Origin of the sequence: Salinibacterium sp. SWN167 (assembly GCF_015864665.1) — a bacterium.
In the GTDB taxonomy this organism is placed as follows: Bacteria; Actinomycetota; Actinomycetes; order Actinomycetales; family Microbacteriaceae; genus Rhodoglobus.
In genome coordinates, this window is sequence record NZ_JADYWU010000001.1 from 1,083,149 (window position 1) to 1,197,218 (window position 114,070).

106 protein-coding genes, 2 tRNA genes and 1 pseudogene (2 of these 109 cut by a window edge) are annotated in these 114,070 nt (G+C 60.8%); 65 read left to right on the top strand and 44 right to left on the bottom strand.

Annotation, left to right across the window (positions count from 1 at the left end; genetic code table 11):
• Positions 1-1,453, bottom strand: partial view of an acyltransferase family protein gene (locus I6E60_RS05195; RefSeq protein WP_197179153.1) — the 5' portion only. Its footprint begins 764 nt before the window's first position; only the first 1,453 of its 2,217 coding nucleotides appear in the window; it begins with the start codon at positions 1,451-1,453; the stop codon falls past the left edge of the window.
• Positions 1,454-1,884: 431 nt separating this feature from the next.
• Between I6E60_RS05195 and I6E60_RS05200 the strand changes: the two are divergent.
• The 8 genes and pseudogenes from I6E60_RS05200 (at position 1,885) to I6E60_RS05235 (ending at position 11,553) form a co-directional block, all read left to right on the top strand.
• Positions 1,885-2,626 (top strand): annotated as a pseudogene (locus I6E60_RS05200) (integrase core domain-containing protein).
• A gap of 6 nt (positions 2,627-2,632) precedes the next feature.
• A complete protein-coding gene (locus I6E60_RS05205) occupies positions 2,633-4,498 on the top strand; it encodes a glycosyltransferase (RefSeq protein ID WP_197179154.1) in 1,866 nt (621 codons plus the stop codon).
• Between the two features lie 245 nt (positions 4,499-4,743).
• Positions 4,744-5,601: an ABC transporter permease gene (locus I6E60_RS05210; RefSeq protein ID WP_197179155.1), complete on the top strand. Its 858-nt coding sequence runs from the start codon at positions 4,744-4,746 to the stop codon at positions 5,599-5,601.
• On the top strand, positions 5,588-6,361 hold the full coding sequence (locus I6E60_RS05215; RefSeq protein WP_231601132.1) for an ABC transporter ATP-binding protein: 774 nt from the start codon (positions 5,588-5,590) through the stop codon (positions 6,359-6,361). The genes I6E60_RS05210 and I6E60_RS05215 overlap by 14 nt, the downstream gene beginning before the upstream one ends.
• Positions 6,362-7,457: 1,096 nt before the next feature.
• The gene (locus I6E60_RS05220; protein WP_197179156.1) at positions 7,458-8,438 is read left to right on the top strand and encodes a phosphorylcholine transferase LicD; all 981 of its coding nucleotides are present in this window, start codon (positions 7,458-7,460) and stop codon (positions 8,436-8,438) included.
• 78 nt (positions 8,439-8,516) lie between these two features.
• Positions 8,517-9,737 (top strand): polysaccharide pyruvyl transferase family protein, encoded by a 1,221-nt coding sequence (locus I6E60_RS05225; RefSeq protein WP_197179157.1) that lies wholly within the window; start codon positions 8,517-8,519, stop codon positions 9,735-9,737.
• A gap of 30 nt (positions 9,738-9,767) precedes the next feature.
• Positions 9,768-10,478 carry a 2-C-methyl-D-erythritol 4-phosphate cytidylyltransferase gene (locus tag I6E60_RS05230; RefSeq protein WP_197179158.1) on the top strand — a complete coding sequence of 237 codons (711 nt, stop codon included), beginning with the start codon at positions 9,768-9,770 and terminating at the stop codon, positions 10,476-10,478.
• A 4-nt stretch (positions 10,479-10,482) separates the two neighbouring features.
• Entirely contained in the window at positions 10,483-11,553 is a 1,071-nt protein-coding gene (locus tag I6E60_RS05235) for an NAD(P)-dependent oxidoreductase (protein WP_197179160.1), read from the top strand.
• 79 nt (positions 11,554-11,632) lie between these two features.
• On the opposite strand, the gene I6E60_RS05240 is transcribed toward I6E60_RS05235, so the two are convergent.
• Both I6E60_RS05240 and I6E60_RS05245 read right to left on the bottom strand, forming a co-directional pair.
• Positions 11,633-12,052: a hypothetical protein gene (locus I6E60_RS05240; RefSeq protein WP_197180100.1), complete on the bottom strand. Its 420-nt coding sequence runs from the start codon at positions 12,050-12,052 to the stop codon at positions 11,633-11,635.
• A complete protein-coding gene (locus I6E60_RS05245; RefSeq protein ID WP_197179162.1) occupies positions 12,013-13,302 on the bottom strand; it encodes a nucleotide sugar dehydrogenase in 1,290 nt (429 codons plus the stop codon). Before I6E60_RS05245 ends, I6E60_RS05240 begins: the two co-directional genes overlap by 40 nt.
• Before the next feature lie 184 nt (positions 13,303-13,486).
• On the opposite strand from I6E60_RS05245, the gene I6E60_RS05250 reads away from it, so the two are divergent.
• From I6E60_RS05250 to I6E60_RS05265, 4 genes are read left to right on the top strand one after another with little or no spacing between them, the layout of a single operon-like run.
• Positions 13,487-13,663, top strand: a complete 177-nt coding sequence (locus I6E60_RS05250; RefSeq protein ID WP_197179164.1) for a hypothetical protein — start codon at positions 13,487-13,489, stop codon at positions 13,661-13,663.
• A gap of 7 nt (positions 13,664-13,670) precedes the next feature.
• Positions 13,671-14,834, top strand: a complete 1,164-nt coding sequence (locus tag I6E60_RS05255; protein WP_231601133.1) for a hypothetical protein — start codon at positions 13,671-13,673, stop codon at positions 14,832-14,834.
• Complete coding sequence (locus I6E60_RS05260; protein WP_197179166.1) at positions 14,831-16,624, top strand: ABC transporter ATP-binding protein; 1,794 nt, start codon at positions 14,831-14,833, stop codon at positions 16,622-16,624. The genes I6E60_RS05255 and I6E60_RS05260 overlap by 4 nt, the downstream gene beginning before the upstream one ends.
• Positions 16,621-17,757, top strand: a complete 1,137-nt coding sequence (locus tag I6E60_RS05265) for a glycosyltransferase family 1 protein (RefSeq protein WP_197179167.1) — start codon at positions 16,621-16,623, stop codon at positions 17,755-17,757. Before I6E60_RS05260 ends, I6E60_RS05265 begins: the two co-directional genes overlap by 4 nt.
• A gap of 40 nt (positions 17,758-17,797) precedes the next feature.
• Here the strand turns inward: I6E60_RS05265 and I6E60_RS05270 are convergent, their stop codons facing one another.
• On the bottom strand, positions 17,798-18,661 hold the full coding sequence (locus tag I6E60_RS05270; protein ID WP_197123704.1) for a glycosyltransferase family 2 protein: 864 nt from the start codon (positions 18,659-18,661) through the stop codon (positions 17,798-17,800).
• On the bottom strand, positions 18,658-19,818 hold the full coding sequence (locus I6E60_RS05275) for a glycosyltransferase (protein ID WP_197179168.1): 1,161 nt from the start codon (positions 19,816-19,818) through the stop codon (positions 18,658-18,660). The genes I6E60_RS05270 and I6E60_RS05275 overlap by 4 nt, the downstream gene beginning before the upstream one ends.
• A 91-nt stretch (positions 19,819-19,909) precedes the next feature.
• On the opposite strand from I6E60_RS05275, the gene I6E60_RS05280 reads away from it, so the two are divergent.
• From I6E60_RS05280 to I6E60_RS05290, 3 genes are all read left to right on the top strand, one after another.
• Complete coding sequence (locus I6E60_RS05280; protein ID WP_307841782.1) at positions 19,910-21,073, top strand: hypothetical protein; 1,164 nt, start codon at positions 19,910-19,912, stop codon at positions 21,071-21,073.
• Between the two features lie 210 nt (positions 21,074-21,283).
• Positions 21,284-21,949 carry a glycosyltransferase family 2 protein gene (locus I6E60_RS05285; RefSeq protein WP_197155212.1) on the top strand — a complete coding sequence of 222 codons (666 nt, stop codon included), beginning with the start codon at positions 21,284-21,286 and terminating at the stop codon, positions 21,947-21,949.
• Positions 21,950-21,955: 6 nt separating this feature from the next.
• Complete coding sequence (locus I6E60_RS05290; RefSeq protein ID WP_197123710.1) at positions 21,956-22,336, top strand: DUF2304 domain-containing protein; 381 nt, start codon at positions 21,956-21,958, stop codon at positions 22,334-22,336.
• A gap of 67 nt (positions 22,337-22,403) precedes the next feature.
• Here I6E60_RS05290 and I6E60_RS05295 read toward each other — a convergent pair whose 3' ends face one another.
• From I6E60_RS05295 to I6E60_RS05310, 4 genes are read right to left on the bottom strand one after another with little or no spacing between them, the layout of a single operon-like run.
• Positions 22,404-23,390: a Gfo/Idh/MocA family protein gene (locus tag I6E60_RS05295; protein WP_197179169.1), complete on the bottom strand. Its 987-nt coding sequence runs from the start codon at positions 23,388-23,390 to the stop codon at positions 22,404-22,406.
• Positions 23,390-24,466 (bottom strand): DegT/DnrJ/EryC1/StrS aminotransferase family protein, encoded by a 1,077-nt coding sequence (locus I6E60_RS05300; RefSeq protein WP_197179170.1) that lies wholly within the window; start codon positions 24,464-24,466, stop codon positions 23,390-23,392. The genes I6E60_RS05295 and I6E60_RS05300 overlap by 1 nt, the downstream gene beginning before the upstream one ends.
• Positions 24,463-25,074, bottom strand: coding sequence for an acyltransferase (locus I6E60_RS05305; RefSeq protein ID WP_197123715.1), 612 nt, complete (start codon positions 25,072-25,074; stop codon positions 24,463-24,465). Before I6E60_RS05305 ends, I6E60_RS05300 begins: the two co-directional genes overlap by 4 nt.
• A gap of 55 nt (positions 25,075-25,129) precedes the next feature.
• Positions 25,130-25,309 (bottom strand): hypothetical protein, encoded by a 180-nt coding sequence (locus I6E60_RS05310; protein WP_197179171.1) that lies wholly within the window; start codon positions 25,307-25,309, stop codon positions 25,130-25,132.
• 291 nt (positions 25,310-25,600) lie between these two features.
• On the opposite strand from I6E60_RS05310, the gene I6E60_RS05315 reads away from it, so the two are divergent.
• Positions 25,601-27,328 carry a cell wall-binding repeat-containing protein gene (locus I6E60_RS05315; protein WP_197179172.1) on the top strand — a complete coding sequence of 576 codons (1,728 nt, stop codon included), beginning with the start codon at positions 25,601-25,603 and terminating at the stop codon, positions 27,326-27,328.
• A gap of 16 nt (positions 27,329-27,344) precedes the next feature.
• The gene (gene galE / locus I6E60_RS05320; RefSeq protein ID WP_197179174.1) at positions 27,345-28,313 is read left to right on the top strand and encodes a UDP-glucose 4-epimerase GalE; all 969 of its coding nucleotides are present in this window, start codon (positions 27,345-27,347) and stop codon (positions 28,311-28,313) included.
• Between the two features lie 3 nt (positions 28,314-28,316).
• Here galE and I6E60_RS05325 read toward each other — a convergent pair whose 3' ends face one another.
• Genes I6E60_RS05325 through I6E60_RS05335 form a run of 3 tightly spaced genes read right to left on the bottom strand, consistent with a single transcriptional unit; the run spans position 28,317 to position 32,134 of the window.
• Complete coding sequence (locus tag I6E60_RS05325) at positions 28,317-29,615, bottom strand: O-antigen ligase (protein ID WP_197179176.1); 1,299 nt, start codon at positions 29,613-29,615, stop codon at positions 28,317-28,319.
• Positions 29,612-30,940 (bottom strand): O-antigen ligase, encoded by a 1,329-nt coding sequence (locus I6E60_RS05330; protein ID WP_197179178.1) that lies wholly within the window; start codon positions 30,938-30,940, stop codon positions 29,612-29,614. Before I6E60_RS05330 ends, I6E60_RS05325 begins: the two co-directional genes overlap by 4 nt.
• A gap of 9 nt (positions 30,941-30,949) precedes the next feature.
• On the bottom strand, positions 30,950-32,134 hold the full coding sequence (locus I6E60_RS05335; protein WP_197123722.1) for an acyl-CoA dehydrogenase family protein: 1,185 nt from the start codon (positions 32,132-32,134) through the stop codon (positions 30,950-30,952).
• 108 nt (positions 32,135-32,242) lie between these two features.
• Here I6E60_RS05335 and manA point away from each other — a divergent pair, with 108 nt between their 5' ends.
• From manA to I6E60_RS05365, 6 genes are all read left to right on the top strand, one after another.
• A complete protein-coding gene (gene manA / locus I6E60_RS05340; RefSeq protein WP_197179180.1) occupies positions 32,243-33,427 on the top strand; it encodes a mannose-6-phosphate isomerase, class I in 1,185 nt (394 codons plus the stop codon).
• Between the two features lie 266 nt (positions 33,428-33,693).
• On the top strand, positions 33,694-34,683 hold the full coding sequence (locus I6E60_RS05345) for a GDP-mannose 4,6-dehydratase (protein ID WP_197179182.1): 990 nt from the start codon (positions 33,694-33,696) through the stop codon (positions 34,681-34,683).
• Positions 34,680-35,627 (top strand): GDP-mannose 4,6-dehydratase, encoded by a 948-nt coding sequence (locus tag I6E60_RS05350; protein WP_197123728.1) that lies wholly within the window; start codon positions 34,680-34,682, stop codon positions 35,625-35,627. Before I6E60_RS05345 ends, I6E60_RS05350 begins: the two co-directional genes overlap by 4 nt.
• A 140-nt stretch (positions 35,628-35,767) precedes the next feature.
• Complete coding sequence (locus I6E60_RS05355) at positions 35,768-36,094, top strand: WhiB family transcriptional regulator (protein ID WP_197107160.1); 327 nt, start codon at positions 35,768-35,770, stop codon at positions 36,092-36,094.
• 104 nt (positions 36,095-36,198) lie between these two features.
• A complete protein-coding gene (locus tag I6E60_RS05360) occupies positions 36,199-39,009 on the top strand; it encodes a glycosyltransferase family 2 protein (protein WP_197179184.1) in 2,811 nt (936 codons plus the stop codon).
• A complete protein-coding gene (locus I6E60_RS05365) occupies positions 39,006-40,589 on the top strand; it encodes a DUF5719 family protein (RefSeq protein WP_197179186.1) in 1,584 nt (527 codons plus the stop codon). The genes I6E60_RS05360 and I6E60_RS05365 overlap by 4 nt, the downstream gene beginning before the upstream one ends.
• A gap of 3 nt (positions 40,590-40,592) precedes the next feature.
• Here the strand turns inward: I6E60_RS05365 and I6E60_RS05370 are convergent, their stop codons facing one another.
• Positions 40,593-41,036, bottom strand: a complete 444-nt coding sequence (locus I6E60_RS05370; RefSeq protein ID WP_197179188.1) for a metallopeptidase family protein — start codon at positions 41,034-41,036, stop codon at positions 40,593-40,595.
• A 63-nt stretch (positions 41,037-41,099) separates the two neighbouring features.
• Here I6E60_RS05370 and I6E60_RS05375 point away from each other — a divergent pair, with 63 nt between their 5' ends.
• Complete coding sequence (locus tag I6E60_RS05375; protein ID WP_197123735.1) at positions 41,100-41,315, top strand: DUF3499 family protein; 216 nt, start codon at positions 41,100-41,102, stop codon at positions 41,313-41,315.
• The gene (locus I6E60_RS05380) at positions 41,302-42,726 is read left to right on the top strand and encodes a phosphomannomutase/phosphoglucomutase (protein ID WP_197123737.1); all 1,425 of its coding nucleotides are present in this window, start codon (positions 41,302-41,304) and stop codon (positions 42,724-42,726) included. The genes I6E60_RS05375 and I6E60_RS05380 overlap by 14 nt, the downstream gene beginning before the upstream one ends.
• Here the strand turns inward: I6E60_RS05380 and I6E60_RS05385 are convergent.
• Positions 42,723-43,583: an RDD family protein gene (locus I6E60_RS05385; RefSeq protein ID WP_197123740.1), complete on the bottom strand. Its 861-nt coding sequence runs from the start codon at positions 43,581-43,583 to the stop codon at positions 42,723-42,725. The two genes, I6E60_RS05380 and I6E60_RS05385, sit on opposite strands and share 4 nt — an antisense overlap.
• Before the next feature lie 16 nt (positions 43,584-43,599).
• Between I6E60_RS05385 and I6E60_RS05390 the strand changes: the two genes are divergently transcribed.
• Positions 43,600-44,595, top strand: a complete 996-nt coding sequence (locus tag I6E60_RS05390) for a stage II sporulation protein M (protein WP_197125178.1) — start codon at positions 43,600-43,602, stop codon at positions 44,593-44,595.
• Between the two features lie 77 nt (positions 44,596-44,672).
• Here the strand turns inward: I6E60_RS05390 and I6E60_RS05395 are convergent, their stop codons facing one another.
• From I6E60_RS05395 to I6E60_RS05415, 5 genes are read right to left on the bottom strand one after another with little or no spacing between them, the layout of a single operon-like run.
• Positions 44,673-45,965, bottom strand: coding sequence for a DUF58 domain-containing protein (locus I6E60_RS05395; RefSeq protein WP_197179190.1), 1,293 nt, complete (start codon positions 45,963-45,965; stop codon positions 44,673-44,675).
• A 2-nt stretch (positions 45,966-45,967) separates the two neighbouring features.
• Positions 45,968-46,924 (bottom strand): MoxR family ATPase, encoded by a 957-nt coding sequence (locus I6E60_RS05400; protein ID WP_197123743.1) that lies wholly within the window; start codon positions 46,922-46,924, stop codon positions 45,968-45,970.
• A gap of 43 nt (positions 46,925-46,967) precedes the next feature.
• On the bottom strand, positions 46,968-48,167 hold the full coding sequence (locus I6E60_RS05405) for a DUF4350 domain-containing protein (RefSeq protein ID WP_197179192.1): 1,200 nt from the start codon (positions 48,165-48,167) through the stop codon (positions 46,968-46,970).
• Positions 48,164-48,862: a DUF4129 domain-containing protein gene (locus I6E60_RS05410; RefSeq protein ID WP_197179194.1), complete on the bottom strand. Its 699-nt coding sequence runs from the start codon at positions 48,860-48,862 to the stop codon at positions 48,164-48,166. Before I6E60_RS05410 ends, I6E60_RS05405 begins: the two co-directional genes overlap by 4 nt.
• Positions 48,859-50,085, bottom strand: coding sequence for a hypothetical protein (locus I6E60_RS05415; protein ID WP_307784390.1), 1,227 nt, complete (start codon positions 50,083-50,085; stop codon positions 48,859-48,861). Before I6E60_RS05415 ends, I6E60_RS05410 begins: the two co-directional genes overlap by 4 nt.
• Positions 50,086-50,205: 120 nt before the next feature.
• Here I6E60_RS05415 and mtrA point away from each other — a divergent pair, with 120 nt between their 5' ends.
• The 6 genes from mtrA to secA all read left to right on the top strand — a co-directional run bounded on the left by mtrA (position 50,206) and on the right by secA (position 58,721).
• Positions 50,206-50,886 (top strand): MtrAB system response regulator MtrA, encoded by a 681-nt coding sequence (gene mtrA / locus I6E60_RS05420; RefSeq protein WP_197123749.1) that lies wholly within the window; start codon positions 50,206-50,208, stop codon positions 50,884-50,886.
• 5 nt (positions 50,887-50,891) lie between these two features.
• Complete coding sequence (gene mtrB / locus I6E60_RS05425) at positions 50,892-52,505, top strand: MtrAB system histidine kinase MtrB (RefSeq protein WP_197179197.1); 1,614 nt, start codon at positions 50,892-50,894, stop codon at positions 52,503-52,505.
• Positions 52,498-54,174, top strand: a complete 1,677-nt coding sequence (locus I6E60_RS05430) for an LpqB family beta-propeller domain-containing protein (protein ID WP_197179199.1) — start codon at positions 52,498-52,500, stop codon at positions 54,172-54,174. Before mtrB ends, I6E60_RS05430 begins: the two co-directional genes overlap by 8 nt.
• 63 nt (positions 54,175-54,237) lie before the next feature.
• On the top strand, positions 54,238-55,008 hold the full coding sequence (locus tag I6E60_RS05435; protein ID WP_197179200.1) for a ComF family protein: 771 nt from the start codon (positions 54,238-54,240) through the stop codon (positions 55,006-55,008).
• A gap of 45 nt (positions 55,009-55,053) precedes the next feature.
• Entirely contained in the window at positions 55,054-55,752 is a 699-nt protein-coding gene (gene hpf, locus I6E60_RS05440; protein WP_197123757.1) for a ribosome hibernation-promoting factor, HPF/YfiA family, read from the top strand.
• Between the two features lie 161 nt (positions 55,753-55,913).
• Entirely contained in the window at positions 55,914-58,721 is a 2,808-nt protein-coding gene (secA, locus tag I6E60_RS05445) for a preprotein translocase subunit SecA (protein WP_197123759.1), read from the top strand.
• Between the two features lie 100 nt (positions 58,722-58,821).
• On the opposite strand, the gene I6E60_RS05450 is transcribed toward secA, so the two are convergent.
• Positions 58,822-59,310: an Rv3235 family protein gene (locus tag I6E60_RS05450; protein ID WP_197123761.1), complete on the bottom strand. Its 489-nt coding sequence runs from the start codon at positions 59,308-59,310 to the stop codon at positions 58,822-58,824.
• A 150-nt stretch (positions 59,311-59,460) separates the two neighbouring features.
• Between I6E60_RS05450 and I6E60_RS05455 the strand changes: the two genes are divergently transcribed.
• A complete protein-coding gene (locus I6E60_RS05455) occupies positions 59,461-60,060 on the top strand; it encodes a hypothetical protein (RefSeq protein ID WP_197179201.1) in 600 nt (199 codons plus the stop codon).
• Positions 60,061-60,095: 35 nt separating this feature from the next.
• Here I6E60_RS05455 and I6E60_RS05460 read toward each other — a convergent pair whose 3' ends face one another.
• A complete protein-coding gene (locus I6E60_RS05460; RefSeq protein ID WP_197123765.1) occupies positions 60,096-60,377 on the bottom strand; it encodes a helix-turn-helix domain-containing protein in 282 nt (93 codons plus the stop codon).
• A gap of 119 nt (positions 60,378-60,496) precedes the next feature.
• Between I6E60_RS05460 and I6E60_RS05465 the strand changes: the two genes are divergently transcribed.
• From I6E60_RS05465 to I6E60_RS05475, 3 genes are read left to right on the top strand one after another with little or no spacing between them, the layout of a single operon-like run.
• Positions 60,497-61,144: an SAF domain-containing protein gene (locus I6E60_RS05465; RefSeq protein ID WP_197123767.1), complete on the top strand. Its 648-nt coding sequence runs from the start codon at positions 60,497-60,499 to the stop codon at positions 61,142-61,144.
• A gap of 1 nt (position 61,145) precedes the next feature.
• Complete coding sequence (locus tag I6E60_RS05470; RefSeq protein ID WP_197179202.1) at positions 61,146-62,378, top strand: regulator; 1,233 nt, start codon at positions 61,146-61,148, stop codon at positions 62,376-62,378.
• 9 nt (positions 62,379-62,387) lie between these two features.
• Positions 62,388-63,887 carry a sensor histidine kinase gene (locus I6E60_RS05475; protein WP_197123770.1) on the top strand — a complete coding sequence of 500 codons (1,500 nt, stop codon included), beginning with the start codon at positions 62,388-62,390 and terminating at the stop codon, positions 63,885-63,887.
• A gap of 134 nt (positions 63,888-64,021) precedes the next feature.
• On the opposite strand, the gene I6E60_RS05480 is transcribed toward I6E60_RS05475, so the two are convergent.
• Entirely contained in the window at positions 64,022-64,270 is a 249-nt protein-coding gene (locus I6E60_RS05480) for a WhiB family transcriptional regulator (protein WP_009772809.1), read from the bottom strand.
• Positions 64,271-64,454: 184 nt separating this feature from the next.
• On the opposite strand from I6E60_RS05480, the gene I6E60_RS05485 reads away from it, so the two are divergent.
• Complete coding sequence (locus tag I6E60_RS05485; RefSeq protein ID WP_197179203.1) at positions 64,455-64,874, top strand: hypothetical protein; 420 nt, start codon at positions 64,455-64,457, stop codon at positions 64,872-64,874.
• Here I6E60_RS05485 and bcp read toward each other — a convergent pair.
• On the bottom strand, positions 64,871-65,350 hold the full coding sequence (bcp, locus tag I6E60_RS05490; protein ID WP_197123774.1) for a thioredoxin-dependent thiol peroxidase: 480 nt from the start codon (positions 65,348-65,350) through the stop codon (positions 64,871-64,873). The genes I6E60_RS05485 and bcp overlap by 4 nt on opposite strands.
• Before the next feature lie 71 nt (positions 65,351-65,421).
• Here bcp and I6E60_RS05495 point away from each other — a divergent pair.
• Positions 65,422-65,494: transfer RNA gene (locus I6E60_RS05495), tRNA-Lys, on the top strand.
• 105 nt (positions 65,495-65,599) lie between these two features.
• On the opposite strand, the gene I6E60_RS05500 is transcribed toward I6E60_RS05495, so the two are convergent.
• Entirely contained in the window at positions 65,600-66,463 is an 864-nt protein-coding gene (locus tag I6E60_RS05500; protein ID WP_197179204.1) for an SDR family NAD(P)-dependent oxidoreductase, read from the bottom strand.
• A 338-nt stretch (positions 66,464-66,801) separates the two neighbouring features.
• Between I6E60_RS05500 and I6E60_RS05505 the strand changes: the two genes are divergently transcribed.
• The gene (locus I6E60_RS05505; RefSeq protein WP_197179205.1) at positions 66,802-68,583 is read left to right on the top strand and encodes a hypothetical protein; all 1,782 of its coding nucleotides are present in this window, start codon (positions 66,802-66,804) and stop codon (positions 68,581-68,583) included.
• 38 nt (positions 68,584-68,621) lie between these two features.
• Here I6E60_RS05505 and I6E60_RS05510 read toward each other — a convergent pair whose 3' ends face one another.
• Positions 68,622-69,272 carry a M23 family metallopeptidase gene (locus tag I6E60_RS05510; RefSeq protein WP_231601134.1) on the bottom strand — a complete coding sequence of 217 codons (651 nt, stop codon included), beginning with the start codon at positions 69,270-69,272 and terminating at the stop codon, positions 68,622-68,624.
• Positions 69,273-69,562: 290 nt separating this feature from the next.
• Between I6E60_RS05510 and I6E60_RS05515 the strand changes: the two genes are divergently transcribed.
• The gene (locus tag I6E60_RS05515) at positions 69,563-70,312 is read left to right on the top strand and encodes a gamma-glutamyl-gamma-aminobutyrate hydrolase family protein (protein WP_197179206.1); all 750 of its coding nucleotides are present in this window, start codon (positions 69,563-69,565) and stop codon (positions 70,310-70,312) included.
• Between the two features lie 29 nt (positions 70,313-70,341).
• Here I6E60_RS05515 and I6E60_RS05520 read toward each other — a convergent pair whose 3' ends face one another.
• On the bottom strand, positions 70,342-70,533 hold the full coding sequence (locus I6E60_RS05520; protein WP_197123787.1) for a hypothetical protein: 192 nt from the start codon (positions 70,531-70,533) through the stop codon (positions 70,342-70,344).
• Positions 70,534-70,693: 160 nt separating this feature from the next.
• On the opposite strand from I6E60_RS05520, the gene I6E60_RS05525 reads away from it, so the two are divergent.
• The 3 genes from I6E60_RS05525 (at position 70,694) to I6E60_RS05535 (ending at position 75,978) form a co-directional block, all read left to right on the top strand.
• Entirely contained in the window at positions 70,694-71,248 is a 555-nt protein-coding gene (locus tag I6E60_RS05525) for a TetR/AcrR family transcriptional regulator (protein ID WP_197179208.1), read from the top strand.
• A gap of 90 nt (positions 71,249-71,338) precedes the next feature.
• On the top strand, positions 71,339-74,242 hold the full coding sequence (locus tag I6E60_RS05530) for an MMPL family transporter (RefSeq protein WP_197179210.1): 2,904 nt from the start codon (positions 71,339-71,341) through the stop codon (positions 74,240-74,242).
• Positions 74,239-75,978: a YhgE/Pip family protein gene (locus tag I6E60_RS05535; RefSeq protein ID WP_197123792.1), complete on the top strand. Its 1,740-nt coding sequence runs from the start codon at positions 74,239-74,241 to the stop codon at positions 75,976-75,978. The genes I6E60_RS05530 and I6E60_RS05535 overlap by 4 nt, the downstream gene beginning before the upstream one ends.
• Before the next feature lie 31 nt (positions 75,979-76,009).
• Here I6E60_RS05535 and I6E60_RS05540 read toward each other — a convergent pair whose 3' ends face one another.
• Positions 76,010-76,846, bottom strand: a complete 837-nt coding sequence (locus I6E60_RS05540) for a hypothetical protein (protein WP_197179212.1) — start codon at positions 76,844-76,846, stop codon at positions 76,010-76,012.
• Positions 76,847-77,046: 200 nt separating this feature from the next.
• On the opposite strand from I6E60_RS05540, the gene otsA reads away from it, so the two are divergent.
• The 6 genes from otsA to ilvC are packed head-to-tail and all read left to right on the top strand — an operon-like array spanning position 77,047 to position 84,471.
• The gene (otsA, locus tag I6E60_RS05545; RefSeq protein ID WP_197179214.1) at positions 77,047-78,561 is read left to right on the top strand and encodes an alpha,alpha-trehalose-phosphate synthase (UDP-forming); all 1,515 of its coding nucleotides are present in this window, start codon (positions 77,047-77,049) and stop codon (positions 78,559-78,561) included.
• Positions 78,558-79,355, top strand: coding sequence for a trehalose-phosphatase (otsB, locus tag I6E60_RS05550; protein WP_307841783.1), 798 nt, complete (start codon positions 78,558-78,560; stop codon positions 79,353-79,355). Before otsA ends, otsB begins: the two co-directional genes overlap by 4 nt.
• A 27-nt stretch (positions 79,356-79,382) precedes the next feature.
• Positions 79,383-81,086, top strand: coding sequence for a dihydroxy-acid dehydratase (gene ilvD / locus I6E60_RS05555; protein ID WP_197123800.1), 1,704 nt, complete (start codon positions 79,383-79,385; stop codon positions 81,084-81,086).
• A 34-nt stretch (positions 81,087-81,120) separates the two neighbouring features.
• Positions 81,121-82,905 (top strand): acetolactate synthase large subunit, encoded by a 1,785-nt coding sequence (locus I6E60_RS05560; protein ID WP_197179218.1) that lies wholly within the window; start codon positions 81,121-81,123, stop codon positions 82,903-82,905.
• Between the two features lie 4 nt (positions 82,906-82,909).
• Complete coding sequence (gene ilvN / locus I6E60_RS05565; protein WP_197123804.1) at positions 82,910-83,416, top strand: acetolactate synthase small subunit; 507 nt, start codon at positions 82,910-82,912, stop codon at positions 83,414-83,416.
• Positions 83,417-83,445: 29 nt separating this feature from the next.
• Positions 83,446-84,471, top strand: coding sequence for a ketol-acid reductoisomerase (gene ilvC / locus I6E60_RS05570; RefSeq protein WP_197123806.1), 1,026 nt, complete (start codon positions 83,446-83,448; stop codon positions 84,469-84,471).
• 106 nt (positions 84,472-84,577) lie between these two features.
• Here ilvC and I6E60_RS05575 read toward each other — a convergent pair whose 3' ends face one another.
• Positions 84,578-85,342 (bottom strand): DUF1353 domain-containing protein, encoded by a 765-nt coding sequence (locus tag I6E60_RS05575; protein WP_197123808.1) that lies wholly within the window; start codon positions 85,340-85,342, stop codon positions 84,578-84,580.
• Positions 85,343-85,388: 46 nt separating this feature from the next.
• Between I6E60_RS05575 and I6E60_RS05580 the strand changes: the two genes are divergently transcribed.
• Positions 85,389-86,111: a Pr6Pr family membrane protein gene (locus tag I6E60_RS05580; protein ID WP_197179219.1), complete on the top strand. Its 723-nt coding sequence runs from the start codon at positions 85,389-85,391 to the stop codon at positions 86,109-86,111.
• Positions 86,112-86,122: 11 nt separating this feature from the next.
• Here the strand turns inward: I6E60_RS05580 and I6E60_RS05585 are convergent, their stop codons facing one another.
• A complete protein-coding gene (locus I6E60_RS05585; protein ID WP_197179220.1) occupies positions 86,123-86,911 on the bottom strand; it encodes a HesA/MoeB/ThiF family protein in 789 nt (262 codons plus the stop codon).
• Positions 86,912-87,020: 109 nt separating this feature from the next.
• Positions 87,021-88,592 carry an MFS transporter gene (locus tag I6E60_RS05590; RefSeq protein ID WP_197123814.1) on the bottom strand — a complete coding sequence of 524 codons (1,572 nt, stop codon included), beginning with the start codon at positions 88,590-88,592 and terminating at the stop codon, positions 87,021-87,023.
• A gap of 101 nt (positions 88,593-88,693) precedes the next feature.
• Here I6E60_RS05590 and I6E60_RS05595 point away from each other — a divergent pair, with 101 nt between their 5' ends.
• A complete protein-coding gene (locus tag I6E60_RS05595) occupies positions 88,694-89,341 on the top strand; it encodes a TetR family transcriptional regulator (RefSeq protein WP_197123816.1) in 648 nt (215 codons plus the stop codon).
• Here I6E60_RS05595 and I6E60_RS05600 read toward each other — a convergent pair.
• Positions 89,304-89,819, bottom strand: coding sequence for an META domain-containing protein (locus tag I6E60_RS05600; protein ID WP_197179221.1), 516 nt, complete (start codon positions 89,817-89,819; stop codon positions 89,304-89,306). The two genes, I6E60_RS05595 and I6E60_RS05600, sit on opposite strands and share 38 nt — an antisense overlap.
• Before the next feature lie 62 nt (positions 89,820-89,881).
• Positions 89,882-90,271 (bottom strand): DoxX family membrane protein, encoded by a 390-nt coding sequence (locus tag I6E60_RS05605; protein ID WP_231601135.1) that lies wholly within the window; start codon positions 90,269-90,271, stop codon positions 89,882-89,884.
• 135 nt (positions 90,272-90,406) lie between these two features.
• Between I6E60_RS05605 and serA the strand changes: the two genes are divergently transcribed.
• The gene (serA, locus tag I6E60_RS05610) at positions 90,407-91,999 is read left to right on the top strand and encodes a phosphoglycerate dehydrogenase (protein ID WP_197123820.1); all 1,593 of its coding nucleotides are present in this window, start codon (positions 90,407-90,409) and stop codon (positions 91,997-91,999) included.
• A 91-nt stretch (positions 92,000-92,090) separates the two neighbouring features.
• Here the strand turns inward: serA and I6E60_RS05615 are convergent, their stop codons facing one another.
• Positions 92,091-92,348 carry a DUF6458 family protein gene (locus I6E60_RS05615; protein ID WP_197123822.1) on the bottom strand — a complete coding sequence of 86 codons (258 nt, stop codon included), beginning with the start codon at positions 92,346-92,348 and terminating at the stop codon, positions 92,091-92,093.
• A gap of 133 nt (positions 92,349-92,481) precedes the next feature.
• Between I6E60_RS05615 and I6E60_RS05620 the strand changes: the two genes are divergently transcribed.
• From I6E60_RS05620 to I6E60_RS05640, 5 genes are read left to right on the top strand one after another with little or no spacing between them, the layout of a single operon-like run.
• Complete coding sequence (locus I6E60_RS05620) at positions 92,482-93,528, top strand: 3-isopropylmalate dehydrogenase (protein WP_197179222.1); 1,047 nt, start codon at positions 92,482-92,484, stop codon at positions 93,526-93,528.
• A gap of 39 nt (positions 93,529-93,567) precedes the next feature.
• Positions 93,568-94,674, top strand: a complete 1,107-nt coding sequence (locus I6E60_RS05625) for a branched-chain amino acid aminotransferase (RefSeq protein WP_197123826.1) — start codon at positions 93,568-93,570, stop codon at positions 94,672-94,674.
• Entirely contained in the window at positions 94,671-95,441 is a 771-nt protein-coding gene (locus I6E60_RS05630; RefSeq protein ID WP_197179223.1) for a fumarylacetoacetate hydrolase family protein, read from the top strand. The genes I6E60_RS05625 and I6E60_RS05630 overlap by 4 nt, the downstream gene beginning before the upstream one ends.
• Before the next feature lie 54 nt (positions 95,442-95,495).
• A complete protein-coding gene (gene gltX, locus I6E60_RS05635; protein ID WP_197179233.1) occupies positions 95,496-96,986 on the top strand; it encodes a glutamate--tRNA ligase in 1,491 nt (496 codons plus the stop codon).
• Positions 96,983-97,888 (top strand): NAD(P)/FAD-dependent oxidoreductase, encoded by a 906-nt coding sequence (locus tag I6E60_RS05640; protein WP_197179234.1) that lies wholly within the window; start codon positions 96,983-96,985, stop codon positions 97,886-97,888. The genes gltX and I6E60_RS05640 overlap by 4 nt, the downstream gene beginning before the upstream one ends.
• Positions 97,889-97,891: 3 nt before the next feature.
• Here the strand turns inward: I6E60_RS05640 and I6E60_RS05645 are convergent, their stop codons facing one another.
• Both I6E60_RS05645 and I6E60_RS05650 read right to left on the bottom strand, forming a co-directional pair.
• On the bottom strand, positions 97,892-98,329 hold the full coding sequence (locus tag I6E60_RS05645) for a hypothetical protein (RefSeq protein ID WP_197179235.1): 438 nt from the start codon (positions 98,327-98,329) through the stop codon (positions 97,892-97,894).
• Positions 98,326-98,877, bottom strand: coding sequence for a PadR family transcriptional regulator (locus tag I6E60_RS05650; RefSeq protein WP_197179237.1), 552 nt, complete (start codon positions 98,875-98,877; stop codon positions 98,326-98,328). Before I6E60_RS05650 ends, I6E60_RS05645 begins: the two co-directional genes overlap by 4 nt.
• A gap of 102 nt (positions 98,878-98,979) precedes the next feature.
• Between I6E60_RS05650 and I6E60_RS05655 the strand changes: the two genes are divergently transcribed.
• A tRNA-Gln gene (locus I6E60_RS05655) sits at positions 98,980-99,051 on the top strand.
• 127 nt (positions 99,052-99,178) lie between these two features.
• On the opposite strand, the gene I6E60_RS05660 is transcribed toward I6E60_RS05655, so the two are convergent.
• Together I6E60_RS05660 and I6E60_RS05665 are read right to left on the bottom strand one after the other, a co-directional pair.
• Entirely contained in the window at positions 99,179-99,748 is a 570-nt protein-coding gene (locus I6E60_RS05660; RefSeq protein WP_197179239.1) for a hypothetical protein, read from the bottom strand.
• Positions 99,749-99,758: 10 nt separating this feature from the next.
• On the bottom strand, positions 99,759-100,220 hold the full coding sequence (locus I6E60_RS05665) for an SRPBCC family protein (RefSeq protein ID WP_197123752.1): 462 nt from the start codon (positions 100,218-100,220) through the stop codon (positions 99,759-99,761).
• Positions 100,221-100,475: 255 nt separating this feature from the next.
• Here I6E60_RS05665 and I6E60_RS05670 point away from each other — a divergent pair, with 255 nt between their 5' ends.
• The 3 genes from I6E60_RS05670 (at position 100,476) to I6E60_RS05680 (ending at position 102,651) form a co-directional block, all read left to right on the top strand.
• Positions 100,476-100,823 (top strand): hypothetical protein, encoded by a 348-nt coding sequence (locus I6E60_RS05670; RefSeq protein ID WP_197179241.1) that lies wholly within the window; start codon positions 100,476-100,478, stop codon positions 100,821-100,823.
• Positions 100,824-100,900: 77 nt separating this feature from the next.
• Entirely contained in the window at positions 100,901-101,377 is a 477-nt protein-coding gene (locus tag I6E60_RS05675) for a MarR family winged helix-turn-helix transcriptional regulator (protein WP_197179250.1), read from the top strand.
• The gene (locus I6E60_RS05680; RefSeq protein ID WP_197179252.1) at positions 101,374-102,651 is read left to right on the top strand and encodes an MFS transporter; all 1,278 of its coding nucleotides are present in this window, start codon (positions 101,374-101,376) and stop codon (positions 102,649-102,651) included. Before I6E60_RS05675 ends, I6E60_RS05680 begins: the two co-directional genes overlap by 4 nt.
• Positions 102,652-102,794: 143 nt before the next feature.
• Here I6E60_RS05680 and I6E60_RS05685 read toward each other — a convergent pair whose 3' ends face one another.
• The 3 genes from I6E60_RS05685 to I6E60_RS05695 are packed head-to-tail and all read right to left on the bottom strand — an operon-like array spanning position 102,795 to position 105,886.
• Entirely contained in the window at positions 102,795-104,303 is a 1,509-nt protein-coding gene (locus I6E60_RS05685) for a tripartite tricarboxylate transporter permease (RefSeq protein WP_197123844.1), read from the bottom strand.
• A gap of 3 nt (positions 104,304-104,306) precedes the next feature.
• Entirely contained in the window at positions 104,307-104,816 is a 510-nt protein-coding gene (locus I6E60_RS05690) for a tripartite tricarboxylate transporter TctB family protein (RefSeq protein ID WP_197123846.1), read from the bottom strand.
• Positions 104,813-105,886, bottom strand: a complete 1,074-nt coding sequence (locus I6E60_RS05695) for a tripartite tricarboxylate transporter substrate binding protein (protein ID WP_197179254.1) — start codon at positions 105,884-105,886, stop codon at positions 104,813-104,815. The genes I6E60_RS05690 and I6E60_RS05695 overlap by 4 nt, the downstream gene beginning before the upstream one ends.
• A gap of 158 nt (positions 105,887-106,044) precedes the next feature.
• Between I6E60_RS05695 and I6E60_RS05700 the strand changes: the two genes are divergently transcribed.
• Positions 106,045-106,857, top strand: coding sequence for an IclR family transcriptional regulator (locus I6E60_RS05700; protein WP_197123850.1), 813 nt, complete (start codon positions 106,045-106,047; stop codon positions 106,855-106,857).
• 88 nt (positions 106,858-106,945) lie between these two features.
• On the top strand, positions 106,946-107,707 hold the full coding sequence (locus I6E60_RS05705; RefSeq protein ID WP_197106122.1) for a ribonuclease activity regulator RraA: 762 nt from the start codon (positions 106,946-106,948) through the stop codon (positions 107,705-107,707).
• A gap of 11 nt (positions 107,708-107,718) precedes the next feature.
• Here the strand turns inward: I6E60_RS05705 and I6E60_RS05710 are convergent, their stop codons facing one another.
• Positions 107,719-108,405 (bottom strand): GntR family transcriptional regulator, encoded by a 687-nt coding sequence (locus tag I6E60_RS05710; protein WP_197106121.1) that lies wholly within the window; start codon positions 108,403-108,405, stop codon positions 107,719-107,721.
• Positions 108,406-108,503: 98 nt separating this feature from the next.
• Here I6E60_RS05710 and I6E60_RS05715 point away from each other — a divergent pair, with 98 nt between their 5' ends.
• Positions 108,504-110,039: an aldehyde dehydrogenase (NADP(+)) gene (locus tag I6E60_RS05715; RefSeq protein WP_197179256.1), complete on the top strand. Its 1,536-nt coding sequence runs from the start codon at positions 108,504-108,506 to the stop codon at positions 110,037-110,039.
• Positions 110,040-110,120: 81 nt separating this feature from the next.
• On the top strand, positions 110,121-110,885 hold the full coding sequence (locus tag I6E60_RS05720; RefSeq protein ID WP_197123854.1) for an SDR family NAD(P)-dependent oxidoreductase: 765 nt from the start codon (positions 110,121-110,123) through the stop codon (positions 110,883-110,885).
• 30 nt (positions 110,886-110,915) lie between these two features.
• On the opposite strand, the gene I6E60_RS05725 is transcribed toward I6E60_RS05720, so the two are convergent.
• The 3 genes from I6E60_RS05725 to I6E60_RS05735 all read right to left on the bottom strand — a co-directional run.
• Positions 110,916-112,568, bottom strand: a complete 1,653-nt coding sequence (locus I6E60_RS05725; RefSeq protein WP_197179258.1) for a DUF5671 domain-containing protein — start codon at positions 112,566-112,568, stop codon at positions 110,916-110,918.
• Entirely contained in the window at positions 112,565-113,023 is a 459-nt protein-coding gene (locus I6E60_RS05730; protein ID WP_197123858.1) for a hypothetical protein, read from the bottom strand. Before I6E60_RS05730 ends, I6E60_RS05725 begins: the two co-directional genes overlap by 4 nt.
• Before the next feature lie 108 nt (positions 113,024-113,131).
• Positions 113,132-114,070, bottom strand: partial view of a sodium:proton antiporter gene (locus I6E60_RS05735; RefSeq protein ID WP_197123860.1) — the 3' portion only. 756 nt of this gene lie beyond the right edge of the window; the window shows 939 of its 1,695 coding nt (coding positions 757-1,695); its start codon lies off the right edge, out of view — the gene reads right to left on this strand; it ends in the stop codon at positions 113,132-113,134.

The following is a 114,070-nucleotide window of genomic DNA, read 5'->3' on the forward strand; positions in this document are numbered from 1 at the left end:
AGACCACAGTATTGTCCGCGCGTGCGTCGATGACGGAGGGTGTGAATCCGCCCTCGACAACATCGACCGGTTTTCCCGCATCGGTGAAGCTCGCGAGGTCATCATTGGCGAAATCATCCGTCAGCGCCTCCGCGCCAATCTTCGCCGCGGTGTCGGCCTTGTACTCCGGGTTCATGCGTCCAGGCACGACGTACACGAGGGATGCGCAGACGGCAGTCGCGGCCATCAGGCTTGCTCCCGCCAGCAGCGACCTACGCTTGGACTGCTTCAGCCATTGCCAGTTTTGGAAAGGCTTCTCGATAAATTTGTAGCTCAGCCACGCCGGAAGCACGGCGAACGCCACGATGAGTAGCCCGTATCGGACGCGCAGTTCGCCACCCAGCACATAAGTGCCGACGACGATGAGTGGCCAGTGCCACAGGTAGAGCGAGTAAGAGATGTCGCCGATCCAGCGCATCGGCTTCAGAGTGAGCAGCAGGCCGACTCCGATCTCGGCTCTTCCGTTCATGCCCCCGGCGATGATCGCAGCGGCTCCCAGAGTCGGAAGAAGCGCTGCGTAGCCGGGGAAAGGCGTGGAACCGGAGAACAGTAGTGTCGCGGCGGCAATCGCGACAAGCCCAGACCAGCCCAGCACGTAACCCAGCCAGCTCGGTATGCGCGCCACCTGCGGCGCGAAGACGGCGAGCGCCGACCCGATCGCGAGCTCCCACAACCTCGTCGTCGTGACGAAGTAGGCAGCCTCTGGATCCACGGCCGTGTGATAGATCGACCAGAGCAGCGACGGCACGAGAACCATCAGCACGCCGATGCGCGCTGCCCGCACGGCTGTCGCGCGATGATCCGCGCGCCCCTCTTGTGTCTTGCGCCGAATCAACGCGAAGAGCGCCAGCAATGCGACGAGTATCAGCGGCCAGACGATGTAGAACTGCTCTTCGACCGCCAGCGTCCAGAAGTGCTGCAATGGGCTCGCGGCGACCTCAGCGTTCAGGTAGTCGGTACCGGCCGCAAAGACCCAGTTCACCAGGTAAAGAGCGGAGGCGATCGTTTCGACACCGATCGACTCCCACCGGATCTGTGGGAGGAATGCGACCGTGAGCACGAGGGTCACGAGCAGGACGACTGTCGCTGCGGGCAGGATGCGCCGCGCACGTTTCGCGTAGAAGTTGCCGAGCCCGATGCGCCCGGTGCTTTGGGCTTCCCGCAGTAGAATTCCCGTGATTAGGAACCCGGAGATCACGAAGAAGATGTCGACGCCGATGAATCCGCCACTGAAGAGGGACCAATTCGTGTGGAAGAGCAGAACCGTGACGACTGCGACTGCCCGGAGGCCCTGGATATCGGGCCGGAAGCCCGAACCCTTCGGGAGCTTCTCCGTGCCGGATCCCGGTTCTCGGTCTCGCCGCAACTCTGATCGGGAGCGAGCCAGGGGCATCGGCGTAGGGGCAGAGTTCACTGGTCGATTATGCCACGCAAAAGTCTGCGAACGACCCTCACGAAGCGGCTGTCAGAACGTGCCGGTGGAACTGCAAGCGGGTCTGCCAGGATAGTCGGCGTGAAGGGGGTCACCCTCGAAGGCGGACGCTGCGCGTTTATGACAGCGGATCCCGGGTACGACAAGCCGCTGATCTACTACCCGCTGTCGACGCTCATGCTCGCCGGCCCACCTTAGTGGTCCTTGGTCGAGGCCGCCCATTTCGGGGTTGGGCTGCGGTTGAGGAGAGGCGCGATCACCTTCCGGAAGGATAGCGTTGAAAGATGCGACGTTGTGCACCGACTGGGCGCTGGTACGCAAACTAGATGCAGTTCCTGTGATCGTTCGATTTAGTGAAGTCCTCCGGCACGATTTGGGGGTTACCGAGCTCACATCGACAATCGGAGGCCTTCGTGACTCAAGCTAACGCTCCTTTCACCCGGCAGGGGCGAATTCATCTTGCCCATTGATCGTGGATCGTGGCTGGTCAGTCCGGCGAGCAGCGGAAGGGTTGCAGTGTTCATCCGCGACCGCTCTGAAATGGGCGGCTCGCTTAGGGGTGAATCAGTAGATGACTGATCGTTCCTCGCGGCCGCGCACGTCTCCCACTCGGTGTTCAGCTCGGCTTGAACATCGCATCGTCGCACTGCGGTTTCTTCGTCGCTGGAGTCCGCGCCGGATCGGCTATCACCTTGGCATCAACCGATCTACGGTCGAGAGGGCCCCGGTGCGCTATCGATGCCAAAGCTGATCTATCTCGACCAAGCCACAGGTCTTCCCATGCGTCGGCGAAAAGCCGTCCGCTGCGAGAAGGCCACTCCCGATGAGCTGGTGCACTTTGGAATCAAGCGACAAGGCCGGATCCCCGATGGTGGCGGACATCGGGTCCTAGGGCGGACGGCGGGAATTAGAAACAACACCGGACACGGTGGTTAGGGGCGCGTCATGCCGGCCACAAACCAACGGGAAGTCGAACGGTTCAGCCGAACCCTCGCAACCGAATGGGCCGACGCCGCCACCTATCGCAGTGAGGCAGCCCGAGCCGCCGAATATCCCACCGGGCTCCACCACTACAATTTTCACAGACCCCACAACGGTATCGGCGGCCAAACACGATCAGACCGCCTTCACAACCTCAGTGGGAACTACAACTAGGACACGATGAGATTGAGCACCCCAGTAACCGCAACCGTTCAGAGCGTTGTGTTTCCGGCCGGAGATATCGACGAGTTGGCTCCGCTCTACGTCGACGTTGAAGACAGTGGAAAGGTCGCCGTACTCGACCGCCGGACAATACGGCTCGATGCGGGGACCTCCGTGTCGTTTGCCACCTACTTCAACGCTTTTCCCGCGTCCTATTGGCAGCGGTGGACGTCCGTCCGCGAAATAATACTTCGGGTCAGCACCAAAGGGCGTGGAGTTGTGACAGTAATGCGTTCGGATGAGAACGGTACGCAACGCCCGATGCAGGTAACCGCGGTCGCCGGTGCGACGGAATCAACCTTCTCTCTTCCGCTCGTAGGTTTCGACGATGGTGGCTGGTATTGGTTTGACGTGAAAGCCGAAGGAGATATCGAAGTCACGGAAAGTCGTTGGGGCGTCGCCGAAGACCCGGTGACGACTGGCCTAGTTTCACTCGGCATCACCACGTTCAACAAGCCCGACTACTGTGTGGCAACTCTCAACGCTCTCGCCGACGCTCCCGAAGCCCTGCATGAGATCGACCGAATTTTCATGATCGATCAGGGCACCCGCAAGGTCACCGCAGAGGCGGGTTACGATGCTGTCGCCGCTGCGCTGGGTGAGCAGCTCGCGGTGATCGAGCAATCGAACCTGGGCGGTTCAGGAGGGTTTTCGCGCGGCATGGCCGAAACCCTGAAACGTGACAGTTCCGACTTCGTCATGCTGCTTGACGATGACGTGGAAATCGAGCCTGAAAGCGTCCTGAGGGCAGTGTGGTTCGCTCGCTACTGCGTGAGCCCCGCTATCGTCGGCGGGCACATGCTCGACCTGGGCAAGCGAACCGTTTTGCACGCCTACAGTGAAGTCGTGGACGAGCGGCCGTTCATGTGGGGCCCCCCAGACCGTGCGCACGAACGTCACGACTTTGCGGAATCCTCACTGCGAGAGACATCGTGGCTGCATCGACGAGAAGACAGCGACTTTAACGGCTGGTGGATGTGCCTAATCCCTGTCGCTGTCATCCGCGACATCGGCCTCGCGCTGCCGGTGTTTATCAAGTGGGACGACGCTGAGTACGGACTCCGAGCGGGAGAAGCCGGATACCCGACTGTGTCACTGCCGGGTGTCGCACTCTGGCACGTCTCTTGGGTTGACAAAGACGACACCATCGATTGGCAGGCATATTTCCATGCCCGCAACCGACTCATCGCGGCCCTCCTGCACTCAAGTTTTCGGCGGGGTGGCTCCCTTCTAAGCGAATACCGCAAACAAGACCTCAAGCATTTGCTTTCGCTGCAGTATTACCCGGTCGCGCTCCGCCTTCAGGCTATGCGCGACGTGCTTGCCGGACCAGAACACCTCCACGAGATGATGCCGAATCGGCTGGCCGAACTTCGTGCGTGGGCAGCCGACTATCCGGAGATGGCGGTCTACGATGCGGCGGCCGCACCGAAGAGCCTCGAGGGACGGCTGTCGTATCCACCGACGGATGGGAAGGGGCCGCGTGGTGCCGCCCTAGCGCTGTTCACCGTCCGAGCGGCACTTCGGCACTGGTTCGCCCGCACCCCACAAGCTTTGGTCGAACAGCCAAAGGAGAGACTGAGCAAGCGTGACGCGACCTGGTGGCGGCTCCCCGGATTCGACAGCGTGCTGGTGGACACCGCCGACTCCCAGGGATCGTCATGGTATCGCCGCGATCGCACTAGGTTCCGTTCACTCATGGCCGAAAGCATTCGCCTCAACCGCCAAATCGGACAGAACTGGGACGAGTTGCGAAACCGGTATCGTCAGCAGGCGAGCGACATCACATCGCCGGAGGTCTGGAAGCAAACCTTTCGGAAATGAGCTCGCTCCTTCGCTACTGAAGGAATTCTGAGAGTCGCGAATAGTTTTTCGGAGACGTAACGAAAGTCGACACTGCGGCTAGAACAGGAGGAGTGCTTCTCGATATCCCGCTTCCGGAATGCCTTACGCATATGGCGCCGGATCGCTCGCGTAAGTGCGCAAGCAGACTGGCGTGACTCAGACTGTATAGTAGGGGAGCAGCTTGGGCCCGTCTTCGCTGCGAGCGGGTATATCGGAGGAGTCAGGTGATCGAGGATAGTCCTTCTGCGCTCGCTGAACGGTATGGATTGATTCGAGTGGGCCTTCGCCCTCGTTTCGGAAAGTACCTCGCAGACACGTGGAGACGGCGCAACTTTGCTCGCACCTTGGCGAGATATCGCATCCAGTCCGAGAACGAACGCAACCGGCTCGGCATGGCATGGGTCGTCGTTAAGCCCCTTCTTAATGCGCTGATTTACGGACTCGTTTTCGGTCTCATTCTGGATAACGACAGCCGTCCGGAAAACTTCATTGCCTTCTTGCTTGTCGGAGTGTTCGTTTTCGAGTACTTCGGCAACTCAATCGGGCAAGGATCCAAGGCCATAATCAGCAACACCCGACTCGTGCGCAGCCTGAGTTTCCCCCGCATTCTCTTGCCGATCGCGGTGGTCTTGGAGCAGCTCTACCGAATGGTGCCAATCTTGGGCGTCCTCGGGGTACTGCTCGTGCTTTTCGGTGAGCCCGTCAGATGGTCCTGGCTGCTCATCGTTCCGATAATGCTGATGATGTCGTTCTTCAACGCCGGGGTTGCCATGATCGTGGCCCGTATGTCGGTGCACCTCCGGGACATTAAGCAGGTTATCCCTGTCGTGTCGCGGATTATGTTCTACACCAGCGGCATCTTTTACTCAGTCGATCTGATATTGGCTCAAAGGCCAGATCTGCTCCTGATTGTTCACCTGACGCCGGTGTATGAGTTCATCAGTCTTTCGCGCAATGCCCTTCTTGCTGACTTTCCCGTCGACCCTTCGCTGTGGCTCTGGGCGGGGCTGTGGGCAGTCGGAACCTTCGTTTTCGGAGTGATTTTCTTCTGGCGAGCCGAGGAAAGGTATGGACGTGACTGACGAGGAACAACTCATGCTGGATTCGGGTACTCGTCCGACCATCATTGTGGACGATGTGCATGTGCGTTATCGGACGTACGCCTCAGGAAAGCCTTCGGAGGGTGGCAAGTCACTGGCATCCCGAAGCACTCGAGGCGTACGCGAAGTGCACGCACTCAAGGGCGTATCCTTCACCGCGTTTCAAGGCGAAAGCATCGGCGTAATTGGGCACAACGGGTCTGGTAAGTCCACCTTGCTGCGGACGGTTGCGGGCCTAACGCCGGCGTCGTCAGGTGTTGTGTATGCGGAAGACCAGCCTGCTTTGTTGGGGGTGAACGCCGCATTGTTGAACGAACTTTCCGGCGATAAGAACGTCCGTTTGGGCGGACTCGCCCTCGGTTTTTCAGAAGCAGAAATGCGGGAAAAATACGGGTCTATCGTGGAATTCGCCGGTTTGGAAGAATTCATCCAGTACCCGATGCGTACTTACTCGTCCGGTATGTCTGCGCGGTTGCGGTTCGCGATTGCGGCGTCGAAGAACCACTCCATTCTCCTCATTGACGAGGCGCTTTCTGTCGGAGATAAGAAGTTTCGAAAGAAGAGTGAGCAGCGCATTAAAGAAATGCAGAAGGCGGCAGGAACTGTAATGCTGGTGAGTCATTCCATCAGTACGATTTTGGAAGCCTGCTCCCGCGTTCTCTGGATTGACAAGGGTAATCTTCGGATGAACGGTGACCCAAAGGAAGTCTGCGAAGCCTACCTCGGCCACGCAAACCAGTGAATTGGACCGAGTAGGGCGAGGTTGACGGAACAATCCGCCTGACTCACCATTCCGAGTGGCCGGGTCAACGTCGAGTGAGTTGAACTTTCGACTGGCCCTTGCCTCTCACCCGGTATGTCGCGATCGGCCATCGCTCCGCCGAGCCAATTCGTCCGGCTTTCTGTGCCCGGTATGGTCTGTCTGGATCTCTGTGGCAACCGCCGGCTCGCCACAGAGATCATCATGGGCGTCCTCGAGAAGGTCGATCGCATAGTCAGGAATGCGGGCATGCCCGTATTCGCTTCGCGTGCAGCCCGCATCTCTGCGGCAATAGGGTCTGCTGCACGGCTTGGCGGTATCTGTTCTGGCAGGCCCGGAAGAGCGGCCTGAAAGGACGCCATAGTTCCGAAGCCCTACCCGAGCGAGTTTTGTGAGGATTTTTTGTACGCATCGCTCACAATGAACCGGGAGTGGCGATCGAGCAGATAGCGAAAGACTCTGGTCTTCACGCTATAACGTTGCAGGAATCGTTGCGGCGTATCTGTTGCAAGCTAATTTGCCGGGCGAAAGTGCTGCGCGCTCCTGAAGGAACTCGCTGAAGAAGGGATCCCTATCGCGTGACGTGGCAGGTGCTCAAACGCTCGCGCCCAGCGAAACTTGACGTGGGCAGGGTTCCTCAGCCTAAGAAGAATCATGCCGAGTGCGGGGTAACTCCGACAGAGGGGCGCAAGGCTGATTTATCTGGTCGTCGCCACACCTTGTGATCGCCAAGAACCCTCTTGCAGAAGAGGCTGCCCGCATCGCGATGATGGCCTGCATCGACTGGGCCTATCTATCGCGGGCGCCAGCGCCGACTCGGCCGTGTTATCGCGATCGGGTTCGGGATCTTCATGAACACGTCAGGCACATTGGTTGTCGAGACGACAAACTGTCGACTAACAGTTTAGCGGACTCCGCCTGGGGTATGGTTGAGCACTGCGAGACAGGTTGCCGCGATCTGGCGGATGCAGCGGATGCGCTGCTGGGTGCATGAGCCGATGGAACGGCTGTGGAACCCGGCAATTGTCTCCCGTTATAAACGTGGCCTTAGTGCCGTGACAAACGTGGCCTTTGTGCCGTGAAAAAACCAACCGAAGGAGCCCGGCAGATAATGCGGGAGTACGACTACAGCGACCTTAAGGATCTTGCGTCCGATTCGGAGCACAAAGAACACATGCTCGCAGTTCTGGTCGAGTTCGACAGATTCTGCGAAGAGCATGGCCTGACGTATTACCTCTCCGGCGGCACTTTGCTTGGAGCCGTCCGACATAAGGGCTTCATCCCGTGGGACGACGACGTTGACGTCAACATGCCGAGGTCCGATTGCGAGAAGCTTATGAAGCTGTCCGGTGGCCGTATCGGAGACTTCGAGCTCCTGGCTCCGAACTCATCGCGCGGTTACTTTGCCTACCACTGGAAGCTGTATTCCGAGTCGATCTTGATTGCGAAGCGAAAAGCAGGTGGAATCGGTAGCAAGGTATACCCCATCTTCTTGGACATCTTTCCCATCGAGGGCCTGCCCGACACAGAAGCAAAGAATGACGCACACTACGCCGAGATCAGGCACCGAAAGAATCGGGTGAGTCACGCGCAAAACATAAAGCGTTACCGTGGTCCAAACCCATATCGCTTCCTCCGCAGCCACTTGGCAGCTCGTCTCTACCGCACCGTCGGCGTGCAGTCGCTCTTCGATAAGGTCATTGACCACGCGGCCTCGATGAGGGTCGAAGACTCTGACTACATCGGCGTGATGATGACGAACGTCCATACGACCGAAGAACGCGTCTTGAAGTCCGAGTATTCTCCCATAATCAAGATGGAGTTCGAGGGGCACATGCTTTCGTGCCCGGCGGGATACGACACGTATCTTCGCCAGCTATATGGGGCGAACTACATGGAGTGGTTGCCTGTGCACCAGCGAATCCCACGCCACAACTTCGCGACTTTCTTGTCCTATACTGAAGGGGAAAAGCCGTCGGTCGCCTATGCGCAGCCGGAGGCCGTGGATCCTGAAAGGCCGATCGCCGACGACGAAGACATGCTTGATGATGTGGAGTGACGTATTCCGAGAAGCGAAAGGGCTAAGACAGTGAAAATCGCTATATGCGGGCTGGTGAAGAGTGAGAATCTCGGGGAGATGTTCATCGCACGCAGCTTGGAGTACTTGATCTCCGACGGGCTTCAGAAGGCTGATCCGGGAATCGAAATCGAGTACGTGGAAGTCGACCTTCTCGGCCGGAATGACACGATCTTCGAGATTGACGATGCCCGCGAACGGCGACTTCGGAACTACCATCAGTACAGCGAGAAGGGGCAACTCACTGAGAAGGCGTTCCTGTACTTGCAGCGAAAAGGCCGCGAAGCTAAGTCCAAATCGGTACAGAACCTCATCAGCAGGGCTCGGCACCTGATTTGGAAGCTTGGTCGCAACTACCGCAAGCGGTTGGCAAGCTACTTCGATCTGAAGCTCGAAGGGGTCGACTACATCGTCATCGATGGCGCCGGTCTCCTTGAGTACAGCTATAACGAGTACCACTGGTCATTGCTGCTCATCAGCGAATACGCGGAGCGGCACAATCTCGAAGTGGTTTATAACGCCATTGGGAGAGCCGGTGCGTTCGATGAGCGTGACTTCGGAAGCACGATCCTCAAAAGGGCGCTCCAGTCTCCGGCCGTCACGTACGTGTCGGCCAGAGATAATCTGGACGCAGTCCAAGCGTGCGCTGGCCCGGGGCACAAGGTCAAGTTGCTCGCAGACTCGGCTTTTTGGATGAAGGAAGCCTACGCGATCGACACCGGCGTGGAACGAAAGAAGATCGGTATCGGTCTCATCCGGGGCAACTCACTGCAAGGCTACGGGGTCAGCTTTGACGCGAAACAGTGGGTGACTCTTTTCGCTGGAATCGCGACGACTCTTCGCGAGCGCGGATACGATTTCGAGTTCTTCACCAACGGGCTGCCGGGCGACGTCAAATTGGGTAAGCGAGTCCTTAAGAGGCTAAAGCTGCCGGATTCCTATCTGGTTGATAGGCCCGTCGACGACACTGTTCTGTGCGAAACGATCAATGGCTATGAGGCCATCATTACCTGTCGGATGCACTCATCCATCGCGGCGTTCACCATGGATGTGCCATCGGTGATCCTGTCGTGGAACGACAAGGTTGAAAAGCTGATGACGATCATCGGGTACCCCGAACGCGCCATCCAGCAGAAGGACTTCCGGCCGGACCTTATTGTCGATCGCATGGAGAAAGCAAAGAGCGAAGGAATCGACCCTGAACTTCTCTCTGCGATGAAAGATAAGGCACAAGAGAGCGTCACTGACTACCTCGATAGGATCCTCAATGTCCGCAACTGAACACTGTTCGATGTCTCCAGGAGTTTTGCGATGATTACAGCACTGTTGACGGCAGCGGGAACCGGTTCACGGATGAAACAGGACATCCCGAAGCAGTTCATGCACGTAAAGAATAAGCCGCTGATCGTCTACACTCTGGAGGCCTTTCAAGAACACCCCTCCATTGATGCAATCGTTGTCGTCACGCTCCCGTCATGGATTGACGTCGTCTCGGCATATGCGAAACAGCACGGAATCACGAAGTTGCAGGCTATCGTGCCGGGCGGCGCGAGCGGTCAGGAATCGATCAACAACGGTCTTCTGAAGATCAGGGCTGACGGAGCTTCGGATGACGATATCGTCATGATCCACGACGGGAACCGGTGCCTCGTCTCGTCGGAGATCATCTCTGATAGTGTCGCCGTGTTCAAAGCCAAGGGCAGTGCAGTCGCTGCTATTCCTTGTGTCGAAGCTGTGTTCAGGAGTCATGACGAAGGAGCATCGTCCACGGTTTCCATTCCCCGCGAGCAGTTATTTCGAACCCAGACACCGCATGCATACACGCTCGGCAAGCTCATGTGGGCTCACGAGCAGGCGAAACTCCAGGGCGTTGAAGACACAGCGGCATCATGCGTGCTTATGCAAGAGCTCGGCGAGACGGTTTATCTCTCGGCCGGTTCGGAACAGAATCTGAAGATCACCACCATGGACGATCTCTACATCTTCGAGTCGATTCTCGATGCCCGGAAGAGTGCTGGGTGAGCTGATGGCGTATAGCAGTTCCTACTGGGACGACCTCCGTACGGCGTTGGCGTGTATCCCCGATGCGAAGAAGCTCCACGGAACCCGTATTCTCGTGACCGGAGCGACGGGGATGATCTGCTCATCAATTGTCGACGTTCTCCTCTTCATGAACCGAGAGCACGGCGCGAATATCACTGTCTTCGCCGCGGGCCGCAGTGAGCAGGCTGCCGTCGAGCGGTTCGCACGTTTTTCGGCGGGCGACTCCGGCATCGTCTTCGTGCCGTATGACGCGACGTCGAGCGAAGGAGTCGCGCTTGATTCGGATGTTGACTACATCATCCATGGCGCAAGCAACGCGAATCCCGCCCTATACATGGAGCGACCTGTAGATACGATGCTTGCGAACATTCTCGGGCTGTCGAGTATGTTTGACTTGGCTCGCGCCACTTCGGCACGAAAGCTCCTGTATATCTCGTCGAGCGAGGTCTACGGAAAGAGTGAGGGCACGCACCCGTATGCGGAGAACGACTTCGGTTACCTGGACATCTTGAACGAGCGTGCGGGGTACCCGTCATCGAAGCGTGCGGGAGAGTCGCTGTGTGTCGCTTATGGGATGCAGTACGGCATTGACTCCGTGATCGTGAGACCCGGACATATTTACGGGCCGTCGATTCGGAGTTCGGACAATCGCGCTTCGGCGGAATTCACCCGGAATGCTGTCGCCGGGAACGATGTGGTTTTGAGAAGCAAAGGGAGCCAGCTGCGCTCGTACTGTTACTCGCTCGATTGCGCATCGGCGATTCTCACTGTTCTCCTTCAAGGAGAGCGGGCCAACGCCTATAACATCTCGAACCCTCACTCCATCTGCACAATCAGTGACATCGCGGAGGCCATTGCGCACGCGGGAGGGGTAGAAGCTCGCTACGACCTCTCGGCAGAGTCAGGGTTGAGCGCCCCCAGTCTGATGCAGAACTCATCGTTGGCCTCAGATAAGTTAGAGGCGCTAGGGTGGAAACCGGCCTTCGATCTTGAGCGCGGCGTCGGCAGAATGATGTCGGTGCTGAAAGAACCCGGCGGGCCATTCTCGGTCTAGCGGCATTAGTCACGGCATTTCATCCGGTCCCGACGACGACCAATCGCTCGAAACATTGATCATTGGCGCCGTCGTGCGCTTATGAATTTCCAGTAACCCGGTAAGTGGCACCTGGCCATTGTTCGACTGAATTGACACAGCGACCGTCGGCGGAGTTCTTGATGCCGGGAAGGTCTGCCGGCGTGAGTCCTCGGTATTCGGCGTGCTCAGGCTGCACCACCGCTGTATCCACCGCCTCACCAAGGTAGTGCGGGGTGAAGCCGAGGCCGGCGAGCTCGTCATCGCCGTACAGGGGATCATGCACGAGCGCTGTTGCGTTCTGGCCGTCGTCAGGTAGGACACCAAGACTGTTCGCGAACTCTGCGACCGTGGCATCGTCGTGAAAAAGGGTGAGTCGATCTTCGATGGAGCGGTTGCCGAAGCTGTCGTAGTGCTGAAAGTCGCACTCCGCGCTACGCGCTAGGCCGTACCGATGACCCGGTACGTGGCATTCGGCCACTGACCGGCAGAACTCACGCGGCGACCATCGATGAAGGTGCGGATGCCCGGCAGCTGTTCCTCGGTCAGAGTGCGGTACTCGGCATGGTCGGCCTGCACTACGACGGCGTCGACAGACTCGCCCCAGTGGAACGGCGCAAAGCCGAGCGCACCAAGTTCGTCGTCGGTGTAGAGCGGGTCTTGCACGCTCACGACGGCTCCACGGGCTTCGAGAGCGGCGACAGTCGGGAATACGCCCGAGAACGCCGTCTCTTTTACGCCGCCGCGGTACGCGGCACCCAGTACCGCGACGCGCTGGCCCGTGAGGTCTCCATGGGCGCCCTCGAGCATCCCGACCGCATATTCGGGCATACCCGCGTTCGCCTCACGAGCGGCGCGCACAACAGTCGCGTCAGGGTCGTTCCAGAGGTACAGGCGTGGGTAGACCGGAATGCAGTGTCCGCCAACCGCAATTCCGGGCTGGTGGATGTGGCTGAACGGTTGCGAATTTGTGGCCTCGATGACCTGATAGATATCGATACCCGTCTTGTCCGCAAACCGAGCGAACTGATTGGCGAGGCCGATGTTTACATCGCGGTAGGTGGTCTCAGCGAGCTTAGCGAGCTCGGATGCTTCGGCTGATCCGAGATCCCAGACACCGTTGGGGCGCTTGAGGTCGGGGCGCTCGTCGAAGTCGAGAACAGCGTTGTAGAAGTCGGTGGCGCGAGCCGCGCCCTCGTCAGAGAGCCCGCCTATGAGCTTCGGGTACTTGCGGAGGTCTTCAAACACGCGACCCGTCAGCACTCGCTCGGGCGAGAACACCAGGTGGAAGTCGGTGCCCTCCGTGAGGCCAGAAACTTCTTCAAGCAGCGGCTTCCAGCGTGTGCGGGTGGTGCCCACCGGCAGGGTGGTCTCGTAGGAAACGAGAGTGCCGGGGGTGAGGTGTTCGCCGAGCGAGCGGGTCGCGACATCCATCCATCCAAAGTCGGGGTTGGCGTCATTGTCGACGAAGAGTGGAACGACCAGCACTACTGCATCAGCGCCGGGGATCGCGTCGGCGTAGTCGGTGGTTGCGCGCAGCTTGCCGGCGGGCACAAGTTCGCTCAGGCGCTCTTGCAGGTGGGCTTCACCGGGGAACGGCTCGATGCCCTTGTTGATGAGATCAACAAAGCTCGCGTTGATGTCTACTCCCACGACTTCGTGGCCCTTTGAAGCGAATTGAACGGCCAAAGGGAGGCCAATTTTGCCGAGAGCAACTACCGCAATTTTCACGAAACCGAGTCCTTAGAGTTGTGTGACGCAACGCTTACGCGCAGTCAAGTCTAAAGCGCAACGGCTGTGGATGCTGGCGTTTGGTTAGCGGCGCACAACACTGCCTGTCGGGCGTTCGGCAGGTGCGAAGCGGTACTCTTGGGGCGAGCGTAATTCAGCAAACATACTCCGTGAAAGGTCTCGCATGACCCTCGAGTTCATTCCAGCCTTCGAGCCAGTCGTCGGCACTGAGGTCGTCGTCCCGTCGTCGACCGTTGTGGCGTCGCAGGTGCCGTTTGCGCTCGCGCACCCGTCGCTCGGCGAGGGAAACCTCGAGCGCAGCGTGGACGCTGGCGCCGAATATGTGACCGCTGGTGCGTAAGAACTTTATGGTGAATGTGATCCGCAACCTCCGGGCACGAGCAGCCCAGGGCCTCACAATGATGAAGCTCGCGCAGCGCGGCGTCGGCAAGCCTGGCACGGCCCCCACTGGTGATCAGGGAGAGCGTGTGCTCATCGGGCCCGCGAACAGTGCCGGACAGGGGTATCAGTGGGCGCGTTCGTTTGAGCGGGCCAAACCTGACGTGCGGGCGACGAGCATGCAGCTCATTGCCGATGACGCATTCAAGTTCCCCGTCGATCTCCCCGCCCACGCTGGCTATGCGGCATTCTCGCGCTCGTGGCAGCGCGCCCAGTTCGAAGCGCTCACGCAGTATCGCGCTGTGCTTATTGAATCGAACCGCGGGGTCGCGGGCCGCCTTTATAACTCGGCGGCGGGTCAAGCTCAGGCGCTCACGGCTCGTGGCGTGCAAGTGGGTCTTATCTTCCACGGCTCCGACATCCGCGATCCCGATCGGCATCTGGCCGTCGAACCCGACTCCTACTTCGCATCTAGCCCAGAATTCGCGGAGACGATGCGCGGTGTTACCCGTCGTAGCCAAGAGCTGATTGCCGCGACTGGGGCTCCAGTCTTTGTCTCGACGGTCGATTTACTGAGCGATGTTCCTCACGCGACGTGGTTGCCGACGGTTGTCGACCCGCCCCTGTGGGCGGGGGGCCAGATCCCGCTCAGTCACGGCGGGGTGCCTCAAGTCGTGCACGTGCCCTCTAAGTCATTCATCAAAGGAACTGAACTCATCGAAGAGAGTATGCGCGAGCTGCACGAGCTGGGGCTCATCCGATACCAGAGTGTGAGCGGGGTTCCACACTCAGAGATGCCAGAACTCTATCGATCGGCGGACATCGTTCTCGATCAGTTCCGTGGCGGTCCCTACGGTGTCGCGGCCTGCGAGGCGATGGCCGCCGGGCGCATCGTTGTCTCTCACGTGCCGCACCGCGATCGAGTCGCGGAGCTTACCGGCGAAGAACTTCCTATAATCGAGGCCTCAGCAGCAGCGCTGCGCGAGACGATCCTCCGTATAATCGCAGAGCCCGCCGAGGCGCTCGAGCGCGCGGCGGCCGGACCGGGGTTCGTTACTCGAATCCACAACGGGGACAAGAGCGGCCGTGTGCTCGCGGTGTGGGTCGATGGAGTCGAGGGGGGAGCACGATGAGGAATCTGTGGCGCACACTCAATGAGCTGTTCACAGTGCTGCCGGCGGGTGCCAAACCGTACTATGTCTGGTACTCAATAGCGACTAGTCTGCTCGCAATCCTCGACATCATCGCGCTCACGCTCATCATGCTCGTGGTCACTCCGTTGGTGACCGGCGGCGCAGTCGTTCTTCCGGTGCTCGGAGAGGTGCCTGATTCTGCAACCGTGTGGATCATCGCAGTCATCTGTCTACTCTTCATTCTGAAGGGCGTGTTCGCGGTCGTGCTGCACTGGTACGCGACGCGCCGCTTCGCCCGGTATGAACTTCAGGTCGGCGACGAGCTATTTCAGGGATACACGCGCGCGAGTTGGCTAAAGCGCTCGCAATTGAGTACCGCCGAGGTGACGCGCATCGTCGACAGTTCGATGGCTAATACCAACCTCGGGTTCATCTTGCCGCTTGCCCAGGTACCAGGCAACGCACTCACCTTCGTTGCGGTGCTCGGCGTTCTCGTCTTCGCCCAGCCGTTGACTGCGCTCATCGCCTTCGTATATCTCTCGTTGATCGCGGTATTCATGCTGCTCGTTGTGACTCGTCGATCTCAAGCGGCAGGGCGCGACAACCGCGGTTACGCCTACAAGGTTGCGACTGTCATGACAGAGATGGTCGAAGCGCTCAAAGAGGTCGTGCTCCGCGACAAGCTCGAAGAGGTCGGCAGGGTCGTCTCGAAGAACCGCAAGGTTGCGACCCGCGCGCGGGCAAACATTTCGTTCCTCGGCATCGTCCCGAAGTATGTGTTCGAGTCCGCGCTCATCGGCGGGTTCCTCATCGTGGGGGGCAGTGCCTACCTCGTCGGTGGAGGAGGGGCGAACGGCACGGCGCAGGCTGTGGTCGCGATCTCGTTATTCGCCGCGACTGGCTTCCGTATGATCCCAGCCATGAACCAGGTGCAGGCGAGCTTCACCGCCGCATCCGCGAATGAGGTGTACGCACGTGATGTGATCCGGGAGCTCACGGATCTGCGCGGCGACAGCACGGCGCAGGAACAGCGCGCCGACACCGCCAAGCTTTCGGTGGCACCGCAGAAACTCGCGCTAGAGAACGTGTGTTTTAGATATCCGGGCGCCGATGCCGATGTGCTCAAAAATGTCTCGTTCACTGTGCCATTCGGCTCGAGCCTCGCCATCGTGGGCCCTTCAGGATCAGGCAAATCGACCCTCATCGATATTCTGCTCGGGCTAAGCGTTCCTACAAGCGGATCGATGTGGATTGACGACGAGCAACTGAACACTGTCATGCGACAGTGGCGGCAACGTGTCGGGTACGTCCCGCAGCGCGTCGCGCTCTTCGACGCGTCGATCGCCCAGAACGTGGCCCTTACGTGGGAAGACGACTACGATTCCGACCGGGTTACCGCCGCGCTCGCACGCGCGCACCTCGAGGAGCTCGCCAGCCGCGGTGCAGGAATCGAGGAGCGGATCGGTGAACGCGGCTCGTCGATATCGGGTGGCCAGCAGCAACGGCTCGGCATCGCGCGAGCTCTGTACTCCGATCCATTGGTTATCGTGATGGATGAGGCGACGAGTGCTCTCGACACGGCGACCGAGAACCGTGTGACTGAGTCGATGCGCGAGCTGCAGGGCGAAGTGACCTTCATCACTGTTGCGCACAGGCTCGCGACAATCCGCGAATACGACCGCATTTGCTACCTCGATCAGGGCGAAATCTTGGGCAGTGGCACGTTCGAGGAGGTCGTCGCGCAGGTTCCCGAATTCCGGCTGCAGGCAGAGCTAGCTGGACTACTATGAGCGCACGGCCGACGCTACTCATCCTTTCGTTCACCGAGTTCGTAAACGATGCTCGTGTGAAGAAACAGGCGCTGATGTTCGCCGAGCACTACGACGTCGTCACCTGTGGGTACGGTAAAGCTGTCCGCGAGGACATCGAGCACATCAGGCTTGATCCTGCGGTGTCCACCTTTTCGAAGTACCGTGAAGCTGTATTCGTGCGGTTGCGGATGTATGCGGCGGCGTTCGCGGGCGACGAGCGGTGCAAGAACGCGATAGCGAAACTCCGCGGGCGTCGCTTTGATGCTGTGCTCGCGAATGAACTCGAGACCTTGCCGGTCGCTTACTCGATGGTCGGTCCCTCCAAGGTGCTGCTTGATTTGCACGAGTACTATCCGGGGCTGCACGACGATATACCGGTGTGGGTGAAAGTGCGTCAGCCTTACCAAGAGTGGGTGCTCTCAAACCAGGCCACGCGTGCGGCAGCGGCCACCACAGTCTCCGGGACGATCGCGAAATGCTATCGCGAGCGCTTCGGTATTGATTCTGGCGTCGTGCATAATGCTGCACCGTACCGTGCTGATCTCGCGCCAGCCCCGGTCGGCGATCCGATTCGTCTCGTGCACGCCGGCGTTACCGCGCGGAATCGTCGGCCCGAGGTGATGATGGACGCCGTCGCTCAGTCGTCCACAAATGTCACGCTCGATCTGTATCTCACTCAGCAGGAGACTCCGTTCGGCCGCGAGCTGCAGGCCCGCGCTGCCCAACTCGGCGAACGTGTTACCTTGCACCCGCCGGTGCCGCACGATGAACTCATCGATATATTGCACCGCTATGACGCGGGGCTGCACATACTGCCTCCGACTAACACGAACATCAGGCTCGCGTTGCCGAACAAGTTTTTCGATTCCGTGCAGGCGCGCCTGGGCATGGTTATCGGGCCCACCGTCGATATGGAGCGTCTGCTGCAGGAGTACGATCTCGGCGTAGCAGCCGCAGGCTTCGACGTTGCAGACATCGTTGCGGTGCTCGACAAACTCGAGCGGGGTGAGGTCGCTCGCTGGAAATCGAACGCTCACGCCGGTGCCAAGGAGCTGAGTTCGGAAGCTCAGCAGGCCGGATGGCTCGACGCGGTGCGGGGCCTCTTGGGGTAGAGCCTGCACCGGACGTCTCAGGTCCGGCAGGCCCGAGGGCTCAGAGGTACCAACAGCGGTAGCGGAACGATCCCCTGATGTGGCCCCAGTTGTAGCCGAAGGTCGAAGCGGCGGTGAGGCGCTTCTCGCTGCCCGGCCGTGACGCAAGGGCGCGCAGCGACGCTACGCCGAGCATGATCGGCGCGAGATAGGAGCTCCGGCGCGGCATACCGGCACCGCGGTGCTTGGCATAAAGCTGCGCTTTGCCCGTGCCATATGAGGTCTGCTGTCGCCGAATATCGGCGGGTGTCGTACGCGCGAAGTACTTGAAGCGTGCGGCTTCAGTAAAATCGATCGAGTATCCTGCCAGCTGCATTCGCCAGAACAGGTCGGTGTCCTCCGCCGCCCCGGAGAACGCCTCGTCAAACCCGCCTACAGTATCGAACGCTTCGCGCGCGAAGCCAGCCTGCCCGCCGCCGAGCGAGATCATTCCTGGCCACGTGGAGTCGGTGAGCGAGGAAATTTCGCGAATGATCGCCCCCGATTCCCTACAGTGCACGATGACGCAGCCAGTGATCTTTGAACCCTTCTTGCCAGAGTGGTAGAAGCCCTCGGCCCACCCCGGCTGCACCTCATCGTCCGCACCGCACAACATGATGAAGTCGCCCGTGCTCGCCCGCACGCCGTCGTTTTGCGCAAAGACCGCGCCCTGAGCGCGGTCCGCCGAGACTTCACGTACCCGGTCGTCTGTGGCGGCGAACTCCGCGATAATCTCCGAGGTTCGGTCGGTCGACATGTTATTTGACACGATAATCTCGTGCAGGAACTCGCGCGGCTGTGAGGTGAGTGCGCGTAGTTGCCGGGGGAGGGTGTCCTCCCCGTTGAAGCACGGAACGACCGCGGATAGTGTGAGGTCGGTGCTCATGCGGTTGCTCCATTCGCGACGTCGAGGATCGCGTCCGCGGCGCGTTCCGCGGCCGCCCGCATCGATACGTGTTCGTCGGCCCAGGCGGCAAGTTGTTCGCGAGATGCGGGAGGTGCCGGTGCATCCGCAATCTCACGCATCGCCGCCGCGATGGCCGCGGGATCGTAGGCAACCGGCGCTCCCGCGTGCACCTCGGTGTTGACCCGCGCCAAGAACGCGGCGGTCGGGCCTGGGCCCGCAAAGATCACTGGACATCCGCTCGCTAATGATGAGTATGTTTTCGTCGCGAATGCGAACTCGTATCCGCCGCCTGGCAGTAGCGTCGCGAGCGATGCCGTTGCTGCGCTGAGCTGCGCGTTGAGTTCAGAAGGCGGGACGGGATCGGCGAACTCAACTGCGTCGGCGATGCCAAGCTGATCGGCACGCTCGCGGATCGATTCGAGCTCGCTGCCGTGACCCACAAAACGGAGCGTGAACCCGGGATGCGAAGTGAGAAACTCGGCGAACGCGTCGGCGAGCACGATGGCCCCGTGCCAGGCTGAGTAACTCCCCGCGTAGAGGAATAGGGGCTTCGAGGGTGCGGGGGAGTAATGAAACTGCGAGGTATCTGCGCCGCGGCCCGTTGTCGTTATGGGGGTAGTGACTCCCCAAGCGACGATGCGCTCCTTCACCTCGTCGGAGACGGTGACGATGCGCTGTGCGCCGCTGAGCGCCCGGCGTTCGAGCTCTTCGAGTGTGCGAAGTACGAGAGACGAGCTCGTTGCGTGTCCAGCAGCGAAGGACCAGAGATCAGCGGCGTCGTACACGTAGGGGATGCGGCGCAGCCAGCACGCCAGACGCACCATCACTCCGGTCGTTGGAGGTGGCTCGACGAGCACTGCGGATGGACGTTTAGTGAAAAGCAGTCGGAAGAAAACCGGGATGTCGAAGCTCATGTACTGCAGATAACCGCGCACATAACCTGTGCGATCACGGAGCACCGGGAACGTGCGAATGCGCTCGGCTCGCTCCGGCATCGCGTAGCCGCGCGGCGGGGCGGCGGTGAGTACGGTGACCTCATGATTGCGTGAACTCAATTCACCGGCGACAGCGCTGAGAAAGAACGACGCCGCCGACGGCTCGGGGAGGTAGATCCGCGACACGACGACTAGATGCAACCGTACTCCTCATGCAAAATCATGTCGGCCGGCGGACCGATTCAGACAATTCTAACCGGTGAGCCTTCCCTGTTCGCGCTAAACTCGCACCGTGACGAGCTCCGCGAAACAGATCCTTTGCATCTCGTTCAGCCCTATCGAACGGGATGCTCGAGTGCTGCGGCAGATTCATCTGCTCTCGCAACTTGGGGAGGTGACTACCGTCGGTTTCGGGGAGACCCCTGTCGGCGCGACGCGGCATGTACAAGTGCCCGACGGGCTTACGACTCTGCCTCAGACCCTGCTGGGAGTAGCGAAGCTCGCCGTCCACGCGCATAAGGCCGCCGAGTGCTCGTCGCCTGCCGCTCAATGGGCGCTCGCGCACGCGGCTCTGCTCGACGCTCCCGAAGGCGGCTGGGACCTCGTCGTTGCGAACGATGCTCGGGTGCTCGATCTCGGATTCCGACTCGCGGGCACCGCGCCAGTGTGGGCAGATTTGCACGAGTGGGCGCCCGAGGAACGCACACACATCACTTCGTGGCGGCTGCTCGTTGCGCCGTTCATGGTGCATCTCTGCCAGACGTACCTGCACCGGGCCACGCTCGTCACCACTGTTTCTCACGGAATCGTCGAACTCTATCGAGAACGTTTCGGAGTGGACGCCAAGCTCATGACGAATGCGGGCCCCTATATGGAGCTGCCAGTGCAGGCAAGCCGAGACGACCGTATTCGGTGTGTGCACAGCGGGGCAGCGATCGGCGGTCGCGGCCTCGAAACAATGATCCTCGCGTTTTGTAAACTCCCTGAGCGCTTCAGTCTTGATCTGTACCTCGTGTCGGCCGCCGACGGAGGTGCGCACCTCGCGGAACTTCGAGCAATTGCCGAGGGGGTGGATCGCATTCGCTTCCACGATCCGGTGCGCCCCGACGAACTCCCCGCCACGCTCTCGGGCTACGATCTCGGAATCTTTTGGATTCCACCGACCCACACGAATGCGCGGCTCACGCTGCCGAACAAGTTTTTCGATTATGTGCAGGCGCGCATCGGCATGGCGATCGGGCCAAGTGAGGAGATGGTTCGAGAGCTTGAGAATTATGGTCTTGGCATCGTGAGTAAGTCCTTCGATGTGCACGATCTCGTAGCGTCAATGGAATCGCTCACTGTGGAACAAGTGAACCGCTACAAGCACGCGGCTGCAGCGGCGGCCCTGCCGTTGAGCTTCGATGTGCAGACAGCATTCGTACGCGGTGCGTTGGAGGACATGCTCGCGGACTAGCAGGGTAGAGCTTCGCGGTCCTTGGCGTACGCGAGGCGAGCGTGTGCGCGGGCGCCAGGGTGGCGGCGCTTAGCGACCGCCGTCAGGATAAACACGCTCCGGTTGCGCGCACGATCAAAGGCTCGATACTGCGTATCGGCTCCGCCAACATAGTGGTCAAAGCCCCCGTGAATCGAGTTTGCGCGACACAGAATGTGCGAAACTAGCTGCATGGCGCAAACGTGGGTTGTTGTTCCGATGTATAACGAAGCAAGCGTCATTGCGTCCGTGATTAAGGAACTGAGAAAATCGCTTCCTCATGTGGTCTGTGTTGACGACTGCTCTACCGACGACTCCGCAGCGCAAGCTCGATCGGCTGGCGCCATCGTGGTGCAGCATCCGATCAATCTTGGTCAGGGCGCGAGTTTGCAGACCGGTTTTGAATTCGTTCGTTTGATTCCGGAGATGACGGAAGTCGTTACCTTCGACGCCGATGGCCAGCATCAGGTTCAGGATGCTCTTGACATGGTGCAACGCCTGCGCGATGAGAAGCTCGACATCGTCATCGGGTCGCGTTTTCTCGACAATCGCACCGACATGAGCGGCCTGAAAAGGTTTGTTCTTCGTCTGGCTACGGGCTACACCAGAATCACGACCGGAATGGCGCTCACCGACGCGCACAACGGACTGAGGGTCATCTCACGCGACATGATCTTCGAGCTTCAGCTGCGACAGAACCGCATGGCGCACGCGTCAGAACTCGTCGATCAAATCAGTCTGCACAAAGCGACGTGGGCCGAGCACCCCACGCACATCGTTTACACCGAGTACTCCAAAAGCAAGGGGCAGTCGGTGCTTAACGCCATCAATATCCTCGTCGAAATTATCTTCAAGTAGGGCATCGTGACCATCATCTTCCAGATCCTTGCGATCATTGCCGTTATCGTCGTCGCGATCGTTATGTTGCGTGGCGGGGGAGCACGCAATCAAGCGATCCAACGGATCTTCATGTTGCTGTTCATCGTGGCGGCAGGATCATCCATCTTCGTTCCTCAAGTGTGGACGTTCGCCGCGCGTCTGCTCGGCGTCGGTCGAGGAACCGACCTGTTGCTCTACATCACCGTGCTGGCTTTCTTGGGCGTCGCGGCAACGACGTACCGCCGTTTTCGTCGTCTCGAAAATGACCTCACAGCGATGGCTCGGCAGGTCGCGTTGGCGCGCGCCGATAACCAGCAGAATTCGTCAGAGGTTCCCGAGCCTCCGGCGGCCGACGGCGACAAGTAGCGCCGCCTAGAGGCCCCGCAGCACTCCGCGGGGCCATCGACCGGCCATCAAACCGGTGGGAGAGAAGCTAGATCGTTGAGAGACGATGCTCGAGGCCATCCGCAACAAACTTCTCAGCTGTGGCGACTACTGCGGCACCCTGTGCCAGCGTCACAATCGCACTCGTGTCGCCTGACAGCACTGCATCGCGGAACGCTTCGTGCTCAGCACGAAGCGGTTCCTTCTTATCGAGAGCAAAACGAGTAACGTCGCCTTCGCTCACTCCGCGGAACTGAGAAATGTCATCCCACTGGTGATGGCGAACGCCATTTTCGAAGTAGGTCAGATCGGCCGTGAGCGTATCGGCGACGAGAGAGCCATGTTCCCCCGTGATTATTGTCGTGCGCTCTTTGAAGGGCGTAAGCCAGTTGACCGTGTGGCTAACAATGGTGCCTTTGCTGAGCGTGCCAACGGCCAGAACCATGTCTTCGTGCTCGCGACCACTGCGGAACGTGGTGCGTGCATTTATCGAGACGTATTCCTGCTGAGTAACCCAGGCGGTCAGATCGATGTCGTGGGTGGCGAGATCTTTGATGACGCCCACGTCAGCAATGCGGCCGGGAAATGGTCCTTGGCGACGAGTCGTCACCTGGTAAATCTCACCGAGCAATCCGTCTTGGATTCGCTGGCGCGCCGACTGGAGTGCAGGGTTGTAGCGCTCAATGTGGCCAACACCGCCGACCAGGCCGGCCTCGTCAAAGAGATCGCGCAATTCGAATGCTGCTTCCGAGGTGGATGCAACAGGTTTCTCGATCAGCGCGTGAATGCCGCGGCTTGCGAGCATCGTGCCGATCTCCAAGTGGTAAATCGTGGGCGCCGCGACAACGCAGTAATCGAAGCCCATGTCGAGGAAAGTGTCGAGGTCTCGCACTACCGGCTTGCCTTCGATATGAGAGGGAACGGCATCCGAAGGGTCATAAACACCCTTGAATTCGACGCCGTCGAGTTCGTTGAGAACTCGGCTGTGGTGGCGCCCCATGACGCCGAGACCGAGTACACCTGCGCGAAGAGTCATTAGCTGCCTGCCTTTGCTACGTCATTGACGGCATTCACGATCGTTTCGCGTTCCGCTTCGGTAAGGGATGGGTACACGGGCAATGACAAAGCTTGAGTGGCGACTTCGGCCGTCACCGGAAGGTCGAGATCGAGCTTGAACGAGGGCAGCTGGTGGATGGGGGTGGGGTAGTACACCCCGGTGCCAACGCCGCGTTCGGCAAGAGCCGCAGCGAAAGCGTCGCGATCCTGATCGACTACCCGAATCGTGTACTGGTGATAAACGTGTACGGAGCCAGCGGCGACCGGAGGTGTGATGACGCCACTGAGATGCTCGTCGAAAAACGCGGCGTTGGCTTGACGTTGTGCGGTCCAGCCGGCCAGCTTGGTCAGCTGTACGCGGCCAATCGACGCGTGAATGTCTGTCATGCGGGTATTGAATCCCACGACTTCGTTCTCGTAACGACGTTCCATTCCCTGATTGCGAAGCAATCGTGCAACCCGGGCGAGCTCATCGGAAGATGTTGTGATCATGCCACCTTCGCCGGAGGTCATATTCTTCGTCGGGTAGAAGGAGAACGAGCCAGCAATTCCCCATTTACCGACCGGAATGCCGTTGACCGACGCTGCGTGCGCTTGGGCTGCGTCTTCAAAGACCAAGAGATCGTGTGTGGCGGCGATTGCGCTCAGTTCAACCATGAGTGCCGGATGCCCGTAGAGATGCACCGGCATAATCGCTTTCGTTCGCGACGTAATGGCGGCTTCAACCGCGGCAGGATCCATCGAGAAGTAATCCCGCTCGATGTCAACGAACACGGGAGTGGCACCCGCGAGCGCAACGGCGTTGGCTGTTGCCGCGAAGCTGAACGACGGGACGATTACTTCGTCGCCAGCACCGATTCCGGCCGCGACAAACGCCATGTGCAACGCAGACGTACCCGAATTGACTGCAACGCACTGCGCTCCGCCAACGATCGCCGAAAACTCAGTCTCAAAGGCAGCGACTTCCGGACCCTGCGCGAGCATGCCAGAACTCATCACACGGTCAACGGCATCGCGTTCGTCTTGGCCGATTTGGGGCCTAGCTGCGGGGATCACGAATCTTGCACCTCAATCAGAAGGTCGGTAGCGGTTTCTTGATAGCGGGCGCCGGTAACCGGGCACTCCCACAGGCTTGGTGAAATTTCAGTGAGCGGATGCCCGGACGTACCCACCCAGCCGATGCGGCGAGCGGGACTGCCGACCACCAACGCAAACTCTGGAACATCTTTGACGACTACTGAGCCTGCGCCGACGAGCGCCCAACGGCCGATCACGAGTGGTGCGATGCACGTGCTGTTGGCACCAATTGACGCCCCCTCGCGAATATCGACGCCGACCGGTTTCCAATCATGAGCCGATTTGGCAGAACCATCAGCGTTGATTGCGCGAGGAAAATGGTCGTTGGTAAGCACAACGGCCGGCCCGATGAACACGCCGCGACCCAATTTGGCCGGTTCATAGACCAGTGCGTAATTCTGAATTTTGCAGTTGTCGCCGACTTCGACTCCGCTGCCCACGTAGGCTCCGCGGCCAATCACGCAGTTCTCGCCAACCGATGCATTTTCTCGGACTTGTGCGTAGTGCCAAACCCGCGCCGTTGCGGCGATGGAAGCGTTGTCAGCGACATCGGCGGTGTCGTGCTGCAGGGGGTTCACTTGGTGCATTCACACTCCAGAGAATTAGTCGTGGGGAACACGCCAATCCTATTCGTTTGCTCTTTCAATGGAGTACCTCTTCGGCGATCGCCACCGCGGGTACTTCGAGCGCAGGGGACGCTCGTGTATGTCCGTAATTATCGAGGCTGAATCGCCACTGTTCGGTGGCTACTTCGGCAATGATGTCGTGACCGAGCTTTCTGAACTGCACACCCTTGGAGTGGCCGTCGCTTTGCTCTCGCACGGAGCAGATCTGTGCGGACCAGGCTTGTACGCCTCTCACGTCCCAGCTTCGCCGTTCAAAGACGCTTGAAGCGACGCTTCTTGAGATCTGTGCTGATCGTGAAAAGTTCGTCAAGTACGCTGCTCTGGGGCGGGATTCGTGCACTGACTTCACGATCGGCGGGCGTTTCTTAGCTAGCGCATGTGTGGGGCGAAGTGCGGCGCCACGCGCCGTGCCACTCAAAGTGGGTCTTCACATTCTTCCCATTAGACATATCCTGTAACAACGCGTGTTTGCTTGGGGGATTGCAGAATGCACACTTTTTTGACGGCCAGAGCCGGAATTTACCGAGTCGCGGCTATCGCCGCGGCTGTAGCCATGCTGGCGACAGGTGCTGTCGTTTCAGCTCCAGCGACCGCTGCTTATGCCATCAGCGGCAGCGAGTTCGACCCGGGAAACATCATTAGCGACGATGAGTTCTACGACGGTTCCGCGATGACTCAGAGTGAAATTCAGGCATTCTTGAACGCGAATTCTGGTGCGCTCAAGACCCTGCGCCAAGACGTCGAGACGCGAGCGAAAGAAATCTCGCAGACCACCGGAAACTTGATCTGTAACGAGATTAAGGGCGGCAGCAATCTGCTGGCCTCGACGATCATTTATCGGGCACAGGTCGCATGCGGAATCAGCGCGAAAGTCATTTTGGTGACTTTGCAAAAAGAGCAAGGGCTGATCACTAACCCCAACCCCACCTCGTGGAACATCAACAATGCGCTTGGCTATGGTTGCCCCGATGACACCGGTTGCTCCGATGATGCGCAAGGCTTCGGCTTTCAGGTGTTCACGGGAACCCGTCAATTCAAGGCCTACAAGGCCGCTAACTTCGCCAAGCAACCTGGCACCTTCAGCATCGCCTACTACCCGGGTGACAACACCTGCGGCAGTAAGACAGTAAAGATTTCTAACTACGCCACCGCGGCCCTCTACAACTACACGCCGTACGTACCCAACGCCGCAGCGTTAGCCAATCTTGGCGGTGTCGGCGATGAGTGTTCTTCCTACGGAAACCGCAACTTCTGGTACTACTACTATTCGTGGTTCGGCAATCCCACTGACATCACGCCTGATGTTTCCGTTTCTCGGGTGAGTGGAGACGACCGGTTCGTTGTTTCAGCGGCACTCTCCGCTAAGGCGTACCCCGACTCCGGTATCGACCGCGTCTACGTCGCAACAGGAACGGACTTTCCCGATGCCTTGAGCGCGGCAGCTGCTGCGGCGCTATTCGATGGCCCCCTACTTTTGGTGGCATCGTCCAGTGTTCCGTCGAGTACCAGTGCTGAACTGAAACGACTGAAGCCAGCAGAGATAGTTGTTGTCGGAGGCACGGGAGCAGTTTCGAAATCTGTCTATAACAGTCTGGCTGGTTATGCATCAAAGATCTCGCGTATTTCCGGTGATGATCGGTACGAATCCTCGCGGCTGATTGCAGAATCTGCCTTCCCCGCAGGTACGACGACGTCGGCGTATATCGCCACTGGAACGACTTTCGCTGATGCCCTTTCTGCGAGCTCCGCGGCCGCGGCCGACGGTAGCCCCGTGATTCTGGTTCCCGGCAATTCATCCAAGCTAGATTCGGCAACGAAATCGCTGCTGACGAAGCTGGGAATCACGAGCGTGAAGATTGCTGGCGGTACAGCAGCGGTCAGCAGCGGTATCGAATCGAGCCTCAAGTCGTTACTGGGCGCATCCAACGTCGAGAGAATCGGCGGAAGCGACCGATTCGTTGTGTCGGCTGCAATCAATAACGCTGCGTTCGACGATGCCCATACGGTTTATCTGGCATCCGGGTACAACTTTCCTGACGCGCTCTCTGGTGCAGCGGTCGCCGGTGCGCAGTCAGTGCCGCTTTACATCGTGCAAACGACCTGTGTCCCGAAGGCAATGCTTCAAGACATCGTGGATCTCGGGGCGACCAAAGTCGTGCTTCTCGGAGGCACCAGTGCGTTGACTAGTAAAGTCGCAAAACTCACCACCTGCTAACTCCTAGACTGGTTTCATGCGCGTTCTCGTTACCGGCGGAGCCGGCTATATCGGTGCCCACACTGTCCGCCTGCTCGTTGATCGCGGAGACGAGGTTGTTGTTCTCGATAACCTCGGGTCGGGACAAGCTGATCGAATCCGCGATGTGCCGTTCGTCAGGATGGATTTGGCGGCAGCGCCTGTGAGTGAGATCGAGGCTGTGCTCCGAGATAACACGATCGATGCAGTCATCCACTTTGCTGCCCACAAGCAAGTGGGGGAATCCGTGGCAAAGCCTGCTCTCTACTACGCCGACAACGTGGGCGCAGTCGCCAAGTTGCTCATGGCGATGGAAAATGCGGGTGTCAACAAGCTCGTGTTCTCGTCGTCTGCTGCGGTGTATGGCAATGCCTCAGGTGCGATTTCAGAGGCTGCCCTAGCGCAGCCCATTAGTCCGTATGGTGCCACCAAGCTGGTCGGTGAGCAGATCATTACAGCCGCGGCCGAGGCTTGGCCATTGAGGGCCGCCAGCCTGCGCTACTTCAATGTCGCAGGAGCCGGCAGCGCCGAGCTCGCAGACACGGTGGCCTTCAACTTAATTCCTATCTGTCTTGATCGGATCGCCGACAATCAGCCGCCCGTAATTTTTGGTGACGACTATGACACTGCAGACGGCACGTGCGTGCGTGATTACGTACATGTCGTGGACGTTGCTGAAGCGCACCTGGCTGTCTTGGATGCCCTTCCGCGCGACCCGGGAAACATCATTTTGAATGTCGGCACCGGAATAGGCACGAGCGTTCGTGAGATCGTCGACGCTCTTATCGAGGTGTCAGGAACACGCCTATTGGCTGATGTGCAACCTCGTCGTGCGGGTGATCCTGCGGCGATCGTCGGTGATATCAATGCGATCAAAGCGTTCACAGGGTGGAGTGCCCGCTTCGGTGTCGAGGACATCGTGAACTCAGCGTGGGATGCTCGTCAGTCTGCGTCTGCGCGGCGATAGAACCTAAATTCCGGGCGAAACACTCGAGTCGAGCGCACGGCGCCAGCTGAGCTCTCGCGACGCTTTGACGCAGCACACGACGAAAGTGAGCCAGCCGAAGTCGGTCAAGATTGAGCTCTCTGCAAGTGCACCGATAGCTAGTGCCAGTAGCACGAGAGCGGGCCAGGCAAAGACGATGCTGCGCCGGCGGGAGGCTAAAAGCCATGAGCGCGTGAAAGCTAAGCCGAGCAGTCCGACAAAAATGAGAAACCCGACGACGCCGAGTTGGAACCATACATCGAGGTACGCGTTGTGTGCGGAGTCGGGTACCCGGGAATCAAAGGATCTGAACGCGAGATACGGTGCGACGGTGGCATCCCACGGACCGATCCAGCCCCAACCTTCGAGCCGATAATTGTCTTCTAGCGTCCATAACTGCCGCCACACGCCCACTCGATAGGCGAGTTCATCGCTCGCATCGAACCACGCCACGATTGTTGTTCGAGAAAGCCAGCTCAGGAGCAGGGTGGCCGCGGTGAATGCCATCAGAAGTATCTGCCAATAGCGTCGGCGCCCGGAGGGAACTCGGCGCAGAGCAACAAGCGCGCCGGTGGCAGCGGCAATGATTAGCCCAGCCCCGAGGGCGAGCGGAGACTGCGACAGCAAGAGAACTAGCGCCGCTGTAATGAGTGAACCGATCGCGAGATTGCGTTCGACGGATCGTGTTGAGTATTCGATCGCGAAGGTGATGAACGCGATGAGGGCGATCATGCCGAGATTATTCCGAGTGCCGAAAATACCTTGGATTGGTTCCGCTGTGCCCAGGTTTCCTTGGATCAGAAGCGCATCTAACGAGGAATCGAAAATGAGGCCCGTGAGAATCTCAAAAACCAGAGAGACCACGAGAGCTGCCCTCAGCACATCACCAAAAGCCCGCACGATTTGGATTGTGTCGCGCACCAGGGCGACATAGATACCCATAATGGTGAGCATCAGCAAGTAGAGCGCACTCGCTACGCTCTCCGCACGGTACTGCGACCATGCCACGGAGAGCCAGACCCAGCCCGTGAAAAGGATGAGTGAAATCGGCACCAGGGCACGCCAGCCAATATCCTTCCACTGCGCCCATGCCGACAGCGAGACAAGCACGACGAGGAGCACCAAGGCGGCGAGAAAGCCAGGAGTGCCTAAAACGGTTCGCAGAAAGAATGCCGCTACCGTGGTGCCGATGACGACAGTGCTGAGCGCTGCGGACGTTCGAGGCGACGACAGGATCACCGCGCCGGCATTCGTCGCGGTGTTCAGGGCGGAGCGGGAAATCATTGACGAACTCCCGCCCAGTCGGGGCGTTTCGCCTTCACCGCAATAATGACGAGTAGGTACAAGCCGTATTCCCCAAGCAAGCGGCTTTCGGGGATCGATTGCACGGCCAGGGCGATCATGACGAGCACGGGCCAGACCGAGCCGGCGGTGAAGGCCAGTCGTTCACCGGCAGCGCGCTGGGGCCGGTCAGTGGCGAGTGACCACGTGCGAATCAGCGTCGTCAGCACTAGCGCGCCAAAGAAGGCGACGCCCACGAATCCGAGCTGGAGCCAAATATCAAGCCAGGCATCGTGTGCCTGCACCTGCACAACGCCGTTGCGCTGCGCGAGACCGGCGAACGGCTCTGCCCAGGGCATCCAGACGCTGACCCACCCCCAGCCGAAGCCGGTTCGTTGTTGCGCAAGCTCGCTGACGCTCTGCCAAATTTCGGCTCGTCCGGTGAGATCTTCGCTCTTGCTGAGTAACGCAAAAACGGATTCACGGAACATCAGCGCCGCTGCGATGGCAGCGGCGCTGAGTGCGACAAAGGTGATCTGAGCCACGGCACTCGATCGAGACGTGCGGCGAGTACGGATAATAAGGATCGCGGTTGCCGTAACGATCACGGCGACCAGGGCAAGCGTGACAGTTGCCGACCTCGCCAAGAACAGCGTTAGGCCAGCCAGCGCGAGCCACGTGATCGATGTGAAACGTTTCGTGGTGCCTTGAGCCCATTGGATAGCGAACACAATTAATGCGAGAAGCGCGAGAAAGCCTATGTGGTTGGCGTTGCCAACGATGCCTTGGATCCGGCCGCCATCGAGGGCATCAAAGAGCACGTTACGCGACCAGAGCAACATGATGGGCAGCGGGCCATCCGGGTTCACGGTGAGCTCTGGTTGCGGCGCGAGCGGAGCGACGGGGTGGCGAATGATGGTCGCGACGATTAGCTCAAAAGCGATCGATAAGCCGAGAAGAATGCGGAGTGCTCGTGCCGTAGCATCGAGAACTTCTTGCCACGAGAAGCTGGTTGCTACGGCGAGTGCGCCGATCACTGTCAGCCATGTGTTGAGCAATCCCAGCGCGGTGGCGCCGGGATAAAATGACCAGATAATTGACAGTGTCGCCAGCGCCATGAACGCGATGAGCGGATACGGGAGACCACCGATGCTCCACTGCTGACGGTTGGCAATGAGAATGTACAGCGACACTGCGCCAAGCACCACGGCTAGGGTGACAAAAACACCCCAGCCGAAGGAGTAGCGCCAGGCGTCGCCGCCTAAAATGACTAGTAGCGACGCGCTAAGAAACCACGCCCGCGCCCGGGGGCTTGCTAAAAGTCGCATGACGCAAGATTAGACGAATGCTGCCTTGCCTGTGATGGCGCGACCCACGATGAGCGTGTTCATTTCGCGAGTTCCTTCATAGGAGTAGATCGCTTCAGCATCAGCGAAGTGGCGCATTACTCCGTAGTCGAGAACGATTCCGTTGCCGCCGAGGACTTCGCGGCACCAAGCGACAGTCTCACGCATCCGACTTGCTGTGTATTCCTTGGCAAGGGCTGCATGCTCATCCTTCTGGATGCCCTCATCGAGCATTTCGGAAACTCGAGTAACCATTCCGATGGAGGCAGTGATGTTACCGAGGCTCTTGGCGAGGTGTTCTTGAACGAGTTGGTGGCTGCTGATGGTCTTGCCGAACTGCACGCGCTCGCCGGTGTATTTGACGGCGGCTTCGTACGCTCCGATGGAGTTTCCGACTGCAGCCCACGCCACTTCGGCGCGAGTAAGGCGCAACACTGCTGCGGTGTCGCGGAACGATGTGGAGTTCTGCAGGCGGTTCGACTCCGGAACGATGACATCCTCAAGAACAATGTCTGCGTTCTGCACGATGCGCAGCGCCTGCTTGTTCTCGATGCGGGTGGCTGAGTAGCCGGGGGTGCTCGTCGGAACGATGAAGCCCTTGACCTGGTTGTCGGCTTCGTCGCGTGCCCAGATGATCGTGACGTCGCTGATTGAGCCGCTGCCGATCCACCGCTTTGCACCGTTGATGATCCAGTTGTCACCCTCGCGCTTGGCGACGGTCTGGAGTCCCTGTGCCGTATCGGAGCCGGAGAGCGGCTCAGTGAGGCCGAAGGCGCCGAGCAGTTCACCCGAGGCAAACTTGGGCAGCCATTCGTCGCGCTGTTCTTGCGAGCCAGCCACACCGATCGCTCCCATGACAAGACCGTTCTGCATTCCGACCAGTGTGGCGACGCTGGCGTCTACCCGAGCAAGCTCGAGGGCGACCCAGCCGCGGAAGACCGCCGAGTTGGGGAAGGGCTGGGTTTCAGCCCACGGGAGACCGAAGAGCCCGAGGTCGGCGAGGCCCTTGAAGATCACGTCACGATCGAAGAACTCGGCCTTGGCCCACAGATCATTGGCGATCGGGCGCACCTCTTTATCGAGAAATGCGCGCAGCTTCAGGATGGTGTCTTTTTCCTGATCGGTCAGCGCATTCTCGTAGCCGTAGAAGTCGCTGCTGAGGGTCTCAAATGACATAGTCTTCGCTCCATTGCTTATCGAAATCACTGCGATCCTAAAGCGTGAGTACGCGTCGTTTCTAGACGGTTGGTACTTTGGGCTAACGCTTCGAGAAGAGTGGACTGAATGTTTGTAGGCATCACTAATACGCCTCGCGATTACGCGTGGGGCTCCGCTGGCGAAATCTCTGCGCTTCTGGGCACGGAGCCGACGGGAAAGCCCGAGGCGGAGCTCTGGCTCGGTGCGCACCCGGGGAGCCCCAGCGTTATCCTCGACCCCGCGCAGGCGGGAGGCGCGAGCGATCTGCACGAGTGGATCCAGCGCGACGCCGTGCACGTCGTGGGCGAGGGAGTCGAGCGGCTTCCCTTCCTGCTCAAGGTGCTCGCTGCGGGAGCACCGCTCTCCTTGCAAGCTCATCCCACTCCCGAGCAGGCTGCTGAGGGCTTCGCGCGTGAGAACGCGGCAGGCATTCCGTTGACGGCGCCATTCCGCAACTACAAAGACGCGTCCGCTAAGCCAGAACTTATCGTTGCCGTGAGTGACACATTTGAGGCGCTGTGCGGTTTTCGCTCGATGGCCGACACCCGAGCATCCATCGATCGCCTTGCTGAATTGGATGCCGCCAGCAGCGCCCCGCACCTGGCCTTGTTCACCGAGTGGTTGGCTTTCGCTCGCGCTGATTCCGACTTGCGGGCGATGTTCGAGTGGCTCATCTCCGCCGCGCAGCCAGTGCCGGAGCTCGTGGAGCGGGTTACCGCGCTCGCCGAAGCTGACAAAGCGAGCAACGAATTCGCCCTCGTGCGCACGCTTGCCGGCTACTACGCCGGCGACCCCGGCGTGTTGATTTCGTTGATGTTGAACCATGTGACGCTCGCCAAGGGCGAGGCGCTGTTTTTGCCTGCGGGCAACATCCACGCCTATCTGCGGGGGCTGGGCATTGAGCTCATGGCGTCGTCTGACAACGTGCTGCGCGGTGGACTCACTCCGAAGCACGTTGATGTTCCCGAACTATTAAGCGTTCTCGACTTCTCGGCGAGCCCGGTGCCCTATCTGGCCCCCGAGCCCGTCGGGGCAACAGCACGAGTGTTCCGGCCGCCCGTGCGTGACTTCCAGCTTCTTGAAGTGGCCAAGGATGCGACGCTCGAGCTGCACAGTGCGGCAATCCTGTTGTGTACGGCCGGGCAATTCGTTGTCGACGGTAGCGAGAACTCAACGTCGCTCTCGCGCGGGGAAACAGTTTTCGTGACGGGCGATGAGAGTGTGCTCACGGTGCGGGGCGCCGGTCAGTTGTTTGTGGCGGCAACGCAATAGTGTTGCTGTCGCTGGAGGCGCGTGGAGGGCTTGCCGTTGGTGAGACTGTCTCGGTGCGCATTCAAGCGCTGTTCGTCTAGCGGTTGCGCGTGAAGGATGGCGCGCTCATCGTGGTGATGACGAAGTCGGATGCTGTCCCCACCGAGGTCGAAGCCGAGCGGCCGCCTGCCGCCCCTGCACGACCGTTGAAGTTCCAGTAGCGTTACTTCGGCCGACGTGTTGGCTCGGAACCTCGGCAGAGCTGACCGCAAGCAAGAGAGATCACTATGAAGCGCGCATTCATTACCGGAATCACCGGCCAAGACGGGTTGTACCTTGCTGAGCTATTGCTCTCGAAGGGCTACAAAGTTTTCGGCCTCATGCGGGGCCAGAACAACCCGAAACGCGAACTGCTTGAGCGAGTGATTCCGGATGTTGAAATTCTCACGGGGGACCTCACCGACCTGTCGAGCCTCATGCGCGCCATGAGCGTTGCAAAGCCCGACGAGTTCTACAACCTCGGCGCTATTTCTTTCGTCGCATACTCGTGGGAGAACGCGCACCTCACCAGTGAAGTTACCGGAATGGGCGTGCTCAACGCGCTCGAAGCGGTGCGACTGCACACTGCCGCTACCGGCCAAGAAGTTCGGTTCTACCAGGCATCCAGCTCTGAGATGTTTGGCAAGGTTCAGACTGTTCCGCAAGACGAAGACACCCTGCTCTGGCCGCGCTCGCCGTATGGGGTTGCCAAGGTCTACGGCCACTACATGACCATCAACTATCGCGAGTCCTATGGCATGCACGCTTCATCTGGCGTGCTGTTCAACCACGAATCCCCGCGCCGCGGCCCGGAGTTTGTGACCCGCAAAGTTACCCGAGCCGTTGCGCGAATCTCGCTAGGGCTCCAAGACACTCTCACCCTCGGCAACATTGATGCTCAGCGTGACTGGGGCTTCGCCGGCGACTACGTGGAAGCAATGTGGCTGATGCTGCAGCAGGATGAGGCAGACGACTACGTCATTTCGACGGGAGAGACGCAGAGCATCCGAGTGCTTCTCGATTTCGCTTTCGCCGCGGTAGGAATTGACGACTGGACCAACTACGTCACCTTCGACGAGCGCTTCATGCGGCCCGCCGAGGTCGACCTGCTGGTGGGCAACTCGGCGAAGGCGAAAGAAAAACTCGGCTGGGAGCCGCGCGTCAAATTCCCCGAGCTCGTCGCGATGATGGTCGAAGCTGACCTTGCCGAACAGAAAACGCTCGCCGGTCTCTCGTGACTCGTGCACTGATCACCGGCGTTACCGGCCAAGACGGCTCGTATCTCGCCGAACTTCTGCTCGCGCAGGGCTACGAGGTGCACGGCGTCACCCGTGAGTCCGGTGAACTCGTGACGCCGGGAGTTGTCGCCCATGAGCTCGATCTGGCGGCAGACAGTGCGATCGGCGAGCTCATCGAAGAACTGCAACCGAACGAGATCTACAACCTGGCAGCGCTGAGCTCCGTGTACCAGTCGTGGCAGAATCCGACCCTCACTGCGCGACTGAACGGCGCGGTCGTGGCAGAAATGCTCGCAGCGGTTAAGAAGATTCACGACCGCGGCGACGCCGACATCCGCTTCGTTCAAGCCTCGAGCGCGGAGATCTTTGGCACGCCAAGCGTCTCTCCGCAGAACGAGAGCACTCCAGTGCGCCCCACAAGCCCCTACGGCGCCGCTAAGGCCTATGCTCACGGACTCGTCGGGGCGTACCGCACTGCCGGCGTTGCGGCCTCTTCTGTGATTTTGTACAACCACGAGTCGCCGCGTCGACCCGAAACGTTTGTGACGCGAAAGATCACTGCGGCTGCTGCACGAATTTCGCGTGGGCTGCAAGACACCCTTGAACTCGGAAATCTGGATGCCCGCCGCGATTGGGGCTGGGCGCCGGATTACGCTGATGCGCTCGTTAGAGCAGCGCAGCATCCGCAGGCCGATGATTTCGTGATTGCGACGGGAGTTTCCCATTCCGTGCGAGATTTCGTGGCCGCTGCATTTGAGCGGGCGGGCGTCGACGACTGGTCTGAGCGCCTGACAGTCTCCGATTCTTTGCTGCGCACGGGGGATGCTGCCCTACAACTGGGGGATGCGAGCAAGGCTCAGCGGATCCTAGGTTGGACTCCACAGGTTGGGTTTGATGAAATTGTGGCGGCGATGGTCGACCACGATCTCGCTTTGCTGAGTTAATTTAAGTCACGGCGCGCCATAACCCTTAACTCGTAGTCGAGGCAATTATGATCTGCGACTTGACTCTCGGGAACTACACCGGTGTAATTATGTAACGCGATTTGATGCAAAGCATTAAAAGCGGAGGGGAGAAAGACCAGATGGGCAACAGCGGATACCGCGCGGGAGTTCCCGACGACTGGTTTGTCGACCCTGTACGACTAGGGGTTCCCGGAGTTCGTCAACCTCTCGCCGATGAAGACGGCAATGCGCTCTCTTGGCAGACCGACTCACTCTGCGCACAAACAGACCCCGAAGCGTTCTTCCCTGAAAAGGGCGGGTCAACTCGCGACGCAAAGAAGATTTGTTCCTCGTGTGAAGTTCGCAGCCAATGCCTCGAATACGCTCTCGAAAACGATGAGCGTTTCGGAATCTGGGGCGGTCTCTCTGAGCGCGAGCGTCGCAAGCTTCGTAAGCGCGCGAGCTAGTCAGCCGAGTGGAGCCGTAACCCCGAATTGGGGCGGCTCTCAGACTCGCGGCTCTGCAGCGCGTCGAGTGTAAAACTGCGCGAGCGGCGCATAGTCTCAAACAAATGCAGCCGAGAGTCACCGCAGTACTAGTCGCCCGAAACGGTGCGAAGTACTTGCCACGAACACTTGCCGCGATCGCGGCCCAATCTCGACGACCCGATTCGGTCATCGTGGTTGATGCTGAGTCGAGCGATGAGTCACTGGCTCTCATGGCAGACTCGGCCCCGGCGCAAATCGCGGACGCTCACGCGCACAAGACTTTTGGTGGCGCGATCGGTGCTGCGCTTTACACCGCAGCGCCGCAGGCCACCGAGAACGAATGGTTGTGGCTGCTCGCGCACGACAGCGCTCCGGATCCGAATGCTTTGCGTGCACTGCTCGGCGCCGTCGAAATTGCGCCGTCAGTGGCTGTTGCCGGTCCTAAATTGGTGCGGTGGGACGATCCGTCCGTAATCTCCAACTTTGGTGAAACACTGACACCTCTCGGGCGATCGGTCGGACTCGTCAACGACGAACTCGACCAAGCCCAGCACGATGTGCAGACCGACGCCATGGGCGTGGCCGGCGCTGGCATGCTCGTGCGTCGCCAAGTGTGGACGGCGCTCGGCGGCTTTGACCCGAAACTTACCTCGGTGGATGCGGCACTCGACTTCTGTATTCGTGCCCGTTTGGCTGGCCACCGCGTCGTTGCGGTCGCGGATGCTCGGGTCGCAAGCTCTGGCGGACCGGAACTCTTTGGCAAGCGCTCGATCTCGGCGGCGGCTCACAACCGGGTGCAGCGCTTTGCCCAACTGCACCGCCGACTCGTCTATGCGCCCGCTCTCGCAGTGCCGCTTCACTGGCTCACGCTGTTGCCTCTCGCGATCCTGCGGTCGCTCGGCCATCTCGTCGCGAAACGTCCAACGGCAATTGCGGGCGAATTCGCTGCCGCTTTTGCTGCGATCTTCGATGGGGGAGTCGTGGCGGCACGCCGCAATCTCCGCCGCAATAAGCAGGTGGGGTTCGCCGCCGTCGACCCGTTGCGGATGTCGTGGGCGGAGCTTCGTGAAGTGCGAGCGCATGAACGTCAGGGGGCTGCGCCCGATGCGGCCTTCGAGGTCGAGCGTCCCAAGTTCTTTGGCAACGGCGGCGCCTGGGTAGTGCTCTTGGCTGGCATCCTCGGCATGGTCAGTTTTTCCCGGTTTGTTGATGCTGTTGCGCTCACCGGCGGTGGACTTCTGCCGCTCTCGACGACCGTTTCTGAGCTGTGGGCTCATGTCGGCTACGGCTGGAACGATCTCGCGCAGGAGGTAGTTGCGGCGGATCCATTCGCGGCCGTTCTGGCGATACTGGGCTCGCTGACCTTCTGGAATCCTTCGTTCAGCATCGTGATGCTGTATTTGTTGGCGTTGCCACTTGCCGCGCTGGCGGCGTGGTTGTGCGCGGCTGCCATCTCCGAACGCACGTGGGCACCAACGCTCGCGGCCGTTGCGTGGACGGTTGCTCCGAGCTTCCTCATCGCGCTGGGGGAAGGACAACTGGGCGCGGTTCTTGCTCATATCTTGCTGCCCTGGCTGATTCTCACGGCGTTGCGTGCTGCCCACAATTGGGCGATGGCTGCACTGGCTGCGCTGCTCTTTGCCGTGATCACCGCCTCAGCGCCGAGTTTGATTCCGGCTCTGTTGATTGGGCTTGTGGCATGGATCGTGTTGCGTCCCAAGTCGACTCATCGCCTGATCTGGATTGTGATTCCCGCGGCCGCACTGTTTGCGCCGCTCGTCATTCAGCAGTGGGGTCGCGGTGCTCTGCTGGCGATCTTTGCCGACCCTGGCCTACCGGTAGCCCGCGAGGCATCAAGCGGTTGGCAATTGGCGATCGGTAGCGTCGTTCCGGGAACCAACGGGTGGAGCGAACTTCTCTCGACCCTCGGCCTTAATGATCGCTATGGTCCGCTGCTCGTGGCGCTGTTGCTCGCGCCGTTCGCAGCGCTCGCCCTCATGAGCCTCTTCGTGCCCGGCACCCGCCGCGCTGTTCCCTCCCTCGCGCTCGCCCTCTTAGGCTTCGCCACCGCCGTCGCGGCTACTCACTTGACCGTGAGCGCCTCGGGTGAATCCGAAGTAACCGTCTGGGCTGGTGCCGGTCTCAGCCTCTACTGGCTCGGGCTCAGCGGCGCCGTGATCGTCGCGATTGACAGTCTTGGTCGTCATGCTGCGCTTCCCGCCGTTGTCGCCCTCATCGGTATCCTCGGTATCGCAGCGGCACCGCTGTGGTCGCTGGCTTCCGGTGCTGTGCCCGTTACGACAAGCAATGGACGTTTGCTGCCGGCCTTTGTGGCGGCAGAGTCCACTCAACGCGATGGACTCGGCACTCTGCAGATCACCGTGACCTCCGATTCCACCATTGCGGTCGACCTGCACCGTGGTCGTGGCTCCGGACTTGACGAGCAGTCAACGCTTGCTGCCACGAGCACAGAACTCTCCGACGCAGAACTCGTCAACGCGACGCTCGCCGGCAATATCGCCTCCCGCAGCGGCTACGCGATCGCGGATGAGCTCAACGACCTGCAGATCGCCTTCATCGTGCTTACCCCGGCGACCGATTCCGACACCGCCGAGACGCGTCAACGCATCATCGAAGCCCTCGATGGCAACAGCATCCTGAACCCCATTGGTGATACCGCTCAGGGCTACCTCTGGCATTACCCCGAACTTCGCGAAGCCGAGATTCCGGTCGGTGCGAGTAACACCGAGACCAATTGGGGGCAGATTGTGCTCACCGGCCAGGTCGTCGTCTTCGGTCTTACTCTGCTGCTCGCGATTCCGACGACTCGTCGCCGTCGTCTCAAAGCCGCCAAAGCCGAGAGCGCCGTCACCGTGATTGAGGCGAACCAATGATCGACAACGAACTCACCCCAGACGAAGCCGCTGCGCTGCCCGATCAGCCCACCGGCGAAGAGTTCGATGATGACCACGAACTCACCGGCGCCCCCGAGCCGGAATCAAGCACAAAACGCCCGGTGTCAGCCAAAGCCGCTGCCGCCGTCGGCGCGCGAGTTATCGTCGGAGTACTCGGTATCGCAGTCGCCGCCGCCGCGGTGCTCGGGTCGAGCTTTGTTGATCTTCCGTCGTACACCGCGACACCGCCAAGCGAGCTCGTTGTTCCGGTGCCCACAGCGCAGCAGCTGACGTGCCCCGGGCCGCTCTTGCGGCTCTCTGACGATTCGGGTGCCGAGGCATCCACTGTCTTCACCTTGGGGCAGGCCCTCACTCGTTTCTCGTCGAGCACGGGCAGCGTTGAACAGTCGGGCATTACCGCCTCGGATGCCGAAGCCGGTGAAGCTGTTGCTGAACCGTTGGTGTTGAGTGCTGCTCCCGACTCGCAATCTCCCGACTCTCTCGTGCGGCTGAGCGGTGCGCAATCGCAATACGTGAAGATCGGTGACTATGTGGGCTTCGCGGCTGCTGGCTGCCGTGCTGTCGGCGGCGATAGCTGGCTTGTGGGCGGTTCGACAACCACCGGGCGCACGACGTTGATTTCGCTGATCAATCCCACCGAAGTTGCCTCGACAGTCACCCTCGACATCTTCGACGAGCGTGGGATCGTGTCGGCGGCCGGAACCACCGGAATCGTGGTTCCGCCCAATGGACAGCGAGTCTTGTCGCTTGCGGGGTTTGCACCGGGCATCTCTTCTCCCGTCGTGCACGTGACGAGCACTGGTGGCCAGATCACGGCAGAATTGCAGCAGTCGATCGTGCGCGGGCTCGACGCTGGCGGTGTCGAGATCGTGGGCGCAAGCCAACCGTCTTCTCGCTCGGTAGTGATTCCTGCCATGGTTGTGACCAGCCTTAAGGCCATTCAGGCTTTGCGCGGTACCGCAACCGAAACGGATGACGTGATTGCGGCTATCCGGGTGCTCGTGCCCGGTGAGACACCGGCGAGCATCACCACAACACTGACACCGACGGATCCCGAGCGTGACCCCATTGAGTTCACCCTCGACCTGAGCGCTGGTGTTGTCACCGACATCCCGATTGAAGAACTCGCCACCGGCACCTACACAGTTCAGATCGAATCGGACGAGCCCATCGTTGCCGCTGCCCGCACGACCTCCGCCGTAATCAGCGCGAGCGACAAAGTTTCGGCGACAGACTTTGCCTGGTTCACCTCGAGCCCGGCGCTCAGCGGTGACACCCAATTCACGGTGGCTCCCGGGCTGGATGCCACCGTCAACGTGACCAATGCTGGCGAGACCGCAGTTGAGGTGGCTCTCACCGCCGACGCGGGCTTCAGCGAGGAGTACACGATCGAGCCGGGCACGAGCGTCAGCGTGCCGGTATCGAGCGGACGAACGTTTACGCTCACCCAGAGTGGCCCGGTCTATGCGAGTGTCACGCAGGCGGAGAACGGCTTCATTGCGGCGTATTCGATTGACCCGCAGACGCCGGGTTCGTCGCCGCTGACCGTCTTTCCTTAGCCGTTAGAAATTGCGGAACCGCTCCGGGGCGAGCTCCCAGGGCTCTTTGCCGATGTACTCGGCAACGGCCTGAAAAACACAACTTTCGATAAGCATCCGCTTATGGAGTTCGTCATCGCGGTGCAGCCTGGCCATGCGCTCGATGGGCAAACGGTAGAGAATGATGCGTTTCTCATCCGGTAGAGCGGTCCAGCGCACGATCTTGCTGCCCTCGGGGCTACTGCCGGGCATAAGCCCGAGCTCGAACCGAGCACTGGCGAGTTCCTCTGGCCACATTTCTTTCAAATACTGGGCAGCAGACGCGACCGTGAGCTCGAAGTTTCCGTTGCGACTACTCAGCAGCGGAAGGTGAGGACCAGTGACGGCGGAACGGATGCCGCGACCGTGACGGTCGCGCCAGTTGCCCCGCACAGAGCGCGTAGACGCTCGCTTCGATGATCTAGCCACGTCCTTATTGTACGACCGCCAGTTGCCCAACTGTGGGCGCACAGTCGTAGGCTAGGGCTCACAATGAATCAGCGCCCGTGCAGCAAGGTCGCCTGCAACTCCGAAGCAGTCGCCACCCTCACCTATGTCTATGCCGACTCGATGGCAGTTTTGGGGCCGCTGAGCTACAGCGCAGAACCACACACCTACGATTTGTGCGCCCGCCATGCTGATCGACTATCCGTGCCTCAGGGGTGGCAGGTCGTTCGCCATGTAGTTTTGGGGCATGAGCAAAGCTAACCCCATCGATCTCGCACCATTTATCAAGGCGTACGACGTTCGTGGCCTTGTTGGTTCTCAGCTCACCGACGATGTTGTCGAAGCTCTTGGCGCCGCATTCGCTGATGAAGTGGATGCCGCGGGCCACGAAATCATCGTCGGCCACGACATGCGCGACTCGTCTCCGGGTTTCGCTGCAGCGTTCTCGGCGGGCGCTCGCGCTCGTGGCGCCAACGTCGTTCTCATCGGACTCTGCTCGACGGACGAAACCTATTTTGCGTCCGGTTCGCTCAATGCCCCGGCCGCCATGTTTACCGCTAGCCACAATCCGGCGACGTACAACGGCATCAAGTTCAGTCGCGCGGGAGCCCAGGGAATCAGTTTCGCAACCGGCTTGAAGTCGATTCGTGACCGCGCCCAGCAGTATCTGGCTACGGGAATCGAAGCGGTTTCCGCGGTTGGCGCCCAGCGAGAGCTCGATGTGCTTGGCGACTACGCCAGCTACTTGCGCAAACTTGTAGATCTCAGCGGCATCCGCCCCATTCGTGTCGTTGTAGATGCCGGCAACGGCATGGGCGGCATGACGGTTCCGGCTGTGCTCTCGACGGCGGCCGGTTTGCCGGCACTTCCCATCGAGATCATCCCCATGTATTTCGAACTCGACGGCACCTTCCCCAATCACGAAGCGAACCCGCTAGAACCCGCCAACATCGTTGACCTGCAAAAAGCAGTGCTCGAACACGGTGCGGATGTCGGGCTCGCCTTCGATGGCGACGCCGACCGTTGCTTCGTGGTCGACGAGCGCGGAAATCCCATGAGTCCCAGTGCTGTTGCCGCGGTTGTGGCCCTGCGAGAGATTCAGCGGGTGCGCGCTTTACAGCCCGAGGGCGACATCCGTGTCATCCACAATCTGATCACGTCACGAATTGTGGCCGAGACGATCGAAGCCGCGGGGGCGATCCCGGTGCGCACCCATGTTGGCCATTCGCTCATCAAGGATCAGATGGCGGCAACCGGCGCGATCTTTGGCGGCGAACACTCGGCGCACTATTACTTCCGCGATTTTTGGGGCGCCGATAACGGGATGCTCGCCGCGATGCATTTGCTTGCCGAGTTCGGTTCGCAGCCGGAGCCCCTCTCGGTGCTCTCCGATCGCTATTCGCCCTATGCGGCGAGCGGTGAAATCAATTCGGTGGTGGACGATGTTCCGGCAGCTACCGCTCGCATTCGCGCGGCCTTTGAGGGCGATGCCGAGTTCGATGAGCTTGATGGCCTCACCGTCACTGGCACGACGGCACCGGGCGAACCCTTCTGGTGGTTCAACGTGCGTCCGTCGAACACTGAGCCATTGCTGCGGCTCAACGCCGAAGCCGGCGATCAGGCAACGCTTGAGACCGTTCGCGATCGCGCGCTTGCGTTGATTCGCGCTTAGCCGCGGTCGCTTGGAAAGCCGCGGGGAACACCGGTCAGCGCGGGGGAGAGGGCAGCAAGCCGTGCCTTCTCGCTAGCAAGCGCGACTGTCTCGCGCTCTCGCCGCAGAGCACTGACGGCACCGAGCAGCACTTCTGGCTCCACGGCGGGCAGCGGAGAAACGTAGGCGGAGGCCTCGTGCGCAAGGTTCAGAGCGTGCTGGTGGCGCGTCATCGGCGTATAGCCGGGGGCGGCAACCAGAAAGTGGGAGATGCGCCGGGCCAGAGCATCTGGCATCTTGGCGACATCGGCGGTGCGAGCCCAGTCGGCCAACTGGCCAGGTAGCTGCACCACAGGGTTCGAGAACTTCGACACACGTTCGTATTGGGCGTAGGTGCCCGCAACGAGATCGCCGAGGCGCTGTGCGCGAGTGTTGAGCAACGCCACGATTGCTGCTAAACCACCCGCGGTCATGAAGATTTCGAGCACACCGATCAGGGCGCGGATGAAGGCATGGCGAAAGCCAATCGCGCCGCCATCGTTGCGAACGATGCGGGCTCCGATCGCAAGCTTGCCGAGGGACTTGCCGCGGCTGAGCGTTTCGACGGCGGTAGGGATGACCACGAGGCAGATCACGGTCGCGCTGACGGTAAGAGCCGTGGCGATTGCCTGGTCGAGACCGGCAGCGGTCGCGAAGGCGAATGCGCCGATCAGGAGTCCGATGAGAGCGGCCGCGTAGACAAGAAAATCGATCATGGTGCCGGCCGCTCGCAAGACAAAACTGGTCGAATGCAGCTCCAACGCAACGGCTTCACCCGTGATGAGCTCATCGGGTTCGTCACCATACGCAAATGTGTTCGTCGTTTGTGGGCTCGCCATGACATCATTTAAGCAGATGGATCTCGACTCTTACTCAGCCGCGCACCGCGAAGAATGGGATCGCCTTGCCGATTTGGGCAAGCAACGACGACTTTCCGGCACCGATGTCGACGAATTGATTGATCTTTATCAATCGGGTGCCACGCAATTGTCGGCGATGAAGACGAGTGCGGGTCAGTCGGCGCAGGCGGATCGTCTCTCGCTCACCCTCAGTCGGGCGCGTTTGCGCTTCACCGGGGCCTCGGCAAATTTGCTCAGCCAACTCCCGCAGTTCTTTGTTGTTCAGCTGCCGGCGGCGCTCTATCGGGTGCGCTGGATGTCGCTCATCCTCGCCGCCGCAACCTTCTTTGTTGGTTTTCTCTTCGCGTGGTGGGCTATTTCGAACCCGCAGGTTCTTGCTAACTTCGGAACGCCCGCAGAGCGCGAAGCTCTCGCGCAAGATGACTTCGTGGGGTACTACTCCGAATACTCCGGCGGATCATTCACCGGGTTCGTCTGGACAAACAACGCGTGGATTGCCGCACAATCTGTCGCGTTCGGAATCATCGGCCTCTACGTGCCCTACCTGCTGTTCAACACGGCCCAACAGCTGGGGTTCACCGCGGCGATCATGAACGAGTTCGACCGCCTCGACGTGTTCTTTCTCTACATCGCCCCGCACGGCCAGCTTGAGCTCTACGCCATCTTCGTGGCCGGAGCGACCGGAATGATGATCTTCTGGTCGTGGGTTGCCCCCGGGGCTCGTACGCGGGCTCAGTCGCTCGCACACGCTGGCCGCTCGCTCTTCACCATCGTCGTCGGGCTCATCCTTGCCCTGCTCGTGTCCGGAGTGATCGAGGGCTACGTCACTCGCCAAGACTGGCCGTGGCCGATCAAGATCGGCATCGGTACTGTCGCGCTCGCCGGATTCTTGGCGTACCAGTGGATCCTCGGTGGGCGCAGCGCTCGCGCCGGCAACACGGGAGACCTCAGCGAGTTCGACGCTGGGGCTACCCACATCGTCGCCAACTAGGCGCTGGCCAGCAGAACGCAGCAACTTCAAGTTTGCCGTACGCCTCGGGTGCGACGCGCTGCGGCTAGAGGTCGCTGCTACAGCTTTCCGGCGGCCTTGAGCGCGATGTAGTGGTCGGCAAGGGCCAGCGGCAGTTCACTGGGGCGTCTCGAGACGACGGATGCTCCGAGCTGGTTGATCGCGGCGGCAACTCGCGACTGATCGAGGAGAGCGCGTTCGGCAGCCCCGGCGAGATAGACGGAGTCGCGCGTGGAGCGGTCGAGCGTGGCATCCGCAATGGAGGGATCGGTGACGGAAGCCACCACAACAGTGTGTTTCGCGGTGAGCTGGGGGAGCATGGCGAGCAGACCGAGGCTTCCGCCTGGCGATTCGGCTGTGGTGGCGAGAACGACGAGCGCGCGTTGGGTGGTCGCCTGGCGAACGAGACCGGGAACGGACTCCCAGTCCATCTCGATGAGTTCCGGTTGCACCGGCGCCATGCTGTTGACCATTTTTGAGAGCAGGTCGGGGCCGCTGGCGCCCTGCACCCGTGCGCGAACGCGGCGGTCATAGATCATGAAGTCGACGTGATCGCCGGCACTTGAAGCGAGGGCGGCGAGCAGCAACGCTGATTCGAACGCGGTATCGATGCGGGGCTCGTCTTCGATTCGTGCGGCTGAGGTGCGACCGCTGTCGACGACGATGACAACGCGGCGATCACGTTCTGGACGCCACGTGCGCACCACGAGTTCAGAGCGACGAGCGGTGGCACGCCAGTCAATGGAGCGCACGTCATCGCCGCGCACGTAGTCGCGCAGGCTGTCAAATTCGGTGCCTTGACCACGAATCATGACGCTCGTTGCGCCGTCAAGCTCCCGCAGGCGAGCGAGCCGAGATGGCAAGTGCTTGCGAGAGTTAAACGGGGGCAACACGGTGAAAGAGCTCGGCACGCTCACCGTGGTTTGACGCGCAATCAGTCGCAGCGGGCCGTACGACCGCACCGTAACGTGCGCGGCTTCGCGGGTTCCTCGCCGTACTGGTGTGAGCACGGTATTGAGTTCCCGACGTTCGCGCGACGGCACGGTCAGCGGAACCCGGTTGGTATGTGCGCCAGCGGATGGCTGCCAGCCATCGCGCACTACCGCGCGCAGTCGGCGGCGGGTTGGATTTGTGATGCGCAGGGTTGAGCTCGTGGTTTCGCCGAGGCGCACCCGGTCGGGCGCGATGCGTTCGAAACGCAGCGAGCGCACCGACACCGCCAGCAGCAGGTCGATGGCTCCGACGACGATGACGAAGAGCAGCCACAGCGTGAGCACAAAGGGCTCGCCGGTCACGACGATCGGCACAATGCCGAGCGCCAGTAGGGCGACGAACCATCCAGAAAGCGCCATCGTTAGATCGGAACCTGCACTTGCTGCACGATCGATCGCAAAATCACGTCAGATGAAACGCCTTCAAGCTCGGCTTCCGGGCGGAGCTGGATGCGGTGGCGCAGAACCGGCAACACCATGCTCTGAATGTGGTCGGGCGTGATCGCGTCAGCACCGGTGAGCCACGCCCAGGCCTTGGCTGCCGAGATGAGCGCGATCGCACCACGAGGGCTGACCCCGAGCTTCACGGAGGGGCTCTGACGAGTGGCGCGAGCGAGGTCGACGGCGTAGGCAATCACGTCGGGGCTTGCACCGACTTTTGCTACGGCATCCTGCGCGGCGGCGAGCATGGTCGCATCGAGCACGGGGGTCACACCGGCGGCGGCGAGGTCGCGCGGGTTGAAGCCAGCAGCGTGGCGCGTGAGCACTTCGATTTCAGTGTCACGTTCGGGCAGATCGAGCACGAGTTTCAGCAGGAAGCGGTCGAGCTGCGCTTCGGGCAACGTGTAGGTGCCTTCGTATTCGATGGGGTTCATCGTGGCCGCGACCATGAAGGGAACCGGCAGCTTGAGTGACTGGCCATCGACCGAAACTTGGCGTTCTTCCATCGCTTCAAGCAACGATGACTGAGTCTTCGGAGGTGTGCGGTTGATCTCATCCGCGAGCAGAATGTTCGTGAAGACGGGGCCTTCGCGAAACTCGAACTCGCCGGCCTTGGCGTCGTAGACGAGCGAACCGGTGACGTCGCCTGGCATGAGGTCAGGCGTGAACTGCACGCGCTTGGTGTCAAGCTGCAGGGCACGACTGAGGGTGCGCACGAGGAGGGTCTTGGCAACGCCGGGAACACCCTCGAGCAGCACGTGGCCGCCCGTGAGCAGTGCAATGGTGAGGCCGGTAACAGCCGCATCCTGACCAACGACCGCCTTGCCTACTTCGGTGCGGAGTTGAGTGAATGCGTGCCGCAGTTGCTCGTCAGTCATATCTCGATTCTTCTCTATCTCTGGCTCGGTGGGGCTGAGGTTGTTAGGCGGGGCGGATGACAGCGTGAACTCGATCTTCGAGAGCAAGCAATTCATCGGAAAGGGCGATGAGTTCGTAGTCGGAGGCGGGCTCGCGATCGATGAGCAACTGTCTCAACGGCTCAATCGGCTGACCAACAAGAGGTGATACTCGGTTGATGACATCGTTGACGGATGCCGTAGTCGGCATGCCGCACAGTACGGCGAGACGGCGAATTGTTCCGATGCGCAGCGAATCGAGGGTGTGGAGTCTCGCCGTGGAGCGCTCATAGAGCCGCGCCCGCCCCTGCATCGTCTCGCTTGAGCGCACAGTTACTGGCAGTTTTTCAATCACGAGCGGGCCGAATCTGCGCCCACGCCAGAGTGCGCCAGCTAGGAGTGTCAGCATCGTGAGCCAGACACCGGGCAAGACCCACCCGGGGGCGAGTTCAGCGGGCGTCTTGGCGTCACCGGAGTTGGCGAGGTCGAGGAAGCTTGGCGTGTACCAGACGAGCGTTTCGTGCTCGCCGAGGAGTCGCAGAGCGAAGGCTGCGTTGTCGGCTGCCGTGATGGCGCCATTGCTGAGTGCATCAGTGGCGCCAAGAATCCGAAGTTCAGTATCGCCACGGTCGAGCACGATCAGCCCGTAGCCATCGTCGTCGTTTCCGTAGCAGGCCGTGATCTCGGCGCTCGGCTCGATCACGCGGTAATTGCTCGGGCCGGCGGTGATATCGGGGGCCTGTGCGACGAGTGGCGCTGAACAGGATGCCGAAACAGCATCCGCATTTTGGCCGGCGTGGGCGACTTCTGGTGCCACCCGCAGAAGCTCGGTGAGGGTGGGATCGGCGAAGACGACGGTTACCGCGAGTTCGGTTGCCTCGGCTACCTGATCTTCGCTGAGGTATGCCTCAAAGTTGGTGAAGAACAGGGTGCTGTCGTCGGAAGAGCCGAGCGCTGCGCGAGTGTCATCGAGCGTCGTCGTAACCACGACGTCGACGCCCTGATCGCGCAATACTTCGGCGAGCGCCTGCGTTCCTGCTTCATAGGCGCTGGTGGGGTCGAGCGGTGGGCCTTCGACTGCTGTTCCGGCGAGATTGAGACTCGCGATCGCCACGAGAACCACGAGAATCGAGCCGGCAACCCAGTAGAGAGCGCGCTTGGCTGTGGTGCCGATGCGGGGGGTGAGCACCGTCGTTTCTGTTGCGGTTACTTGTGTGTCGCTCACAGGGTTGCCTCGGCAAGATCAGGTTTGGCCGCGCGCACGCGTGCTTCCAGCGTGCGCAGTTCCTCGTACTGTTCTCGTGTTGCTGGTTTACGCATGTAGCGCACGAGGTCGAAAACGTCGGCACTGTGGCCAAGCTCGCGGGCGAGCTCGGGCAGCGCGCGGCTAGCCCGGCTTGCGAAGCCGTGACCGGTGGTGCCAGGCGTCATGCTCACGAGAGTGCGTTCGGAGAGCCCGCGGGCGATCGAACGGAACATGTCGGCGATCGCTTCAGCAAAGTCTTCGCGCGCAGCAGCCTGCTCTGCTGATACCCGCAATTGGGCTGCTGTGCGGTAGTCGGCCTCGCCGAAGATGCCCTCTTCGTGGCGGCTCTTGCGGTTGAGGCGGGGGAGTCCGTAGACCACGATCGCAGCAATGATGGCGATCGCGACAAGTGCCAGCAGCACGATCAACACGATGGTCGGGATGCCCGTTCCTTCGCCAATGGTGAGGCTCGCGAGCCAGTCGCTGAATGCCTTCGATACCTGATCGAAGAGAGTGGGCCGCGCTGCTTGATAGGGAGTTTTTGACAGCTCTTCGATGAGCCAATTCGTGGCCTGCTCCGAGTCGGGATCGACCGGAACCTCGCCAGAAACCGCGCGCGCCCAGCTGGATGACAGCAGGGCGGGCACGGTGACCGTGAGCGTCGTTAGCGTCATGAAGCCGTGTAAGGAGAAGCTTCAGGTGTGCGTCGAGGCGAGCTGTCGAGGGTGAGGTACGGATCGGGGACCGAGAAGTCGCCAGCGTTACGAGCCTCGACGAAGCGAGTGAGTTCCAGATCGAAACCTTCTTTTCGCATCCGCATGTCGATGTACAACAAGGCGGGGGCTGCCGATTGGATGACGATCGTGACGGCGCTGATCACAATTGAAACGACGATCGTCACGATGTAGAGCGCGATGAAAGCGACAATGGCGGCATCTTCGTCGCCGGTTGGATTGAGGAGGCCAACGCCGAGACCGCCGATGAAGCTCAGCGGGGCGGTAACCACGCTCGACACAGTGTTCACGATGACCATGATGAGCAGCAAAATACCGAAGGTGCGCCAGAAGCTTCCCTTGACGAGCGACCATGAGCGACGAATCGCTTGGCCGAGCGGCAAACGCTCGATCATGAGCGCACTCGGCACGAAAGCGAAAAAGGTACCGAGCCAGGCAGCGAGGAAGACGCTCGCGGCGATGCCGAACAGCATCACGAGCACTCCAATGACGATTCCAGCCGTGTCACCCCACGTGAACAACAGCACAGCAATGCCACCGATGAGAGCGATTCCGATAATGGCGGCGGCAGCAACGAGAGCCGACCAGCCAACGAGAGCCCAGATGCGGCCTTTCGCTGCCGCCCACAGCCCGCGCAGGCGTAGTCGTTCGCCGACAGCACCGCGTGCCACCTCGAGCGAGACAATTCCTTGAAGGAGTGCGCCACCGATCAAGGAGAGCACGACGGCGAATAGTGCCGACAAAATTGTTCCCGCCGTGGCGCCAGCTTCGATGGCAGCGGCATCCGCATCGCTCGCGCTGAGCGTGCGTTCGACGCCGGCAAAGGTCACGATGCCCACGAGTACGAGCGAAGCGACCATGACGACGCTCATGATCAGCAGGGCGAATCCAAACGTGGGGCGGGGATTGCGGCGCAGCACCATCAGCGATGCAGAAAGGATGGCGCCGAGTCCCATGGGGGCTAAGGGGATGAGCCCGGGCTTGGGTGGTGGGGTCCACGAGGGTGCTGGGGTGCCGTACTGGGGCGCTCCCGGCGCGCCGTAAGGGGCTTCGCCTGTCGCTCCGGGCGCGTACGCCGCGGACGGAGCAGGGGGTGCAAGCGGCTGGGAACCGTCGACAGGGTTACTGCTATCTGGCGATTGCCACGGACTGTTATCGCTCACGTCTCACCCTCGAATGTTGAACTGCATCTATTCAATCTCACTCATGTTTTCACACTCGACTACTCTTATGCGAAAGCTTCTCACTCTGTTAGCCCGAGAGCTAGAAAGTATCGAGGACACGTGAACCCGCGAATTCTTGTAGTCGATGACGACACTGCCCTGGCAGAAATGATCGGAATCGTTCTACGCACTGAAGGTTATGAACCATTTTTTTGTCAAGACGGCGCCCTAGCGTACGACGCCTTCAAGTCGGCGGCGCCCGATTTGGTGTTGCTTGATCTCATGCTGCCCGGCGTGGATGGCATTGAGATTTGTGCCCGCATCCGGGAAGAGTCTGGCGTGCCCATCATCATGCTCACGGCCAAGAGCGACACGGCTGATGTCGTGAAGGGTCTCGAGAGCGGGGCTGACGACTACGTGGTCAAGCCCTTCAATCCCAAGGAGCTCGTGGCGCGTGTGCGCACTCGCTTGCGTCCGGCAAGTGACGCCGCAACCGGCACTCTGACCGTCGGCGATCTTGAGCTGGATGTGACGGGCCACGAGGTTCGCCGCGGCGCCACCAAAATCAACCTGACGCCACTCGAATTTGAGCTCCTGTTGGCGCTTGCGATGAAGCCCGAGCAGGTCTTCACGCGCGAGATGCTGCTGGAGCAAGTGTGGGGCTACCACTACAAGGCAGACACTCGCCTCGTGAATGTTCACGTGCAGCGGTTGCGCGCCAAGGTTGAAGAAGACCCCGATAACCCGAAGATCGTCATGACGGTTCGCGGGGTTGGCTACCGCGCCGGCGCCAGCGCCTAACTTTCATGCTCGAATTCGACTGGCGCGGCTGGATGCAGCGTATTGCTGCTCTGTGGCGCTCGTCGCTTCAAGTGCGCACCGTGGCAATCACGGTGTTGCTGTCGTCGGTTGTTGTCGCCGTGATCGCGGGCTATATGTCGCTAAGCGTCGGGGCGAACCTTTTTGATGCCAGTCGAGACCAGCTCACGCGAACTTCGGCGAACGCAACGCTTGCCGGCCAGCAAGTGTTTGATGCCGCTGATGAAGATCTTGGTCTTGAAGACCTCGACGACATGATGCGGGAGCTTGCTGGCGTGATTGAGAGCGTCGCCTCGAGCACGGGTGGCACGAGCTACGCGATCTTGCGCACGCCGGATCAGGATGGTCCGCGGGTTCCGGCTGACGTACAGACTCAGGGATTGGAGTCAGAGTCGCTCATCTCACAAGAGCTGCGCGACGTCGTGGCGGAGTCCACCGAACAGCGAACCTACTGGCAGTCTGTGGCGCTCGAGCAGCCCGAAGACGGGGCTGTGCATCCGGGCCTTGTCGTGGGGTCAACCCTCGATATCCGGGGCACGCAATATGAGCTCTATCTTGTGTACGACATCCAAGACACTCAAGACACTCTTGTGGTTGTGCAGCAGACGCTCGGTCTTGGCGGCTTTGCCCTGCTTGCGCTCATCGGCATCGTCACCTTCGTCGTGGTGCGGCTCGTCGTTGGCCCCGTAAAATTGGCTGCTGAAACGAGCCAACGCCTTGCCGCTGGAGAGCTTGAAGTGCGCATACCGGTTCAGGGCAACGACGTCATTGCGACGTTGGCGCGCTCATTCAACGGAATGGCCACGAGCATGCAGCAACAGATCACGCGGCTGGCTGCGCTCTCGCAAGTGCAACAACGCTTCGTGTCGGATGTCTCGCACGAACTGCGTACGCCACTCACGACTATCCGGCTCGCCGGCGATGTTCTCTACGATCAACGTGAGTCATTCCCGCCCGCAACGGCCCGCACTGCTGAGCTCCTCCACACTCAAGTGGAACGATTCGAGCTGTTGCTCGCTGACCTGCTCGAAATGAGTCGCTACGACGCAGGTGCCGTCGATATCGAAACCGAGCCAACAAACCTCGTGCGCCTTGTCGAAGACGCCATCGCGAGCCTCACGTCACTTGCGGCAAGCAAGGGATCCGAACTGCGACTTGTGGCACCCGGTGGCTACTTTGAAGCGGATGTCGACCCGCGTCGCATCCGCCGCATCCTTCAGAATTTGCTCAGCAACGCCATCGACCACGGCGACGGACTGCCGATTGTGGTGTGGGTTGATAGCGATCAAGACGCGGTCGCTATTGCCGTGCGCGACTATGGCGTCGGAATGAGCCAAGTTGCTCTCGAACGAGTGTTTGACCGTTTTTGGCGTGCAGACCCTTCACGCCAGCGCACCACCGGAGGCACCGGGCTTGGCCTTGCAATTGCCCTTGAAGACGCTGCACTCCACGGCGGTTGGCTTGAAGTGTGGTCGGATGGAGACAACGGCTCGTGCTTCCGCCTCACCATCCCGCGCGCCCGCGGCGCTGAGTTGCGTTCCTCGCCGCTCGAATTACCGCCGAATGATGACGTACCGAGTCTGGAGGGCCCGAATGACTAAGTTCTCTCTGACTTATCTCGCCCTTCTGGCTGCCGTCTCGGTAGCGCTCACCGGTTGTGTGGGTGTTCCGCTCTCGAGCGACGTTCAATCGGGGCCGCTCATCGATGAACAAGACGACACCCAGTACGAAATTGTGGCCTCAGGCCCGGTTGCGGGGTCGACTCAAGAGCAAATCCTCACCGACTTCATGAACGCAGTGCGATCACCATCGAGCGACTATTCGGTTGCCCGCGAGTTCCTCACGAGTTCGATGAGCGAAACCTGGAATCCCGCAGCAAGCGCAACGGTTCTTGAGCGCGACAAGTTGCCGACCATTGCTGAGGCGGGTGACGAGACTACGCTCACCTACTCCTTCTCGGCGCAAGCGGTGATCGATGAGCGTGGGGTGTACTCCGAGCTGAGTACACCGGTATCGCAAACGCTCGCTTTCGAGCTCGAGCAGGTGGCTGGCGAGTGGCGTATTTCTGTAGCGCCACCCGGCATCGTGCTCTCCGATCGCGGCTTCGAGGTGAGTTTCGAAGAACAGGTCCTGTACTACTTCGACCCCAGCTTCGCCTATCTGATTCCGGATGTTCGTTGGTTCGCTGTGCGGGAGTCCACCCAATCCCGTGCCATTCAGGCGCTGTTGGCTGCGGACTCCGCATGGGTGCAACAGGGGGTGCTGCTCACCGCTTTCCCGGCATCCACCACACTGGGTGCCACCAGCAGCCTTACCTCGGGGCGAGCTGTCGTTGACCTGAGTTCGGAGGCGCTCGCCGCAGACACTGTTGCTCGCGAACGGATGCAACAACAGCTTTCTGCCACCCTGCATACGCCCATTGTCGTATTAACAGTGGATGGGCGAGATTTTCAGAGCAGCAGTTCGGGGCAGAGCGTTGCGGTCATTGAGCCGGGGTCGGCTGGGCCGCTCGTTGTCGGAACCGGCAGCGAATTTGGATTCAGCACGAGCGACGGACTCAGCGAACTCAACGAACTGAGCTCGGTTGTTGTCGAGGCCGGTGCAACAAGCGCGGCGCTCTCGGCCGACAGGCTGTCTGTCGCTTACCGGGCTTCCGATGGCGGCGCCTACTTTGCGACGGTCGGTGTCGCTCCACGGTTGATCGATGAGCGCTCTGGCCTTGTTGCGCCTTCGCTCGACCCGTTCCGGTTCGTCTGGTCGGCGCAAGAAGCGCGAGCGACGTCGCTGTCAACATTCGAGGTCGACGGCACAGAGCATCCGTTGCAAACGACGCTGCCGGCAGATTCAACGATTGTGTCGCTGGATGTCTCACGCGACGGTGCGCGTTTGCTCGTGTATCTCTCGACGCCGACTGGGCCTCAACTGCTGGTGTACGGGATCGTCCGTCAGCAGGGCAATGTTCCGGTGCAACTCGTGGACCCGGTCTCGTTGCCGGTTCGGGCGGGTGATGCCATTGACGCCGCCTGGGTCGGCTCGAGCACGGTCGCGACGCTCTCCGGCAGCGCTGACTCAACCGAGGTGACGGCCTACGAGATTGGCGGTCCGTCTAGTGAGCTTGGCGACGTCGACGGGGCAACGCAGCTTGTCAGCACAGGAACAAACAGCGATGGACTCCGCGTGCTTGCCGATGGAGAAGTGTGGCGCCCCCAGGGCAGCCAAGCCTGGGTGCTCGCGGGGCTCGACGCCTCCTTCATGGCGTCGCAGCAATAGCAGCTCTCCACGGATCATCCGGGAGCGTGGTACCGGGGCGATGCCTCCCGGCACGCTCTCTTTATGACGCCTTACGAGCAGCCTCCTGAACAGCCGCACGATGGTCGCGAGAACACTGGTTGGGGTGCGCTCGTGCGCGACGCCCTGCGGGATGCTCTCGCGCTCATCCTTCCTGTGGAATGTGCCGGATGCCAGCGGCATGACCGAGCGCTCTGTGGCGAATGTGCGCGCAGCCTTGTTGCGCACACGAGCATCCACTCGACGCCACAGCACCTGCGCGTGTACGCCGCGCTGAGGTACGAGGATCGGGTTCGCCGGGTTCTGCTCGCCTTCAAGAACCATCACCGCACCGACATCGCCCGGCCGCTCTCCGGTGCCCTCCTCGCGGCGCTTAGGCGTGCGCTCAGCGAGTCGGCGACCGTCGGGGGAGTATCAGGTCCGATCGAGATCGTTGCGGTCCCCAGCAGCACGAAGGCCTTCCGTACGCGCGGCTATCACCCTGTCCAGCTCGTACTGAAAGCTGCCGGGATCCGCCACGCCCGGGCGCTTCGCGTCGCTCAGAAAACTCGCAGCCAGAAATTGTTGAGCGCTGAGGAGCGTGCAGCGAACGTCAAGGGCGCGTTCATCGCGGTGCGTTCACTTGCCGGTACCCGCGTAATCATTGTGGATGACGTGCTCACCACAGGAGCGACACTCGATGAAGCAGCGCGGGCAATTTCTGCTGCGGGCGGAACGGTCATCGCGGCCGCAACCATCGGGTTCACTCCAAGAACGCTGACGGTTCGTGACATTGCCAGCGGTGAGGGCTACGGTATGGAAAAGGGCGCGAAATAGAAGCTGCCTCACGGGGCAGCCGCGCATTATGGCTAGGAGGTCGCCGTGGAAATCACCGTCAACGGACGAAATGTAGGAGTCACGGATCGTTTCCGTGAGTACGCGATCGAAAAGTCTGAGAAGGTTTCTCACTTGGCCGAGAAGGCAATCGCCTTCGAGATCAAGGTAACCCGACACCACGAAACTAAAGGTTCCAGTGGAGACGACCGCGTTGAGTTGACGTTGATTGGACCAGGTCCGCTTGTGCGAGCGGAAGCTGCTGGTTCAGACAAGTATGTTGCTTTCGATTTGGCTATGGCCAAGCTCGTCGAGCGAATCCGCCAGTCGAAGGATCGCAAAAAAGTTCACCGCGGAAACCACCGCCCCACTTCTCTTCGTGAAGCGAGTGCTGGCGGTTTTGCGGTTGTTGATATCACCCCCGCAAGTCCCGACGTGATCGAAAAGGTCGCGACCGGCGCAATTCCTATTCAGGGGGAAGAGGCGGAACCAGGGGACGAGGACTACTCGCCAGTAGTCATTCGCCGCAAGGTGTTCCCGTCCAGCCACATGACGGTTGAGGAAGCTCTCGATCACATGGAATTGGTCGGCCACGACTTCTTCCTGTTCGTCGATAGCCAGACCGATCGTCCGAGTGTGGTCTACCGCCGCAAGGGCTGGGATTACGGCGTTATTGCTCTCGAAGAAGAGGCAGATGACGTTGTCCCAAGCGGCCGCTCGCGCAAGCGCAAGGTCGCTAACGGCTAAGTACACCAAGTTTTTGGCTTGGAGTTGATACGATTACGAACCGGTAACGCGGCTGTGCGCTGATTGCACGCACCGCGTTACCGTGACGTAAGCGTCTAAAAGACTGCGCTTCGTCGAGCAGTGCCAGCGTCGGACCCGTCCGACAAGAATGGGAGTATTCGGTGGCGAATGTTTTAGAACGCGCTCTTCGCGTAGGTGAGGGTCGACTTCTTCGACGCTTGAAAGGCTACGCGGCGGCCGTTAACCATCTCGAGGATGACTTCAACACCCTCACTGATGACGAGTTGAAGAACGAGACTGTTGAACTGCGTGAACGCTATGCCGGTGGAGAGTCGCTCGACGACCTGCTTCCCGAGGCTTTCGCTGCGGTCCGTGAGGCGGCAAAGCGCACCCTGGGCATGCGTCACTTCGACGTTCAGCTCATGGGCGGTGCAGCACTGCACTTGGGCAACATCGCTGAGATGAAGACCGGTGAGGGCAAGACCCTCGTGGCTACGCTCGCTGCCTACCTCAACGCCATCGCGGCGCAGGGGGTGCACGTCATCACGGTCAACGACTACTTGGCCAGCTACCAATCTGAACTTATGGGTCGCGTTTTCCGCGCCCTGGGTATGACAACCGGATGTATCGTCTCCGGTCAAGCGCCTCCTGAGCGTCGCGAACAGTACGCGGCTGACATCACGTATGGAACCAACAACGAGTTTGGCTTCGACTACCTGCGCGACAACATGGCCTGGCAGGCGAGCGACATGGTTCAGCGCGGACACTATTTCGCTGTCGTTGACGAGGTCGACTCGATTCTCATCGACGAGGCGCGTACCCCGCTCATCATCTCGGGTCCGTCGTCGGGGGAGGCAAACCGGTGGTTCACCGAGTTTGCGAACCTCTCGAAGAAACTCGTTCCTGAGGTCGACTTCGAGGTCGACGAGAAGAAGCGCACCGTTGGTGTGCTTGAGCCCGGTATCGAAAAGGTTGAGGACTACCTCGGCATCGACAACCTGTACGAATCGGCTAACACCCCGCTGATTTCGTTCCTGAACAACTCGATCAAGGCTCGTGCGCTGTTCAAGAAAGACAAGGACTACGTCGTGATGAACGGCGAAGTGCTGATTGTTGATGAGCACACCGGCCGTATTCTTCAGGGTCGTCGCTACAACGAAGGTATTCACCAGGCGATTGAGGCCAAGGAGGGTGTCGCGGTTAAAGCCGAGAACCAGACTCTCGCGACCGTCACTCTGCAGAATTACTTCCGTCTCTACAACAAGCTGTCGGGAATGACCGGTACTGCCGAGACTGAGGCAGCCGAGTTCATGTCGACGTACAAGCTTGGCGTGGTGGCTATCCCCACCAACCGACCGATGCAGCGCATCGACCAGTCCGACCTGATCTACAAGAACGAGCAGTCAAAGTTTGAGCAGGTAGTTGCTGACATCGCTAAGCGCCACGAACTCGGCCAGCCGGTTCTCGTGGGTACAACGAGCGTTGAAAAGAGCGAACTGCTCTCGCGCATGCTTGCGAAGAAGGGCGTCAAGCACGAAGTGCTGAACGCCAAGAACCACGCTCGTGAAGCAGCAATTGTTGCTCAGGCGGGTCGCCTCGGTTCTGTCACCGTTGCTACCAACATGGCTGGTCGAGGAACCGACGTCATGCTCGGAGGAAACGCTGAGTTCTTGGCCGTTGCCGAGATGAATGCTCGCGGTCTTAACCCGTCGGAAACTCCGGACGAGTACGAAGCTGCATGGGACGACGTCTTCGCTGAAGTGAAGGCTGGAGTGGAGAAGGAAGCCAAGAAGGTCATCGATGTCGGTGGGCTTTACGTGCTGGGAACCGAGCGCCACGAATCTCGTCGTATCGACAACCAGCTCCGTGGTCGTTCCGGACGTCAGGGTGACCCGGGCGAGAGCCGCTTCTACTTGTCGCTGCAAGACGACCTCATGCGTTTGTTCAACAGCGGTGCCGCTGAGGCGCTCATGGGGCGTTCGTCGGTTCCCGATGATCTCGCTATCGAGTCCAAGGTCGTCAGCCGCGCCATTCGCAGTGCGCAGTCGCAGGTTGAATCCCGTAACGCTGAGATTCGCAAGAACGTTCTCAAGTACGACGATGTTCTCAACCGTCAGCGTGAAGCAATTTACAGTGACCGCCGCCACATCCTTGAGGGAGACGACCTGAAGGATCGCGTTCAGCGTTTCTTGAAAGACGTCGTAACCGAGGTTGTTGACGTTCACACCGCTGAGGGTCACTCCGAGGAGTGGGACTTCGAGGGACTGTGGGCCGAGCTCAAGACGATGTACCCCGTCGGTATCACTGTCGACGAGGTGCTCACCGAGGGCAGTGCGCGCGGCAAGCTGACGAGCGCGTTCGTGTCCAAGGAAGTTCACTCGGATGCGGTGATCGCTTACGAGCGCCGCGAACAGCAACTGGGCGAGACCGCCATGCGTGAGCTCGAGCGTCGTGTTGTGCTGAGTGTTATCGATCGCCGCTGGCGCGACCACCTCTACGAGATGGATTACCTGAAAGACGGTATTGGTCTGCGGGCTATGGCCCAGCGTGATCCGCTCGTCGAGTACCAGCGTGAAGGATTCGCTCTCTTCCAAAGCATGATGGGCCAGATCCGCGAAGAAACGGTTGGCTTCCTCTTCAACCTTGATGTCGAAGTCAATGGCGGCGGAGAAGCAACGACTGTTCAGGCGCGCGGGTTGGATGCACCGGCAGCACCGGCAACTCAACTCAGCTATTCGGCGCCAAGCGCTGATGCGTCGGGTGAGGTTGAGGTTCGCAACGATCGCGGCCAGGTTGAGCGTGCGGCGACGGCTCAGGCGCAGCAGCGTCAGCCGAAGGTTGCTCCTCAGCAGGAGGCTCAGCCCCAGGGCAACGATCGTGGCGCGTTCGGTCAGCGATCCGAGGGCGCAGCTCCCGAAGCGCCGTTGAACCGCTCGCAGCGTCGTGCGCAGGAGAAGCGCAAGAAGTAGCACGAACTCAGGCGGGCAATTGAATGCCGGCTCTTAACAAACGAACGCCCCACTCATGTTGAGTGGGGCGTTCGTTTGTGTGCGCTGTAGGGGTGTGAAACTACAGCACGTTGATAGCGGTCGCTCGCCAACGCTTGTCGAGGCCTTCAAGGCGCACCGCGACAGCGCGGGTGCGGGCACGACCACGGACGATGACCACAGCTTCGATCGCGCCATCGCGAGGTTCGCAGAGTCGAATTGAGCCGATGCTGAAGCTGGGCCGAGTAACGGGCTGGCCTTTGGCGCGGCGGGCGCGAGCCGAAAGCACGGTGCGCTTGAGGAGGTGACGGTAAACGTCATCAGTGACCCAGCGAGCGATTTGCTCCAGGTCGCGCGCGCCGGCGAGAACCTCGATCACACAACGAGTGAGGTTCTCAACGAGGGGAGCGGGGTCAGGTAGCTCGGCGCTTGGGGTCGGCTGGTGCCCAAAAAATTCGTCGGGAACGAAGCGGGGCCGGATGACCTTCGACGGAAGGGTTCCAGTGCGCTGGCGCGCCTGTGGGGGTATTTCCACACTCGGTAAGGAGGCGGGAAGTGGCTCGGTACTCATGATCTCCCGGGTAAAAGGTCAAGACGGCGATGTTTACCCCCATAAGGGGGTAGACCACACTTAATCAGGAAGTAGACCAGTTGTCTATGACCAATTTTCAATTGTGGATAACATTTCGGAGCCCGAGGCCACCGTGAGTACCGTCAACCCATGCGCTGGGACAACCTCTTTGACGACCTCGAGAGCCAGCTCGAGCGCGAATTAACCGCCGATGATCTCGAGATTGACGCGGAAGAGGAACGGCTGCGACTGGGGCGGCTCAGCATCCGCGACCGCATTATGGCGCTCCACTCTCGCAGCAGTGCAGAGTCGCCGCTAACCCTTTCGGTGCTGTTGATCACGGGCACCCGCGTCGTGGTGCGCCCCGTTATCATCGGCCGCGATTGGATGTCAGCTGACCTCGTTGACGAAAGCGGCCGCCCAGGCCAGTGCATCGTTCCGTTCGCGGCGCTGGCGGGCATCTCGATGGGGGCGGCTCACATCACGCCAAGCCTCGCGACTACGCCTTCCAACGGGCATCCGAGTCTCTCGCAGCGGTTGAGCCTCAGCTACGTGCTTCGCGATTTGTGTCGGCGGCGCCGCGCTGTATCGATGGTGTTGGTCGCGGGTGAGGTGCACGGCACGATTGACCGCGTCGGCCGTGACCACGTGGATGTCGCGGTGCACGAGCGTGGAGCAGTGCGCCGGGAGGCTGCAGTCTCGGAGTACCGCTTGGTGCCGTTTACGAGCGTGGTGCTCGTTCGACCGTAGCGTGTGGTCTGTCACGGCGATCAGCGCCGAGATTATTAGCGCGCGCGCTGCTCACCGAAGTTGACCTCGGTGACCGTGGCGATGTCTGACTGGTTCCAGAGACTCATACGACGAGTTTCTTCATAGAGAGCTTCGATGTATGACTCGAGAACTGAGTTCTCGATGCGCCATTGACCTTTGCTGCCCACTTTGATTGCGGGCAGTTCGCCGGAACGCACGAGTTCAAGAACTTCGTGCGGAGACACGCTGAGCACTTCGGCAGTGTCAGCCAGCGTGAGAAATCTCCCGAGGCCCTCTGCTGGGTTGATCGCGTTCATGCATCGATTATGCGGGCATAAAGCTGTGAATAGGGTTGGTGTGGATAACTATCGCGCCACTTCAGGGCCGTAACGAACCATGGTGCCATGATCAACACCCGACGTGGGGAGTGTGCGCTATGAGCCGCCGCTCCGGCAGAACTCAGTCCCAAGCGCGTGCGCGAGCGTTCGCTCTCGACCCGCGATTAGCTATCGGTGTTGTGCTCGTTGTGGCCTCGGTGGTGGGCGTCGTTGCGATTGTTGCGGCGTCAGACGATTCCACCGAGGTGTATGCCGCAGCATCGTCGCTGACGCCGGGTGATCGAGTCATGAGCTCCGATCTGGTGATCCGCAGCGTCAAGCTCAACGAGGCGACGGACCAGTACATCGCTCGGGGGGAGTTGCCAGCGGAAGGGTTTATTGCGACCAGGCCCATTGAGGCAGGGGAATTGGTTCCGTCATCCTCTCTGGGGAGCCATGATGGCCTCTCATTGACCTCTGTCGTGGTGTCTCCTCAGGGCGGGCTGGCTGCGACCGTGAAGACGGGAGCGTCGGTGGATGTCTGGGCAAGCGCTGAGGCAGAGGACGGCGGCTATGGCGCGCCAGGAGTGATCATCTCGGGGGCAGTCGTGGTCCGTTTGGTCGAGGATGATTCGCTTGTGTCCTCGGCGCAGGGTAGTGCGATTGAGTTGCTGGTGCCGCGCTCGCGTGTTGCTCGTTTACTCGAGGCGATGGCTAACGGCGATGTGCTGTCGGTCATCCCGGCGAATCTTCCTGCGGAGGGCTGAGATGACAGCGTTTGCTCTCGCCATGCCTGTGAATCTTGAAGATCAATTCGCTTTTGATGCTGGCCATCACGGCCACGAGATTGCGTTGCGGGCGGTGAGCGCCCCGGAGCTCGCATCGCGAGTGGCCGGAGCTCAGGCCGATATTGCGCTTGTCGCGGCGGAGGCTCGATATCTCACGGATCGGCTCATTGCTTCTTGCGATCAGGCTGGCGTGCGGCTCGTCGCGATCGCCAGTAGCGAGCGTGAACAGCGCTACGCGAGCGATTTAGGGCTGTACGACATTGTGGATGCGGCCGAGGGGTGGGCGGGCCTCGATGCTCTTCTTTCGCGATCCCAGTGGAGCTCAGAAACTCAGGCTCCTGAGCGCAGTGCGCTCGGGCAAGTCGTCGCGGTGTGGGGTCCGGGCGGTGCCCCTGGCCGAACATCCATTGCCATTTCCGTTGCCGCCGAACTTGCTGCGCTCGGCTACAGTGTGGCGCTCGCCGATGTGGACACTCATGGGGCTTCGGTGGCACCTGCGCTTGGCATGCTCGATGAGGCTCCCGGATTTGCGGCGGCGTGCCGCTTGGCGGGCACTGAAACGCTTACTACCGAAGAACTGGGGCGCATCGGGCAGCGCTATGAGTCGCCTCTGGGTGGCTTTTGGGTGCTTACGGGCATCGGGCGCCCTAGTCGCTGGCCCGAGCTCTCCACGGAGCGCGTAGGTACGACTATCGCTCAGTGTCGTCAGTGGGTTGACTACACCGTGCTCGACACGAGTTCGAGCTTAGAAAACGACGAAGAGATCACGAGTGACCTTTTCGCCCCACGGCGCAACGCGGCCGCGGTCACGGCGGTACGAGCCGCGGATCATGTCATTGCGGTTGGCTCTGCAGATCCGGTTGGATTGTCGCGGTTCTTGCGCGCCCATGTCGATCTGCTCGAGACAGTGACGACCCGCAGCGTGAGCGTTGTCATGAACAAGATCCGAGTGAGTGCCAGCGGCATGAACCCGCACGGCCAAATCACCCAAACACTTTCGCGATTCGGCGGTATTGAGCATCCGATTCTGGTGCCTCACGACCTCTCAGGATTCGATGGCGCCGTGCTCAGCGGCAAGACCCTTGTGGATGCTGCACCGCGATCGCCAGCGCGCGCTGCGATCCGCGATCTCGTGACGTCGAGACTCGTGCCCGACGAGATTGAGCCAGCTGCTCAGCGGTCAATGTTCAGGAGGATGCTGGCACGCGGGTAACCTGTAGAGGTGTCGACTCTCAGTGATCTAGTCCAAGAGCAGGGCCATTCGAGCGAAGCGGATATCGAATGGCTGCACATGCTTGTCGGCGACTGGCAGCTTCTCGCCGATCTAGCGTTCGCGGATATCGTGCTGTGGGTTCCCAGCGATGATGGTCAATTCGTCGCCGTCGCTCACGCTCGCCCCAGCAGCTCGGCGACATTGTTCTACCGCGACTTCGTTGGACAGAAGATCAAACCGGAGTGGCACGCACAGGTCACCGAGGCCTTCGAGACTGCTCGCATCGTCGATACAGCTGCCCCCGCGTGGTACGAAGAAACTCCGACCCGCGTGCGCGCTGTGCCCGTGATGCGTCGGCTCACGGCCACGGGCAACGAGACAACAGCAACGCCGATTGCCGTAATTACCCGGCACACGAATCTGGGCGATGCCCGCACCCCGTCACGTCAAGAACTCACCTTCAATGGCTGCGCGAATGACCTTTTCGCCATGATCGCGGCCGGCGACTTTCCCGACATGGGAGCACCAGCGGCACCGCGTCGAGGTGCACCGCGAGCATCCGATGGTCTGATCCGTCTGGATGTTGATGGTCTTGTGACCTTCGCAAGTCCCAACGCGCTGTCTGCATTCAACCGCATCGGTTTCTCGGGAGAACTTGAAGCGGAATCACTCGCTGAAGTCACCACCACTCTGATCGCCGGCCAGCCAGAAGTGGATGAGTCGCTTCCCCTGGTCGTCACCGGTCGTGCTCCGTGGCGCACCGACATCGAAGCGCGCGGTGTGACTGTGTCGTTGCGCACCATTCCGATTCGCGACCGCGGAGAACGCGTTGGCGCCATCGTGCTGTGCCGCGACGTGACAGAGGTTCGCCACCAAGAACGTGAACTCATCACCAAAGACGCGACGATCCGTGAAATTCACCACCGGGTGAAGAACAACCTGCAGACCGTCGCATCGCTGCTGAGGATTCAGGCACGCCGAACCCACAGCGAAGTCGCGCGAGAAGCGCTCGGCCAAGCCATGCGTCGCGTCGCCGCGATCGCTGTTGTGCACGACACCTTGTCGGAGGGGCTCAACCAAAACGTTGACTTCGACGTGGTGTTCCACCGCGTCTTGAAGCTCATCGCCGAAGTGGCATCGAGCCACAACACGACGGTGCACCCGACATCCGTGGGCAGCTTCGGCGCCCTGCCGAGCGAGTACGCAACGCCGCTAGCGCTGGCGCTCACCGAGCTCGTCACCAACGCTGTTGAGCACGGCCTTGCCGGACGGGCCGACGGAACCGTCGAGATTGATGCGCGACGCACGGCAGACAAACTTACGGTGCAGGTGCGCGACAACGGTGTAGGGCTAGCCGAAGGACGCGTCGGCGAAGGCCTTGGCACCCAGATCGTGCGCACTCTCATTCAGGGAGAGCTCAGCGGAACCATCGACTGGCACACGATCGTCGGCAGCGGCACCGAAGTGACCATCGACATCCCGCTAACCTGGCTGACTCGCGTCAAGTAGGGCAGAGAGACGTCGATTTGGACGGTGCTCACTCAAGAGTGGTGGCTGTCTCACCGGGGCGCGACAAATAGCGCAGAATTTGATCTGCAGAGTTAGTCGCGTCGGTAGGCCTCACGGCCCGAGGCGAGAGGTGCTTAGGAAGCGCGGCGTGCGCGTGCGGCGCGACGCTTGAGAGCGCGACGCTCGTCTTCGCTGAGTCCGCCCCAGACGCCTGAGTCTTGGTTGGTCTCAAGTGCGTACTGGAGGCACATTTCAGTTACCGAGCAGCGACCGCAGACGGCTTTTGCTTTTTCAATCTGGTCAACGGCCGGACCGGTGTTTCCGACCGGGAAGAATAGCTCCGGGTCAGCGGTGAGGCATGCAGCGTTATCGCGCCAGTCCATTTGTTGCTCCTTACAGTGTGTTGCGATGCTCGAGCGCACAAAAAAATTACGCCCTGATCGGCGTCGAGCTTGAGAAATTGTGTGGGTCTCGCTCGCAACACTGGGAGCCAGAAATCAACCTCAACTAGAATCGCATATCGTCAAAGGCAAAGCAATGGTCTTTCAGCGATTTAACGGGGAGCGAATGGTAGACGAACTTGTCCGAGAAGAGAAAACGTCGCGTCATCATCCGTATTTGATTGCGCTGGCGATAGTGATCTTCCTCGAAAGTGCCCTGCTCTTTACTGCTCTGGGGTATTTGGTCTTCGAACTGGGGGCTGAAACTCCGCAGTCGTATCCGAGTGCAATCGCTCTCACTGTGCTGACTGCGATCGCGGCAGTGTGGGTAGCCGTAATTGGTATCAATGCCCTGCGGCAACAACCGTGGATTCGCGGCGCCGCCGTCGTCTGGCAGGTGCTGCAGATCTCAGTGGCGATCGGCAGTTTCCAAGGGGTATTTGCTCGGCAAGACGTGGGATGGTTGCTGCTCACCCCGGCAATCGTGGTCTTAGTGCTGCTCTTCACGAAGCCGGTTCTTGCGGCAACCACCCGCGACGAGGGTTAGTCGAGTCCGAGCTTTTTGCGCAACGACGCTACGTGCCCGGTCGCCTTCACGGCGTAGAGGGGGAGCGTGATGACTCCCTGCTCATCGATCACAAAAGTGGATCGGATGACGCCAACAACCTGCTTGCCGTACAGGTTCTTTTCGCCCCAGGCTCCATACGCTTCGTGCACCGCGTGGTCGGGGTCGCTGAGGAGGGGGAAAGTTAGTGCTTCCTGCTCGCGAAACTTCGTGAGCTTCTCGGGAGTATCGCGAGAAACGCCCAGCACGACATAGCCCTCTGACTGCAGCGAGCCGAGTTGATCGCGGAAGTCACAGGCCTGCTTCGTGCATCCGGGAGTCATGGCTGCTGGATAAAAATAAAGAATCACTTTCTTGCCAGAAAAGTCGCTCAACGACACCGAATTTCCGTCCTGATCGGGCAGTGTGAAGCTCGGTGCGGGGGTGCCGGCGGCAAGTCGAGAAGATTCAGTGGTCATTGTGCTCCTTAGTCGCTTTAACTCATGGTAACGTTGTTCCTCGGTTGCCCTGAGAGGGAAAACCAAGCCACGCACCTCTAGCTCAATTGGCAGAGCAACTGACTCTTAATCAGTGGGTTCCCGGTTCAAGTCCGGGGGGGTGCACAGCAAGAGAAGCCCCGTGATCCTTACGATCATGGGGTTTTTCGTTTAAGTCGCCGTTCACCGCACACGCGGTGTACGCGCGGGCAGCCGTCACACGGGTGCTGCCTACCAGGCCCACTCGACATCGCCGGTGGCGTGCTCGCTCAGAGCCCATAGGCGGTCACGTGCGGCGCTGTCGCGGGCCGTTCGCGGGGCGGCAACGGCGCGGTCGTTTTCGTCGATATAGACGGCATCCCGCGCTTCAGCACTTGTGGCTGCCCGCACGTAGGTAGCGGCGAGTGATTCGGGGGTGGCCGCGGCGGCATTCTTGGGAGCGTAGAGCGCGCGCATCAGCGCTGGTTGCGCAGCAAGCCGTGCGCTATCCAACTTCACCGCAGGAACGCGGATGCAGCTGACTCCGACATTCGACGGCACGCGTTCGGCGAGGCTTACCGCCGTCATTACCTGCGCGAGTTTGGAGTGGTAATAGGCCTTTGTCGGGCTGTAGCCAGTTGCCGAATTGGGCTGGTCACAGCGAATCTGGAGCCACGGCATCGTGATGAGACCTTTGCTCGCGATGAACACAATTCGGGGCTGAGCTGCCGCAGCGAGAAGTGAGCTCAGCCGTGCCGTGAGTTCGAACGGCCCGAGATGGTTTGTTGCCCAAAATAGTTCGTTGCCTTCAGCGGTGAAGGCGGCGGTTTTCTGACTCAGGTCGAAGATCGCCGCATTGTTGATGAGGGAATCGAGAGTGCCGTGCGCTTTTACTTCGGCGACGGCGCTGCGGATCGATGCGGGACTGGAGAGGTCTGTCTGAATGACTCGTACATTCGTGGCGTTGTCGGTGGCCGCCGAGATCGCAGCACTGGAACGTTCCTGATCGCGACAGAGCGCAAGCACGGTATGCCCTGCCGCGGCGAGTTGGGCTGTGGCGCGGAGCCCGATTCCGGAGTTCGCGCCGGTGATCGCAATCGTGCGTGAGGTGGTCATAGAGGCTCCGCTCGGTCACCTCAGCCTAGCGAGTGGGCTTCGCGCGGCTGTGAAGGCACTAGATCTCACGAGGGAGTGGTCTCGCACAATTTTGGCCAACAACCATGTCTACTGTCCACCGAATGGGGGTCGTGCTACTTTATTGGGCACACCAGACCGGCCCGCTCCGGTCACCCCCGATGGTGACGAAGAAGGTGGTACCCCGAATCACTCCCCAGCGGCGCAGTTCACCCCCGTGAATGCGCTCGCACTCCCTGTCGTGAGCCAATGGCGGCCACGATTCTGCAGTTGCGTGCGGATGCGTCGAAACGCATTCCCCCTGCAGAAAGCTGCCACACATGTTCATTAAGAAACTGCTGGCGACAGTTGCCAGCATCACCCTCATGACCGGTGCACTTCTCGGCGTATCCGCACCCGCATTTGCTGACGATGAAGTACCCGCCCACGACCCGACGGTGACCGAACCCATCACCGATACCCCGGTGGAGGCGCCCGAAGCGCCGGCGCCTGCTGCCTCTCCCGAGCCACCGTCACTGCCGGCATCCCCGGCTGAGCCCGTTGGTGACGCTTTACCAGAATCTCCAGCGCCCGAACCATCGGCGGCAGCCGTCGATATCCCTCCCGCTGCAGAGCCAGTGGTAGCAGCTGCTCCCTCAATGCAGCCCGAGCAGCAATCCCGCCCGCAGAAAAACGTGAAGGTCTGGGTGTGCAAGTTCGTGTCGAGCGATAACTCGCCGGCGGGCTACCAACTCAAATCAGGCAAACAGCCCATTCATGTGAGCATCAATGCGCTCGGCGATGACGTCAATGACACGGGTAGTTTCAATGATCGCCAACCCTCATTCGTTGTTGCTAGCAACGATGCGAGCCTCTGCTCTCACACGGAAGTAATCGTCGACGAAGAGGTCACGTGCCCTACTTACCAGTACGGCGGAATCGTGAATGTCACTACTTCGACAAAATTCTTCTACGGCAGCACTCAGGTGGATTTCACCCAGACACAGAGCACTCGGCCCCTCACCGCTGAGGAATTACGTGCCTGCGACCCTCCGCCCGTTGAGGTCTACGTCTGCCAGTTCGTGGCGAGCGATAGCCATCCCAGTGGTTGGGTGTTGCAGGAAGGCCCGCAACCCGTACTCGTTGAGGAGAGTGATCTCGGGCCGAACGTGAACGATTCTGGCGACTTCGACCCAGAGGCACCTTCGTTCATTGTGGCCAGTGACGACAGTTCGTTGTGTGCATCAATGGTGGTCGAACGTTCGACCGAGGTCATATGCCCCAGCGTGAGCGCTGACGGCTACGCGACGATCACGACCGTGCGCTCATTCTTCTATGGCACGATCAAGGTCAACGAGAGCAGAGTTGAAGAGACTCGTGAGTTGACGGCAGATGAGCGTTATAGCTGCCCCGAAGTGGGTGGTGCGATGGTGGCAACCGCTGCGGTGAGCTTCGAAGAAGCAACGTGCGATGCACCACAGCGACTGATTCTGGGCCCCGTGGTGAACGCTACTTGGGGTGAGATTATCGACCCCGAGGGTCCGGCTGACTATAGCGTCACGGCAACTGCAACCGAAGGCGCCGAGTTCCCCGCCGCTGGCCCCGCAATCCTGGCAGCCGGTGCTTCAACCATGATGACCTTTAGCGGAGTGCTCGATCCACAGCTCGATCCATCCAGTCCCGAGTGTGATCTCGTGACCTTGGGTCTCGTGATGCCGGCGGTGACGTTCTCGCAAGCGAGCTGCGATGCGGCAGGGAGCTACACGCTCGGTGTGGCTGCAGGCTATGACCCCGCACTGGTGACTTTCACGGTGAATGGTACTGCCGGCATCGTGGCCGGAACGTACCCGGTAGCAGCATCCGGTTCGGTGGTGGTGACTGCCCAAGTGGTGGAGCCCAACGGTCTCGAATTCGACTGGAGTGACCCGCCTGCTTTCGCATTCGAGGTGCCGAGCAGCGACGATTGCGTCTCTCCAGAAGTCGTGACCGCTCAACTGCCCACTCTTGCCTACACAGGCAGTAGCGGTAGTGCGGGTGCTTGGTGGCTATTGCCGCTGAGCATGATCGTGCTCGGTGGCGCTGCCATCGTCGTGCGTCGCCGAATGGATGCTGAACTCACGTAATCAGTGCAGTCCTGCCCCGGCGCGAATGTGCGTCGGGGTTAGGGCAGCCACGGTGAGGGGTCGACACGAGTGTCAAACACGTAGACCTCGAAGTGAAGGTGCGGGAACGTTGAGTAGCCGGTGTTGCCAACCGATCCGAGGAGAGCTCCCGCGGCTACCCACTGGCCAGCGACGACTGCTTCTGAGCCTTCGATCATGTGAGCGTAGAGAGTTTTGATTCCGTTGCCGTGATCGATGATGACGTGACGGCCCCAGCCGCCTCCGTAGGTGACGCTCTCGACTGTGCCGGGGGATGCCGCAATGATGTCGGATCCTTCGGCAGCCATGATATCGATGCCGCCGTGAAATTCTCCCTCGCCGCGGTATCCGAAACCGTCGTTGATTTCGCCGTTGGCGGGGAACAGTTCGAGGGTGCCGGAAAGGCCAGCGGCTGTGACAACGACTTGCTGCTGAACTTGTTCGACGTCGTAGCTGTCGCGAACAACAGGAGTGGGAAGACCGGTCGCAGGAGAAGCGAACGTTTGCACATTGTCGAGGGGTGATTCGCTGGCGGAGGACGCAGGGAGAGCGGCGAGGGTCGCGGGATCCGCAACGAACACATCGTCATCCTGGGTGGGAAAGAGAGCTGCCGGAACGGTGCCGCCGACGAGTATCGCCCCTACGGCGAGCATGGTAATTGTTCGTTTCAACAGCGTTCCTTGGTTGGGGTCTGAAAGGTGGGCTGCGTCGGGGGGAAGGCACAATCGTGTCGAAGCTTGCCGCTCTCGTTGGTGAGACGTGGGTTAGAGCCAAATGCAAGCCTGATTGGTGCGAACTGCAGCACACTCGCCGAAACCGCTTCGATGCGGTTAGACAGGCGAGTAAGTCCATAAAAATACGGGATGAACCTGAGAACAGTACTCAGGGAACAGTAATTCACGGCGCTCGCCCTATATCCTTTGGGGGCAAACGTTCTATTTCTTCGATGGGGAGGAGCCCGATGGGCACCAGTTCGCGACCGATTATTGGTCTCACGTCGTACCTTGAGCAGGCTCAGACCGGCGTCTGGGATCTTCCCGCGTCCTTCCTGCCGAAAATCTATTTTGAAGCGGTGACGGATGCTGGTGGCATCGCAGTCTTGCTGCCTCCGCAGCCTGTGGACGACGGCATCGCTGCCTCAATCGTGCAGGGGCTCGATGGCCTGATTCTCACGGGCGGCAAAGACGTAGACCCGGCGCGCTACGGTCAGGAGGCGCATCCGACGACTGATGTGCCCCGCAAAGACCGCGACGCTTTCGAAGACGCGCTCGTGCGTGCCGCTATCGAACACAACGTGCCATTGCTCGGCATTTGCCGTGGTGCCCAAATCCTGAACGTCGCCTTAGGCGGCACGATCATCCAGCATTTGCCCGATGTGATCGGCTCCGCTCGTTACAGCGCTGGGGGAGGCGTTTTCTTGGTCAATGACGTTGCCATTGAGCCTGACACGACGCTGTCGGCGCTCTTGGGGGGCGATGACACGGTGGCCGTGAAGTCGTACCACCATCAAGCGATCGACACCCTTGCCGACGGGCTCATCGTGACGGGGCGAGGTGACGACGGCGTAATTCAGGCGGTCGAATTGCCGAGCGTTGACTTTTGTGTCGCTGTGCAGTGGCATCCAGAAGAGGATGCCAAAGAAGATGCCCGCTTGTTCCGTGGCGTTGTCGAGGCGGCAGCCCGGCATCGCGACAAGCGCTCACAGGCTTAGCGGAGCCGTGACGCGCCCTGATCGCGGCGTTAGTCTTCGAGCTCGTAGGAGTCGCTGGCTTCTTTGGCGATCGTTCCGATAGCGATGGCGATAGTGATTCCCCAGCTGATCCACATGAGAATGAGGCGCCAGTCGCGCGGACCCTGCTTGGTGGTTTGAAAGATGCTCCAGCCGCCGGCGACTGCACTGAGGAGACTGCCGTTGAACAGGTACTTGCGCATGTTTTCCTCCGAGGGTTGGTGTTATCCCACGCTAGCGCGTGAATCTGATGGCGGCTACTCGGCGTTAGTGGCGGCACACAAGTTCGGCGGTGTGCTGGATTTTCGCTGACAAATCGCTCCGGATGTGACTCCTGACCGATCGGTCAGTTAGGCTCATCGGGTGTCCAGTCAAGAACAACTTCAGCGTATCGCGCTCGCCGAGTTCTCTATCGCCGGCTATACCGGCACGTCGATCCATCGTATCGCTGAACTCGCGGGGCTCTCCAAATCGAGCGTTCTCTACCATTTCACTTCCAAGGAAGCGCTCCTCGAAGCGGCCGTAACCCCGGCCATCGAGCGCCTTGATGCTCTCGTCACCACCCTCGAGATGAGCGGGATGGAACCAGAAAAACGAGAAGCTTTCCTCGCCCGGTTCGTCGACTTTCTCTTCGACTGTCGCCAAGAAGTTCACATGTTCATCAACCAGGGACCCTCTCTTGTTGGCGTGCCCGTGCTCGACCGGGCGAACGATATTGTGCGCCGACTCGCGCAAGTCTTTGCCGCCACCACATCAAACCCGCACGACGCCATGCGCTTCGGGATCGCGCTTGGCGGCTCTGCCTACCTGCTCTGCACCTCAGCGAATCTCTCGCTGCCCCTCGAATCTGACGACGACACTCGTCAAGCCCTCATCGCGATCATGAGCGAACTACTCGCCCCTGTTCGCAGCAACTAACTCGTTCGCACCAACTCACTGACTTCGCGTCGAGCCTCACGCCTCGTCGTATTCACCGCACCAGCACAGTCCACCAGATCCGGAGCACCCGTGGCCACTCTTCTCTACCGACTTGGTCGATTCTCGTATCGGCATCCGTGGCGCGTGCTCGTGGTGTGGTTCCTGCTTGTGGTCGGCACCCTCGGCGGCGGAATCGCGTTGGGCGGGCAAACCGAAGAGTCGTTCGAGATTCCGGGAACCGAATCGCAAGTGGCGCTCGACCGACTGGAAGCTGTCTTTCCCTCCGTGGCCGGCGCATCCGCCACGGCTGTGATTGTCGCTGAAGACGGATCACGCATCGAGACCTCAGAAGACGTCATTGAACGCATCGCGGCAGCAATCGATCGCATCGATGGCGTTGACTCGGCGGTAAGCCCCTTCGATGAGTACGCCGGAAAAGCGATCTCGGACGACCACAGCATGGCCATCATCCGGGTGCAATTTGACGGACCGGTTACAGACGTCACAGAGGCAACCGTTGAGGCGCTAGTCGACACGGCTGGCATCGGAGAGGACGCCGGACTGCGCGTTGAATATGGCGGGCTCGTGTTTCAGGACACGTCCTTCGGCATCACCGTGACCGAAGTGGTCGGTGTTGTCTTCGCAGCGCTCGTGCTCGTCATCACCTTTGGTTCGCTGCTTGCGGCGGGGATGCCGCTGCTCAGCGCCCTCATCGGTGTTGGCATTGTGATGGGCCTCATCACGACACTCTCCGCGTTCACCACGGTGTCGAGCTCTGCGCCTCTCTTGGCGCTCATGATCGGGCTTGCCGTCGGGATCGACTATGCCCTGTTCATCGTCTCGCGCCACCGAGCCCAACTTGCGCACGGCGAGGAGCCCGAGGAGTCGGCAGCGATGGCTGTCGGCACCGCCGGGAGTGCGGTCGTGTTCGCGGGCGTCACCGTGATTATTGCGTTGCTTGGTCTTCTCGTGGTCGGCATCCCCTTCTTGAGCGTCATGGGCATTGGTGCTGCCGTTGCGGTGTTCATCGCCATGGGAGTGGCCACAACCCTGCTGCCTGCGCTGCTGGGTTTTGCGGGGGCGCGAATGATCCCCAAAGACGGATCGCGAGCGCAGCGTCGATTCACGGCATCCGCCGACGAAAGCAAGAGCATGGGCGCCCGCTGGGTGCGCGGCGTCACGAAATACCCGTGGTTGGCCGCGATTGCCGTCGTTGCTATTCTCGGCACCCTCGCGATTCCGGCCGCCAGTCTGCAGCTGAGTTTGCCCGATGGCGGTTCTGAGCCAGCCGGTTCCACTCAGCGTGAAGCTTTTGATCTCGTGACGGACGGCTTCGGGCCGGGCTACAACGGACCGCTGGTTGTTGCCCTTGACATCACTCAAACCATCGACATTCAGGATGACCTCGAATCGATCGCGGCCGACCTCGCGAAACTTGACGACGTCGATTTCGTTTCGCAGGGCTTCCCCGATGAGGGGCTCGACACCGCGATCATCCAGGTGACTCCCACGAGTTCGCCGGATTCCGCAGAAACCAAAGCGCTCGTGCAGACCATTCGGGATCTTGCTCCCGAGCTGGAACGCACGTATGACATCCGAAGCTCTGTCACGGGAACGACAGCAATTGGCATCGACATCTCCAACCGCCTGAGTAATGCGCTCGTTCCGTTTGGGCTGATCGTGGTCGGTCTTTCGGTGGTGTTGCTCATGATGGTGTTCCGCTCGGTGCTGGTTCCGCTCAAGGCAGCTGCCGGGTTCCTGCTCTCCGTCGTCGCCTCGTTTGGCGTCGTCGTCGCCGTCTTCCAATGGGGATGGTTCGCCGACGTGATTGGCGTCGAAAACCCCGGCCCCATCCTGAGCTTCATGCCGATCCTGCTCATGGCGGTTCTGTTCGGGCTCGCGATGGACTACGAAGTCTTCCTCGTGTCCGGAATGCGCGAGGAGTACGTGAAAACCCGTGATGCGATGGGATCGGTGCGTCATGGCTTCGCGAGCAGCGCCCGCGTCGTCACGGCGGCTGCGCTCATCATGTTCTTTGTATTTTTTGCCTTCGTGCCGGAAGGCAGCGGGACCATCAAGCCCATCGCGCTCGGGCTTGCCGTGGGTATCGCGTTCGACGCCTTCCTTGTACGCATGACTCTCGTGCCTGCGCTCATGGCCTTATTCGGGAACGCGGCCTGGTGGTTGCCGGGGTGGCTGAGCAAGCTCCTTCCTGACGTCGATATTGAAGGCGAACAACTGCGCGAACACCGTCGCGAACTGGAGTGGGCATCTACCCAAACCGAACTCGCCATGAGCGCCGAATACCTCGTCGCGGGTGACGACCACCAGCGTCTCGGCCCCATTTCGCTAGCCGTGCCGCGCGGTTCTCTCGTCATCGCCTCAGGCGACCGTCACGACCGGCGCATCATGGGGGCAACGCTCTCGGGCATCCTGCCGCCGCTCTCCGGCATGGTGCAGGTCGCTGGCTACCCGCTGCCCTCGCACGCCGACCACGTGAATAAGCGAGTCGCGCTCGCCGAGGTTGCAGGAACGCCCTACAGCGAAGACGAGGCCACCCTCGGCGCGATGCTGCGCGAACGAATCGAAATGACGCAGCGTTGGCAGCAAACGCCACAGACCGCAGCGAAAGTGCGCGACTGGATCGCGCGCGTTGATGATGTTCTTGGCGACGTCACCGCTCGTCGCACGGTGCGCGTCACAACGGCCACCAACGTCAACGCCCTCCCGCAACTCGAACGATCAGTGGCACTTGCAGCCGTGGGGCTCTCCGAAGGCACGGAGATTGTGTTCTTCGATCGCTTCGATCAGTTCGCGGAAGCAGAGGATGAAGCGGCGTTCTTGACCGCGGTGACGCGCCTTGCTGACGAGACCACCACCCTCATCTTCGGAACCGGCAGACCGGTTACCCTCGCCAGCTCAATTGACCGTGGAGGCCGCAACGTGATCGTCGTCGACCTCTACTTGCTCGCACCGGAAGGACTCCTTCGATGAGCACCTCACAGACTCCCACAACGCCCCGCAGGCGGTGGCTCACCATCATTGGCTTCACCGCGGTAGCCCTGCTGCCGTTGGCCTTCACGGGGCTATTCGTGGCCGCAGCAGGCGACGGAGACAACGCGATCGACAACATCCCGGTCGCTCTTGTCAACAACGACGAGTTGCAAACAACGACTACGACCGATGGCAACGAACAGATTGTTTTCGCCGGACGGCAATTGGTGACAGAACTCACCGGTGCCGATGGTTTCGACTGGACTATTACGAACTCTGAGGACGCTAAAGAAGCCCTCGACCGGGGCGACGTTTACGCGATCCTCACGGTGCCCGCCGAGTTCTCGGAATCGATTTTGTCGCTGTCGACCGAGGAGCCAAAGCAGGCGCAAATCTCGATCCACACCGATGACTCGCACAGCTACCTCACCGGGTCGGTGGCACAGGTCGTTGGCCAGTCCATGACCGATACCTTCGGCCGGGCAATCACCTCGCAATACATCGATGGCATCTACGCGAGCGTTGGTGAGCTCGGGGGAGCGCTCGCCGATGCTGCCGACGGGGCAACGGAACTGTCGGATGGTGCGAAAGACTTCTCCAGCGGCCTCGACACGTACACCACGGGTGTCGATTCACTCTCTGCGGGTCTCGCTGATCTCAACTATGGGGCGGGCAACCTCTCGTCGCTCAGTACCGGAGTGAGCCAGTACACCTCAAGCGTCTCGCAGCTCGCCTCGACTCTGGCGGCGATCAATCCGGCCATTCAAGCGCAACTCACCGATCCGCAGCTCAAGGGAACACTCCAGGCCGTCGTCGACGGGCTCAACACCGCGGCGGCAAGCGGCGGCACTCTCTCGACGCAGACCTCGGATGCCGTTGGCGGCATCCAGTACGGAATCTCCCAGAGCGCGTCGGGAGCCTCCGCACTCTCGGCCGGATCTGGCGCGCTCGCCGAGGGCGCCGATGGGCTTGCTTCGGGTGCCGGAGAACTGGCGACCGGGTTGAGCGAGGGGGCAGCTCTTGTTCCGACCGCCGAAGACACGACCGACACCACGTCGAACGCGGATATTGTCTCCGAGCCGATCACGCTGTCCGTCACCACCGACAACGAAGTAACCGAACCGGCGCAAGCGATTGCGACCTTCTTCATCCCCTTGGGGTTGTGGTTGGGAGCGCTTGCGGTGTTCTTGGTGCTGAGCCTGCCGTCGTATCGCTCGCTGTCCTCCACGGCGCGTGACGGGCGGATTGTGGCAGCAACGCTAATTCGCGCCTCCATCATTACTGTCGTTCAGGCGGTGCTGTTGGTTCTGCTGCTTCATGTGGTGGTGGGAGTTGATTGGGCTCTTGCCCCGGCAACGGCTGGCTTCGCGCTTCTGATGGCGCTCTCGTTTGCTGCTTTTCACTATTTCTTGATCGCGGCTCTGGGCAAGGGTGGGCTCGTGATTTCGCTGTTCTTGTTGGCGATCCAGTTGGTTTCGACCGGCGGGGTGTATCCGATTGAGGCGCTTGCTGCGCCATTCCAGGCGGTGAGCCCGTTCCTGCCGCTGACGTATGCGGTTGAGGGGATGTATTCGATTCTTTCCGGCGGAAGCGCGCAGTCGGCGATAACGGCTGCGTTCGCGCTACTGGCTCTGGGCGTCGTGAGCGTCGCGCTGTCGGTGCTCTCAGTGAAGCGGATACGAAAATCGACCGCCACAGGAGCGATCCTGTCGGCGGCCGATTCTCGAGCTCTCTAGCGAGAGCGCACACGCTGCATTCGAGTTGTGACTAGCTGAAGAGACCCTCACGAATGGTGTCGCGAAGCTCAACGAGCTCGGGGTAGTCCTCGAAGAAGCGAAGCTTCTGCTCAACGATGCTGTCGCCAGCGGGAAGATCATCAGCGAGTACCCACTCGGCGAAAACTTCGGCGGCATCTTCGCTCGGGATGGTGGCGGCGTAGTCGGTCACGAATTCTTCTGGCGTGTAGCGCTCTTCTTTGTCTTCTTCGGTTTCAGCTTCGAGGTCGTCGAGGCTGAAGTCGGGCCAGAATTCGGTGTAGTAGGCGAAGAGGTAGGAGTCGTCGAACGGGCATCCGTCAATTTCGGAGTAAACGGGGCACGAGTCGACCGTGGAGTCGTCCTTGGGAATCTGGTCTTCGCGCAGCGTGATCAGGTGGGCGAACTCGTGGATCATGGTGCGGTCGAGCACATCGGCATCGACTCCTCCGGTGGTGTCGAGTGCGAGATACGTTTCGCCCTCCCGAACACCGTTGGGCTGCATCGCGCCATCGGTACCGCCAGACTGATCGACATCGATCGCCACGAACATGGTGATCTCGGGGTGGAGTTCGGCGGGGAAGAGTTCGTTGAAACGATCCCAGACAGCGGCCTGATCGGCGGGAACGTCACCCAGAATTTCGTCACCGTCAACGTCGTAGGTTCCAAGAACAAACAGGGTGTCGTCGTCGACCGCGTCGAGGTCAATCGCTGCGCTGACGGTCGCGTCGTCGGTGACCTCCGCGGTGGGCTCTGCGGCAGTGCACCCGCTGAGGGCCAAAGCGAACAGGGCGGCTGAGCTGACCAACAGGGTGGTGGGAGTTGCGCGAGCGGAAGACAGGAAGGTCACGAGGGGCCTCTTTCGATTCGGGTTATTCGCGCACCTCCTGGTGCGGACGCACGCACCCGCGGAGCCGCGGGCAAGAAGGAGCCTAGCGGGGGCCAGCACCCGGGCCGCGGCGGAACATGTCTCAGTTTTGTCACGAGAAAGAATTGGTTCGGAAACATCATCTCCAGCCACTCTCCAAGCCTCGCTGGTAACGTAACTACATGATGGAAGCAAAGAATGATTCTTCCCCGTCCGAGTACGACTTCGTTGTCGTTTCGAACCGACTTCCAGTGGATTGCACTGTCGAAGAGGATGGGTCACTGAGCTGGAAACGTTCTCCAGGTGGTCTCGTTACGGCCCTCGAGCCGATCATGCAGAAGGCCGACGGCGCCTGGGTGGGGTGGGCCGGTCGCCCCGACCTTGAGATCGAACCGTTCCATCAAGACGGCATCCAGATCATTCCTGTGCCGCTGAGCTCCCAAGATATTGAGGAGTATTACGAGGGCTTTAGCAACGACACTCTCTGGCCGCTCTACCACGACGTGATTGCGCCGCCGGCCTATCACCGCGAGTGGTGGGACGACTACGTCACCGTCAATAAGCGGTTCGCGGATGCTGCAGCCGCCAATAGCGCCGAAGGTGCTGTCGTGTGGGTTCAGGACTACCAACTTCAGCTCGTGCCGCGCATGTTGCGTGAGATGCGTCCCGATTTGACGATCGGTTTCTTCAATCACATCCCGTTCCCGCCCTACGGGATTTTCGCGCAGCTTCCGTGGCGTACCCAGATCATCGAGGGCATGCTCGGGGCCGATGTCGTCGGCTTCCAACGCTCGTCTGACGCCTCAAACTTTTCATCGGCCGTTCGCCGTCTCACTAATCACCCGACCAAAAATCCCGCGATTGAGGTCACGATTGAGGGTCAACCGACTCGTCGTGTCGTTGCGAAAGCGTTCCCCATTTCCATCGATTCGCGCAGCTTTGAGAAAATGGCGCGCGACCCCGCGATTCAGCAACGTGCTCGCGACATCCGCAAGGGGCTCGGTAACCCGAAGACTGTCATGTTCGGTGTTGACCGCCTTGATTACACCAAGGGCATCCGTCATCGCCTGAAGGCCTATGGCGAACTGTTGCGAGATGGCTTGATCGAGGTCGGCGATGTTGCGCTCATTCAAGTCGCGAGCCCGAGCCGCGAACGCGTTGAGGCCTACATGCACCTGCGCGACGAGATTGAGCTGACGGTTGGTCGCATCAACGGTGAATTCAGCACGCTGAGTCATTCGCCCATCAACTATTTGCATCAGGGGTTCCCTCGCGAAGAGATGGTTGCGCTGTACCTCGCCGCAGACGTGCTGCTCGTGACGGCGCTTCGTGACGGCATGAACTTGGTAGCCAAGGAGTATGTGGCGGCCAGATTCGATAACGATGGTGTGCTCATCCTGAGCGAATTTGCGGGGGCCTCAGAAGAGCTTCGCAAGGCACTACTTGTTAATCCGCATGACATCGACGGTTTGAAAGACGCGATGATGAAGGCCATCAACATGCCCAAGGCTGATCGGGCACTGCGGATGCGTTCCATGCGCAAGCGTGTGCTTGAACACGATGTGGAGCGCTGGTCGAATGCGTTCTTGAAGAACTTGGCGGCGACGCGCTCTGATCGTCACCGCCGCATTGCCCCACTCGAAATGGCCGAAGAGGTCGAGTGGACCATCGAACGAAAGCGAGTGAGACGCCCGTGAACTACTCGACTGCCTCCGAAATAGAGGCGGCCATTGACCAACTCGTTTCGGCTCGAACGCTCCTGATTGCTCTCGACTTTGACGGTACTTTGGCGCCAGAAGTCGATGACCCGCTGGATTCCCGAGCCATCCCTGCCGCCCAAGAGCAGTTGGTGCGGATGCTCGACCTCGCCGACACCCGTTTGGCTCTCGTGTCTGGTCGCGCGCTCGATAGCCTCGAGCACGTCGCGCACCTCGGCGACCGCGTGCTGTTCGGTGGCTCGCACGGGTTGGAGTACCGCCTCGACGAGGGCGATTCACACTTGCCGATGAGCGCAGAGAACACGGCAGCTCTAGAGCGCCTCGATGCGCTCACGCACGAGTTGGCTGATAGCGCTGAGGGTGCGTGGGTGGAAATCAAACCAGCCGGGCGTGCTCTGCACGTTCGTATGACGTCGGGAGAAGACGCGGAACGGCTCACAACTGAGTCGGTCGCGCGGGTTGAAGCGGAGATCCCGGGCCTCACCACTCGTTTCGGCAAGAACATCATCGAGTTTGCTATCCACGATGCCAACAAGGGCGACGCCATCACGCGCCTGCGGGACTACGTGGGGGCGGATGCCGTCTTCTTTGCCGGCGATGACACGACTGACGAGGATGCGCTGGTCGTTCTCGGGCCAGATGATCTCGGAGTGCGCGTCGGTGATGCGCCATCCGTCGCCCGTCTTCGGGTGGCTGGAACAGCAGAAATCGCACAACTTTTGGCTGTCTTAGCCGACAAGCGTCAAGCCGTGGTATCGGCGCGCGCAAACTGATGTAGCGGTACGCCCTAAACTCGAAGCATGTCTGAGAGTGATTCGATCGATATCAAGCCACGTTCCCGCACAGTCACCGACGGGATTGAAGCCACTACATCGCGCGGAATGCTTCGCGCTGTCGGCATGGGTGATGCCGACTGGGATAAGCCCCAAATTGGTATTGCAAGCTCGTGGAACGAGATCACGCCGTGCAACCTCTCGCTTGATCGACTTGCTCAGGGCGCCAAGGAAGGCGTTCACGCTGGTGGGGGATACCCGCTGCAGTTTGGCACCATCAGCGTCTCTGACGGCATCTCGATGGGTCACGAAGGCATGCACTTTTCGCTCGTGAGCCGCGAAGTCATTGCCGACTCCGTTGAGGTTGTCATGGAGGCCGAGCGCCTGGATGGTTCGGTCACGCTCGCGGGTTGCGACAAGTCGTTGCCCGGAATGCTCATGGCGGCGGCACGACTCAACCTCGCTTCGGTCTTCCTCTATGCGGGTTCGATTGCTCCTGGCTGGGTCAAACTCAGCGACGGTACCGAAAAAGACATCACGATCATTGACTCCTTCGAAGCTGTTGGCGCTGTCAAGGCTGGCCGGATGAGCGAAGCCGATGCCAAGCGCATCGAGTGTGCTTTCGCTCCCGGCGAAGGCGCCTGTGGCGGCATGTACACCGCCAACACGATGGCGAGCGTCGCGGAAGCGCTGGGAATGAGTCTTCCCGGCTCAGCAAGCCCCGCATCCGCCGACCGTCGTCGCGACTACTTCGCGCACCGTTCGGGCGAAGCCGTCGTCAACTTGCTGCGCAAGGGCATCACCTCGCGCGACATCATGACGAAGAAGGCGTTCGAAAACGCGATCACCGTAGCCATGGCTCTCGGTGGCTCGACCAACGTTGTGCTGCACATTCTGGCGATCGCCAGCGAGGCCGAAGTTGAGCTCACACTCGATGACTTCAACCGCATCGGTGACAAGGTTCCGCACCTTGCTGACCTCAAGCCGTTCGGCCAGTACGTCATGAACGATGTCGACCGTCATGGCGGACTCCCCGTTCTCATGAAGGCGCTCCTCGAGGAGGGCCTCATCCACGGTGACGCGCTCACCGTGACGGGCAAGACCGTTGCCGAAAACCTCGCCGAGATGGATATTGATCCTCTCGACGGCAAGGTGTTGCGCACCTTCGATAACCCCATTCACCCCACCGGTGGCCTCACGATTCTCAAGGGTTCGTTGGCTCCCGAAGGTGCTGTCGTCAAGACGGCCGGCTTCGACCTCTCTGAGTTTGAGGGCCCCGCACGGGTCTTCGAACGCGAGCGTGAAGCTCTGGATGCTCTCACCGCGGGCACGATTGAGGCTGGATCGGTTGTCGTCATCCGCTATGAAGGCCCCAAGGGTGGACCGGGTATGCGCGAGATGCTCGCGATCACTGCGGCCATCAAGGGCGCTGGACTCGGTAAAGATGTACTACTCTTGACGGACGGACGATTCTCAGGCGGCACAACCGGGCTGTGCATCGGCCACATAGCTCCCGAAGCAGTAGACGCAGGTCCTATTGCCTTCGTGCGCGATGGTGATCTGATACGGGTCAATATCGCAGCTCGCTCGCTCGACTTACTTGTCGACTCCGCTGAGCTCGAAGCCCGCCGAAAAGGCTGGGCCCCTCTCCCTCCGCGTTACACGCGAGGCGTTCTTGCCAAGTATTCGAAGCTTGTGCAGTCCGCCGCTCGCGGTGCGGTCACCAGTTAGCGCCAGCTCACCATTCAACTAAAAGGATTTACACATGTCCTCTGAACCCGCACCGCGGCCGAAGAGCACGACACCGGACATCTTGACCGGTTCAGGTGCCATTCTGCGCAGTCTGGAAAAGCTGGGCGTGAAAGACGTTTTCGGCTTGCCCGGCGGCGCCATCATGCCCTTCTACGACGAACTCATGGCATCCACTGCTATCCGTCACATTTTGGTTCGCCACGAGCAGGGTGCTGGTCACGCTGCTGAGGGGTACGCCTCGTCATCCGGAAAGCTCGGTGTCTGCATTGCGACGTCGGGTCCGGGGGCCACGAACCTCGTGACAGCAATCGCGGATGCCCACATGGACTCCGTGCCGATGCTTGCGATCACCGGTCAGGTGTTTTCGAGCTCGATGGGAACCGACGCGTTCCAAGAGGTCGACATCTCGGGAATCACGATGCCGATCACGAAGCATTCGTTCCTCGTCACGAAGCCGGAAGACATTCCCGCAACGATCGCAGCGGCGTACCACATTGCGACAACGGGCCGCCCTGGTCCAGTGCTCGTTGACGTCACGAAAGACTGCCAGCAGGCATCCGCCCCCTTCATTTGGCCGCCCAAGGTTGACCTGCCCGGTTACCGTCCGGTCATGAAAGCGCACGGCAAGCAGGTTCAGGCTGCAGCGCAAATGCTGGCTGAAGCTGAACGCCCCGTCTTCTATGTCGGCGGCGGCGTTGTTCGCTCGGGGGCCTCAGCTGAGCTGCTCGAGCTGGCAACCCTCGTGGGTGCCCCCATCGTGACCACGCTGATGGCGCGCGGTGCTTTCCCCGACTCCAACGAATTGAACCTCGGGATGCCGGGAATGCACGGCTCTGTTCCTGCTGTTCTCGCGATCCAAGAGTCCGATCTCCTCATCTCGCTTGGCGCGCGTTTCGACGACCGCGTCACGGGCAAGCCGAGTGAGTTCGCGCCTCTCGCGAAGGTTGTTCACGTTGATATCGACCCGGCTGAGATCGGCAAGATTCGCGCGGCCGAGGTTCCTATCGTTGGCGATGCAAAAGACGTCATCGTTGACCTCACGGCAGCATTCGCTGACGCGAGCGTGACGACGAAGCCTGACTACACCGCGTGGTGGGAGCGCCTCAACTCGCTCCGCAACCAGTTCCCGCTCGGGTTCACCGAACCTGATGACGGGCTCCTGTCGCCGCAATATGTGATCCAGCGCATCGGTGAAATCACCGGGCCCGAGGGCATTTTTGCGGCTGGCGTTGGTCAGCACCAGATGTGGTCTGCACAGTTCATCAAGCACGAACGCCCCAACTCCTGGCTCAACTCTGGTGGTGCTGGAACCATGGGTTACGGCGTGCCTGCGGCAATGGGCGCGAAGGTAGCGAACCCCGATCGTCCCGTGTGGGCCATTGATGGCGATGGATGCTTCCAGATGACCAACCAGGAGCTCGCCACCTGCACGATCAACAAGATTCCGATCAAGGTCGCGATCATCAACAATTCCAGCCTGGGCATGGTTCGTCAGTGGCAGACGCTGTTCTATGACGGACGCCACTCGTTCACTGACCTCAACACCGGTCATGACACGGTGATGATTCCGGACTTCGTGAAGCTGGCGGATGCCTACGGGTGCCTGGCTATTCGCGTCACGAAGAAGGAAGAAATCGACGCCGCCATCCAGCTCGCGCTCGACACGAATGATCGCCCCGTGGTGATCGACTTCGTCGTCAGCCGTGACGCGATGGTGTGGCCGATGGTGCCGCAGGGCGTTGGAAACTCAAGCGTGCAGTATGCGCGCGATCATGCCCCCGAGTGGGAAGAGGAGTAGAGCGATGGGTCACGTACTTTCCCTGCTGGTAGAAGACAAACCAGGTCTGCTCACTCGCGTCGCTGGGCTTTTTGCCCGTCGCGGGTTCAACATCCAGTCGCTGGCTGTTGGCTCGAGCGAAATCGAAGGTCTCTCGCGCATCACCGTTGTGGTGGATGTCGACGATCTTCCCCTCGAGCAAGTCACGAAACAGCTCAACAAGCTCATCAACGTGATCAAGATCGTGGAACTCGACCCTGACCAGTCGGTTACCCGCGAGCACTTGCTCATCAAGGTGCGCGTGGACAACACGACGCGCTCACAAATTCTCGAAGCGGTAAACCTGTTCCGTGCCCGTGTGGTCGATGTCGCATCTGATGCGCTCATCATCGAAACCACAGGGGACTCGGGCAAGATTCAAGCATTCCTCCGAGTGCTCGAACCCTACGGGATCAAAGAAATTGCTCAGAGTGGATTGCTGGCCATGGGCCGCGGTTCAAAGAGCATCACCGACCGAGTTTTCAAGAACTAACAGAACAACAACAAAGGAGAATCACTACTGTGACCGAAATCTTTTACGACAAAGACGCTGACCTCGCGCTCATCCAGAGCAAAAAGGTTGCCGTCATTGGTTATGGCTCGCAGGGTCACGCTCACGCACTGAACCTGCGCGACTCCGGTGTTGAGGTCAAGGTTGGCCTCAAGGAGGGCTCGAAGAGCATCCAGAAGGCAACCGACGCTGGCTTCGAGGTGCTCTCAAGCGCTGAGGCAGCCAAGTGGGCTGACGTCGTCGTCATCCTCGCTCCCGACCAGCACCAGCGTGGTCTCTACGCCGCGGACATCAAGGACAACCTTGTTGCCGGCGACACCCTCGTCTTCGGACACGGCTTCAACATCCGCTTCGGTTACATCGACGCTCCTGCAGACGTTGACGTCATCCTCGTTGCTCCCAAGGGACCGGGTCACACCGTTCGCCGCGAGTACGAAGCTGGCCGCGGCGTTCCCGTCATCGTTGCTGTCGAAAACGACGCCACCGGTCACGCTTGGGACATGGCGTGGTCGTACTCCAAGGCAATCGGTGGACTTCGCGCCGGCGGCATCAAGACCACCTTCACCGAAGAGACCGAGACCGACCTGTTCGGTGAGCAGGCTGTTCTTTGTGGTGGAACCTCGCAGCTCGTTCAGTACGGCTTCGAAACCCTCATCGAGGCTGGCTACCAGCCGCAGATCGCTTACTTCGAGGTACTCCACGAGCTCAAGCTCATCGTTGACCTCATGTGGGAGGGCGGCATCGCCAAGCAGCGTTGGAGCGTTTCTGACACCGCTGAGTACGGCGACTACGTTTCGGGCCCCCGCGTCATCGACGAGTCGGTCAAGGAGAACATGAAGGCTGTTCTCGCAGACATCCAGTCGGGTGCCTTCGCCGACCGCTTCATCAAGGACCAGGATGCAGGCGGAGTTGAATTCCTCGCCCTGCGTGAAAAGGGTCAGAACCACCCCATCGAAGCGACCGGCAAGGAGCTTCGTGCTCTCTTCGCTTGGAAGCAGCAAGACTCCGACTACACCGACGGTTCAGCAGCACGCTAACTTTCGCTTGTCACTACGACGGCCGTTCCGCTTCTGCGGGGCGGCCGTCGTGCGTTAACGCTGCGAAGTACTGATCGCGGAGGTGTCGCCGGCATCAGCAGCGCGATTAGGCGGGTGGGAGCGTCGTGCCGTGGTCGGGCCAGCGCAGGGTCGGCTCTGCCTTGGGCGCAGGGCCGGCGGTGCCCGTTCCGACCCAGATGACGGTCGCGAGAAGCTGTTCCAAGCGCGAACCAATAAACGCGGCCGCAACAAGGGGCGCATATAACGCACCTAAATAGGTCGACGCAAGAACGAGATCCGCGTTCTTGCCCCAGACCAGCGCTAGCGCAGCGGGGGCTGCCGCGAGCAACAACCAGAGCGGTTGAACGAGAACGCCAAGTACGACGGCCGCGATGAGTGCCAGAATGCCCAGTGCGAGTTGCGCGATGATGAGCCACCCCAGTGCACCGCCGTGGTGGGCGTAGCGTTCGATGCCCACGGCAGCCCACATGACGCGGGCGCGCAACTGGTGCACTCCGCTATCGACGAGTGCGACGCGGAAGGTTTCGTCGGCAACACGGCGCAGGGCAAGCCTGTCTTCAGCGGGCGCCAGCCGGGTTTGGTGGGTGAGGTGATCGTGCAGAATCGCGGCAAGCGTTTGCTTGCCATAGCTTGCGATCAGCCCCCAAAGAAAGGGCGGCACAGAGGCGAAGTCGGTGCTGTTGCCTTCGGTCGGCGGCAGCGAAGGGTCATGCGCCGGCACTTCGAAGACTCCGCCACCGGGGCGAGGGTCGCGCCAGCAGAACGGCTCGGCAACCTGAAAGTCGCGATCCAGTCGGTAGACCAGAGGCAGGCTGAGCAATTCATTCCCGTGACAATCGGTGAATGGCATGCTGAGCTCCTCTGTCGAACTGGCGTCTGCAGACTAGTCTGTCGGAGTGACGACGAATGTGCAGCGCAAGTTCCCCCGACCCCGAGATTTCGCTTTCGTTGGCGGACCGCCGAAAGTGCTGCGGCTCGTCGGTGCACTCCGGCTCATCGCCTCAGCGCTCGTGCTGGCGAGTATCGCCACGCAGGTGATTGACGAGTCGATTCACAATGACTTCGTCGCGGTGGAATACTTCAGCTACTTCACGATCCAGTCGAGCCTGATCAACATCGTTATTCTTGCGCTGAGCGGGCTGGTGGCTGTGCGCCGCCAGGTTGAGCCGACGCTGCTGGGGGTGCTTCGGGCATCCGTTGTCTCCTATGCGGTCGTGACCGCCGTGGTCTACAACGTGCTGCTGCGCGGGCTACCCGACGAGGGCTACGTGGGTATCCAGTGGCCCAACGAGGTCATTCACGTGTGGGTGCCGCTGTTCGTTTTGCTCGACTGGCTGTTCTCGCCGTCACGACCGGTGTTGCGGATGCGCGACGTGCGCATTGTGGTCATCTACCCGGTTGCGTGGCTGGCCTTCACGATCGTGCGTGGGCTGCTCGACGGCTGGTTTCCGTACCCCTTCTTGGAGCCCAATGGGCCTGACGGCTGGGGCGGCGTGCTCGTCTACGTACTCGGCATTGCGGTGTTCATTATTGCGATCGCGGTGGGGCTCATTGCGATCAGCCGCGCGAAGTGGGCGCGCTGGTCGATTCGTGACCGCATCGCTGCGTCAGACCGGTAGCTCTGCCGAAGCTAGCTCGTGGGCCACTCATCAAGAGGCGAGTAGGCGAGCAAGTGGCGATAGTCTGCGAGCTCGGTAATCGCGGGGGCAGCGGCTGCGCGCTCGAACCGTTCCTCAGAGAATTCACCAGCGAGCGCGTCGTAGTTGGTGGCTCGGTTCAGCAGCGTGGTGCCGATCTGAGCTGTGATCTTGATCGCCTCGCTTGTGACGATGGAGGCCACGACGCTCACGGCGCCGGGGAAAATTCCATGCGTCACGTTCGTATCCACGGTCGCTGCCTCGGGCGGCAGAGGGTAAAGGTCGCGGAAGCCGGCGCCGCGGGCGGGCCACGAGACTCCCGCCTGGGAGCCGAATTCGCAGGCGATGCCCCAGATGAGTGGAATCCCCGTGATCTCCGCGGCATCGGCCGCTAAATAGTGAGTGGCAAAGTTGTCGCTGCCATCGACTACGAGGTCGTACTCGGCGAACAGCTCCAGAGCGTTGTGCGGAGTGAGCTTGGCGTCGATCGCAATAACGGTTGTCGCGGGGCTGAGCTCAGCCACCCGCTCAACAGCAGAGACAACTTTTTTGTAGCCGACATCCAAGAGCCGGTGGATGTGTTGGCGGTGCAAATTGCTGAGCTCAACACGGTCGTCATCAATCACACCAACGGTTCCGACGCCGGCCGCAGCGAGCGACGGAATAACCGTGCTGCCGACGCCACCCGCGCCAATCACAAGCACGCGAGCGCGCGCCAAATTATTTTGCGCCGTCTCGCCAAAGTGGGTTAGCGCGAGTTGGCGGCTGAACCGCTGATCCATGATCTGATTGTTACACTGCGGTCCTGAGAGTGGCCCCGAAAAACGGTCTGGCACACCGCTCTGCCCGTGAACTGGGGGTTCTGGGAGCGTGCACTGAGCCCGGTTTCCCTCATTCGGGCGTGGAGACCGCTGACGCTCTCACATGTCGAGGCCCAATGACTGCGGTCGCAACCGCCGTCACCACGAGGGCGGCGGCCGCAATGAGCAGAGATGCGGCGGTGGCATCGACGAAGGCGGCACGGGCTGCGATGGTGAGGGCATCCGCTGCTGGTCCTAGCGTGGAAATCATGGACGACTGTGTAAAGGCGATCGACTCTTGCACTTTGTCGGCGATGTCGGCGGGCAGTTGGGTCGTGGCGTCGCTGACGGTGGTGCGATAGACCGAGGCCAAGACTCCACCGAGTACCGCAATGCCGAGTGCGCTTCCGAATTCCCGCGCAACGTCATTGACCGCAGAAGCGACCCCCTGCTTCTCGCGGGGGAGCGATTGGGTGATGGCGGTTGTGGAAGGGGTTCCGGCGAGTCCCATGCCGGCGGCAAACACGACGAGTCCCGAAACGAAGTGCAGGTAGTTGAAGTCGACAGTGAGCAACGACATGATGACGAAGCCAACCGCCATGAGTATGAGCCCTGCCGGAACGACTTTGCGATAGCCGACGCGCTCGGCAATGGCAGGCGCGAGTCGAGCCAGCGGCACCATCCCCAGAGGCATCGGGAGCATGCACGCTGCGGCCTGTAACGCGCTGAGCCCGACGACGAATTGCAGGTATTGCAGCATGGTGAAGAAGAACCCAAACGCCGCGAAGAACTGGATGAAGATGGTGAGGCTTCCCGCCGAGAACCCACGAATGGCAAAGAGTCGCGGGTCGAGGAGCGGATCGGGGTGGTGGCGTTCCCACAGCACAAAAGCCACGAGTGCGATGAGGCCGCTGCCGAGGATCACGAAAGGAAGTGCTTCTTCACCTGAGGTGTCGGCTATTTCGATGATTCCGTAGACGAGGGTGCTGACGGCGATCAGCGACAGTGCTGCGCCGAGCACATCGAAGCGACCAGTAACGGCCTCTTTGCTCGGGGGCACGACGAGAATGGCGCCGATGATTCCGAGGATGGCGAGCACGACGTTGAGCCAGAAGAACGAGTGCCATTCGAAGAATTCGAGAAGGAGTCCGGTGCCGAAGAGTCCGAGCACGGCACCGCTGCCGGCGACTCCCACCCACACGCCGACCGCTTTGGGGCGCTCGGCGTCGGGGAAGCTGGTCGTGATGACCGAGAGCGTTGTTGGCATGATTCCTGCAGCACCGATACCCATCACGGCACGCAGGACGATGAGGGAGTTCGCATCGGTGGTGAAGGCCGCGCCTGCCGCTGCAGCGCCGAAGATGGCGAGACCGATAATGAGGATGCCCTTGCGGCCGAACCGATCACCGATGGCGCCCGCGGCGAGCAGCAAGCCGGCGAAGGCGACGGTGTAGGAATCGACGATCCAGGTCAGTTCGGTCTGAGTGGCGCCAATCTCGCGGGCGAGGCTCGGCAGGGCCACGTTGAGCCCGCTGACAGCCGACATGACCGTCATGAGCGCGAGCGCCATCGTGATGAGGATTAGCCGCCGGCGTAGTGGACTGAGTTCTGCGTGAGCACCGTGTGCCGAGTGAGCGACGGATGGTGCAGGGGTGTTGGTCATAGTATTTCCCTCTGGTGAATTAATTCCCCATGTGATGAAATAATACGGATGCGGCGACGATTCCGCAAAACCACGAACTATGAGACGACAGGGTGACGCGCATGGCAACTGAAGATTCCCCCAAACGGGCGGGGCGTCGGCCCTCCGCGAGTGCGGCAGGCAGCGGTGCGCGCGAAGAGATCGAAGTGGTGGCGCGTCAGCAGTTCGCGGACCTCGGGTATGAACGGGTCAGCGTGCGTGGGGTGGCGCGAGAGGCGGGGGTCGACCCGAAGCTCATCCATCACTATTTCGGCGGGAAAGAAGCTCTGTTTGCGGCTGTGGTGGAGCTTCCCTTGACGCCGGGAGAGGTGATTGCAGAACTGCGCGTGCCGGGTGAGGAAACGTTGGGGCATCGGCTGGCGCGCATTGTGATCGGGATGCAGGGAAACGCGCTGTCTCGAATGACGATGTTGGGTGTCATCCGGGCAGCAACAAGCCAACCCCTTGCTGCGGAACGAATCCGGGCCCTGCTGACGAACAGGCTATTGGTTCCGGTCGCGCGCGAACTTGAAATTGACCAGCCCGACCTGAGGGCAGCGCTAGTGGGAAGCCAGGTCGTTGGTCTCATGATGGCGCGTTACGTCGTGAAGCTGCCGGCGCTGGCGCGGGCCAGCGATGAAGAGATTACCGAGCTGCTTGCTGCCTCGCTCGACGCCGTTCTCGGCTCGGCGATTACCCCAGCGGCAGGGAACTCGACGGCAGGAAGGTGAGATTCACGCCGTCTCCCTGCAGTACCAGGCTGCCGCCGGTGGGGATGGCTGTCGTCGTCACGGCTAGGGCGGCAAAGTAGCGTTCGTCGAATTCCATGAGCGCAGTCTCGTCACACGCCCGCGCGGTCGACACCATGTCGCTCACCGCGAAACTTTGAGGTTCGCCCGTGAGGGTTGCGCTGTAGCTGTTGCAGGCTCCAGCACCCATAATCTCGTCATCGGTGATCACGATGGTGACCTCGGCCGTCGTGGCGAGATCGCCAGCGCTATCGGTGCCTTCGGCATAGATCCAGGTGCCGCCGATGCCATCAACGGGCATGGAGTCACCGGGGGTCTGCTCGTCGCCGAGGCCTGGGCCGCTGTCGATCGGGGGTTCGTCAGAGCCGACCGGCGTCGCGGGGCCGGCGCACGCGGTGAGAGCGAGCAGGCCAGCAGCCAGCAGCGGGGTGAACTTCGCGAGAACTGAGTTCGTGGGCATTATTTCCTCCTACCTAGGTAGACGAAGCGCTGTGCGGTTTCGTTGGGGCAGGCCCAAAACTTTTACAGCGCGGCTAGCACGACTAACACAATCAGCACCAGTTGACCGGCGAATCGTGGCCAGAATGGCAGGGCTGCTTTACCAAAGCGATCAGGGTTTTTAGCCGCGTATGCATTGGCCGGAAACACTGCAATCAAAAACAGTACAAGTGCGATTCCGGTGATAAGTCTCACCGGTTCCCACAAGAGTCCCAGACCGCCAGCGATCTCACAGAGTCCGGTGATGGTCACGAGGGCGCTGGGGGAGGGCATCCACTTCTGGCGCAGCGCTGGTGGGATCATGGCCCGCATCGTGCGCGCCGGGGCGGCAACAAAGTGGCTAACGCCCATCGCGATAAAAGCCAGCGCGAGGACAATTCGCAACGCCCACTGGGCGATCTCGACGGCATCCATGATGGCTCTATCGTCGCACTGAGTTGTCACATGGCAACGAGGGCTTCCCGTCGCCGCTAAAGTTGCAGTAGTTGTCTACTCCAGCAGCCTTCGTTGTGTTAGTGCGAAGTCCCCGCGAATTGAAGGATCAGATCTGTGGCTAAGCCGATCGTCGTGATCGCCGAAGAACTTTCCCCCGCAACAGTCGACGCTCTCGGGCCCGACTTTGAGATTCGAAATGTGGACGGTACTGACCGTGACGCGTTGAAGTCTGCGCTCTCGGACGCGCAGGCCGTTCTCATCCGCTCTGCGACCCAAATGGATGCCGATGCTCTCGCGGCCGCGCCTGGCCTGAAGGTCATTGCTCGCGCCGGTGTTGGCCTCGACAACGTGGACATCAAGGCGGCTACCGCTGCCGGTGTCATGGTTGTGAACGCGCCTACCTCCAACATCATTTCGGCTGCCGAGCTGACCGTAGGGCACATCTTGAGCCTCGCGCGTCACATTCCTGCTGCGTCTAGCGCTCTCGCGCAGGGGCAGTGGAAGCGCTCGCAGTACTCCGGGACCGAACTCTTTGAGAAGACGATCGGCATCATCGGCCTCGGCCGTATCGGTGGTCTCATTACTGAGCGGATGCAGGCCTTCGGCACGAGCATCATCGCCTACGACCCCTACGTCACGGCCGCTCGCGCGCAGCAGATGGGCGTCACGCTCGTCTCGCTCGACGAACTGCTCGAACGTTCGGACTTCATCACGATCCACATGCCGAAGACTCCCGAAACCACGGGCATGATTTCGACTGAGCAGTTTGCTCGCATGAAGTCGAGCGCTTACATCGTCAACGTTGCCCGTGGTGGCCTCATCGACGAAGACGCTCTCTACACGGCCCTCAAGTCGCGTCGCATTGCCGGCGCTGGCCTCGACGTGTTCGTGAGCGAGCCGCCCACGGGGTCACCGCTTCTCGATCTCGAGAACACCATCGTCACGCCTCACCTCGGTGCTTCGACCGCTGAAGCGCAAGAGAAGGCTGGCGTTTCGGTAGCCAAGTCGGTTCGACTCGCCCTCGGTGGCGAGCTCGTGCCCGACGCCGTGAACGTTGCAGGTGGCATCATCGACCAGAGCGTGCGCCCCGGCATCCCGCTCATGGAAAAGCTTGGCCAGGTCTTCTCTGGTCTTTCAGACAGCCCGCTCACGAGCGTCGATATTGAGGTTCGCGGCGAGATCGTCGAGTTCGATGTCAACGTACTCAAGCTTGCTGCTCTCAAGGGCATCTTCACGAACGTTGTCTCCGAGACGGTCAGCTACGTCAACGCTCCGGTTCTTGCCGAGCAGCGTGGCCTCACGGTTCGTTTGATTACGGATGTCGTGAGCTCCGAATACCGCAACCTGCTGACCATTCGTGGTTCGCTTGCTGACGGCTCGCAGGTTTCCGTTTCGGGAACCCTGGTCGGAAACAAGCAGCTCGAGAAAATCGTCGAGATCAACGGCTACGACATCGAGGTTCCGCTCGCGGATCACCTCATCGTCATGATGTACGAAGACCGCACCGGAATCGTTGCCGTCTTCGGTAAGGAATTCGGCGAAGCCAACATCAACATCGCGGGCATGCAGATTGCGCGCGAAAGCGAAGGCGGCAACGCGCTGTCAGTGCTTACTGTCGACTCGCAGGCATCCGCCGATGTTCTCGCCACGGTTGCCGAGCGCATTGACGCTCGCTACGTGCACGCCATCGACATCGTCGACGCTTAGTCACTTCGTTTGCGCCCTTGTGGTGTGAAGACACGAAAGGCGCGCCCCGAGCAATTGGGACGCGCCTTTCGTGCGTTGAACGTGGTGGTTGTTAGATGGTTTCGTCGGGGGTTGTGCTGGTGCGGCGCTCAGTGACGGTGCCGTTCGCCCCATCAGAGCCATTGTGGACGGTGGTGACCGAGGTGCGGTTTCGCAGCGTCAGTACGAGGCCGATGATAAACGTGACCACTCCGGCGCCCATCAGGATGTAGCCGATCAGAGGGATATTGACTCCTTCGACTTGAAAATCGAGCGCGAAGGTAAGAATCGCGCCGATCACGACAAGGACAATTCCGGTTCCAATACTCATGCGCCCAACTTTAGCGCCTCTAATTCAGCGTGCAATCAGGCAACGTTCAGAAAAGCCATAAGGGCCAAGCATCCGGGTTCTGAAAGCGGCGACCCCGACGCCGGGAGTAGCCCCGCAGCGGTACTGTATTTACATGTCTTCTCAGATCAAGCTTGCAGTCATTCCCGGTGATGGAATTGGGCCCGAAGTTGTGGCCGAGGCCCTCAAGGTTCTGAAAGCAACCGGGGTTGATGTCGCCCCCACCGAGTTCCCATTCGGCGCCGCTCACTACCTCGAGTCGGGCACGATTCTCGAAGACTCCGACATTGCTGAGCTTGCGAAGCGCGACGCGATCCTTCTGGGCGCTGTCGGGGGAGACCCGCGCGATCCTCGCCTCACGGGCGGCATCATCGAGCGCGGCCTTCTGCTGAAGCTGCGGTTCGCGCTTGATCACCACGTGAACCTGCGCCCCACTAAAATTTTCCCCGGCGTGACGTCACCGCTCGCGAACCCCGGCGAGGTTGACTTTGTTGTCGTGCGCGAGGGCACCGAAGGTCCCTACGTGGGCAACGGCGGGCGAATCCGCACCGGAACTCCTCACGAGATTGCCACCGAGGTGTCAATCAACACGGCGTTCGGCGTCGAGCGCGTGGTTCGCTTCGCTTTTGCTCACGCGATGGAGCGCGCCCGCAAGAAGGTCACCCTCGTGCACAAGACCAACGTTCTCGTTCACGCGGGCGGTTTGTGGCAGACGACGGTCGACCGCGTCGCGGCCGAGTTCCCCGAGGTTGACGTCGATTACATGCATGTCGACGCGGCGACAATTTACATGGTCACAAATCCGAGTAGATTTGACGTTATCGTCACCGACAACCTTTTCGGCGACATCCTCACAGACCTCGCAGCAGCCATCAGCGGCGGCATTGGTTTGGCCGCCTCCGGCAACTTGAACCCGAGCGGGGAATTCCCCTCCATGTTCGAGCCGGTTCATGGCTCAGCGCCCGACATTGCGGGCAAACAACTCGCTGATCCCACGGCGGCGATCCTGTCGATTGCATTGCTGCTCTCACAGTTCGGCGAATCGGATGCCGCGGCCCGCGTCACTACGGCCGTTGAAGCCGATCTCGGCGCCCGTGGCGACACCGCACGGTCCACGTCTGAAATCGGCAGTGCAATTGCCGACGCTGTAGCGCAGAATTAACCCACCGCCATTATGGCTGTACGTCATTAAGGACATTTGATGAAGAATCTGCTGGCTGATCGCCCCCTCTCGTTCCTCGTGAAGAAGAACCAGGAACCTCGCTCGGTTGAAGAGCGTGAAGCAATTCTGGCGAACCCCGGCTTTGGGGTGAACTTTACCGACCACATGGTCGACATTTGTTGGTCGGAGCAGGGCGGTTGGCACCGTCCCCGTGTGCAGCCGTATGGGCCGATCGCGCTCGACCCTGCCGCTGCGGTGCTCCACTACGCCCAAGAAGTCTTCGAGGGTCTCAAGGCTTTCCGTCATGAAGACGGCTCGATCTGGTGCTTCCGCCCCGAAGCGAACGGTGCTCGTCTGCAGCGTTCCGCAGCCCGCATGGCGCTGCCCGAGCTGCCGGTAAACGAATTCGTGAACTCGCTCAAGCAGCTCATCGCGGTCGATGGCGACTGGGTGCCGAGCGCGCCCGAGACCAGCCTCTACCTGCGTCCCTTTATGTTCGCTAAAGAGGCGTTCCTCGGTGTGCGCGCTGCGAAGAAGGTCAATTACTACGTGATCGCGAGCCCCGCCGGCGCTTACTTTGCTGGCGGCGTTGCCCCGGTATCGATCTGGGTCTCCACGAACTTCACTCGTGCAGGCAAGGGCGGAACAGGGGCGGCCAAGACGGGCGGCAACTACGCGTCGTCTCTCGTGGCCCAGCAGGAGGCATCCGCTCAGGGCTGTGCTCAAGTGCTGTTTTTGGATGCCGAAGAGGGCAAGTACATCGAAGAGCTCGGTGGCATGAACGTGGTTCTCGTCAAGAAAGACGGAACCCTCGTCACCCCGCAGTCGGAGTCGATTTTGGAAGGCATCACGCGCGACTCGGTGCTTCAGCTTGCTGAAGATCGCGGTCACAAGGTTGAACGTCGTCGCGTCACTCTCGAAGAGTGGCGTGAGGGTGTGGCCTCGGGCGACATCACCGAAGTGTTCGCGTGTGGCACTGCCGCAGTGATCACGCCTATTGCTCTGCTCAAGGGCGAAGGTTTTGAAATTGGGTCGGCGGATGCTCCCGCCGGCGAACTGACGATGTCGCTGCGCGAAGAGCTCACCGACATCCAATATGGCCGTCGCGAAGATAAGCACGGCTGGATGACGAGGCTCGACGCATGAAGGTAGCTCGGTTCAGTTCTGGCACGGGAGCCCGCTACGGGATCATCGATGGCGACGAAATTGTTGTACTGACGGGTGACCCGATGTTCAACGGTTTCGAGACCACCGATGAGCGTTTGCCGCTCGCGGACATCAAGTTGCTGGCGCCGGTCATCCCTCGTTCGAAGGTCGTGGCGTTCGGTCGCAACTATGCCGAGCACGCCAAGGAGCTCGGCAACGAGGTTCCGGATGCTCCCATGATGTTCATCAAGCCGAACACGTCTGTCGTGGGCCCCGGCGATGCGATCATGTTGCCTCCGCAGTCGGAAGAGGTCGCGTTTGAGGGAGAGCTTGCCGTCATCATTGGCAGCATTGCCAAGAACGTTGCTGAAGCCGATGTCGACAGTGTGATCTTTGGCTACACGATCGCCAACGACGTCACGGCTCGCGACCTGCAGAAGTCTGATGGCCAGTGGTCACGTGCCAAGGGCTTCGACACGTTCTGCCCGCTCGGACCGGTAATCGAGACTGAGTTCGTGGTGGGCTCGCAGAGCATCCGCACCACCGTCAATGGCGACCTCAAGCAAGACGGCACCGTCGACCAGATGATTCATTCTGTTGCTGCGCAGGTCGTCTATGCTTCGGCCGCATTCACGCTGTTGCCCGGTGACATTCTTCTCACGGGCACGCCTGCCGGTGTTGGCCCGCTCGTGCACGGCGACACCGTCGAGATCACGATCGAGGGCATCGGCACGCTGAGCAACCCGGTTCGTTCTATCGCCAAGTAGGCGTCGTCGCAGAATCGCCCGCAATGGGCGGTTCTGCGGCTTAGAATAGTGGCAATGTCTGCGCCATTTTCTACTGCAACCGCTTCCGACGTTCGCGTTCGGTTTTGTCCGTCTCCTACCGGAACGCCCCACGTTGGGCTGATCCGCACTGCCCTGTTCAACTGGGCTTATGCGCGTCACACCGGCGGCAAGATGGTGTTCCGTATTGAAGATACGGATGCCGCTCGCGACAGCGAAGAGAGCTACCTGCAGCTTCTCGACGCCATGCGCTGGTTGGGGTTGGACTGGGACGAGGGCGTGGAGACCGGTGGGCCGAATGGACCCTACCGCCAGTCGCAGCGCACCGACATTTACCTTGAGGTCATCGAGAAGCTGAAGGCTTCCGGTCACCTCTACGAGTCTTTTGCGACGGGTGAAGAGATCGAGGCCCGCAACGTGGCCAACGGTCGCGACCCCAAGCAGGGCTACGACAACTTCGAGCGCGACCTCACCGCTGAGCAGATCGCGGCATTCAAAGAAGAGGGCCGCAAGCCGGCTTTGCGTTTGCGCGTTCCGGACTCCGACTTGAGCTTCGACGACCTGGTTCGGGGCGACATCACGTTCCCCGCCGGTTCGTTCTCTGACTTCGTGGTGGTGCGCCCGAACGGTGCTCCGCTCTACACATTTGTGAACCCGGTGGATGACGCGCTCATGGGCATCACGCACGTGCTGCGCGGTGAAGACCTGCTCTCGAGCACTCCGCGCCAGATCGCCCTCTACACGGCGCTCATTGAGATCGGCCTCACAGATGCCATCCCGCGCTTCGGTCACCTTCCTTACGTGATGGGTGAGGGCAACAAGAAGCTCTCGAAGCGCGACCCCGAGTCGAACCTGTTCTTGCACCGCGACCGCGGGTTCATTCCCGAGGGGCTCATCAACTACCTCTCGCTGTTGGGCTGGTCGCTCGCACCCGACCGCGACGTGTTCTCGATCGAGGAGCTCATTGGGGCCTTCGACGTGGAGAACGTGAACCCGAACCCGGCCCGCTTCGATGTGAAGAAGGCGGAGTCGTTGAATGGCGACCACATCCGTCTGCTGTCGGCGGAGGAATTCGCTGGCCGTCTCGTGCCGTACCTCGTTGCTGCTGACGTCATTTCGGCTGAGCCGACCGAGGCTGAGCTGGCGACGCTCGCCGCTGCCGCGCCTCTCGTGCAGGAGCGCATGCAGTTGCTGGGCGATGCTCCCGCGCTCTTGCAGTTCTTGTTCACGGCGGATGCTGACCTCACGGTTGACGCGGATGCGATGCCGAAGGCTGAGGGCCCCGAGGTTCTGGATGCTGCGATTGCTGTGCTGACCGAGCTCGATTCGTGGACGCACGATGCTATTGAGGCAGCGTTGCGCGCCGAGCTCATCGAAGTGAAAGAGATGAAGCCGCGACTGGCTTTCGGACCCTTGCGTAGCGCGATCGCTGGTCGCCGCATCAGCCCGCCGCTCTTCGAGTCGATGGAACTGTTGGGCAAGGAATCGTCACTGGTTCGCCTGAAGGCGTTGCGCGCCCAGCTATGAGTGAGCAGTTCGACTGGGATGTTGTCATTGTCGGCGGCGGACCGGCTGGACTCAGCGCTGCCCTGAACTTGGCGCGGGCTCGTCGACGCACTCTTGTGCTCGACAGCAATCGCCCCCGCAACTCGGCGACGTTCCACTCTCACGGCTTTTTGAGTCGCGATGGTATTTCTCCTCTCGAGCTTCGCAAGATGGGACGGGAGGAGCTGGAGCAGTATCCGAACGTCTCGTTCGAACGAACCATTGTTGAAGGCATCGAGCCGCTCGGTGCCGTCGGCGCCGGCTTCACCGTCACGCATCGCGGGGGAGCGGTTACGACCCGCACTGTGCTGATCGCGACGGGGTTGCGTGAAGTGCTGCCAAAGTTGCCGCTGCTGCGCGCGTTCTATGGCACGAGCATCCACTCGTGCATGGAGTGTGACGGTTACGAGTATGCGGATAAGCCCATTGCGCTCATTGGGCACACGGATGACCTAGCCGAGCGAGCGCTGTTGCTTTCGCAGTGGAGCCGCGACCTGATTGTCTTCACCCAGGGCGTTGGCCACGTGAGTGACGCCGACGAGGCGATGCTGGCGGAGCGCGGCATCCGAGTGGATCGTCGTGAAGTGGCGGATGTAGCGGGCGACCGTGATGGCCTCACCGGCGTTGTGCTTGCCGATGGCGAAACCATTGCGCGCGAGGCCGCGTTTGTACGCCCCGACTATGAAACCGCCCTCGACTATGCAGCAGGCTTGCAGCTCACCCTCGACGCGGAGGGCCTGATCGTCGTGGACGCTGCCGGCCGCACCACCACGGCGGGAGCCTATGCGATCGGTGATGCCACCCCGCCCGGCCCCCAGCAGCTCATCGTTGCCGCCGGTGATGGCGCTGAGGTTGCCGCGGTCATCAACCGCGACCTGCTCTAAGAATTACTCCGCTGCCCGGCCCCGCGTCTTCAGCATGGTGACGAGGCACGCGGCGAACAGCACCGCGGTGATGGGGGCCCAGACTGCTCGTTCGACGGCGCTGGGGGTGATGAGGTTCAGAATGACGCCCACGCCCGCATAGGCGGTGGTGAACCACGCGAGCACCGTAATGAGTCGGCGTGGGGCGAGCCTGAGAGGGCCGCGTTCGGTGCGGGCGAGGATCGCTGCTGCCATCACGAGAACGAGGGCGGTAGAGACGCCGGCAAAGATGCGACTCTGAGCGGGGAGCGTGCCTTTGTTCGCTCCGCCTTGCGTGTATTCGCCGAGGGGTGCTCCGAGCACGACGGCGAGTTGGAAGAGCGCGACGAGCGTGAAGAGCACGGCGGCGATGGTGGCACCGATGCGCGCGGTGCAGGGCATTGGTGCGGTGTTCTGCTTCATCGGGTGGACTCCTTGGGGTCGGCGAGTTGGGAACGAAGCTCATCGAGCCAGGTGATCTCGGCGCGCGCGTGGGCGCGGCCCGATTCGAGCGTGGCGTATTGCAGGCGGATGGCGAGAGCAGGTTTCGAAAACTTTGGGGGTGCGCTCGCGGCGAGTGCGTCGAGCGTAGTGAGCAGTTCGACAGCAGAGGAGCGACGTTGATCGAGCAGCTCGATCACGCCCGCAGCGCCGAGCGAGGCGGCGAAGAATAGCCGCAGGAGAAAAGGTTCGCGGGAGGTGTCTGGCTCGAGCGGTGAGGCCAGCCAGGTCTTCAATGCCGCCCGCCCCGGTTCGAGGATCGAGTAGAGGCGGCGGTCGGGGCGAGACGCCTGCTCGACGGTGGTGCTTTCAACCAGTCCGTCGGCCTCGGCCCGGTGGAGGGTGCGGTATAGCTGCGATTGATCGGCGGGCCAGAAGTGTGCGGCCGTTGTCGAGAACGCTTTGCCGAGTTCGTAGCCAGTCATGGGCTGAGTCGCGACGAAACCGAGCACGGCATGTAGTAATGACATACGTCGAATATAGGACTAGTCCTATATGGAGTCAAGGGGTGAACCACAACCCTCTCAAGATGCGCTAAAGTAGTAAATCGGTTCGGCTGCGGCTGAACGCTGTGGGGTATGGTGTAATTGGCAACACGGAAGATTCTGATTCTTTTGTTCTTGGTTCGAGTCCAGGTACCCCAGCAAAACAACTAGGGAGCAACTCCCGCCCAGCCCGGCTCACGCCGGGCTTTTTCTTTGCCGGTGCCGTGCGGGGCCTGTTTCGCTCTTAGCCACCCAAGACTTGCCGCTAGCTCGCGCACGTTGAGCGCTAGTTCAGGCCCATCGTGCTGCGGAAGTCGTGGCCGAGATCGCCCCATGGTGGCTCGATCTCGACGAACTGCGTTTCGCTATCCCACGACACGTGTTGTGCGACGAACCCGCCCCACTTGCGGAGTAGAGCTGCGAGCGAATCGGCGATGGCGATCTTCTCTAAGCCCCAGAAGTAATAGAGAAGAGCATCCCCTTCGATGAGATCGACCATCATCAGGTCACCGGCGCCTGCGCGACTGAGGATCGGGAAGTGAGGGTTGTGTTCCCCGCGTGACCCTTCGATGCCGGGCAGTAGTCGATAGGAGAAGGTTGTGATCGCTTCATCGAAGGGGATCGGGTCGTAGTCAAGGAAGAAGCCGGAACGAATCCTTCCGACATCCTTCACTCCGTTGTGCCACGAAAACCAATCGACCAGCGCCGCCGGCGCGCTCCCCGTCGCTGCGAGTAGGCGTTCTCTGATCTGTGCCCTTGTGTAAATCGGGGGTTCAACTGCTTCTTCAAAGGGAATGCCCCGAGTTTTGAGTATTTCGCGGTAGGCAGCCACGGGTGAATGGTCGTTGTGGGGCATGTGATGCACGTTACCGCTGCTCTGGGCGCAGGGAGCTGATCAGCGCAGCGTTGCGCTCCTCGAGCAGCGTCTGCATGTAGCGACGCAGGAACAGCTTCTCCACGAGGCGCGCGAGCGGCCCGAAGGGAGCCGCGAAGGTGAGTCGATCCTGCATGTGGGTGCGGCCGTCGATCTCTTCGAAGAGATGCTCGTGGTGGTAGGCGGCGAAAGGGCCGCGAACTTGTTCATCCGCAAACCGGTGCGGAGCATCCACATCAAAAATTCGCACAGTCAGGCGTAGCGGCAGGCCGAAGTGTCGAGCCGACCAGGTGACGACGTCACCCTCGACGAAGTGGCCAGTGGTGCGGCCGGCGATGACCTTTTCGCGGTGGTGCGTCATCGAATCAAGGTGCAGGTTCACGCTCAGCGATAGTGCGCACACCTCAGCGATCGGGGCATCGAATACGGTATCGAGCACGATCAACTGGGTCATAAGTTGAGCATACGTTCACCAACGCAAGTCTGGCGGACGCGGTTCGCATCGCTGGTGCCGATTCAACAGATCTCGAAGGCCGCCGAGTTCTGGGAAAAAACTATCGCGCATCGGCGTGGGGCCGAGTACGATCAGCGCAGTGATTCAGCACCAACAAGGGAGTTGAAGTGAGCAGTACGTCCCGCCTTCGTCCACCGGTCTCAACGCCGATCGGCGTCCCTGTTGTTGTCTAGAAGACAGGCGCACCGCAGGGGAGTGCGGAAAGTAGGCTTCGGGGTCGCCAGTATTTCTCTAGCCATCAGCCTGAACTCCTGTGCTGAGGTGCCCCCGCAGTACGGCACTGTCATCGGGATGACGCTCCTTGAAGCCACGCCATTGCTCCCGGGGGACCTCTCCATCTACGACCTGTCGATACCGCTTCTCGATGTCGAGCCCAGCTATAACGGTGGTGAGCCTGCGGGGCGTTGGGTGATCGTGGCGCAGTGCGCTGAAATCGACGCCGGGGCACTCGGCATAGTCCCGCTCGACGCCTACGCGGGTGATATCAAAGCCACCGCCGAGCGTGAGGGGTGGAATTACGCGCTGCTGGAGTGCACTGAGTAGGCGGTGCGGGGACGGCGTCGGCTTACCGCACAATCGCGGCGGATCATTTGCATAGCCCGGCTATGTATAGTGGAGGAATGCCATCCTCACTTCTCTCCCTGCTGGGTGACCTCGTCTCGGTCAACCAGCGCCTTACCCGGTTGGCCGCGCGCGCCACCGGCAGCTCTGAATCACCCGCAGTCTGGCGCACCCTCAGCGTGCTCAACTCCGGCGGGCCCATGCGCCTCGGCGAACTTGCCGAACTCAGCCGCGTCGCACAACCGACCGCCACGAAGCTCGTCAGCAACCTCACCGAACGCGGCTGGGTCAATCGCCTCCCCGATCCGGATGACGCCCGCGCCTCCCAAATCGCCGTCACCACCGCCGGTGCCGATGCCCTCATCGCCTGGCGCGACGAACTCGCCGGAGCCATGCTCCCGCTCTTCGCCGACCTCGACACCGACGACGTGGCCGTGCTGCGCCGGGCCGTCGAAATCATCGGCCAGCGTGCGGATGCCGCAGCAGACCTCGCGCCGGGCGCCCCCGTCACCGCATCACTAGAAGGACAATCATGACCCGCACGATCGCATCGTCGACTAGCTCCGCGCACAACCCCAACGCGAGCACCACCAGCAGCATCCTGCACCAACCGCGCGCAGTTTGGGCCGTAGCCTTCGCCTCCGTGATCGCCTTCATGGGCATCGGGCTCGTTGACCCGATCCTGCCCGCCATCGCCCAAGACCTTCAGGCCACAGCAACCGAAACCGAGATGCTCTTCACGAGCTACCTGCTCATCACGGGTCTCGCCATGTTCTTCACGAGCTGGATCTCGAGCCGCATTGGCGCCAAACGTACCCTCCTCATCGGCCTCGCCCTCGTCGTGCTGTTCGCCTTCGCCGCAGGCTTGTCGGGCAACGTCGAATGGGTGATCGGCTTCCGCGCCGGCTGGGGGCTCGGTAATGCCCTCTTCATTTCGACGGCTCTCGCCACCATCGTGGGTGCGGCATCCGGAGGCACGAGCTCGGCGATCATCCTCTACGAAGCAGCCCTCGGCCTCGGCATCGCGATCGGACCACTCCTCGGCGGCCTGCTCGGCGGCATCAGCTGGCGCGGCCCGTTCTTCGGCACCGCAACCCTCATGGCCATCGGCTTCATCGGCATCGTGACCGTGATGAAAACGGATGCTGTGCGCCCCACCCCAACGCCGCTCTCAGCACCCTTCCGCGCTCTGGCCAACCCTGCCCTCGGAGTTCTCGCTGCCGCAGCACTGTTCTACAACATCGCTTTCTTCGTGCTGCTCGCCTACACGCCGTTCGCCCTGGTTCCGCTCGGCTTTGGCAGCGCCATGACTCTCGGCTTTATCTTCTTCGGCTGGGGGCTCTCGCTCGCCGTCACCTCGGTGTGGGTCGCGCCGCTGCTCACGCACCGCCTGCCGCGCACCCTCGTGCTGCGACTCGTGCTGCCCCTGCTCGCGCTCGACCTCGTAGCCGCGGCACTCTTCATCGGCTCGGGCCCCGGCCTCATCGTGTGCGTAGTCGTCGGCGGCATGCTGCTCGGAGTACTCAACACCGTGCTCACCGAATGCGTTATGGAAGCCACCGACCTGCCACGCTCGGTAGCGTCATCCGCTTACTCGGGCGTGCGCTTCCTTGGGGGAGCCATCGCCCCACCTGCTGCCACCATTCTCGCCGCCGCCATCTCACCGGCAACCCCGTTCTACGCGGCAGCGGGCTCCGTGCTCGTAGCCACTCTCATCGTGGTCCTGGGCCGCAAACGCCTACGGAAAGCGGATGGCGCAGAGATCAGCGTCACCGAAGAAGCCGAGGTCATCGCGGCTGGCGACCGCTAACGGTGCCATCCGTTTCGCGCGTGACCTCCAGAGCGCAACGAAAAGCCGCCCACTCCCAGTAACCAGCTGGAGGGTGGGCGGCTTCTTTTCGCTCGCGAGTGTGTCGGCGACTGTTCGGGTCTAGCGTCGCCGACTACTCGGGTCTAGAGGGGCTTGCGGTAGCGCAGCAGTTTGCCGATGAGCTTCTGCAGTACGGGGTAGAGCAACACGATGATCGTGAGAATCATCAGCGCGGCGCTCATCGGGCGGGTTAAGAACTGCGTAAGGTCCCACTCTGTCTTGATGACGCTCTGCATGAAGTTCTTTTCCACAATCGGTCCCAGAACCAACCCGAGCACGACCGGGGCGAGCGGGAACTTCGCTTGCTCCAGCAGATAGCCGAGGATGCCGAAGATCAGCATGATGCCCACTTCGAGTAGACCGTTGTTGATTGAGAACGAACCCACAACACAGAACGCCACGATGATGGGCATGAGCACCGAGTTCGGCACCCGCAGCAGCATTCCGCTGCCACGGATGGCGAGGTAGCCGAGCGGGATCATCAAGATATTCGCCGCAATGAATACGATGAAAATCGAGTACAACAAGGGCGCTTGGCTATCGAACAGCGACGGCCCCGGCTGTACGCCCTTGACGAGCAGCACACCGAGCAGAATGGCGGTGATCGTGTCTCCGGGGATGCCGAATACGAGTGTCGGAATATAGGCCGAGCCGACTCCGGCGTTGTTGGCAGAACTCGCACCAACAATGGGTTGGATGTGCCCCTTACCGCTGCCGAAGTTCTTGCCCTCCTTAGAGCCGTTCTTGGTGACCGCGTAGGCAACCCACGCAGCGATGTCTCCGCCGGCGCCCGGCAACGTGCCGATCGCGCTGCCGATGACGTTGCCACCGACTGCTGTCTTCTTGTAGTTCCAGAGAGTGCTTGCGGCGTTGCGCAGCAAGCCCTTCGACTCGATCCGAATCGGTAGCGCTGCTGGGGGAGGGCTGATGACGTTGCGCAGCACCTGCGACAAGCCGAACAGACCGATCATTGCCGGGATGAAGTTGATGCCACCCAGCAAGTCGCTGCTGCCGAACGTGAAGCGGGGAAAACCCACCGAGATATCAAGACCAATGGTCGACACGAAGAGCCCGATGAGCAGCGCGATGGTGCCCTTGACTTGAGAACCGCGAGAAATAATGACCGCGGCCGTCAGGCCCAGAATTGCGACCCAGAAGTACTCGTATGACGTGAAGAGCAGCGCCACCTTGGCTAGTTGTGGTGCAGCGAAAATCAGCACCAACCCACCGAAGATTCCACCGGTCGCCGACGCCAGCAGGCCGACTCCGAGCGCGAGGGCGCCCCGGCCGTTCTGGGTCAAGCGGTAGGAATCTTCGACGTAGGCGGCGCTGGCCGGTGTGCCCGGCATCCGCACCAAGGCCGACGGGATATCACCCGCGAAGATCGCCATCACCGACATCGTGATGATCGACGCAATGGCGGGAAGCGGGTCGAGGAAGAACGCGAAGGGAACGAGAAGCGCGGCGGCCAGCGTGGCGGTGAGGCCAGGAATGGAACCAATGAAGATGCCGTAGACGCCTGCGGCGAGCACGACGAGGAGCAGTTCCCAGCTCGCCACCATGCTGAGCGCTTGGGAGAGATTGTCGATCATGTTCTAACCCCAGAATCCAAGAGGAAGCGGCACGAGAAGTACCTTATTGAAGATCAGCCAGACCACGAGCGTGGTGAGCACGCCGGCTGTGATGGCGACCCACCACTTCGTGCCGAGTCGGAAAATCAGGCCGACCGTCATCACACTGACAGTCGTGAGAAAACCGAGGAAGTCGACGGCGAGGAGATAGAAGATGACCGCACCGATGATGAGCCCGGCATTGATCCACCTGCTCCAGACGACAGCTTCGCCCTTTTCTTTCGCTGGTCGAACCGTCTTGCGGGCTGTGAACCATCGCCCCAGAAGCAGCAGCCCCATGAGGATCATGAGCCCGCCAATGATGCCGGGGAAGAGCGAGGGGCCGAGCTCTCCGCTCGGCAGTGTGGGGTAATCGCGAACGGCGAGAAGGATGGCCGAGCCGAAAACAACTACGACCACGCCACTGGCGAGATCGTAGTTGTTTTCGGACTTGTCCACCGACTCCTCTACCTCCGGAGCGGTGTCGAAAGTCATCCGGTCAGTCCTGCTGCTTCCATGATGGTTCCCTTGGCCTTGTCTTCGTTGACGATAAACTCAGTAAACGCGGCTGTGTCCTTGCCGTCAACGCCGAATCCGGCAGTCGTCATGAATTCGACGTACTCGTCGCTCGCCACGATGTCGGCAACTTGGCATTCGAGTTCAGCAACGATGTCTTCGTCCATTCCAGCGGGGCCAGAAACGCCGCGCCAGGAACCCATGGAGAAGTCGATTCCGACCTCCTTCAGGGTCGGAACGTCGGGGTAGTTCGGGTCGCGCTCTTCACCCATGATGGCGAGCGGGCGAGCTTCGCCGGCACCGATCATGGTGGCGTTCTCAGCGAGGCTGGCGAAAGTGACATCAATACCGCCAGCAGCGAGCTCTTGAAGGGCGGGAGCAGAACCAGCGCTCGGTACCCAACGGATGTCATTGACATCCATGCCGGCCTCAAGCAACATTCCGGCGCGAGCCAGGTCCCAAATTCCACCAATTGCTGTGCCCGAACCGACGATGTCGCCGGGGTTAGCGCGGGCGTCATCCAAGAGATCTTCGATCGTGTCCCACGGTGCATCCGCAGCGACCGTGATTCCCGAAGGATCAGAGTTGACCTGGGCGATGGGAGTGATGTCTTCGTAGGAGAGATCGGTGAGACCCTGCCAGTGCATCATGGTGATTTCTACCGTGGTCATACCGATAACAGAGCCGTCAGCTTTGCCGTTGGCTATGGCAGTGTGGCCGATAACGCCGCCGCCACCGTCACGGTTGACGACGTTGACCTGGGTACCGAGTCGGTCAGCCAACTGGATGCCGACGAAGCGAGAAACGCTGTCGGTGCCTCCACCGGCAGCCCAGGGAACGATGAATTCGATCGCACCGCTGGGGTAGGTCGAGGAGAAGTCGCAGGAATCGCCTGAACTGCCAGCGGCAGAGTCCGTAGACGAATCGGATCCAGACGCGCAACCGCTGAGTACGAGGCCTGCAGAAACTGCAAGCGCGAGTCCAGAAATCCTCACGCGACGGGACGGCTTGTGCAAGAGCCCGCTAGAGGAGATTTTTGACATCGACATTGATATCCAACCAATCATTGTTGTTAATTCACGTTCATGCTTGTGAACGCCGAAGATATCACAATTGTTCGGGCGCTGTCTTTAGCGCGGCGAAAACTTTCCGGAATTGAGCTGCTCCGAGAGTGCCGCGGCGAGTTCACATCTGTAAACTCCGGGTTATGCAACACCAGACAACGGCGTCACCCGCCCACTCCGTCAAGTCGGCCGATCGCGCGCTAGCAATCGTCGATCTTGTCGCTGCCAAGGGCTACGTAAGTTTTATCGAGATCGTGACGGCACTCGGCCTGCCACGATCGAGCGCGCACGGCTTGCTCAATACCCTGCACTCGGCGGGCTGGCTCGAACACGACCAGTCGACACGACAGTATTCGCTCGGCTTGAGGGCCTGGCACGTGGGCCAGTTGTACACGGGGCACAACCAGATCGCTAACGCGGCGAGGCCCGTTCTTGATGAGCTGGCGACCAAACTGGGGGAGACCGTTCAGCTGGCTCGCCTCGATGGTTCAGCGAATGCTTACTTCGCAATCAGCCAGCATTCTGTTGAAGGAATGCGGTTTGGGTCCTCGGTGGGGATGCGGCTGCCGGCGCACGCCACGGCACCCGGAACCGCGCTGCTGAGTAATCTCGATGCTGCCGATGTCAAGCGCCGGTTGGATGACTCGCCCTCGCCGCTCTTGGTGAATAAGGCTCCGGTTGAAGCATCCGCGCTTCGGGAGCGGGTTGCCGAAGTGAAGCTGCGGGGGTACGCGCTGGACAACCAGACTTACCTTGCGGGTTCCCGGAGCGTTGCGGTGCCGCTCACGAGCGCTACCGGCGGAATCAATACCGCGATCTCGATCACGATGTCTGCTTCTCGAACAAGCGATGTGTGGCCCACGGATGTGCTGCGCGCGTTGGTGGCAGCAGCGAGCGAAGTGCGGCTGCGGCTCGGCGCACGCGAGCCCGGGATTGTTGTTCCCGATTTGGGATGATCCCTCTGCGCTAACCTTCGCGGTGGTTTGATATCTTGGTATACCAGTATGGTTAACCCTGATGTCGGCCTAATGGAGGGTTTTGAGAATGCACACCAATTCAGCGAATCGCAGTGAGATCGATGAGCAAGCGGCGGCGCACCTCGCCCCGCTCAGCCCCGAAGCGACCCTCGCGCTCAGTCGAGTGAGCACCGCAACGATCACCACTCAGCTGATGTCTCGTGGGCTGCGCAACACCTACCTTGAGGGGCTCGAATTCTCGAACCCCGAGCGCCAGCGTCTGCTCGGAGAAGCCTTCACGATGCGGTGCATCCCCGCCAGAGAAGACATCGATGTGCCGTCGATCTTTCAGGACTACGACCATCCGCAACGGATCGGTGTCGAGTCGGTCGAACCCGGGCAAGTGCTCGTCATCGACGCGCGCGGCAAGAAGCGGGCGGCATCCATTGGGCACATTCTCGCGACGCGCTTGAAGATGCGGGGAGCAAGCGGAATCGTCAGCGACGGCTCGTTCCGCGACATGGTCGGTTTCGAAGAACTAGACCTGCCGACGTTCTCTGCCGGAGCATCGCCGACAACCAACCTGGCGCAGCACCACGTTGTGGACTTTCAGATCCCGATCGCGTGCGCTGAAGTCGCTATTTACCCGGGCGACATCATGGTGGGCGATCGCGATGGAGTGGTCTGCATCCCGCGTCACCTCGCCGAGTCTGTGGCGCATGACGCTCTCGAACAGGAAGAGCTCGAAGAATTCATCCTGTCGAAAGTTGAAGCGGGAAGCCCGCTGCGGGGAACATATCCACCCAACGAAGAACTGCTGAAGAGCTACAGCGAACTGCTGCCCAACTGATCGTGAGTCCGCTACAGCCCGAGCTCACGCTTGGTTACACGCTCGATGGAGGCACCAATGTGTTCTTTCATCAGACGCGCTGCCGTCGTGGCATCCCCGCTGCTCGCTGCAGCGTAGATGGCTTCGTGCTCGCTCGCTTCAATCTCGCGTCGCGGCCAGTTCTCCCAGAGCACTCCAGCAACGGCCAACGCCGTGAGATCCTGCAAACGGTCGAGCGAATTGACGATGAACTCGTTCTCGCTATTGGCATACATTCCGCGATGAAAGCGACGGTTCGCGAGCGCGGTCGCCGCGTTGTCGTTGGCGGCGGCGAAGATGCGAGCGTCAGCCAGCGCCTGACCAGCGACAGTGAACTCACGACCGCTTCGTGCGGCATCCATAATGGCCCACGGTTCGAGCAAGACACGCTCTTCATAAATGTGGCGGATGTCGGTGAACCCCAGTCGTCGAACCGAAATGCGGCGGGCCTGAACATCCAGCAGTCCCGATCGCTCGAGCACAATCAGCGCTTCACGCACGGGAGTTTTCGAGACCCCCAACTGCTCGGCAATCTTTCGCTCGACAAGAACCTGACCCGGTTCCAAGGCTCCAGAAACGATCGCCGACCGCAGTGCATCGATGATCTGATCCGTGCGCGTGGGAGTGTCCGCCTGCGGCGGCAGCGGGGACGGAAAAGTGGCGTCGAGCGACTGGGTCATGGAGGTCAGCCTAAACGACCACACGCTCTGCCTCGCAAATGCGACACCAGAACGGCCGCGCACCTCACACCCCACCGCCCCTCATCCTTGGGAGAATCATGCTGACAACGACCAACCCCGCAACCGGGATTACGAACGAAACCGACATTGAACAGACGTCACCGGCAGAGACCGCCGCGCGGGCGGCATCCGCGCAGCTAGCGTTTGACACGGTGCGGGGGAGCACTCGTGACTGGCGGGCCGGGCTGTTGGAGGCACTCGCCGACGGTTTAGAACATCACCGCCCAGCGCTCGTCGCCACAGCCAATGACGAAACCGGTCTCGGCGAGGCGCGGTTGAATGGTGAACTCAATCGCTCGCAATTTCAGTTTCGACTGTTTGCTGACGCTCTTCGTGAAGGCAGCTACCTTGAGGCCACAATCGACCACGCCGGGGAAACCCCGCTAGGGGCTGCGCCAGAGCTGCGCCGGATGCTGCTGCCCATTGGGCCAGTAGCGGTCTTCGGATCGAGCAACTTTCCGTTCGCGTTCTCTGTTGTGGGCGGTGACACCGCATCGGCGCTCGCGGCGGGCAACAGCGTCGTCATCAAGGCGCACAGTTCGCATCCGCTCACCTCGCAGTTGTCGTTCAGCGCGCTCGCTGACGCGGCTTCGGCCTACGGTGCTCCGGAGGGCATCCTTGGCATTGTGTATGGCACCGAGTCGGGGCGTGTTCTCGTGGCCGACCCGCACATCGCTGCCGTCGGATTCACCGGATCGCTCGGAGCCGGAGAAGCGCTGCTGGCAATCATCAGCACGCGCCCCAACCCGATTCCGTTCTACGGAGAGCTCAGCAGCCTGAACCCGCTTATCGTGACGCGGGCGGCAGCAGCCGAGCGCACGACGCAGATCGCCGAAGGGCTGTTCGGATCCTTCACCCTGGGGGCCGGTCAGTTCTGCACCAAGCCGGGCGTCGCCTTCGTGCCGCGGGGGGCGAGCGGAGACGCGATCCTCGAAGATCTGCGAGCGCGCACCGCAGCGGCTGGTGGAATGGTGCTGCTCAACGAACGCATTTCGCATTCGCTGACCGACATCCTCGGAAGAATCACGAATGATGGTGGCGCGAACGTACTCGCGGTCGGCTCGTTGGCTGGCGCGGGCATCCTGGCGGCGCCGACGCTGCTGGAGATCGATGCTGCAGACTTCACTGAAGCAACCGCCGAGGAAGCCTTCGGGCCCGTGCTCGTTGTCGCTCGCTTCGACTCGCTTGAGCAGATCTTCCATGCCGTCGATGCCATGCCCGGTTCGCTCACCGCCACAATTCATCACGGCGATGATGAACCGGATGCCGTACGCCAACTTTCTGAGCGGATTGCGCCGACAGTCGGTCGACTCGTTTTCAACGGCTTTCCTACCGGAGTGCGAGTGTCGTGGGCGCAACACCACGGTGGAAATTGGCCGTCGACAAACTCCCAACACAGCTCGGTCGGTGTCAGCGCTATCCGTCGTTTTCTCCGCCCGATCGCTTTTCAGGATGCGCCGGCAGCGGTGCTCCCCGAAGAGTTGCGGGAGGAGTTCTCCTCAATCCCGCGCCGTATTGATGGTGTGCTCGTTCTTCCCGCCCGTGCTGCGACCAGCAAAAAGGTGATCGTGTAGCCTCGACTCGTTGGTATACCAAGCCTGACCATCCCCGATTTTTAGTACCTGTTTTTCATCGCTCAACCAGAAAGAGGCATCATGCAGCTCAACCTCACCGGACGCAAAGCCCTAGTCACCGGCGCAGGACAAGGAATTGGCGCGGCAATCGCGCTCGGTCTCGCCCAAGCCGGCGCCGACGTTGTCGTGCACTATGCGAATAGCAAGGATGCCGCTGCCGACGTCGTGGCCCAGATCGTCGCCCTCGGCCGCGCTTCGGTCGCGGTGCAAGGTGACCTCACCGACTCTGCCCAGGCAACAGCCGTCGTGGATGCCGCTGCGGAATCGCTTGGCGGTCTCGACATCATCGTCAACAATGCGGGAAACCTCGTGGGGCGTCACACGATCGCCGAGATGAGTGATGAGCACTGGCACCAGGTGATGGATGTCAACGCCACGAGCGGGTTCTTTGTTTCTCGGGCTGCGATCCCATATCTGACGCAGTCGAGTGCCGGCCGCGTCATTATGATGTCGTCGCTTGCCTCCGAAAATGGTGGCGGCGCCGGTGCTGTTGCCTACGCGACCGCGAAGTCTGCGATCGTCGGCTTCACGCGAGGTCTCGCCAAGGAGCTTGCTCCGTCGAACATCACCGTCAATGCTCTCGCGCCCGGGTTCATCGGTGACACCCCGTTCCACAACAACTTCACGCCCAGCAGTGCGCAGCCCGGAATCATCGCCGGGGTGCCGTTGGGGCGCGCGGGAACCGTGGAAGACGTCGCTGGCGTCACTGCCTTCCTGGCCTCTGACCTGTCGTCGTACGTGACGGGGCAGGTTCTCGACATTAACGGTGGGTTGAACTTCCGCTAGCCAGCAATTCCGCTTCCGCTCACGAGAGCGCTATCCCTTGAGGGGGATGACCGCGATCTTGCCCTTAGCGCCCGCCACCACGAGAACGTTGCTGGCCTCGATTCCGTCGAGGGCGGCAACGATTTCGGCGATGCCGGGCTCAAGCGGCGAGGCCGTTGCGCGCTGAAGAACCGTCACGCGGGCTCCGGTTGCGGCACGCACGGCATCCACAAGCTCGGCGTCGTCGTGGGAGGCCACGAGCGTGACGTGACCGATGCGACGAACGACTTCTTCAGTGACGCTGGAGGCGCGGTCTCGTTGCCAAATCGCGAAATGGTAGGCCGCAACCAGAAGGGTGGCGGTGAGCAACCCGAGGGCCTGGCGTGAACGCTCAACAAAGCTTTCACCGCTGCCACCATCGAGCAAGAACGAGAACAGCTGAAAGCCGATCACAAGCAACGTGATGAGTGCCACGAGTGCGCTGAGGCCAAAAATGATCACGAGATAGATGCGTCGACCGGGGGTCGCCACGCGCTCAGGGTTCGAGGCCTGCCGAGGAAGCCAAGCCCTCCACCAGAAGACGCCGCCCACGAGCAGAGCGCTGAGCCCACCCAACAACAGGCTGCGGATGTTGCCCTCAAGAAGCGAGTTGCTGGTTGTTGCGAGCAACGCATTTACTGTCACGCCCACACCCGTCGCGGCTACCGCGAGGGAAACTCCAGCGCTAGCAAAGCTGACCGCGGAGCGCACGCCACGGGAGCGTGCCCACACAGTGGGAGCGTGATAAATGAAGACAATCACGCCCACCGCGGCAGCCGAAAACGCGCTTCCTAGCGGATCTAGCGTTACCGAGAGCGGTTCCGGCAGTCGCGCGAGCAGCGACAGAATCACCCACACGACAACGGCGGTGCCCACGACGTAGGCCGCAATCGAGGCGATGCCCGAAATGAACACCAGCAAGACGTTGGCGAAGCCGTGCAATTGCGATTGCACGCCGGCGCGGAACCAATGCCACCACCACAACAGTGCGCCGCCGGCCGCCCAGACGAGCGCCTGCAGCACGAGCTGCCACAGCGGGGCAGTCACGATAACGCCGCCCGCCAAGGCATCAAGCGCACCGTCAATGATGCGCGCGAGAGCTACTGCCAGTCCGCCAGCAAGATAGAGCAGTCCCAGCAGCGACGCGATTGCCGGCGCCGCACCGGCGAGGCGGGTAGGCGCTTTGAGTGGATGCCGCCACATCCAGTAGTGCCAGGCCCACACCAAAGTCCACACAATTCCCACCGCGAGGCCGGAGGGCCGCCAGCCGTTGACGATCGCATCGGATGCCCAGGAGAACAGCGAAATCGTGGCGACCAAGAGCGCGACCGTTGACATCACGACGAGATATACCGGCCAGAGAATGGATGCGCGATCTCGAGCCATTGCCGAATCGCGCCACGTCAACCACCAGAGTCCTGCCGCGAGAGGTCCAGCGACGAGGGCGGAGGCGAGTGATGTCGCCAAGCCGTAGTTATCGAAGCTCACCTCGACGCGTCCAACGCCGAACAGTCGGTCGAGCAGGCCACTAAGTCCGCTCGCCGCAATAATGACCGTGGCCGCTAACAACCCGTAGGTGATCACTCGGCGCACAGTTTGCACGCCACCGACCGCTGGCGTCACTGCCGCTGAGGATGGGGGAGTTGTTGTGCGTGAGGTGGTCATTCGCCGAGTCCTTGGTTGTAGCAGAGGGTGAGGTCCCACGGGGCCGACTCAATCCGCCATGAGCGGTCTTCGAGAACGAGGGTGAACACTTCTTCTGACACATAGCCGGAGCCGCCGAAATCGCCGCTTCCGCGTTCCATCGACACCCGCACCACGGCGGTGTCGTCGTTGATGGTTGACGAGATGACGGTCATCCTCAGGCCCTGAAAGGTGCTCGGATCGGCGGAGTCGCAATTCTCACGCAGCTCGGCGGACAACAGGTCGCGCGCCGTCGCGTAGTCGCTATCGACAATCGCGAGCGAATAGGACTGCACAACGCCTTCGGGCGTTGCAGGATCGAGCACCGTTGGGCCGCCGCGGGTGAACACCACCACGAGCGCAATCACCACGATTGCGGCGATGACGGAAAGGATCACTATGAGCGTGCGATCGGGGCGTGCCGTGGTTGGTTCCATGACGCCATCTTCGTCCATCTCGGCCTGCAAGGCTAGCCGTAAATTCACCAGCGCTCGCGGGGGACTCTCGGCATCCCTCGCTGCTGCGTGTGGATGCCGGTACCCCTGTCAGGCCGGCTTGCCGCGCATCTCGAGCGCGATCTGAGAAGCATCGAGATTCGCCAAGGCATTCTCCAGCAGGTCGGCATCGAAAATGCCGTTATCGCGCGCGTCGAGCAGAGCTGTTCGCTGAGCATCGATGACCGCCAGTCGGTGGCGTTTCTCATCGTCGAAATCGGCTTCCAACGGTGCGAAGGCGTCGTCGCTATCCGCAACCGCACCGTTAATATCCAACCGCGCCGGGACGGTGCGCGCGCTTGCCTTCAGGAGGGCAAAGAGGCGGGTTCGTTCTTCCCGTTCTCGCTCCGCGACCGCGACCTTATCGACCTTCGGCGAGATCCGTCGTACGACGGTGCCGATCGTTCCTCCCTGGACGAGCAGCGACATCGCCGCCACCGCAAACGCAATCAAAATGAGAGTCGAACGCTGAGGAGTATCAGCCGGGAGCGTCTGGGCTGCAGCCACCGTGATCGCGCCACGCATGCCAGCCCACACCACGGTGGTGCCCTCGCGCCATCCCAAGGGTTCACGCCGAAAATACTCGATATCGGCCAGCGACCGAGTGACCAGCCCGGTCACGCGTTGAAGATAGCGCTCCGACCTCGCGGGATTATGTTTGCTGCCGCGCTCGGCCGCATCCTGAATCTCCTTCGGGGCATTCAGCCGTTCCTGCATCACCTGCATCCGCGGTTTCATGGAGGCATGCCGACGAGACCGCCGCCCCAAAACGGCAAGCAGGGGAGCGACATAGGCGGCGCGCACTAGAACCGTGATGACGAGAGCGCCAGCTGCAGTGAGTACTGCGTTTCTGATTCCCGCGTCGTCGTTCTCGACATCTGTCAGAATCGTCGAAATCTGGAGTCCCATCATGAGGAAAATCGCACCCTCGAGAACAAGTTCGATCATGCGCCAATTTTGAGTATCGGACAGCCGATTCTGGGGCGAAAA

Coding starts and splice junctions, on each gene's coding strand:
- I6E60_RS05205 (WP_197179154.1), top strand. CDS start 2,633: ATGAGATTGAGCACCCCAGTAACCGCAACCGTTCAGAGCGTTGTGTTT.
- I6E60_RS05215 (WP_231601132.1), top strand. CDS start 5,588: ATGGACGTGACTGACGAGGAACAACTCATGCTGGATTCGGGTACTCGT.
- I6E60_RS05225 (WP_197179157.1), top strand. CDS start 8,517: ATGTTCATCGCACGCAGCTTGGAGTACTTGATCTCCGACGGGCTTCAG.
- I6E60_RS05230 (WP_197179158.1), top strand. CDS start 9,768: ATGATTACAGCACTGTTGACGGCAGCGGGAACCGGTTCACGGATGAAA.
- I6E60_RS05235 (WP_197179160.1), top strand. CDS start 10,483: ATGGCGTATAGCAGTTCCTACTGGGACGACCTCCGTACGGCGTTGGCG.
- I6E60_RS05250 (WP_197179164.1), top strand. CDS start 13,487: ATGACCCTCGAGTTCATTCCAGCCTTCGAGCCAGTCGTCGGCACTGAG.
- I6E60_RS05255 (WP_231601133.1), top strand. CDS start 13,671: ATGGTGAATGTGATCCGCAACCTCCGGGCACGAGCAGCCCAGGGCCTC.
- I6E60_RS05260 (WP_197179166.1), top strand. CDS start 14,831: ATGAGGAATCTGTGGCGCACACTCAATGAGCTGTTCACAGTGCTGCCG.
- I6E60_RS05265 (WP_197179167.1), top strand. CDS start 16,621: ATGAGCGCACGGCCGACGCTACTCATCCTTTCGTTCACCGAGTTCGTA.
- I6E60_RS05270 (WP_197123704.1), bottom strand. CDS start 18,661: ATGAGCACCGACCTCACACTATCCGCGGTCGTTCCGTGCTTCAACGGG.
- I6E60_RS05285 (WP_197155212.1), top strand. CDS start 21,284: ATGGCGCAAACGTGGGTTGTTGTTCCGATGTATAACGAAGCAAGCGTC.
- I6E60_RS05295 (WP_197179169.1), bottom strand. CDS start 23,390: ATGACTCTTCGCGCAGGTGTACTCGGTCTCGGCGTCATGGGGCGCCAC.
- I6E60_RS05305 (WP_197123715.1), bottom strand. CDS start 25,074: ATGCACCAAGTGAACCCCCTGCAGCACGACACCGCCGATGTCGCTGAC.
- I6E60_RS05315 (WP_197179172.1), top strand. CDS start 25,601: ATGCACACTTTTTTGACGGCCAGAGCCGGAATTTACCGAGTCGCGGCT.
- galE (WP_197179174.1), top strand. CDS start 27,345: ATGCGCGTTCTCGTTACCGGCGGAGCCGGCTATATCGGTGCCCACACT.
- I6E60_RS05325 (WP_197179176.1), bottom strand. CDS start 29,615: ATGATTTCCCGCTCCGCCCTGAACACCGCGACGAATGCCGGCGCGGTG.
- I6E60_RS05330 (WP_197179178.1), bottom strand. CDS start 30,940: ATGCGACTTTTAGCAAGCCCCCGGGCGCGGGCGTGGTTTCTTAGCGCG.
- I6E60_RS05335 (WP_197123722.1), bottom strand. CDS start 32,134: ATGTCATTTGAGACCCTCAGCAGCGACTTCTACGGCTACGAGAATGCG.
- manA (WP_197179180.1), top strand. CDS start 32,243: ATGTTTGTAGGCATCACTAATACGCCTCGCGATTACGCGTGGGGCTCC.
- I6E60_RS05345 (WP_197179182.1), top strand. CDS start 33,694: ATGAAGCGCGCATTCATTACCGGAATCACCGGCCAAGACGGGTTGTAC.
- I6E60_RS05355 (WP_197107160.1), top strand. CDS start 35,768: ATGGGCAACAGCGGATACCGCGCGGGAGTTCCCGACGACTGGTTTGTC.
- I6E60_RS05360 (WP_197179184.1), top strand. CDS start 36,199: ATGCAGCCGAGAGTCACCGCAGTACTAGTCGCCCGAAACGGTGCGAAG.
- I6E60_RS05365 (WP_197179186.1), top strand. CDS start 39,006: ATGATCGACAACGAACTCACCCCAGACGAAGCCGCTGCGCTGCCCGAT.
- I6E60_RS05375 (WP_197123735.1), top strand. CDS start 41,100: ATGAATCAGCGCCCGTGCAGCAAGGTCGCCTGCAACTCCGAAGCAGTC.
- I6E60_RS05380 (WP_197123737.1), top strand. CDS start 41,302: ATGAGCAAAGCTAACCCCATCGATCTCGCACCATTTATCAAGGCGTAC.
- I6E60_RS05385 (WP_197123740.1), bottom strand. CDS start 43,583: ATGGCGAGCCCACAAACGACGAACACATTTGCGTATGGTGACGAACCC.
- I6E60_RS05390 (WP_197125178.1), top strand. CDS start 43,600: ATGGATCTCGACTCTTACTCAGCCGCGCACCGCGAAGAATGGGATCGC.
- I6E60_RS05395 (WP_197179190.1), bottom strand. CDS start 45,965: ATGGCGCTTTCTGGATGGTTCGTCGCCCTACTGGCGCTCGGCATTGTG.
- I6E60_RS05400 (WP_197123743.1), bottom strand. CDS start 46,924: ATGACTGACGAGCAACTGCGGCACGCATTCACTCAACTCCGCACCGAA.
- I6E60_RS05410 (WP_197179194.1), bottom strand. CDS start 48,862: ATGACGCTAACGACGCTCACGGTCACCGTGCCCGCCCTGCTGTCATCC.
- mtrB (WP_197179197.1), top strand. CDS start 50,892: ATGCTCGAATTCGACTGGCGCGGCTGGATGCAGCGTATTGCTGCTCTG.
- I6E60_RS05430 (WP_197179199.1), top strand. CDS start 52,498: ATGACTAAGTTCTCTCTGACTTATCTCGCCCTTCTGGCTGCCGTCTCG.
- I6E60_RS05435 (WP_197179200.1), top strand. CDS start 54,238: ATGACGCCTTACGAGCAGCCTCCTGAACAGCCGCACGATGGTCGCGAG.
- I6E60_RS05450 (WP_197123761.1), bottom strand. CDS start 59,310: ATGAGTACCGAGCCACTTCCCGCCTCCTTACCGAGTGTGGAAATACCC.
- I6E60_RS05455 (WP_197179201.1), top strand. CDS start 59,461: ATGCGCTGGGACAACCTCTTTGACGACCTCGAGAGCCAGCTCGAGCGC.
- I6E60_RS05460 (WP_197123765.1), bottom strand. CDS start 60,377: ATGAACGCGATCAACCCAGCAGAGGGCCTCGGGAGATTTCTCACGCTG.
- I6E60_RS05465 (WP_197123767.1), top strand. CDS start 60,497: ATGAGCCGCCGCTCCGGCAGAACTCAGTCCCAAGCGCGTGCGCGAGCG.
- I6E60_RS05470 (WP_197179202.1), top strand. CDS start 61,146: ATGACAGCGTTTGCTCTCGCCATGCCTGTGAATCTTGAAGATCAATTC.
- I6E60_RS05480 (WP_009772809.1), bottom strand. CDS start 64,270: ATGGACTGGCGCGATAACGCTGCATGCCTCACCGCTGACCCGGAGCTA.
- I6E60_RS05485 (WP_197179203.1), top strand. CDS start 64,455: ATGGTAGACGAACTTGTCCGAGAAGAGAAAACGTCGCGTCATCATCCG.
- bcp (WP_197123774.1), bottom strand. CDS start 65,350: ATGACCACTGAATCTTCTCGACTTGCCGCCGGCACCCCCGCACCGAGC.
- I6E60_RS05500 (WP_197179204.1), bottom strand. CDS start 66,463: ATGACCACCTCACGCACGATTGCGATCACCGGCGCGAACTCCGGAATC.
- I6E60_RS05505 (WP_197179205.1), top strand. CDS start 66,802: ATGTTCATTAAGAAACTGCTGGCGACAGTTGCCAGCATCACCCTCATG.
- I6E60_RS05515 (WP_197179206.1), top strand. CDS start 69,563: ATGGGCACCAGTTCGCGACCGATTATTGGTCTCACGTCGTACCTTGAG.
- I6E60_RS05520 (WP_197123787.1), bottom strand. CDS start 70,533: ATGCGCAAGTACCTGTTCAACGGCAGTCTCCTCAGTGCAGTCGCCGGC.
- I6E60_RS05535 (WP_197123792.1), top strand. CDS start 74,239: ATGAGCACCTCACAGACTCCCACAACGCCCCGCAGGCGGTGGCTCACC.
- otsA (WP_197179214.1), top strand. CDS start 77,047: ATGATGGAAGCAAAGAATGATTCTTCCCCGTCCGAGTACGACTTCGTT.
- ilvD (WP_197123800.1), top strand. CDS start 79,383: ATGTCTGAGAGTGATTCGATCGATATCAAGCCACGTTCCCGCACAGTC.
- I6E60_RS05560 (WP_197179218.1), top strand. CDS start 81,121: ATGTCCTCTGAACCCGCACCGCGGCCGAAGAGCACGACACCGGACATC.
- ilvN (WP_197123804.1), top strand. CDS start 82,910: ATGGGTCACGTACTTTCCCTGCTGGTAGAAGACAAACCAGGTCTGCTC.
- I6E60_RS05575 (WP_197123808.1), bottom strand. CDS start 85,342: ATGCCATTCACCGATTGTCACGGGAATGAATTGCTCAGCCTGCCTCTG.
- I6E60_RS05585 (WP_197179220.1), bottom strand. CDS start 86,911: ATGGATCAGCGGTTCAGCCGCCAACTCGCGCTAACCCACTTTGGCGAG.
- I6E60_RS05590 (WP_197123814.1), bottom strand. CDS start 88,592: ATGACCAACACCCCTGCACCATCCGTCGCTCACTCGGCACACGGTGCT.
- I6E60_RS05595 (WP_197123816.1), top strand. CDS start 88,694: ATGGCAACTGAAGATTCCCCCAAACGGGCGGGGCGTCGGCCCTCCGCG.
- I6E60_RS05600 (WP_197179221.1), bottom strand. CDS start 89,819: ATGCCCACGAACTCAGTTCTCGCGAAGTTCACCCCGCTGCTGGCTGCT.
- I6E60_RS05605 (WP_231601135.1), bottom strand. CDS start 90,271: ATGGATGCCGTCGAGATCGCCCAGTGGGCGTTGCGAATTGTCCTCGCG.
- I6E60_RS05615 (WP_197123822.1), bottom strand. CDS start 92,348: ATGAGTATTGGAACCGGAATTGTCCTTGTCGTGATCGGCGCGATTCTT.
- I6E60_RS05620 (WP_197179222.1), top strand. CDS start 92,482: ATGTCTTCTCAGATCAAGCTTGCAGTCATTCCCGGTGATGGAATTGGG.
- I6E60_RS05625 (WP_197123826.1), top strand. CDS start 93,568: ATGAAGAATCTGCTGGCTGATCGCCCCCTCTCGTTCCTCGTGAAGAAG.
- I6E60_RS05630 (WP_197179223.1), top strand. CDS start 94,671: ATGAAGGTAGCTCGGTTCAGTTCTGGCACGGGAGCCCGCTACGGGATC.
- gltX (WP_197179233.1), top strand. CDS start 95,496: ATGTCTGCGCCATTTTCTACTGCAACCGCTTCCGACGTTCGCGTTCGG.
- I6E60_RS05640 (WP_197179234.1), top strand. CDS start 96,983: ATGAGTGAGCAGTTCGACTGGGATGTTGTCATTGTCGGCGGCGGACCG.
- I6E60_RS05645 (WP_197179235.1), bottom strand. CDS start 98,329: ATGAAGCAGAACACCGCACCAATGCCCTGCACCGCGCGCATCGGTGCC.
- I6E60_RS05650 (WP_197179237.1), bottom strand. CDS start 98,877: ATGTCATTACTACATGCCGTGCTCGGTTTCGTCGCGACTCAGCCCATG.
- I6E60_RS05660 (WP_197179239.1), bottom strand. CDS start 99,748: ATGCCCCACAACGACCATTCACCCGTGGCTGCCTACCGCGAAATACTC.
- I6E60_RS05665 (WP_197123752.1), bottom strand. CDS start 100,220: ATGACCCAGTTGATCGTGCTCGATACCGTATTCGATGCCCCGATCGCT.
- I6E60_RS05675 (WP_197179250.1), top strand. CDS start 100,901: ATGCCATCCTCACTTCTCTCCCTGCTGGGTGACCTCGTCTCGGTCAAC.
- I6E60_RS05680 (WP_197179252.1), top strand. CDS start 101,374: ATGACCCGCACGATCGCATCGTCGACTAGCTCCGCGCACAACCCCAAC.
- I6E60_RS05685 (WP_197123844.1), bottom strand. CDS start 104,303: ATGATCGACAATCTCTCCCAAGCGCTCAGCATGGTGGCGAGCTGGGAA.
- I6E60_RS05690 (WP_197123846.1), bottom strand. CDS start 104,816: ATGACTTTCGACACCGCTCCGGAGGTAGAGGAGTCGGTGGACAAGTCC.
- I6E60_RS05695 (WP_197179254.1), bottom strand. CDS start 105,886: ATGTCGATGTCAAAAATCTCCTCTAGCGGGCTCTTGCACAAGCCGTCC.
- I6E60_RS05700 (WP_197123850.1), top strand. CDS start 106,045: ATGCAACACCAGACAACGGCGTCACCCGCCCACTCCGTCAAGTCGGCC.
- I6E60_RS05705 (WP_197106122.1), top strand. CDS start 106,946: ATGCACACCAATTCAGCGAATCGCAGTGAGATCGATGAGCAAGCGGCG.
- I6E60_RS05710 (WP_197106121.1), bottom strand. CDS start 108,405: ATGACCCAGTCGCTCGACGCCACTTTTCCGTCCCCGCTGCCGCCGCAG.
- I6E60_RS05715 (WP_197179256.1), top strand. CDS start 108,504: ATGCTGACAACGACCAACCCCGCAACCGGGATTACGAACGAAACCGAC.
- I6E60_RS05720 (WP_197123854.1), top strand. CDS start 110,121: ATGCAGCTCAACCTCACCGGACGCAAAGCCCTAGTCACCGGCGCAGGA.
- I6E60_RS05725 (WP_197179258.1), bottom strand. CDS start 112,568: ATGACCACCTCACGCACAACAACTCCCCCATCCTCAGCGGCAGTGACG.
- I6E60_RS05730 (WP_197123858.1), bottom strand. CDS start 113,023: ATGGAACCAACCACGGCACGCCCCGATCGCACGCTCATAGTGATCCTT.